This window comes from Acinetobacter baylyi DSM 14961 = CIP 107474 (assembly GCF_000368685.1).
GTDB lineage: Bacteria > Pseudomonadota > Gammaproteobacteria > Pseudomonadales > Moraxellaceae > Acinetobacter > Acinetobacter baylyi.
The window spans coordinates 346,028-431,586 of sequence record NZ_KB849623.1 but is presented as its reverse complement, the minus strand read 5'-3'; the positions used below and the strand labels follow the sequence as shown (position 1 = coordinate 431,586).

General features: G+C 42.4%; 74 protein-coding genes, 7 tRNA genes, 3 rRNA genes and 1 riboswitch (1 of these 85 cut by a window edge). Of the genes, 56 read left to right on the top strand and 28 right to left on the bottom strand.

Features of this window, described 5'->3' with window-relative positions; all coding sequences use genetic code 11:
* The 8 genes from F952_RS01995 to F952_RS01960 form a co-directional block, all read left to right on the top strand.
* A 16S ribosomal RNA gene (locus tag F952_RS01995) occupies positions 1-1,467 on the top strand; the annotation flags it as partial.
* A 60-nt stretch (positions 1,468-1,527) separates the two neighbouring features.
* A tRNA-Ile gene (locus tag F952_RS01990) sits at positions 1,528-1,604 on the top strand.
* A gap of 36 nt (positions 1,605-1,640) precedes the next feature.
* Positions 1,641-1,716 (top strand) — tRNA-Ala (locus tag F952_RS01985).
* 361 nt (positions 1,717-2,077) lie between these two features.
* Positions 2,078-4,967, top strand: a 23S ribosomal RNA gene (locus tag F952_RS01980).
* A 194-nt stretch (positions 4,968-5,161) separates the two neighbouring features.
* Positions 5,162-5,276: ribosomal RNA gene (rrf, locus tag F952_RS01975) — 5S ribosomal RNA — on the top strand.
* 164 nt (positions 5,277-5,440) lie between these two features.
* Entirely contained in the window at positions 5,441-6,085 is a 645-nt protein-coding gene (locus tag F952_RS01970) for an alpha/beta hydrolase family protein (protein WP_004920801.1), read from the top strand.
* 214 nt (positions 6,086-6,299) lie between these two features.
* On the top strand, positions 6,300-8,693 hold the full coding sequence (locus tag F952_RS01965) for a YgiQ family radical SAM protein (RefSeq protein ID WP_004920798.1): 2,394 nt from the start codon (positions 6,300-6,302) through the stop codon (positions 8,691-8,693).
* A 391-nt stretch (positions 8,694-9,084) separates the two neighbouring features.
* A complete protein-coding gene (locus F952_RS01960) occupies positions 9,085-9,603 on the top strand; it encodes a DUF2726 domain-containing protein (protein WP_004920795.1) in 519 nt (172 codons plus the stop codon).
* Here the strand turns inward: F952_RS01960 and F952_RS01955 are convergent, their stop codons facing one another.
* The 6 genes from F952_RS01955 to F952_RS01930 all read right to left on the bottom strand — a co-directional run bounded on the left by F952_RS01955 (position 9,604) and on the right by F952_RS01930 (position 15,548).
* Positions 9,604-9,957 carry a RidA family protein gene (locus tag F952_RS01955; RefSeq protein WP_004920793.1) on the bottom strand — a complete coding sequence of 118 codons (354 nt, stop codon included), beginning with the start codon at positions 9,955-9,957 and terminating at the stop codon, positions 9,604-9,606.
* On the bottom strand, positions 9,958-11,295 hold the full coding sequence (gene shiA / locus F952_RS01950) for a shikimate transporter (RefSeq protein WP_004920792.1): 1,338 nt from the start codon (positions 11,293-11,295) through the stop codon (positions 9,958-9,960). It lies immediately after the preceding gene.
* A gap of 220 nt (positions 11,296-11,515) precedes the next feature.
* Positions 11,516-12,571 (bottom strand): DNA polymerase IV, encoded by a 1,056-nt coding sequence (gene dinB, locus F952_RS01945; protein ID WP_004920790.1) that lies wholly within the window; start codon positions 12,569-12,571, stop codon positions 11,516-11,518.
* Entirely contained in the window at positions 12,568-13,329 is a 762-nt protein-coding gene (locus F952_RS01940; RefSeq protein WP_026056903.1) for a glycoside hydrolase family 25 protein, read from the bottom strand. Before F952_RS01940 ends, dinB begins: the two co-directional genes overlap by 4 nt.
* Before the next feature lie 74 nt (positions 13,330-13,403).
* On the bottom strand, positions 13,404-14,795 hold the full coding sequence (gene mdtD / locus F952_RS01935; protein ID WP_004920786.1) for a multidrug transporter subunit MdtD: 1,392 nt from the start codon (positions 14,793-14,795) through the stop codon (positions 13,404-13,406).
* A 135-nt stretch (positions 14,796-14,930) separates the two neighbouring features.
* Positions 14,931-15,548 carry an LOG family protein gene (locus F952_RS01930; protein ID WP_004920783.1) on the bottom strand — a complete coding sequence of 206 codons (618 nt, stop codon included), beginning with the start codon at positions 15,546-15,548 and terminating at the stop codon, positions 14,931-14,933.
* 329 nt (positions 15,549-15,877) lie between these two features.
* Here F952_RS01930 and F952_RS01925 point away from each other — a divergent pair, with 329 nt between their 5' ends.
* From F952_RS01925 to F952_RS01900, 6 genes are all read left to right on the top strand, one after another.
* The gene (locus F952_RS01925) at positions 15,878-17,473 is read left to right on the top strand and encodes a TerC family protein (protein WP_004920782.1); all 1,596 of its coding nucleotides are present in this window, start codon (positions 15,878-15,880) and stop codon (positions 17,471-17,473) included.
* 61 nt (positions 17,474-17,534) lie between these two features.
* Positions 17,535-18,005 carry a YchJ family protein gene (locus F952_RS01920; protein WP_004920780.1) on the top strand — a complete coding sequence of 157 codons (471 nt, stop codon included), beginning with the start codon at positions 17,535-17,537 and terminating at the stop codon, positions 18,003-18,005.
* 48 nt (positions 18,006-18,053) lie between these two features.
* Positions 18,054-18,698, top strand: coding sequence for a trimeric intracellular cation channel family protein (locus F952_RS01915; protein WP_004920778.1), 645 nt, complete (start codon positions 18,054-18,056; stop codon positions 18,696-18,698).
* A gap of 231 nt (positions 18,699-18,929) precedes the next feature.
* Positions 18,930-20,249: a niacin transporter NiaP gene (niaP, locus tag F952_RS01910; protein WP_004920776.1), complete on the top strand. Its 1,320-nt coding sequence runs from the start codon at positions 18,930-18,932 to the stop codon at positions 20,247-20,249.
* A 157-nt stretch (positions 20,250-20,406) separates the two neighbouring features.
* Positions 20,407-22,623 carry a DNA topoisomerase IV subunit A gene (gene parC, locus F952_RS01905; RefSeq protein WP_004920774.1) on the top strand — a complete coding sequence of 739 codons (2,217 nt, stop codon included), beginning with the start codon at positions 20,407-20,409 and terminating at the stop codon, positions 22,621-22,623.
* Between the two features lie 146 nt (positions 22,624-22,769).
* Complete coding sequence (locus F952_RS01900; RefSeq protein ID WP_004920772.1) at positions 22,770-24,449, top strand: AMP-binding protein; 1,680 nt, start codon at positions 22,770-22,772, stop codon at positions 24,447-24,449.
* 55 nt (positions 24,450-24,504) lie between these two features.
* Here F952_RS01900 and F952_RS01895 read toward each other — a convergent pair whose 3' ends face one another.
* Positions 24,505-24,885: a hypothetical protein gene (locus F952_RS01895; protein WP_004920770.1), complete on the bottom strand. Its 381-nt coding sequence runs from the start codon at positions 24,883-24,885 to the stop codon at positions 24,505-24,507.
* Positions 24,886-24,995: 110 nt separating this feature from the next.
* Here F952_RS01895 and F952_RS01890 point away from each other — a divergent pair, with 110 nt between their 5' ends.
* Together F952_RS01890 and ppa are read left to right on the top strand one after the other, a co-directional pair.
* The gene (locus F952_RS01890; RefSeq protein WP_004920768.1) at positions 24,996-25,394 is read left to right on the top strand and encodes an MAPEG family protein; all 399 of its coding nucleotides are present in this window, start codon (positions 24,996-24,998) and stop codon (positions 25,392-25,394) included.
* Between the two features lie 126 nt (positions 25,395-25,520).
* Positions 25,521-26,048 (top strand): inorganic diphosphatase, encoded by a 528-nt coding sequence (gene ppa / locus F952_RS01885; RefSeq protein WP_004920767.1) that lies wholly within the window; start codon positions 25,521-25,523, stop codon positions 26,046-26,048.
* Between the two features lie 90 nt (positions 26,049-26,138).
* On the opposite strand, the gene F952_RS01880 is transcribed toward ppa, so the two are convergent.
* Positions 26,139-27,440, bottom strand: coding sequence for an OprD family porin (locus F952_RS01880; RefSeq protein WP_004920766.1), 1,302 nt, complete (start codon positions 27,438-27,440; stop codon positions 26,139-26,141).
* Between the two features lie 622 nt (positions 27,441-28,062).
* Here F952_RS01880 and F952_RS01875 point away from each other — a divergent pair.
* Entirely contained in the window at positions 28,063-28,887 is an 825-nt protein-coding gene (locus F952_RS01875) for a TorF family putative porin (protein ID WP_004920764.1), read from the top strand.
* Positions 28,888-28,955: 68 nt separating this feature from the next.
* Here F952_RS01875 and F952_RS01870 read toward each other — a convergent pair whose 3' ends face one another.
* Together F952_RS01870 and F952_RS01865 are read right to left on the bottom strand one after the other, a co-directional pair.
* Entirely contained in the window at positions 28,956-30,443 is a 1,488-nt protein-coding gene (locus tag F952_RS01870) for a YifB family Mg chelatase-like AAA ATPase (protein WP_004920762.1), read from the bottom strand.
* A 69-nt stretch (positions 30,444-30,512) separates the two neighbouring features.
* Positions 30,513-30,740 (bottom strand): accessory factor UbiK family protein, encoded by a 228-nt coding sequence (locus F952_RS01865; RefSeq protein WP_026056902.1) that lies wholly within the window; start codon positions 30,738-30,740, stop codon positions 30,513-30,515.
* Positions 30,741-31,017: 277 nt separating this feature from the next.
* Here F952_RS01865 and glnK point away from each other — a divergent pair, with 277 nt between their 5' ends.
* The 6 genes from glnK to F952_RS01835 all read left to right on the top strand — a co-directional run bounded on the left by glnK (position 31,018) and on the right by F952_RS01835 (position 36,497).
* A complete protein-coding gene (gene glnK, locus F952_RS01860) occupies positions 31,018-31,356 on the top strand; it encodes a P-II family nitrogen regulator (RefSeq protein ID WP_004281042.1) in 339 nt (112 codons plus the stop codon).
* Positions 31,357-31,417: 61 nt separating this feature from the next.
* Complete coding sequence (locus F952_RS01855) at positions 31,418-32,818, top strand: ammonium transporter (protein WP_004920758.1); 1,401 nt, start codon at positions 31,418-31,420, stop codon at positions 32,816-32,818.
* A 122-nt stretch (positions 32,819-32,940) separates the two neighbouring features.
* On the top strand, positions 32,941-33,420 hold the full coding sequence (gene nrdR / locus F952_RS01850; RefSeq protein ID WP_004920757.1) for a transcriptional regulator NrdR: 480 nt from the start codon (positions 32,941-32,943) through the stop codon (positions 33,418-33,420).
* The gene (gene ribD / locus F952_RS01845) at positions 33,413-34,501 is read left to right on the top strand and encodes a bifunctional diaminohydroxyphosphoribosylaminopyrimidine deaminase/5-amino-6-(5-phosphoribosylamino)uracil reductase RibD (RefSeq protein ID WP_011182005.1); all 1,089 of its coding nucleotides are present in this window, start codon (positions 33,413-33,415) and stop codon (positions 34,499-34,501) included. The genes nrdR and ribD overlap by 8 nt, the downstream gene beginning before the upstream one ends.
* On the top strand, positions 34,498-35,793 hold the full coding sequence (locus F952_RS01840; protein WP_004920754.1) for a DNA adenine methylase: 1,296 nt from the start codon (positions 34,498-34,500) through the stop codon (positions 35,791-35,793). Before ribD ends, F952_RS01840 begins: the two co-directional genes overlap by 4 nt.
* Positions 35,794-35,837: 44 nt before the next feature.
* Complete coding sequence (locus tag F952_RS01835; RefSeq protein ID WP_004920751.1) at positions 35,838-36,497, top strand: riboflavin synthase; 660 nt, start codon at positions 35,838-35,840, stop codon at positions 36,495-36,497.
* Between the two features lie 47 nt (positions 36,498-36,544).
* On the opposite strand, the gene F952_RS01830 is transcribed toward F952_RS01835, so the two are convergent.
* From F952_RS01830 to F952_RS01815, 4 genes are all read right to left on the bottom strand, one after another.
* Positions 36,545-36,763 (bottom strand): hypothetical protein, encoded by a 219-nt coding sequence (locus F952_RS01830; protein ID WP_004920749.1) that lies wholly within the window; start codon positions 36,761-36,763, stop codon positions 36,545-36,547.
* A 122-nt stretch (positions 36,764-36,885) separates the two neighbouring features.
* Positions 36,886-37,518 carry a cell division protein BlhA gene (gene blhA / locus F952_RS01825; RefSeq protein WP_004920746.1) on the bottom strand — a complete coding sequence of 211 codons (633 nt, stop codon included), beginning with the start codon at positions 37,516-37,518 and terminating at the stop codon, positions 36,886-36,888.
* 35 nt (positions 37,519-37,553) lie between these two features.
* On the bottom strand, positions 37,554-37,961 hold the full coding sequence (locus tag F952_RS01820) for a DNA polymerase III subunit chi (protein ID WP_004920744.1): 408 nt from the start codon (positions 37,959-37,961) through the stop codon (positions 37,554-37,556).
* Complete coding sequence (locus tag F952_RS01815) at positions 37,954-39,402, bottom strand: leucyl aminopeptidase (RefSeq protein ID WP_004920741.1); 1,449 nt, start codon at positions 39,400-39,402, stop codon at positions 37,954-37,956. Before F952_RS01815 ends, F952_RS01820 begins: the two co-directional genes overlap by 8 nt.
* Positions 39,403-39,556: 154 nt before the next feature.
* Here F952_RS01815 and lptF point away from each other — a divergent pair, with 154 nt between their 5' ends.
* The 4 genes from lptF (at position 39,557) to F952_RS01795 (ending at position 44,588) form a co-directional block, all read left to right on the top strand.
* Positions 39,557-40,657 carry an LPS export ABC transporter permease LptF gene (gene lptF, locus F952_RS01810; protein ID WP_004920738.1) on the top strand — a complete coding sequence of 367 codons (1,101 nt, stop codon included), beginning with the start codon at positions 39,557-39,559 and terminating at the stop codon, positions 40,655-40,657.
* The gene (gene lptG, locus F952_RS01805) at positions 40,657-41,727 is read left to right on the top strand and encodes an LPS export ABC transporter permease LptG (protein ID WP_004920734.1); all 1,071 of its coding nucleotides are present in this window, start codon (positions 40,657-40,659) and stop codon (positions 41,725-41,727) included. The genes lptF and lptG overlap by 1 nt, the downstream gene beginning before the upstream one ends.
* Positions 41,728-41,848: 121 nt before the next feature.
* A complete protein-coding gene (gpmI, locus tag F952_RS01800; RefSeq protein WP_004920731.1) occupies positions 41,849-43,396 on the top strand; it encodes a 2,3-bisphosphoglycerate-independent phosphoglycerate mutase in 1,548 nt (515 codons plus the stop codon).
* 10 nt (positions 43,397-43,406) lie between these two features.
* Positions 43,407-44,588, top strand: a complete 1,182-nt coding sequence (locus F952_RS01795; protein WP_004920728.1) for a S41 family peptidase — start codon at positions 43,407-43,409, stop codon at positions 44,586-44,588.
* Position 44,589: 1 nt separating this feature from the next.
* On the opposite strand, the gene F952_RS01790 is transcribed toward F952_RS01795, so the two are convergent.
* From F952_RS01790 to gacA, 3 genes are read right to left on the bottom strand one after another with little or no spacing between them, the layout of a single operon-like run.
* Entirely contained in the window at positions 44,590-46,005 is a 1,416-nt protein-coding gene (locus F952_RS01790; protein ID WP_004920725.1) for a sigma-54-dependent transcriptional regulator, read from the bottom strand.
* Between the two features lie 17 nt (positions 46,006-46,022).
* On the bottom strand, positions 46,023-47,600 hold the full coding sequence (locus F952_RS01785; RefSeq protein WP_004920722.1) for a sensor histidine kinase: 1,578 nt from the start codon (positions 47,598-47,600) through the stop codon (positions 46,023-46,025).
* A 21-nt stretch (positions 47,601-47,621) separates the two neighbouring features.
* Positions 47,622-48,257 (bottom strand): response regulator transcription factor GacA, encoded by a 636-nt coding sequence (gacA, locus tag F952_RS01780; protein ID WP_004920720.1) that lies wholly within the window; start codon positions 48,255-48,257, stop codon positions 47,622-47,624.
* A 213-nt stretch (positions 48,258-48,470) separates the two neighbouring features.
* On the opposite strand from gacA, the gene pbpG reads away from it, so the two are divergent.
* Positions 48,471-49,529 (top strand): D-alanyl-D-alanine endopeptidase PBP7/8, encoded by a 1,059-nt coding sequence (pbpG, locus tag F952_RS01775; RefSeq protein ID WP_004920717.1) that lies wholly within the window; start codon positions 48,471-48,473, stop codon positions 49,527-49,529.
* 93 nt (positions 49,530-49,622) lie between these two features.
* Here pbpG and thrC read toward each other — a convergent pair whose 3' ends face one another.
* The 4 genes from thrC to xerD all read right to left on the bottom strand — a co-directional run bounded on the left by thrC (position 49,623) and on the right by xerD (position 54,159).
* Entirely contained in the window at positions 49,623-50,762 is a 1,140-nt protein-coding gene (gene thrC / locus F952_RS01770) for a threonine synthase (RefSeq protein ID WP_004920712.1), read from the bottom strand.
* Positions 50,763-50,822: 60 nt separating this feature from the next.
* Positions 50,823-52,124, bottom strand: a complete 1,302-nt coding sequence (locus F952_RS01765) for a homoserine dehydrogenase (protein ID WP_004920709.1) — start codon at positions 52,122-52,124, stop codon at positions 50,823-50,825.
* A 175-nt stretch (positions 52,125-52,299) separates the two neighbouring features.
* Positions 52,300-53,112: a DsbC family protein gene (locus F952_RS01760; RefSeq protein ID WP_004920707.1), complete on the bottom strand. Its 813-nt coding sequence runs from the start codon at positions 53,110-53,112 to the stop codon at positions 52,300-52,302.
* A gap of 129 nt (positions 53,113-53,241) precedes the next feature.
* Entirely contained in the window at positions 53,242-54,159 is a 918-nt protein-coding gene (gene xerD, locus F952_RS01755) for a site-specific tyrosine recombinase XerD (protein WP_004920706.1), read from the bottom strand.
* 152 nt (positions 54,160-54,311) lie between these two features.
* Here xerD and F952_RS01750 point away from each other — a divergent pair, with 152 nt between their 5' ends.
* The 5 genes from F952_RS01750 (at position 54,312) to ftsW (ending at position 59,419) form a co-directional block, all read left to right on the top strand.
* Positions 54,312-54,575 carry a FeoA family protein gene (locus F952_RS01750; RefSeq protein WP_004920704.1) on the top strand — a complete coding sequence of 88 codons (264 nt, stop codon included), beginning with the start codon at positions 54,312-54,314 and terminating at the stop codon, positions 54,573-54,575.
* On the top strand, positions 54,572-56,425 hold the full coding sequence (gene feoB / locus F952_RS01745) for a ferrous iron transporter B (RefSeq protein ID WP_004920702.1): 1,854 nt from the start codon (positions 54,572-54,574) through the stop codon (positions 56,423-56,425). Before F952_RS01750 ends, feoB begins: the two co-directional genes overlap by 4 nt.
* A gap of 16 nt (positions 56,426-56,441) precedes the next feature.
* Positions 56,442-56,693, top strand: a complete 252-nt coding sequence (locus F952_RS01740; RefSeq protein WP_004920700.1) for a DUF6587 family protein — start codon at positions 56,442-56,444, stop codon at positions 56,691-56,693.
* Positions 56,694-56,851: 158 nt separating this feature from the next.
* Positions 56,852-58,198 carry a UDP-N-acetylmuramoyl-L-alanine--D-glutamate ligase gene (gene murD, locus F952_RS16840; protein WP_004920697.1) on the top strand — a complete coding sequence of 449 codons (1,347 nt, stop codon included), beginning with the start codon at positions 56,852-56,854 and terminating at the stop codon, positions 58,196-58,198.
* A gap of 24 nt (positions 58,199-58,222) precedes the next feature.
* On the top strand, positions 58,223-59,419 hold the full coding sequence (gene ftsW, locus F952_RS16835; RefSeq protein WP_004920693.1) for a putative lipid II flippase FtsW: 1,197 nt from the start codon (positions 58,223-58,225) through the stop codon (positions 59,417-59,419).
* Between the two features lie 94 nt (positions 59,420-59,513).
* Here ftsW and gluQRS read toward each other — a convergent pair whose 3' ends face one another.
* From gluQRS to thiC, 5 genes are all read right to left on the bottom strand, one after another.
* Complete coding sequence (gene gluQRS / locus F952_RS01725) at positions 59,514-60,392, bottom strand: tRNA glutamyl-Q(34) synthetase GluQRS (RefSeq protein ID WP_004920691.1); 879 nt, start codon at positions 60,390-60,392, stop codon at positions 59,514-59,516.
* Positions 60,393-60,396: 4 nt separating this feature from the next.
* Complete coding sequence (gene dksA / locus F952_RS01720; protein ID WP_004920689.1) at positions 60,397-60,927, bottom strand: RNA polymerase-binding protein DksA; 531 nt, start codon at positions 60,925-60,927, stop codon at positions 60,397-60,399.
* Between the two features lie 211 nt (positions 60,928-61,138).
* A complete protein-coding gene (gene cpdA / locus F952_RS01715) occupies positions 61,139-61,951 on the bottom strand; it encodes a 3',5'-cyclic-AMP phosphodiesterase (RefSeq protein ID WP_026056900.1) in 813 nt (270 codons plus the stop codon).
* Entirely contained in the window at positions 61,951-62,571 is a 621-nt protein-coding gene (locus F952_RS01710; RefSeq protein ID WP_004920680.1) for an NUDIX domain-containing protein, read from the bottom strand. Before F952_RS01710 ends, cpdA begins: the two co-directional genes overlap by 1 nt.
* Positions 62,572-62,652: 81 nt before the next feature.
* The gene (gene thiC / locus F952_RS01705) at positions 62,653-64,548 is read right to left on the bottom strand and encodes a phosphomethylpyrimidine synthase ThiC (protein WP_004920677.1); all 1,896 of its coding nucleotides are present in this window, start codon (positions 64,546-64,548) and stop codon (positions 62,653-62,655) included.
* A gap of 84 nt (positions 64,549-64,632) precedes the next feature.
* Positions 64,633-64,762, bottom strand: a riboswitch (TPP riboswitch).
* Between the two features lie 138 nt (positions 64,763-64,900).
* Between thiC and abuO the strand changes: the two genes are divergently transcribed.
* Together abuO and phoU are read left to right on the top strand one after the other, a co-directional pair.
* Complete coding sequence (gene abuO, locus F952_RS01700; protein ID WP_004920672.1) at positions 64,901-66,268, top strand: multidrug efflux outer membrane protein AbuO; 1,368 nt, start codon at positions 64,901-64,903, stop codon at positions 66,266-66,268.
* 90 nt (positions 66,269-66,358) lie between these two features.
* Positions 66,359-67,084, top strand: coding sequence for a phosphate signaling complex protein PhoU (gene phoU, locus F952_RS01695; RefSeq protein WP_004920667.1), 726 nt, complete (start codon positions 66,359-66,361; stop codon positions 67,082-67,084).
* Between the two features lie 666 nt (positions 67,085-67,750).
* On the opposite strand, the gene F952_RS01690 is transcribed toward phoU, so the two are convergent.
* Entirely contained in the window at positions 67,751-68,023 is a 273-nt protein-coding gene (locus F952_RS01690; protein WP_004920664.1) for an oxidative damage protection protein, read from the bottom strand.
* Positions 68,024-68,032: 9 nt separating this feature from the next.
* Entirely contained in the window at positions 68,033-69,466 is a 1,434-nt protein-coding gene (gene argH / locus F952_RS01685; RefSeq protein WP_011182010.1) for an argininosuccinate lyase, read from the bottom strand.
* Here argH and F952_RS01680 point away from each other — a divergent pair.
* The 21 genes from F952_RS01680 to secE all read left to right on the top strand — a co-directional run.
* On the top strand, positions 69,457-70,608 hold the full coding sequence (locus tag F952_RS01680; RefSeq protein ID WP_004920658.1) for a sensor histidine kinase: 1,152 nt from the start codon (positions 69,457-69,459) through the stop codon (positions 70,606-70,608). The genes argH and F952_RS01680 overlap by 10 nt on opposite strands.
* 57 nt (positions 70,609-70,665) lie before the next feature.
* On the top strand, positions 70,666-71,406 hold the full coding sequence (locus F952_RS01675) for a LytR/AlgR family response regulator transcription factor (protein ID WP_004920654.1): 741 nt from the start codon (positions 70,666-70,668) through the stop codon (positions 71,404-71,406).
* A gap of 108 nt (positions 71,407-71,514) precedes the next feature.
* Entirely contained in the window at positions 71,515-72,435 is a 921-nt protein-coding gene (gene hemC, locus F952_RS01670; RefSeq protein ID WP_004920652.1) for a hydroxymethylbilane synthase, read from the top strand.
* Between the two features lie 6 nt (positions 72,436-72,441).
* Positions 72,442-73,212, top strand: coding sequence for a uroporphyrinogen-III synthase (locus F952_RS01665; protein ID WP_004920650.1), 771 nt, complete (start codon positions 72,442-72,444; stop codon positions 73,210-73,212).
* Between the two features lie 74 nt (positions 73,213-73,286).
* Complete coding sequence (locus tag F952_RS01660) at positions 73,287-74,051, top strand: hypothetical protein (RefSeq protein WP_227499415.1); 765 nt, start codon at positions 73,287-73,289, stop codon at positions 74,049-74,051.
* A gap of 15 nt (positions 74,052-74,066) precedes the next feature.
* Complete coding sequence (locus F952_RS01655; protein WP_004920644.1) at positions 74,067-75,260, top strand: hypothetical protein; 1,194 nt, start codon at positions 74,067-74,069, stop codon at positions 75,258-75,260.
* 8 nt (positions 75,261-75,268) lie between these two features.
* On the top strand, positions 75,269-75,709 hold the full coding sequence (locus tag F952_RS01650) for an acyl-CoA thioesterase (RefSeq protein ID WP_004920640.1): 441 nt from the start codon (positions 75,269-75,271) through the stop codon (positions 75,707-75,709).
* A 206-nt stretch (positions 75,710-75,915) separates the two neighbouring features.
* Positions 75,916-76,242: an H-NS histone family protein gene (locus F952_RS01645; protein WP_004920639.1), complete on the top strand. Its 327-nt coding sequence runs from the start codon at positions 75,916-75,918 to the stop codon at positions 76,240-76,242.
* 162 nt (positions 76,243-76,404) lie between these two features.
* Positions 76,405-77,148 (top strand): type II secretion system protein N, encoded by a 744-nt coding sequence (gene gspN / locus F952_RS01640; protein WP_004920637.1) that lies wholly within the window; start codon positions 76,405-76,407, stop codon positions 77,146-77,148.
* Positions 77,148-77,993, top strand: coding sequence for a type II secretion system protein N (locus F952_RS01635; protein ID WP_004920634.1), 846 nt, complete (start codon positions 77,148-77,150; stop codon positions 77,991-77,993). Before gspN ends, F952_RS01635 begins: the two co-directional genes overlap by 1 nt.
* Positions 77,994-78,033: 40 nt before the next feature.
* Positions 78,034-80,352 (top strand): type II secretion system secretin GspD, encoded by a 2,319-nt coding sequence (gene gspD / locus F952_RS01630; RefSeq protein ID WP_004920631.1) that lies wholly within the window; start codon positions 78,034-78,036, stop codon positions 80,350-80,352.
* 69 nt (positions 80,353-80,421) lie between these two features.
* Entirely contained in the window at positions 80,422-81,075 is a 654-nt protein-coding gene (locus tag F952_RS01625; RefSeq protein ID WP_004920630.1) for an FHA domain-containing protein, read from the top strand.
* A 72-nt stretch (positions 81,076-81,147) separates the two neighbouring features.
* Positions 81,148-81,813, top strand: coding sequence for a phosphoglycolate phosphatase (locus F952_RS01620; RefSeq protein ID WP_004920627.1), 666 nt, complete (start codon positions 81,148-81,150; stop codon positions 81,811-81,813).
* Between the two features lie 103 nt (positions 81,814-81,916).
* On the top strand, positions 81,917-83,410 hold the full coding sequence (gene trpE, locus F952_RS01615) for an anthranilate synthase component I (RefSeq protein WP_004920622.1): 1,494 nt from the start codon (positions 81,917-81,919) through the stop codon (positions 83,408-83,410).
* Between the two features lie 98 nt (positions 83,411-83,508).
* A tRNA-Thr gene (locus F952_RS01610) sits at positions 83,509-83,584 on the top strand.
* 53 nt (positions 83,585-83,637) lie between these two features.
* Positions 83,638-83,721 (top strand) — tRNA-Tyr (locus tag F952_RS01605).
* 32 nt (positions 83,722-83,753) lie between these two features.
* Positions 83,754-83,829, top strand: a tRNA-Gly gene (locus tag F952_RS01600).
* An 11-nt stretch (positions 83,830-83,840) separates the two neighbouring features.
* Positions 83,841-83,915, top strand: a tRNA-Thr gene (locus F952_RS01595).
* A 144-nt stretch (positions 83,916-84,059) separates the two neighbouring features.
* On the top strand, positions 84,060-85,250 hold the full coding sequence (gene tuf / locus F952_RS01590; protein WP_004920619.1) for an elongation factor Tu: 1,191 nt from the start codon (positions 84,060-84,062) through the stop codon (positions 85,248-85,250).
* 50 nt (positions 85,251-85,300) lie between these two features.
* Positions 85,301-85,376: transfer RNA gene (locus F952_RS01585), tRNA-Trp, on the top strand.
* Between the two features lie 75 nt (positions 85,377-85,451).
* Positions 85,452-85,559, top strand: partial view of a preprotein translocase subunit SecE gene (gene secE / locus F952_RS01580; RefSeq protein ID WP_004920616.1) — the start only. It continues 333 nt past the right edge of the window; only the first 108 of its 441 coding nucleotides appear in the window; it begins with the start codon at positions 85,452-85,454; its stop codon lies beyond the right edge, outside the window.

Below are 85,559 nucleotides of genomic sequence, written 5' to 3'. Positions count from 1 at the left end.
GAAAGTACTTCGGTACTAACCTTAGCGGCGGACGGGTGAGTAATACTTAGGAATCTGCCTATTAGTGGGGGACAACATCTCGAAAGGGATGCTAATACCGCATACGTCCTACGGGAGAAAGCAGGGGATCTTTATGACCTTGCGCTAATAGATGAGCCTAAGTCGGATTAGCTAGTTGGTGGGGTAAAGGCCTACCAAGGCGACGATCTGTAGCGGGTCTGAGAGGATGATCCGCCACACTGGGACTGAGACACGGCCCAGACTCCTACGGGAGGCAGCAGTGGGGAATATTGGACAATGGGGGGAACCCTGATCCAGCCATGCCGCGTGTGTGAAGAAGGCCTTATGGTTGTAAAGCACTTTAAGCGAGGAGGAGGCTTACCTGGTTAATACCCAGGATAAGTGGACGTTACTCGCAGAATAAGCACCGGCTAACTCTGTGCCAGCAGCCGCGGTAATACAGAGGGTGCAAGCGTTAATCGGATTTACTGGGCGTAAAGCGCGCGTAGGCGGCCAATTAAGTCAAATGTGAAATCCCCGAGCTTAACTTGGGAATTGCATTCGATACTGTTTGGCTAGAGTGTGGGAGAGGATGGTAGAATTCCAGGTGTAGCGGTGAAATGCGTAGAGATCTGGAGGAATACCGATGGCGAAGGCAGCCATCTGGCCTAACACTGACGCTGAGGTGCGAAAGCATGGGGAGCAAACAGGATTAGATACCCTGGTAGTCCATGCCGTAAACGATGTCTACTAGCCGTTGGGGCCTTTGAGGCTTTAGTGGCGCAGCTAACGCGATAAGTAGACCGCCTGGGGAGTACGGTCGCAAGACTAAAACTCAAATGAATTGACGGGGGCCCGCACAAGCGGTGGAGCATGTGGTTTAATTCGATGCAACGCGAAGAACCTTACCTGGCCTTGACATAGTAGAAACTTTCCAGAGATGGATTGGTGCCTTCGGGAATCTACATACAGGTGCTGCATGGCTGTCGTCAGCTCGTGTCGTGAGATGTTGGGTTAAGTCCCGCAACGAGCGCAACCCTTTTCCTTACTTGCCAGCATTTCGGATGGGAACTTTAAGGATACTGCCAGTGACAAACTGGAGGAAGGCGGGGACGACGTCAAGTCATCATGGCCCTTACGGCCAGGGCTACACACGTGCTACAATGGTCGGTACAAAGGGTTGCTACCTAGCGATAGGATGCTAATCTCAAAAAGCCGATCGTAGTCCGGATTGGAGTCTGCAACTCGACTCCATGAAGTCGGAATCGCTAGTAATCGCGGATCAGAATGCCGCGGTGAATACGTTCCCGGGCCTTGTACACACCGCCCGTCACACCATGGGAGTTTGTTGCACCAGAAGTAGCTAGCCTAACTGCAAAGAGGGCGGTTACCACGGTGTGGCCGATGACTGGGGTGAAGTCGTAACAAGGTAGCCGTAGGGGAACCTGCGGCTGGATCACCTCCTTAACGAAAGATTGATTGATTGGTAAGAATCCACAACAAGTTGTTCTTCTAAGATGTATCTGAGGGTCTGTAGCTCAGTTGGTTAGAGCACACGCTTGATAAGCGTGGGGTCACAAGTTCAAGTCTTGTCAGACCCACCAAGTCTACGACTGAAAGATACATAAATGATATAAGCTGGGGACTTAGCTTAGTTGGTAGAGCGCCTGCTTTGCACGCAGGAGGTCAGGAGTTCGACTCTCCTAGTCTCCACCACGTACTTTAAAGAGTACGGCTAAGGTGTAGATTATAGAACTTAGTAAAAAGAAGATCATGAGATCTTGTTTTATTAAGTTCTGTGATTTATCACAGTTTAGTGTGATCTGACGAAGACACATTAATTCATTAACAGATTGGAAAATATTGAGTCTGAAATAAATTGTTCACTCAAACACAAACAAAGCAATTTGAATGTGAATGAGAACTAGCAAATTAACTGAATCAAGCGTTTTGGTATATGAATTTAGATTGAAGCTGTACGGTGATTAAGTTCACGAAACAACAAGCTGTGGAGCTAAGGTAACTTAGTTCTGTCTTAACCTGACTTGTAAGGGTTAACGACTGTTTGGGGTTGTATAGTCAAGTAATTAAGTGCATGTGGTGGATGCCTTGGCAGTCAGAGGCGAAGAAAGACGTGATAGCCTGCGAAAAGCTCCGGGGAGGCGGCAAATATCCTTTGATCCGGAGATGTCTGAATGGGGAAACCCACTTATCATAAGATAGGTATTGCATGATGAATACATAGTCATGCAAGGCGAACGAGGGGAAGTGAAACATCTCAGTACCCTTAGGAAAAGAAATCAATTGAGATTCCCTTAGTAGCGGCGAGCGAAAGGGGAACAGCCCATTAAGTTGTGTGTGTTCTAGTGGAACGCTCTGGGAAGTGCGAACGTAGAGGGTGATATTCCCGTACACGAAAGGGCACACACAATGATGACGAGTAGGGCGAGGCACGTGAAACCTTGTCTGAATATGGGGGGACCATCCTCCAAGGCTAAATACTCCTGACTGACCGATAGTGAACCAGTACCGTGAGGGAAAGGCGAAAAGAACCCCTGTGAGGGGAGTGAAATAGATCCTGAAACCGCATGCATACAAGCAGTGGGAGCCGACTTGTTCGGTGACTGCGTACCTTTTGTATAATGGGTCAGCGACTTATATTCAGTAGCAAGGTTAACCGCATAGGGGAGCCGTAGGGAAACCGAGTCTTAATAGGGCGTATAGTTGCTGGGTATAGACCCGAAACCAGGCGATCTATCCATGAGCAGGTTGAAGGTTGGGTAACACTAACTGGAGGACCGAACCCACTGTCGTTGAAAAGCCAGGGGATGACTTGTGGATAGGGGTGAAAGGCTAATCAAGCCTGGTGATAGCTGGTTCTCCCCGAAAGCTATTTAGGTAGCGCCTCGGACGAATACCATAGGGGGTAGAGCACTGTTTCGGCTAGGGGGTCATCCCGACTTACCAAACCGATGCAAACTCCGAATACCTATGAGTACTATCCGGGAGACAGACTGCGGGTGCTAACGTCCGTAGTCAAGAGGAAAACAATCCAGACCGCCAGCTAAGGCCCCAAAATCATAGTTAAGTGGGAAACGATGTGGGAAGGCATAGACAGCTAGGAGGTTGGCTTAGAAGCAGCCACCCTTTAAAGAAAGCGTAATAGCTCACTAGTCGAGTCGGCCTGCGCGGAAGATGTAACGGGGCTAAAACTATGTGCCGAAGCTGCGGATGTAACTTTAAGTTACGTGGTAGGGGAGCGTTCTGTAAGCCGATGAAGGTGGATTGAGAAGTCTGCTGGAGGTATCAGAAGTGCGAATGCTGACGTGAGTAACGACAAAACGGGTGAAAAACCCGTTCGCCGAAAGACCAAGGGTTCCAGTCCAACGTTAATCGGGGCTGGGTGAGTCGACCCCTAAGGCGAGGCCGAAAGGCGTAGTCGATGGGAAATTGGTTAATATTCCAATACTTCTGTGTAATGCGATGAGAGGACGGAGAAGGTTAGGTCAGCCTGGCGTTGGTTGTCCAGGTGGAAGACAGTAGGCATGCATCTTAGGCAAATCCGGGGTGCTCTATGCTGAGAGTCGATAGCAAGCTAGTTTACTAGCGAAGTGGCTGATACCATACTTCCAAGAAAAGTCTCTAAGCTACAGTTACACAGGAATCGTACCCGAAACCGACACAGGTGGTCAGGTCGAGTAGACCAAGGCGCTTGAGAGAACTCTGCTGAAGGAACTAGGCAAAATGGTACCGTAACTTCGGGAGAAGGTACGCTGTTGATGGTGATGGGACTTGCTCCCTGAGCGATTGACAGCCGCAGAAACCAGGCCGCTGCAACTGTTTATTAAAAACATAGCACTCTGCAAACACGAAAGTGGACGTATAGGGTGTGATGCCTGCCCGGTGCTGGAAGGTTAATTGATGGGGTTAGCGTAAGCGAAGCTCTTGATCGAAGCCCCAGTAAACGGCGGCCGTAACTATAACGGTCCTAAGGTAGCGAAATTCCTTGTCGGGTAAGTTCCGACCTGCACGAATGGCATAATGATGGCGGCGCTGTCTCCAGCAGAGGCTCAGTGAAATCGAATTCGCCGTGAAGATGCGGTGTACCCGCGGCTAGACGGAAAGACCCCGTGAACCTTTACTGCAGCTTGACATTGAACTTTGACCTTACTTGTGTAGGATAGGTGGGAGGCTATGAAGATGGGACGCCAGTTCCATTGGAGCCATCCTTGAAATACCACCCTGGTAATGTTGAGGTTCTAACTCTGCCCCGTAATCCGGGGCGAGGACCATGTCTGGTGGGTAGTTTGACTGGGGCGGTCTCCTCCTAAAGAGTAACGGAGGAGTACGAAGGTGCGCTCAGCGTGGTCGGAAATCACGCGTAGAGTATAAAGGCAAAAGCGCGCTTAACTGCGAGACCCACAAGTCGAGCAGGTACGAAAGTAGGTCTTAGTGATCCGGTGGTTCTGTATGGAAGGGCCATCGCTCAACGGATAAAAGGTACTCTGGGGATAACAGGCTGATACCGCCCAAGAGTTCATATCGACGGCGGTGTTTGGCACCTCGATGTCGGCTCATCTCATCCTGGGGCTGAAGCAGGTCCCAAGGGTATGGCTGTTCGCCATTTAAAGAGGTACGCGAGCTGGGTTTAGAACGTCGTGAGACAGTTCGGTCCCTATCTACCGTGGGCGCTGGAAATTTGAGAGGATCTGCTCCTAGTACGAGAGGACCAGAGTGGACGAACCTCTGGTGTACCGGTTGTGACGCCAGTCGCATCGCCGGGTAGCTATGTTCGGAAGGGATAACCGCTGAAAGCATCTAAGCGGGAAGCCTACCTCAAGATAAGATTTCCCTAGGAATTTATTCCTCTAAAGAGCCGTTCAAGACTAGGACGTTGATAGGTTGGATGTGGAAGCATAGTGATATGTGAAGCTGACCAATACTAATTGCTCGTGAGGCTTGACTATACAACACCCAAACAGTTGTTGTATCAAGATAAATTCATACAAATGATCAATTCAAACTTGATTTAGTTAATGAACTAGTTACAATACCGACTCAATAGTCCAATCCGTTAAACTCATTTGGTACAAAGTACGGCACACACTGTGAAATACAATCCACAGTCAAAATAAGACCCGAAAATGTCCATAAACAGTTTGCTGGCGACAATAGCAAGAGTGAACCACCTGATCCCTTCCCGAACTCAGAAGTGAAACCTCTTCGCGCTGATGGTAGTGTGGCGTTAGCCATGTGAGAGTAAGTCATCGCCAGCTTTTAAATACTAAAGCCCCCAGGCCAAACGCCAGGGGGCTTTTTTTATGCAGAAAATAAAAAGATCCAATAATTAAAATATTCTGTCATGATTTTTATCATGGATATGGCATCAATTGCTGATTATCATTTTGCTAGGTTCCAGCTGTCATTTAAGGCATAGTGAATGACCAATAAATATATTAAGTTATGTTTTATTGATCTGGTTGATTTAAAGAAAATGTCTAAACAAAATTTGAAGATCGTTTTGTTTCATGGATTTATGGCACGTGAGCATATGCAACGGCATTGGTTATGCTATTTAAAAAAACTAGGGTATTCAGATATACATTTATATGGACATTTGTCCTCTGCTGAAATGCTCGCAAAGCAAATTCATTCAACTCAAAATTCTGCTCAAAAATTAGTTTTATTCGGATACAGTCAGGGGGGATTTCAAGCAGTTAAAGTTGCTCAAGCATTTGAACAATTACAACTTCCTGTTGATCTTTTAATCACGATTGCTGCGGGAGGAAAAGGTCGTTTATTACCCAAACAATGGCATTATAATCCGCGTCATATTCCACAGAATGTGGTGAAAAGTTTAAATTTCTTTTCATTGAGCGATTCTTTGGGTACTGATCGCTGCTATCGAGATAATTTAATTCAAGCTTCGCATCATGATCAGTGTATTGAAAATATTATTTTTGATCAAAGTGCTCAAGTGGGGCATATTGAATTGAGTCGTTGCTATTCTAAACAGCGTATTCATGGTTTGGTTAAACAGCATCTTATTTCTCGCATTGAATATGAACTCTCTATATTGGAATAGTTCTAGCTAATTTAAGATAGATTAAATGATCTATTTATTGTTATGCATAAATATTTCTGAATTTTAAGTTTAAAAAACAAACAAGTTAATTGTTATTTCATTGTTTTTACACTATTTATAATCCTAAAAAATGAATGAAATTCATGTTAAAATGATCGGCTTTCATCTTTGATGTCAGCCTTCTTTTTATTCAGCAAGCCGAGAATTGCAAGCTATGTCTACTGCCTATACCATGCAGACCGCGCCAAAAGCGCTGTTTGATTACGACAAATATTGGGCGTCGTGTTTTGAACCTGCGCCATTTTTGCCGATGTCACGCGAGGAAATGGATCAGCTAGGCTGGGATGCTTGCGATTTTATTTTAGTGTGTGGGGATGCCTACATTGATCATCCATCTTTTGTTTCAGGCATTATTGGGCGAGTATTAGAAGCACAGGGTTTTCGTGTTGGAATCATTGCACAACCTGACTGGACTAATGTAGAAAGTTTTCGCGTACTGGGTAAACCGACCATTGCATGGGGTGTAACGGCTGGAAACATGGATTCGATGATCAATCGTTATACGGCAGATCGTAAAATTCGCTCAGATGATGCTTATTCTCCGAACAATGAACCAAACAAACGTCCTGATCGGGCTGCAACCGTATATTGTCAGCGTTGCCGTGAGGCATTTCCAGATGTACCTGTTTTATTGGGCGGGATTGAAGGCAGTTTACGTCGTATTGCTCATTATGATTATTGGTCGGATAAGGTTCGTCGCTCAATTTTGATGGATTCTAAAGCCGACTTGCTGATGTATGGGAATGGCGAGCGTGCCATTATCGATGTTATGCATCGTTTGGCTAAAGGTGAAAAAATCCATGAAATCACTGATGTTCGTGGTACAGCTTTTATCATTAATAAACATAATAAAGCATCTAAAGCACAATTTATCGAAATTGCCAGTAATGATGTGGATACTGTGGGTCGGGTTGATCCAATTATCAATCCTTATGTGATGACCGAAGATATTGATGGTTGTGAAGTTGAAAAAGAAAAAGGTAATTCACTGGCGCAATACCAGAATTTCCAAAAAGAGATCGTAAGTAAGCCAGTGGTCCGTGAAGGTGACCAACTGGATAAAGACACCCAGATTATTCAGCTTAAACCTGTCCCATCAAAAGCAATTAAGCACAAGTTACCGCCACGTGAGTTAGCGGTAATCCGTCTACCTTCTTTTGAAGAGGTTGCTGATGACCATGTGCTTTACGCACATGCTAACCGAATCCTGCATTTAGAAACCAATCCAGGTAATGCACGTGCATTGGTACAGCGTCATGGTGAACGTGATGTCTGGATTAATCCGCCACCTATTCCATTGACCACAGAGGAAATGGACTACGTATTTGATTTGCCGTATGCACGCTTACCGCATTCAGCCTATGGCGATGCGCGTTTCCCTGCGTTTGATATGATCAAGTTTTCAGTCAATATCATGCGTGGTTGCTTTGGCGGATGTACCTTCTGCTCGATTACCGAACATGAAGGTCGCATTATTCAGAACCGCTCAGAAGAATCTATTCTGCGTGAAATTGAAAAAATTCGTGATACCGCCCCACAATTTACAGGTATTATTTCTGACTTAGGTGGGCCGACTGCCAATATGTATCGATTGGCATGTAAAGATCCAGAAATTGAAAAGAACTGTCGTAAACCGTCTTGTGTATATCCTGGTGTTTGCCAGAATTTACATACCGATCACACACCACTGGTACAGTTATACCGTAAGGCGCGTGCGATTAAGGGAGTGAAAAAGATCCTGATTGGTTCTGGTCTGCGTTATGATCTGGCTGTGCTGAATCCTGAATATGTAAAGGAACTGGTCCAGCATCATGTGGGGGGATATTTAAAAATTGCCCCAGAGCATACAGAACAAGGCCCGCTTTCAAAAATGATGAAGCCAGGTATTGGTACTTACGATCGTTTCAAGCAAATGTTTGACCGTTTTAGTAAAGAAGCTGGTAAAGAGCAGTATCTGATCCCTTACTTTATTGCAGCACATCCAGGTACCACCGATTATGACATGATGCATCTGGCAATCTGGCTTAAGAAAAATGGTTTCCGTGCCGATCAGGTGCAAACCTTCTATCCATCGCCAATGGCGACAGCAACCACCATGTACTACTCTGCCAAAAACCCATTGGCCAAAGTGGCGCGTTATACCGAAAATGTAGATATCGTAAAAGGTGAAAAACGTCGTCGCTTGCATAAGGCTTTCTTGCGCTATCATGATCCAAACAACTGGCCGCTATTACGTGATGCACTGAAAGAAATGGGACGTGCTGATCTGATTGGTAATTCCAAGAATCATTTGATTCCGACTTATCAACCGAAAGGTAGTGATGGTGAATATAAATCGGCGCGTAAGAAAAATTCAAGTAGTGCAGGGGATTCGGTCAAACGTAATACTCAGTCAAATCAGCAGCCATCTCAACAAGCGAAACGTCCACAAAAAGGTCAAATATTGACTCAGCATACTGGCTTACCACCGCGTGAAAATGGTGAAAACCGTTCTTCCAAAGATCGTCAGCCATCGAAAAATAAATCTCGAAGCAAAGCTCATCGTTAAATGATGATAAAAACGCTCCAGATCTTGGGGCGTTTTTTGTTTTTAATCATTTCGAAAAATTTATATACAAAAAATATCAGTATTATAGAAAGAAGTTCTCATATAAATAATCAGTTTCTCATTATCTGAAAATATTTAAACTTTTAGCGGAAGTAATTCATTTTTATGAATAATCATATAGGTAATAATGACGATAAAAACAAAGATGATGAGGTAAAACACTGAAATGACCAAACGGCGTCATACATTGGTCGCTCTTGCCAAAGTGATGAGAACAATTTAATTTAAAGTAAAGCGAGGGATATTGCTGTTTGATCTTTATAACAATAGATCAAGATATAAATTTGGTTTTTAACCGAGATTATAAAAATACATAAAAGGAATGAAATAAATGTACTGGTTATTAATGATAGGCATATTTGCCTTATTTGTTTTTGCGAGCTTGAAAGGGTTACAGCGTAAACAAAAAAATGATAGCGTACTCAAGCAACGTGCTGTATTTAGTGCACATGAGCAACTGTTTTTTAATCGTTTAAAAGAAGCTTTGCCTGAGCTGAATGTATTGGCACGTGTTTCATTTGATGCGTTGATTACCACAAAACTACCGCGTACCCGTGATAAATATCAAAATATGATGGCAGATTTTGTAATTCTGGATCAGCACTACCATGTACTGGCCATTGTTGATTTTTCTGATCCATTACATACGCGAAGAACGCAACAAGATAAATATAAAGAGCAATTGCTGGAATCTGTCGGCTATCGTATTTTGCATTATACGCATGTACCACATCTCGTGAGTTTGAGAGATGATTTTTATCAGTCAGTATTACCTAAAGAAGTGAATTATCCAATTTTGACAGAACCCAGCGAAAGATTGATCAAGTATAGTGCATTTGCCAAAGGCTAATTAGGGTTTTACAGCCGTGACAGTCATTTCGACTAGTACGTCTGGGCGATACATCTTGGCTTCAACACAGGTACGTGGAAGGGCTTGGATATCTGCACACCATGCATCCCAAATTTCATTCATTGCATCATAATCATGCTCGATATCTTTTAAGAAAATCATGACTGATAAGATATGACTTTTGTCCGTACCTGCATCAGCCAAAAAGCGATCAATGATATCCAGAGTTTGTTGGGTCTGACCTTTGATATCAAGCTGGGTATCGCTTGCGAGCTGTCCCGCAAGATGAACCAAATTGCCTGAAATGGCAATTTCAGAAAAGCGTTTTTCTACATGTATGCGCTGTACGCTCATTTATTTGCCTGTAACATAACCAGAAGAAGGATGTACTGATTGTACTTGGGCTTTCATTCGTGCTGCAACCCACGTGGTGAGTAAACAACCGATGGTTAAATAAATTGCGACATATTGCCAGTGCCCATGACCTAGTGTGATCAGACCTGTTGCAATAAAAGGCGTAAACCCACCGCCTACAATACTGGCCACCTGATAACCTACGCCCGCACCACTATAACGATAAGATGCACCAAAGAGTTCGGTAAAAATAGGCTGATGAACACTGACCACCATATCATGTGACAGATTGGCCAATAAAATAGCAAACAGTACGATCCAGAAGGTAGAGCCACTTTCAAGCGCAAAGAAAAATGGAAATGCACAGATTGCACCAATCAGACCGCCAATCACGCACATGCGTCGGCGTCCAAAACGATCTGAAATATGTGCAAAGAAAGGAATCGTCAAACAGCTAATTGCACCGACCATCAGACCAATGTGTAAAAATAAGCTAGACGACATGCCCAGATTTTTGGTGGAATAATTTAGAGCAAAAGTGGTGACCAGATACATGGTCAGCAGTTCTGCTAGACGCAAAGCGATAATGTAGAAAAAACCTTTTGGATTTTGACGAACAGCTTCAAATAAAGGAATTTTAACAGGTGCGATCTGTTTTTTAATCACTTCTTGTTCAAATTCATGTGACTCATCTTGACCGCCACGAACCCAAAGTGCGAATAGCACCAGAATGATACTGGCAAGAAAAGGGATTCGCCATGCCCAGTCAGCAAAGCCGTCTTGTCCAAAGATATAAATAATCAAGGATACGCTACCAGTCGCCAACATAAGACCGACGCCATAGCCGATCTGTACACCGCTGCTATAAAATGCTTTTCGGTGCGCAGGCGCATTCTCAACTGCCATTAAGGCAGCACCACCCCATTCACCACCGACAGCGAAGCCTTGAATAGCACGCAACAACACCAGTAAGACGGGTGCCCACCAGCCAATTGCTTCAAAGTTGGGTAAAAGACCGATCAATATTGTTGCAGTACCCATCAGGAATACGGTCAGAAATAGCATTTTTTTACGACCTAAACGGTCGCCAAAATGTCCAAAGACCACACCACCGAGCGGGCGGAAGAGGAAGCCTACACCAAACGTTGCAAAGGCGGCCAAAGTTCCCATCGCAGGACTAATGCTTGGAAAAAACTGTTGATTAAAAATCAATGCAGCGACAATGCCGTAAAGGAGAAAATCGTACCAGTCAACAACCGCACCGATAAAACTACTAAAAGCAGCTTTGCGTGCACGTTTTTCATTTGAAGGGACAGAAGATGATAAATTTGAAGCCATTTATAATTGAGAATCCCATGCTTTCAGGTCGGATGCCCTGCAATATTCGGATTTTGTCGTCGCGCCAATTACAGGACATAATGCAATAAGTAAAGGTATCTGATTGCATTTCAGCAGATACATGGGTAAATGCATTTGCGTGGCTAAGATTACTCTAAAATTTATTCAATGTGAAATAGCTTTGATCAAGAATTTAAATTTTTGTGTAAAAAAAATACGACTACCACAAAGTGAGTTGTGATTCACTTGCACTTGGACTTAATTGATAGAGTCCAACGCCAATTAAGCGGTATTGATCATCTAAGGTTAAGGAAATTTCTTGTAATAACAGCGCTAAAACTGATTTAAATTCATCCAGTGATTGCAGGGCACGTTTAAAGCTTTTGCTGTGCTGAAAAACCTGAAAATGTTTATTTTTTAGTTTGATATTTACCCCACGTGCCTGTAAGTTTTTGTTTTGAAGCGATTGCCATACTTTTTCTGCAAGCATCAGCCAGTAGCTTGAACATTCATGAAGATACAGATCCTGATCAAAGGTGGTTTCTTTGGAAATTTGTTGACGGACACGTTCAGCTTGTACTGACCGATGATCGATCCCTTGGGCATATAAATAGAGCTGTTTGCCATATTTACCAAAGTGCTGAATGAGTACCGCTTCTTCGATGTGTTGTAAATCTCCAAGTGTTTCAAGTTTAAGCTGCTGTAGTTTGTCTTGGGTGACGCGTCCTACACCAGGAATTTTTTTTAAGGGTAGATTTTGTATAAACTGCATCACCTGATGCGGTTTAATCACACAAAGGCCGTTGGGTTTATTCCAGTCGGAGGCAATTTTTGCCAAAAATTTATTGGGTGCAACCCCTGCAGATGCAGTAAGACTTGTTTGCTCCCAGATCTGTTGTCGGATCTGAATGGCAACATCGGTTGCGCTGGGTAAATTGTTTAAATTTTCAGTCACATCCAAATACGCTTCATCTAAAGAAAGCGGTTCAATAATATGGGTATGCTGTTGAAAGATTTGGTGAATCTGGTGAGAAACCGCGCGATATTTATCAAAATTAGGTTCAATAATAATGAGATCCGGACACAGCTTTCTGGCTTGTCCCATCGGCATGGCAGAGCGTAACCCATAGACCCGGGCTGGATATGAAGCTGCTGCAATAACGGCACGGGGATGATGTGATGAAATAACAACAGGAAGCGTTTTAAGCTCTGGTCGCTCCCGCAATTCGACAGATGCATAAAAGGCATCCATATCAATGTGAATGATTTTTCTCATTTTACTGTATTTGTGATTTGAGATTTTTGATTTACAAACTGTTGCCAGTGTTGTAATGAACCTGCATAAACATTGAGATCAACAGGCTTTTCAATTCCTTTAATGCTACTCTTACTGGTGTATTGCCAGAACAGCCATTGACGATCATCTTTGAGTTCGGGTTTGCCATCGTAATCCCGAATCCATAAAGGAGCATTCTGAAAGCTTCCCATTAAGACAATATGATAAAAGTTCTTTGAGACATAAAAAATCGGCTGTTTGCCATAATGTGCTTTGAGCAAATCATGCGTTACTTTGATTTGTTCAAGCAGTTGCTCTTTGGTATAGGTATTAATGCAGTTTGCATCGTATTCGAGATCAATGACAGGTGGCAATGCATCAATCTTTTTAGGCACAGTAGCAATAAAGTTTTCTGCCTGAGTTTTGCCATCACGACATAAACGATAAAAATGATATGCCCCGACGTGAAAGTGATACTCGCGTGCCTTTAACCAGTTTTCCTGAAATTTTGGGTCTTGAAAATCGCCCCCTTCTGTCGCTTTGAGATATACAAACTGGAATTTTTGCGGTGAAATTTTAGCCCAGTCGATATTACCCTGATGATGTGAAACATCAAATCCTCGAACTGTATAGTCTTGTGCCGAAGCCATCTGATTATAAAAAAAGCCGACATAAATCAAGATCACCATAACGAGTGAAAACCCGATTCCCAAAAACTTTGGAGAGTAAAGTAATCTAAGTTGATGAGGTAATTTCATTCCGACTTTGTGATGGATAATTTGTCTTATCATAACGTGAAGCAGCGCATCGCACCATGTTCAAAATGCAATGCTCATACAGGGATGTTGCGAGGAATTCTTGAAAAAATTAAAGCTGTGACCACATTAATGCAGCCCATACAAATTAAAGTGGCATGGAACGTGGTTGCCATGTGTTGTGGTCCAAAATAATGACTAAACATATTGACCAGTGTGCCTGCCAGCGCCACCCCAATACTCATCGAGAGCATCATGATCATGGAAAGAAAACTGTTACCACTACTGGCTTGTTGTTGTGACAAATCCTTTAAGGTAAGGGTATTCATGGAAACAAACTGAATCGAATTGAGAGTTCCAAAAATAAAAAAGTGAATCGCGCGTAACCATTCTGGGGTTTCGGCAGTTGTGAGAGAGAAACTGGCAATACAGCAGCCGACCAGTATGGTGTTGGTTAATAATACGTTGCGGTATCCCAGACGCTGAATAATCGGACGCACAATCGGTTTTGAAAATAATGAACCCAAAACCAATGGAATCATCATCAGTCCTGTATAAAACGGTTCAAATCCAAATGCAACCTGAAGCATCAGCGGCAAAATGAATGGGACAGCATTGCCGCCAAAGCGCGCAAAAAAGTTACCCAATACGCCAATTGCATAAATTTTGTTTTTAAATAGCGTGCTGCGAAATAAGGCATTTTCATGCATGTGTGAATGGTAAGCATAAATGATGGTTGCCAAAATACCTGCAATGAGTAGAGAAATACTCACCCATTGTGGGTATTCACGACTAGAGAGTTGTTCGATGCCCAAAGATAGACCAATCATTGCGACCATCAATAGAACAAAACCACTTAAATCGAAGGACTTTACTTCTTTTTGTTTGACATTTGGCATGGCCTTAAAGGTCACCAAAATCCCCAAAAGTCCCATTGGAATATTAATTAAAAATACCCAGTGCCAAGTTGCCACTTCGACCAGCCAACCGCCTAGGGTTGGGCCAATCAGCGGCCCAATGAGGCCAGCCAGACTCATCAGGCTCATCGCAGAAAGAAATTGGGTCCGTGGGATCAGTTTGAGCATCGCCAAACGTCCCACGGGAAGCAATAATGCACCGCCTAGTCCTTGAATCACACGGAAGAAAATCAATTGATTCAGAGATTGCGATAATCCACAACCCAAAGAGGCTAAGGTAAAGATCACAATAGCGGCAAAGTAGGTATTACGCACGCCAAAACGATCGGCCAGCCAGCCACTGAGGGGAATAAAGGCTGCGACAGACAGCACATAAGCGACCACCACGCCGTGCATGTGAAGTGGATCTTCATTAAGATGGCGAGCCATTGCAGGAAGTGCGGTATTGACAATAGTGGTATCCAGTGCCTGCATGAAAAAACCGATCGAAACCAACAAGACCAAAAGTCTGAATTCAGGCTGTAAGCGTTGGTGCGATGGAGTAGCATTCATAGTCAATACATGGTGTGTGTAGAACTTAACTCAAAAACTAACATGAAACGTACTGTAGTAATATCTTTTAAACAGGGGCTGCTTTGTTTTTGTAGCCAGGTTGCCACAAAAAACAAAGCAAGGACGTAAGAGGGGTTAGGCCATAAAGCCACTCGGAACATTGAGATTCTTAATAGCGGTATAGATCTCTTCAAGACTTTGACAAACGATCAGCTTGGCGCGATGTTGGGGTGGCAAGAATCCTTCCTCAACGGCATGGTCAAGCTGAGCAATCAGCGCTTCATAAAATCCATTAACATTATATAAAATCATGGGTTTTTGATGCTGATTTAATTGCCCCCAAGTGGCAATTTCCAAGATTTCCTCAAAGGTGCCCAGGCCACCAGGTAATGCAATAAATGCATTGGCGCGATCTGCCATCATGGCTTTACGTTCATGCATGGTTTGTACGACGTGTAATTCTGTCAGTTTGGAGTGAGCGACTTCATAATCGAGCATGAACTCGGGAATGACACCAACTACTTCACCAGCGTTTTCGAGGACTGTATCTGCCACTTGTCCCATCAGGCCAATACTGGCTCCACCGTAGACGATACCAAAGCCCTGTTCGGCAATACCTTGTGCCAGTTCAATGGCTTTTTCTCGATAAATAGGTTTATTTCCGGCGCGTGATCCACAATATAAGGCAATCAAAGGTTGGGTTGTTTTGTCTTTACTATTCAACTCTAAGGTCATTTTAACTACGCTATTCATCTTTTCGTTTTTACCTTATCACGTTATTCGATTGCCTAATATTAAGCAAGAAATATGACAACTTTATCCTGACCTTGTATAAAGCGTGAAGACTTATATGACGATATAGTTACACAGCAAGGCAAGTGAAATAAAAAGAGTGAATTTCTGATTAATCTTGCCTATACTGAAAACCTGTTTAACAACATTATTATGAACATGGGTAGTGGTTGTCGTCGCTCCGATATTTTCTCTTTTTTTATAGAATATTCTGATCAAAACATCTCAACTTTCAGTTTTGATTTATATCGCCATAAATACAACATGTTGGATTTTGGGGAGAAGCATCAATGATTTTTGAATGGATGTCTGATCCTTCAGCATGGGTAGGTCTTGCTACGCTCGTTGTTTTAGAAATTGTACTGGGTATTGATAACCTGGTCTTTATTGCTATTTTGGCAGAAAAGCTTCCGCCAGAACAACGAAATACCGCACGTATTGTGGGTTTAATTCTGGCCTTGGGAATGCGTCTGATTCTGCTGGCTTCAATTGCATGGGTGGTTACGCTGACCGAGCCACTCTTTCATATTTTTGATCATCCATTTTCAGGGCGTGATCTGATCTTGCTATTTGGTGGTGTATTCCTGCTGTTTAAAGGAACCATGGAACTGCATGAGCGTCTGGAAGGTAAACAGTTTCAAAAAGAAGAAAATCCTGTCCATGCAACCTTCTGGATGGTGATTGTTCAGATCGTGGTGCTTGATGCCGTCTTCTCGCTGGATAGTGTAATTACCGCAGTGGGGATGGTTAAGCATCTTCCTGTTATGATGATCGCAGTAATCATTGCTGTAGGTATCATGCTGTGGGCATCTAAACCATTGATGGATTTTGTCAATAAACATCCAACAGTCGTGATTTTGTGTTTGTCATTCCTGATGATGATTGGTTTCTCTTTGGTGGTGGAAGGCTTTGGTTTTCATATACCAAAAGGGTATTTATACGCAGCAATCGGCTTTGCGGTGTTGATTGAAATGATGAACCAGACCATGCGTCATAATCAGGAAAAATCAGTCACCACCACAGATTTACGTTATCGCACTGCATCTGCGGTGATGAAAATGCTGGGCGGGAAAAACTCAAGTAATGGTTCAGATTCCCAGAAAAATGAGAATGAAAATGTACTGGCGACACAAGCCTTTGCAGATGAGGTTTTTGATGAAGAAAATAGTGTTTATCATAGTGTGATGGTTCAAGGTGTTTTAGGTCTTGCCGAACGCCCAGTTAAATCGGTGATGACACCACGTCCAGAGATTGAGTGGATTGATTTGGATGTTGCACCAGAGTTGCTGAAAGAACGTTTACTTACGATGACACATTCACGTCTTATTGTGGCACGTGGCGAGCTGGACAATATTGAAGGCATTACCCTGACACATAAGGTGCTGAATGAATATATCGAAACAGGTGTACTGAACTTTAGTCATCATTTAAGAGAACCTGTGATTGTGCATGAAAATGCGCAGGTCTTGATGGTGATGGAACAGCTACGCCAAGCACCGTTACAAATGGCGATTGTTCTTAATGAATATGGTTCAATTGAGGGGATTGTGACGCCTATTGATGTGCTTGAAGCCATTGCGGGTGAGTTTCCAGATGAAGATGAACTTGAAGCGGCAGCAGAGAGTCTGGAAGATGGTTCATTAATACTGGAAGGTTCGACCGATATCCGTCATGTTTCCTTGCTTTTGAATCGTGATTTGGTTGATGAGTCAGAGGAATATTCGACCTTGTCAGGTTATATTCTATTTCACTTGGGGCGTTTGCCTGAAAATGGGCAGAAAATGCATGCAGATGGCTATATCTTTGAAGTCGTGACCATGGATGGCCACAAAATTGAAAAAGTCCATATTGTTGCTGATCCCGACGCGGGGAAAGAGAAAGACTAGTTTTTAGAAAGTGAATGAAGAAATAGCCCATTTGGGGCTATTTCTGCTTTAAGAGATGATGATGAATGATTTAACCAACTGTCCTTGTGGTCGCGGTATATATGCGCAATGTTGCAAACCTTTGCATCAGGGCTTAGAACGGGCCAAAGATGCAGAGCAACTGATGCGTTCGCGATACAGTGCCTTTGCATTGCAATACATTGAATATCTGATTGAAACCACAGCCAAGGGGCAGCAAAAGTATCTGGATCAGGATGCGATCAAGGCATGGAGTCAACAAAATCAGTGGTTAAAACTCGAGGTCATCGGGCATTTACCTAAGCTGGACAAGTCCCATGCGCAAGTCGAATTTAAAGCGTATTATCATGATGGCGTACAAGAGCAGATACATCATGAGGTTTCACACTTTGTACTGTTTGAGCACGCTTGGTATTTTCTGGATCCGACACTTGATATGCAAGTCACCATGAAACAGGCATGCATTTGTGGATCTGCTAAAAAATTTAAACAATGTTGTGCACAATTTATCTAACTATCCCTTAGAATAACCGCCATCTTTTAGCCTGATCGGATGTAGGCGATGTTACTCACTATTATTTATATTATCGCAATTACCGCAGAAGCCATGACAGGCGCGCTTTCTGCTGGTCGGCGTAGTATGGATTGGTTTGGAGTAATTCTGATTGCTTGTGTAACTGCTTTAGGTGGCGGTTCTGTCCGTGATGTCCTGCTTGGTCATTATCCTCTGACGTGGGTCAAACACCCTGAGTATCTTGTGCTAACCTGTTGCGCAGCATTATTTACGATTCTGATTGCCAAATGGATGAGGCATTTACGCAATATTTTCTTGATTCTGGATGCACTGGGTCTGATTGGATTCACGATTATTGGCTGTCAAATTGCTTTGCAAATGGGTCATGGTTTTGTGGTGTCTGCTGTTGCTGGTGTTCTAACAGGCGTATCGGGCGGTATTTTACGCGATATTTTGTGTAATGACGTTCCGCTGGTTTTCCGCCGTGAGTTGTATGCCAGTATTTCATTTGTTGCCGTGATCTGTTATTGGCTGTGCCTCAATATTGGTATGTCGTTAGAACTTACAGTAATTTTCACATTAATTTTTGGCTTTGTACTGCGCTTAATTGCCATTTATTTTGGTCTGGAAATGCCAAAATTTATTTATCAGGAAGATGATGCAGATTCAGCCTCATCAACTGATAAGCATTAATTATTTATATATTCAAATAGTTAATTAGATTTAAGCTAAAGATAATCTAGCCATAGTTATCTCAGTGTCTTGAAAAATCTGAATTTTAATCTTTACCTAAATGCATCAGATCAATGCATTATTTGCATATTTTTTGCAGATATGTATACCAAAATATAACAAGAAATGACATGATTCATAGGCAAAACATAAAAAGCCATTTCTTTATTAAATTTATATTGAGTCCGAACTATGGATTTAGTGTCACGTATAGAAAATTTACCGATTGGGAAATTTCATTACACTCTACTTTGGGTCGTAGGGTTGGGATGGATGTTTGACGCGCTAGATACAGGTATTATCGCTTTCATTATGACCACACTGGTAAAAGACTGGGCGCTTACACCTGCTGAAAGTGGCTGGATTGTCAGTATCGGATTTATTGGTATGGCACTGGGTGCTGTGTTTTCTGGCGGACTGGCAGATCGATTTGGCCGTAAAACCGTATTTGCCACAACCTTATTGATTTACAGCCTTGCGACGGCAGCCTGTGCTTTTGCTCCAAACCTGACCTGGCTCCTAGCATTTCGTTTTATTGTGGGTTTAGGGCTGGGTGGGCAATTACCAGTCGCGGTGACACTGGTTAGCGAATATATCCCCGCGCATGTACGTGGCCGCTTTATCGTTTTATTAGAAAGCTTTTGGGGGCTTGGCTGGCTGGTCGCTGCTCTAGTTTCCTATTTTGTGATTCCACATTTTGGTTGGCATATTGCCTTTTTGATTGGCGGTCTGCCTGCAATTTATGTCTATGTAATTATAAAAAAAGTTCCAGAATCAATTCCTTACCTGATCAATCGAGGACGAATTGATGAAGCACATGAATTGGTTCAGCAAATCGAGCGTCACGCAGGTGTTCCAGTCATTGATACCATAGTCGTTAAGCCTGTGGCTCAAAAACAGCAGGTTTCATTTCGGCAGCTCTGGTCTGGACGGTTTGCACGACGCAGTTTAATGCTGTGGCTGGTCTGGTTTGGAATTGTCTTTTCCTATTACGGAATCTTCACTTGGTTGCCAAGTTTGCTGGTCAAGCAAGGTTATAGCGTAGTGCAGTCTTTTGAATATGTCTTGATCATGATTTTAGCTCAGTTACCTGGCTATATTTCTGCTGCCTGGTTAGTTGAGCGTTTAGGGCGTAAAGCCACACTGGCTGGATTTATTGGAGCATGTGCAATATCAGCCTACTTCTTTGGACAGGCAGACACAGTGTTTAACATCATGGTGTGGGGATGCTTATTGTCATTCTTTAATCTTGGAGCATGGGGCGTACTCTACACTTATACGCCTGAACAATATCCAGCCAATATTCGAGCATTCGGCGCAGGCTGGGCTTCTGCCGTTGGTCGAATGGGTGGCATTGCAGCACCTATCGTGGTTACACATATGATGGTGGCCCATGATGGATTTCATCAGGTGTTTATGATGTTTACTTTGGTGTTGCTTGCTGTTGCAGCCGTAATCGTCATATTGGGCGAAGAAACACAAGGCAAGACGCTTGAGTCGATTGGGTTATAAAAAATAAAAATATTGCATACCAGATCAAAACTGGCTAGTTTTACAGCATAAGACATAATTTGACGCAGAGCATATAGACATTCCCTTGTGTCTATATGTCTGGCGACATAGGATAACCAATAAGACAAAACATATTAATTTAGGATGATTCGTTGTTATGACCAGCCTTGCGCATCATGCGACTGAAAACCGTTCCGTTGCCGAATTTACAGAACAAGCGTATCTCAACTATGCCATGTACGTGATTATGGATCGTGCATTGCCTCATATTAGTGATGGTTTAAAGCCTGTACAGCGCCGTATTGTATATGCAATGAGTGAGTTGGGCCTAAAATCAACAGGAAAACCCAAAAAGTCAGCACGTACTGTGGGTGATGTACTGGGTAAATATCATCCTCATGGTGATTCGGCCTGTTATGAAGCCATGGTTTTGATGGCACAGCCATTTAGTTATCGTTATCCTTTGGTGGAAGGGCAAGGAAACTGGGGTTCTCCTGATGATCCTAAATCTTTTGCTGCGATGCGTTATACCGAAGCCAAACTGTCGGCGTATAGCGAACTGTTATTGAGTGAATTGGGGCAGGGAACCGTAGACTGGCAAGATAACTTTGATGGATCGTTAAAAGAACCGATCAATTTACCTGCGCGCGTGCCTAATATTTTATTAAATGGCACTATGGGAATTGCAGTGGGCATGGCCACGGATATTCCACCCCATAATTTACGTGAAGTGGTCAAAGGGACCATTGCCCTGATTCGTAACCCTGAAACCACAGATGAGAAACTGGCAGAATATATTCCAGCACCCGACTTGCCGACCAAGGCAGAGATTATTACCCCAAAGGATGAGTTACTTAAAATTCAGACCACTGGGCGTGGTAGTTATCGTGCTAGGGCGGTTTATCACATTGATAAAAACGAGATCGTCATTACTGAGCTACCGTATCAGGTATCTGGCTCAAAAGTCATTACTCAGATTGCAGATCAGATGCAGGCCAAAAAACTACCGCTGGTCAGTGATGTCCGTGATGAATCAGATCATCGTAATCCAACGCGTTTGGTCATTGTATTACGTTCAAACCGTGTAGATGCTGCGGCTGTGATGAGCCATTTATTTGCAACCACCGATCTTGAAACCAGTTATCGGGTCAATTTGAATATGATTGGTTCAGATGGTCGTCCTCAGGTGAAATCAATTCGCCGAATTTTGCTGGAATGGATTGAAATCCGTAAAACGACTGTGACACGTCGTTTGCAATATCATTTGAATAAAATTGAAAAACGCTTACATATTCTGGCTGGTTTGCTGATTGCGTATTTGGATATTGATACCGTGATCAAGATCATTCGTGAAGAAGATCAGCCCAAACCTGTCCTGATGCAACATTTTAATATTGATGAAATTCAGGCAGAAGCCATTTTGGAACTTAAATTGCGCCATTTGGCAAAATTAGAAGAAATGGAAATTCGCCGTGAACAAGAAGAGCTTGAAGCCAGAGCTGCAGTTATTCGTGAACAATTGGGTAATCCAGAATCGTTAAAAAATCTGATTATCAATGAACTTAAGGAAGATGCTAAAAAATTTGGTGATGATCGACGTTCTCCAATCGTACAGCGTGAAGAAGCCGTACAGATTCGTGAACAGGATTTGCTACCAGCAGAGACGGTGACAGTTGTTCTATCTGAGGCAGGCTGGATTCGTTCTGCCAAAGGTGAAGTCGATGCAGAAAATCTAAATTATCGTGCAGGTGACCAGTACCAAAGTCATGCCATTGGTAAGTCAAATCAGCGTGTTTATGTACTTGATGAAACCGGGCGAAGCTATGCGCTTAGTATTGGCAACCTACCTTCTGCACGTGGACTCGGCGAGCCGTTAAGTTCAAAACTGTCGCCTGCCAATGGTGTCTCCTTTATTCAAGTGTATATCAATGATGAGGAATCTGAACTGATTGCAGTAAGTGATGCAGGTTATGGCTTTAAAACGCAGACCAAGCAACTAGATACCAATGCCAAAGCAGGCAAAGCATTTCTGAGTGTTCCAGAGGGCGCCAAAGCATTGCCATTATTGACGATACGTGATGCGACGCATCTGGCTATGCTTAGTTCGTCTGGTCGTTTACTGATTGTAGATTTGTCAGAATTACCAATATTAAACAAAGGTAAGGGTAATAAGTTGATACAACTTGATGATAAAGATCAAATTTTATCCATGACATTGCTCAGCTTAAATGAAATAATTCAGGTGGTTGCGGGACAGCAACATTTAAAAATAAAAGGTGATGACCTTCAAAAATATATGGGTAAGCGTGCGACAAAAGGGCAACTCTTACCACGAGGTTATCAAAAAGCAAATAGACTGTTGATTCAGAGATAATGCTCGCATCGGTTATCTAAAATACGTTATATATGAAAAGCAATGTAGGAAATAGATGACATGATGGGGCAGCAGAAACCAATAATAGGCTCGATCATTGAATAAATAGTTGATATTTAAAATTACCGATTGGAGATATTTGTATTATGGAAAAAATTTGGTTTGCTGAATACCAGAAAACAGGAATTCCGGAAACAGTAGAATTACCACCAGAGAATACATCGCTCGTTGATATCTTTGAGCGTAATTTTCAAAAATTTGGCTCACGTGATGCATTTATCTTTATGGATAAAGCATTGACCTTTAATGAGCTTGAAGAAGCGAGCCGTAAATTTGCTGCCTATTTACAAAGTCTGAATTTACCGAAAGGTAGCCGCGTTGCAGTCATGATGCCGAATGTATTGCAGTATCCTATTGTGGCATTAGGCGTCTTTAGAGCGGGTTTGGTTCTGGTTAATGTCAACCCATTATATACCGCGCGTGAACTCGAACATCAGTTAAATGATTCTGGTGCAGAAGTGCTGGTGATCATTGAAAACTTTGCGAGTGTTTACCAAACAATTTTGGGTAAAACACCTGTTAAGCATGTGGTGATTGCCTCAGTCGGCGATATGCTCGGGACACTTAAGGGTACACTGGTTAATTTTGTATTACGTAAAGTGCGTAAGCAGATTCCAGCGTGGAATGTGCCAGGTCATGTAAAGTTTAATTCTGCTTTAAATAAGGTAAGTCCATCTCATTACAAGCGACCAAATCTCACTTTAAGTGATACCGCTGTGCTTCAGTATACGGGTGGCACGACAGGCGTATCGAAAGGGGCTGAGCTGACACATCGTAATCTTGTGGCAAATATGCTGCAATGTGATGGAATCTTCCAGAGCAAGTTTGGATCAGGTGACAGTTCTAAAGACGATAAAATGTTCTGTGCCTTACCGCTTTATCATATCTTTGCCTTTATGGTATGTGCCATGTATGGCATGTACAAAGGTCAAGCCAATATTCTGATTCCAAATCCACGTGATTTACCTGCTGTGATTAAGGAATTACGTAAGTATCAACCGACGTTCTTTCCTGCCGTAAATACCTTGTTTAATGCATTGGTTCATAACGAAGAATTTAAGCAACTTGACCATAGCAAATTGAAAATTGCGATGGGCGGTGGTATGGCGGTACTTCCTTCTACCGCAGAAGCATGGAAACGAATTACAGGCGTTACCATTATTGAAGGCTATGGCTTGTCAGAAACCTCACCTGTGGCAACGGTAAATCCCCCTGCGTCGAGTGAATTTAGTGGCACAATTGGTATTCCATTACCATTAACTGATGTCGCGATTCTGGATGATGATGGTCATCCAGTTGCACTCGGAGAACAGGGTGAGATCTCGATTCGTGGGCCTCAAGTCATGAAAGGATACTGGAATCGTCCAGATGAAACGGCGAAGGTTATGACCAGTGATGGTTTCTTCCGTACAGGTGACATTGGCGTGATGAATGATCGCGGCTACGTCAAAATTGTAGATCGTAAAAAAGATATGATTTTGGTGTCGGGCTTCAATGTTTATCCAAGTGAAATTGAAGAAGTGATTGCAAAACATCCGAAAGTACTGGAAGTCGCTGCAATTGGCGTACCTGATGAAAAATCTGGTGAAGTACCCAAACTGTTTATTGTGAAAAAAGATCCATCACTCACAACCGAAGAAGTTTTAAGCTTTGCCAAAGAGAATTTGACAGGTTACAAACGTCCGCGTTATGTCGAGTTTATGGATGAGTTACCAAAATCTAATGTCGGTAAAATCTTGCGTAAAGACCTGCGTAAAACCAATTAATTCATCTATATCAAAAAACGCCTGAAAGTCAGGCGTTTTTTTATATTCTGATTTTTTAATGTGTCATTAACCAGCGATCCATATAAGGCCGTCCAATTCCGACCAATCCTGCAAAAACCAGCATACAGCCGAGTTGCAGACGTAAATATTCAAGCTGGAGCTGCCCATAACTTAAGTAGTTATCCATTAGGCAATAAATACTGATCAATACCAGCCAGATCCAGAGCGACATTCGTTTAATTCCCACCGCCCAGAATGCGATGGTGAGAATAATGAATGTTGCGAGCGTGGATTGCCAATTTAGATTTGCACAGATGGTACTGAGTAAGAAAGCAACAATTGGTAGGACAATTTTGAGAACACGATCCACTTTCAGCTGATTTTGGCGCTGTTTGGCCAAGACCTCAAATATTTCGTCTTGATCTGTAGGACTCATTCGTATTCCTTTTAAGCTTCCGTTATACAAAACACTATATTTAACCGAATTTAGGCGTAAAACACCATGTTATGATAGGCAAATCAAAAAATATGTCTTGAGAAGAGATCATGCAGGGGATAAATGGTATTGTTTACCTAATTTTAGCAGCATGTTTACTGCCATATGCGTTTACCATCATTGCCAAACTTGCAGGTGGTTTTAAACCCAAAGATAATCAGAATCCGCGAGCCTTTCTGGCCAATACTACGGGGCTAGCAGCACGTGCCAATGCAGCACAGCAAAATAGTTTTGAAAGCTTACCTCTATTTATTGCCGCAATACTCATGGCAGAATATATGGTAGTTCAGCAGGTGGTGATTATGACTTTCGGCATCGCCTATCTGATTTTGCGTGTGCTCTATGGTATTTGCTACTTGGCAAACTGGGCGATGCTACGTTCAATCATGTGGCTATTGTCGATGCTGTGTCCGATCTTTCTTCTTATTCTGGTTATTCGTCTAGTCTAAGTTCATAGACTAAAACGGAACAGATATTTTTCCTTAAGCAAAATGTATAATCAGCGCAGTTCGATTGATAAAACCGTTATAATCGACGCGATTTAAATCAGGTTTAACCGTTAAAAGAGTGTTGCTATGAGCTACAACAATATCCCTGCGGGCAAAGATGCACCAAATGATATTTACGTTATCATTGAAATTCCAGCAAATGCTGCGCCAATCAAGTATGAGATTGATAAAGATTCAGATGCATTATTTGTAGACCGTTTCATGGGTACTGCGATGTTTTACCCTGCAAACTATGGCTATGTACCAAATACATTGTCTGAAGATGGTGATCCACTAGATGTATTGGTAGTGACACCTTATCCAGTTGCTGCTGGATCTGTGATTCGTTGTCGCCCAGTGGGTAAACTCAATATGGAAGATGACGGTGGAATTGATGCGAAATTGATCGCTGTTCCACATGAGAAATTGTCTCCACTTTATAAAGATGTGCAAGAATATACAGATCTTCCACAATTACTTATCAGCCAAGTTGAGCATTTCTTTGCTCACTACAAAGATCTAGAGCCTGGTAAGTGGGTGAAGATCAGTGGTTGGGAAGGTGCTGATGTCGCGAAAGCAGAAGTGCTCAAAGCGATTGAAGCTGCAAAAAAATAAGATAAAAAAATCAAATACCAGTTTGCTGATATTTGATTTTTGATATCTAAAAGGCCCTAGCGAGCGAACTGGCTAGGGCTTTTTTATGACTTAAAGGAACTTGATTGGGAAATCAATGAAGATACGCGTTTCGTTGGTATCGCCATAACCATTCGCCCCAATGTCGCTTTCACGCAAAATAGAGTAACGTGCACGGATTTTTAAATCTTTGGCAAAACCGCTTTGAACGGTATAGCTCAATTGGTTAAAGAACTCACGCTCGTTGGCATTATCGATGTTCTTGCTGTCAATATCGATATCCCAGCCGTAAACAAATGCAGTGGTCCACTTCAAGCCCGGTACGTTATACGCGCCCAAATCGAGGTTATATTGCAATTGAACCGATTTTTCGCCTTTGCTGTTAAAGTCTGAAAGGTAAGAGTTTGGTAAATAAATACTTTGACCACCGTCTTGGTTTACACCGTAATCATAGCCGATACCACCGGTATTTTGCTGGTAAGCACCCATCACTGAGTGTGGACCTTGACTATACGTTGTTGAGAAAGCCCAGATATAGTTATTCAGATCTTCTGTACGTGTATTCACTGGCGTATTGTCATATACAGACGCACCTGGTTTAAACTTAGTGCTATAACCGGCCCACTCGTAACTGAGAGAACTGTCATTTGCCAGTGGTTGCTTATAAGCAGCACTCACGTAGTGACGCTCAATTTTATCTTTGATATCAGCGCCGTAATACGATGCATTCAACTGGTCATTAAATTTATATTTGGCACCCCAGACATAAGCACGATCCAAACCATTTTGGTCAGATGCAATATGTTCTGGAAGTTGGTTCTTGGTGAATTTACCAGCCACAAGCTCAAGGTCTTTTATTTCATGGCTGGTAATCAAAGTCCCTTCAAAATATTCTGGCGTGTTACGAGTGGTCATACTGGCCAAAACAGGCAAATCAAGTACCTGAGTACCGTAGGTTAAGGTGGTATTCGACGCACGTGCTTTTACAAAGCCACCACCACGTGTCCATTGATCGTATGGATCAACGCGACCGTTGGCATCTTCACGTCCATCGTTTTTCAGTGCAACCATGCTGTTGCCAGAATGATAATTATCACCCAACTTAAATGAAAAATCGCCGACTACACCAGCAGCAAAACCAATCGGGCCTTGAGTAAAGCCAGACTCAAGATTAAGCATCGCCGATTGAACCCAAGAATTTTTATCTTGCAGTCCTTTCTTTTTATCGCGCTGGATAAAACCATTGCGCAGTAAAATAGAACCCTGAGCACCTTCAACAAATCCTTTTGCATCGCTTTGTTCGCTTGCGTATGCTGAAGAAATAAGTACAGCGTTAATTACAACGGCTAACGTCAGCTTTTGTGCCTTTAGCATTAAATACCTCGAAAATTTTAATCATCATTTTTGTTTCTAAGCAGGCTTAGAAAATGACAAAATTGTATAGATAATCTATAAAAAAGACACATTTTTTATGAACATTTTTTACCATTGTATATAATTTTTTAACATATACCTGTTAGAGCGCTGATGTGATCAGATTGAAGTTCTGATAATTTTAAATTTCATTTTAATCTTCATGTATAAGGTTTTGCCTAATTTTTGTGCGTAATAAAAAGATAGACAGTAAAAAAGAACTTAAATGGTGCAATTTTATATATTTTGTTACATGTATTGTAGTTACATCATTATTGATAGTTTTAGATACTCAAAATAAGAGCAAAGTATATTTAATGCTCTATATTGGATGAGATGAACCATTGGTAACAAATGTTTGCGTAACTCTGTATGATTTTAAAACTGATAAAATCCACTAAAAATAAAAAATACTTTAATTTTTTAAACTCATGTTTTTAATATAAATATTTTTAAAAATTAAAAATAAGATTAAATAAAAATAATTTCTGACCCAATTGGCACAGCATTTGCTAAATCATCACTGATGCAATTTTAAAATCAGAAATCCGTTGGTGAGCACCAACACAGGGGGAGAATTACAATGAAAAAATTTGCATATCAAGCAGCCGTATTAGCAAGCTTAGCCGCGAGCGCCACTGTTGCTATGGCAGAAGATAGTAAATCAAGCATTGCCGGTTTTTCAGTCGCAGGTAGTGTTGCTGCTACTACTGATTATCGCTTTCGTGGTGTATCACAAAGTTCGAACAACCCTGCGATCCAAGGTGGTTTTACCATTAATCATGAGTCTGGTGCATATTTGGCACTATGGGGTTCAAGTGTCGATTTTGGTGTGGCAGGAAACTCAACTGAAACGGATGCATCTTTAGGTTATACCAACAAGATTCACTTTTCTCCTAGCTATAGCGCAACCTATGATGTCGGTATAACTCATTATGGTTATATTGGTTCTGGACATAGTTTTGACCGAAGTGGGATTGGATATGAAGGTAAAAATGGTCTGGACTTTAATGAACTTTATGCAAAATTAATTTTTGCCGATAGCTTATTCACTGGTGATAGCCTAACTTTAGGTGTTAACTATTCAGATGATTACTGGGCACATACTAAAAATTTCTGGTACTTCAATGCAGGTTATAGCGCCCCAATCGCAGACACTGGATTTACTGGTATTGCATCCGTAGGTTATAACAATTTCAAAAATAAAGATGCAATGGCTGTGGTTGCAGGCGGCCCAGCAAAGGATGACAGTTATATCGACTATAAATTTGGTGTGCAATACACAGTATTAGGTGTAACTGCTGAATTAGCTGGGGTGGGTACTGATGTAAGTACTTCAGGTGTGCCAGGAGCATTACAAAAACCATATGAGTTAGGTGCTGTATTTACGTTGTCTAAAACATTCTAATTTTTAACATAAAATTTTGTTATTGATTGATTTGAAAAGACCGTTTTATTAAAACGGTCTTTTTTATTTTAGCTATGTTCACTGCGATAGGATAAGGCTTCATTTAAATGATGACGCTCAATCTCAGGGCTCTGTTCCAGATCGGCAATGGTGCGTGCAACGCGTAAAATCCGATGATAGGAGCGTGCTGACAGATTGAGCTTTTGCTGGGCAAGAGCCATAATTTTCTGAGAAGCAGGACTAAGCTGGGCTATTTCTTCAAGCTGTCGTGGCGTGAGTGCTTGATTTAAACAGTTTTGTCGTTTGATTTGGTACGTATAGGCATTTTCTACACGCACTCTTACACTGGCAGAATTTTCAGTAGGGGCTGTACTTTGTAATTCGTTGGCCTGTAATGGTGGTACATCAATGTGTAAGTCAATTCGATCTAATAATGGACCAGAAATTCGAGCCTGATAACGACGAATGGCTTCTGGAGTACACTGACAACGTTGATCCTGACTAAAGGCATAGCCACACGGACAAGGATTCATGGCAGCAATTAACTGAAAGTTTGCAGGAAAAGAAATCTGACGGGCTGCCCGCGAAATAGTAATTTCCTTCGCTTCTAAGGGTTGACGCAATACTTCAAGAACTTTGCGATCAAATTCTGGAAGTTCGTCCAAAAATAAAACGCCTAAATGCGATAAGGTAATTTCACCTGGTTTTGGATTTGAACCCCCTCCCACTAAAGCAATAGCCGAAGCTGTATGATGGGGTGCCCTAAATGGTCGAAGCCCAAAAGGATGAGAGGTATTGGCGATAGAATAGATACTCGCTACTTCAAGATTCTCTTGAGGGGTAAGCGGTGGCAAAATACTCGGTAAGCGAGAAGCCAGCAATGTTTTTCCTGTTCCAGGTGGCCCACGAAAAAGTAATGAATGCCCACCAGCCGCAGCGATCTCAAGAGCGCGTCTTGGACGAAGCTGACCTTTGACATCAGCCAGATCCAGTGAATAGCGATGTTGCGTATTTAAAACAGCAGTTTTATTTGGAGAGAGCAGTGTGATCTTTAAAAAATGCTCACATACCTGTTTTAAATGGGCAGCAGTATATGAAGAAAAATCAGGAAGCTGGCCAATCTCTTGGCCATTTTCATCAGGTGCAATTAATTGATGTTTGGCTTGTTGACATGCGATGGCAATAGTCAATGCACTGGTGACTGGGCGTAAATGACCGTCTAAAGCCAGTTCACCAATCAGTTCATATTGATCTGTACAACCTTCAGGTAACTGACCTGAAGCAATTAAAATACCCAAGGCAATAGGAAGATCCAGACGTGAACCATCTTTGGGCAGATCGGCTGGTGCTAAATTAATGGTTAGGCGCTTGGTCGGGAATTGAAAACCACTATTGATGATGGCAGAACGAACACGATCTTTACTTTCACGGACCGCGGCTTCGGGTAATCCAACGATAGTCAGTGAAGGAAGTCCTTGACTTAAATGAACTTCAACTTCAATTTGTGGTGCGTGTAAACCCAAAACACCCCGCGTAAAAATTTTTGCAAAGGACATACTATTATTGTTCCATTATGGTGCTTTTTTAGAATAGGTATAAAGTATAAAAATGCGCTAAAAGAGTGCTTATTTTTTATTATGAATCTGTTGTTCAAGTAAAGTCACTTGTTCTTGTAGGCTTTTTAAACGTAGATTCGCTTGATGAAGAGCGTGATGTTGACGTTCGATCTCTTGTTTTGAGACCAAATCTAGCTTTTCAACTGCTTCATTGAGTAAGGCACGCAGGTTTTTTTCCAAATCTTTTTTGGGTTGATCCACTTGTTCTAAAATGGCGTGTAATAAGGTCTCAAGCATAATAAATACTAATAAGTTATAAATTTCTAGTGAGTTTAACACCACTGATCGGATCACTAAAGTCAGGCGTGTGAAAACAATCTGATTTTTATGAAACTACAACATCATAAATATAAGGAAAAATGTTTAATTTTTAAGGCCAAAGCTACATCTCACTGCATAAATAGGTTATAAAGAAAGCTCATGCTCATATTTTTATGGCCCCCAACCTTTGAAATATTGGCATGAAAATTGAACATAAAACCTTACTGGTGAAAGAAGCCGAAGGAAAACAAACATGAAGCTCGTAACTGCAATTGTAAAACCATTCAAACTGGATGATGTGCGTGAAGCCCTTTCAGAGATCGGTGTTCAGGGGATTACTGTCACTGAAGTAAAAGGTTTTGGACGTCAAAAAGGCCATACTGAACTCTACCGTGGTGCTGAATATGTAGTTGATTTTCTACCAAAAGTAAAAATTGAAATTGCAATCAGCGATGAGATGGTCGATGCGGTGATTGAATCTATTACACGTGTTGCAAGCACAGGCAAAATCGGTGATGGAAAAATCTTTGTAACGAACCTTGAACAAGTGATCCGTATTCGTACTGGTGAAACTGGTGCAGATGCTGTTTAAGTGTTGGCATAAAGTTTGCTGAGTACAAATAACTCATAAAAATTGAGGTTGGGGGATACGAATGAAAAAAATGCTTTTAGCGCTAAGTCTATCTGGTGCGCTTTTAGGTGGTTCGGCTGCGTGGGCAGAAAATGCGGCATCAGCACCGGCAACTGAAGAAACAACAACCGTTGTAGCTACAACGACTGAAGCACCTGTAACTGGCTCGGCAGAAGCACCTTCCGCCGCTACTGCTACACCAGCGCCAGCAGCAACACCCAAAATGGATTCGGGTGATACAGCATGGATTCTGATTTCTACTGCTTTAGTTCTTTTAATGACCATTCCTGGTTTAGCACTTTTTTATGGTGGTATGGTACGTAAGAAAAACGTATTAAGCACTATGGCACATAGCTTTGTCGCTGCTGCAATTGTCAGTATTGTTTGGGTGGTGATTGGTTATACCTTGGCATTTAGTACTACAGGCAATGCCTTTGTTGGTGGTCTGGATAAAATCATGCTGTCGGGTATTACCACAGAGGCCTTGAGTGGTACCATTCCTGAGATTCTTTTTGTTATTTTCCAAATGACCTTTGCGATTATTACTGTTGCCATTATTAGTGGCTCGGTTGCTGAACGTATGAAGTTTGGAGCCTTTGTTGCATTTATCACCATTTGGGTCATCGTGGTGTATGCGCCAATTACCCACTGGGTATGGGGTGGTGGCTGGTTGGGTAGCGATGGCGCACTTGACTTTGCTGGTGGTACCGTTGTTCATATCAATTCGGGTGTTGCTGGTCTGGTTGCTGCGTATATGCTCGGTAAGCGTATTGGGCTGGGTAAAGAATCAATGGCACCACACAACCTTGCACTCACAGTGATTGGCGCAAGCTTGCTCTGGGTAGGTTGGTTCGGTTTCAATGGTGGTTCTGCACTTGCTGCAAATGGTGCTGCAGGCTATGCCTTGGTGACGACTCAGGTTGCAGCAGCAGCAGCGGCAATTTCTTGGGGTATTGTTGAGAAAATTGTTCGCGGTAAAACTTCATTGCTTGGTCTTCTTTCAGGTGCAGTTGCAGGTCTGGTTGTGATTACACCGGCTGCAGGCTTTGTTACTGTAAGTGGCGCGTTGATCATGGGATTGATTGGTGGTGTCGTTTGCTTCTGGGGAATTTCTGGCCTAAAACGTATGTTGAAAGCAGACGACTCATTGGATGCATTTGGTCTGCATGCCGTAGGTGGTATGGCAGGTGCAATCTTGACGGCTGTATTTGCAAGTCCATTCATCATGGGTGACAAAGCGCCAGCAAGTGTGACACATCAGCTCTGGATTCAAATAGAAGGTGTATTGGCTACAATTGCATATAGTGCTGTGTTGACCTTTATTATCTTGAAAGTCATTGATGTCGTGATTGGAATTCGTGCTAACTCTGATGATGAGCGTATGGGTCTCGATTTGAGCCAGCATGGCGAACGTGTAGAATAATTATTGAGTTCTTTAAAAAACAGCCGATCAGGCTGTTTTTTTATGGCGTTTTGTGGTCGAGATTCTGTAAGCGTTTAAATTTTGCTACACTAGCTTAAATAAATGAATTCATTTGAGCTGCCATGCATTGTCCTTTTTGCAACGCCGCAGACAGTAAGGTGATTGATTCGCGTCTGGCTGCTGAAGGGTGTCAGATCCGTCGTCGACGCGAATGCATCAGTTGCGGTGAGCGTTTTACCACATTTGAAAGCTATGAAGTTGTGATGCCTAGAGTGATTAAATCAAATGGTAAAAATGAGCCGTTTGATGAAGCCAAGTTGCGTCGCTCGTTGATGCATGCTTTACAAAAACGTCCTGTGACCCAAGAGCAGATTGAAGCAGTCCTGAGTGATATTCAGCTAAAAATCCGTCGACTTGGCGAGCGAGATGTAAAATCACGTATGATTGGCGAGATTGTGATGCAGGCGCTGTTTGCATTGGATCATGTTGCTTATGTTCGCTTTGCCTCTGTTTATCAAGATTTTCAGGATGTCGAAGCATTTCGCCGTCAGATCGAACAAATGCAGCAACGTGAACAGGAATGTGAGAAACATGATGTCTGAACAAGAGCGTGATCATTACTGGATGTCACAGGCACTCGCACTGGCAAAAACTGCACAATTTCGCACACGTCCTAATCCTGCGGTTGGCTGTGTGATTGTAAAAGATCAACATATTGTTGGGCGTGGCTCGACAGCACCAGTGGGTGGCCCGCATGCTGAAGTGTTTGCTTTGCGTGAAGCGGGAGTTCAAGCACAGAATGCAACAGCCTATGTAACGTTAGAGCCCTGCTCACATTATGGACGAACACCACCATGTGCCAATGCCTTAATTGAAGCTGGAGTTTCGCGTGTCGTCATTGCAACGCTTGATCCAAACCCGTTAGTGGCAGGAAAAGGTCAAACCATGCTCAACCAAGCGGGTATTACCACGCAAGTGGGTGTGCTTGAAGAGCAGGCGCAAGAATTAAATCGTGGTTTCTTAAAAGTGATGGCAGGCGGATTGCCTTACGTCCGGTTAAAAGTCGCATCTAGTCTAGATGGTCGAACTGCAATGGCATCTGGAGAATCCAAGTGGATTACTGGTGTAGATGCAAGGCTCGATGTGCAATACTGGCGAGCACGTTCTGGCGCAATCATTACAGGTGTTGATACTGTACTGGCTGATGATTGCCAGTTAAATGTACGGGCTTTGCCAGATGTTGATGATTTGAGTGAGATTGTACAACCGAAGCGAATTATTTTAGATCGACAAGGTCGTTTACCGCTCACAGCAAAGCTGTTACAACATCCTGAAACTGTGGTGGTGATGGGACCATTTCGTCAGGAACTTGCTGATCTAGGTGTGGTACAATTTCCCGTTCTGCCATTGCAACAGCTTTTAGAGCACATTGCCAAAGAGCATCATATATATGATGTCATGATTGAGGCAGGCGCGACTTTATCTACTGCCTTTTTACAAGAAGATTTGGTTGATGAAGTCATTAGTTATGTGGCGCCAACATTATTAGGGTGTTCTGCGCGTGCCATGTTTAATGCTGAGCTAGATAAGATGGCTCAACAATTACGATTTGAACTGATTGACCTGACTCAGCTTGGTCAAGATATCCGTTTAAGGTTAGTTCCGATTCAAGAGACAGTATGAATTCAGAGGCTTCGGTTTATCATAAACGCCGCCATGCGGCACGAACGACAGATGAATATTTGTTTCATCAACTTGTGCCTTATCTGGGCAATAAGCGTCGTTTGCTGCATCTCATTTTAGAAGCACTGGAAATTACTGGAACGCTCAATAGCAAAAAAAAGAATCCGCCAATTTTTGCCGATTTTTTTGCTGGTAGCGGAGTTGTTTCACGCTTAGCTAGACAAAATGGTTATCGGGTCATTGCCAACGACTGGGAACCTTATAGCCATGCATTGAATCATGCGATTTTAGCGTGTGTCGATGATGCGCCAGCGTTTAAAGAACTTGGCGGCTATCAAAAGGCAATTGATTATCTGAATCGTTTGCCTGAAGTTAAGGGCTGGGTGACACATAACTTATGTCCACGCAATGACGATATTTATGATCCGAGTCGAGATCGTTTGTTTTTTAAGCGTCGAAATGGAATGCGTATCGATGCAATCCGTCAGCAAATCGCGACTTGGCAGGCGCAGGGTGCCATTAATGATGTCGAGATGAGCGCATTGCTGGCGCCATTATTATATTCGGCCAGTTTTGTCAGTAATACGAGCGGCGTCTTTAAGAGCTTTCATCAGGGCTGGGGTGGGCGTACCCAAACAGCACTTGAACGAATTGAATCATTGCTGTGGTTAACACCCAGCCGGTTTTGTGACGTGGGCGATTCTAAACGTCCTGCCGCTGAAATGTGGTGTGTAGACGCGCAGCATCTTGCCACTCAGATGAGTAGTTTTGAAGTTGATGTGGCGTATTTGGATCCACCTTATAATCAGCATGCCTACAGTAGTAACTATCATGTATTAAATGCTTTAACCTTGTGGGATCAGGTGGATTTACCCTCACCCGATACCAAAGGCTATAAAAGCGGAATTGACCGTGCTTGGCGTAAAGAACGTCCGAGTCCGTATAATTCGTCTAAGTATGCAAAAGATGCTTATGAGAAGTTACTTGAAACGATTAATGCACGTTATATTTTGACCAGTTATTCGACAGACGGAAATATTGAGCCAAAAGATTTACTCACTGCAAACTTAAAGCGCGGCAAAGTCACGTTATTAACTCAAGATGTGCCACGTTATCGTGTCAGTAAACAGCGTCAGTCAGAACGTGCACGTGTACTGGAATTTATTGTGATTACAGACACCCATGCCAAATCTGGCCCGCCATTACGTCAGTTGCTGGGTCAGCTTTATCATTTTGCTGAACTGGGTGGTGTTGATACTTCTGGGAATAGCACCCAGCTTGCGCTGTGGTAGTTACCGTCTGGTATTGTATTGTGTAGGAATTTGGAGAGATCAACATGTTTACAGGCATTATTGAAAGTTTAGGTCAGGTTGAAAGCCTCCAGAGTGTTGGCGGTGATGTACGTTTGCGTATTCAGACTGATCTGGATATGTCTGATGTACATTTAGGCGATTCAATTGCTACCAATGGTATTTGCCTGACTGTGATTGAATGGGGTAAAAACTGGTATGCAGCAGACGTTTCACGTGAAAGTTTAAATCGAACGACATTGGGTCAATGGAAAGTGGGGCAACCCGTGAATGTTGAAAAAGCCATGTTACCTACGACACGTTTTGGCGGGCATATTGTCAGCGGGCATGTCGATGCTGTCGGTGAGATTACCTTAGTCCGAGAAGATGCGCGTTCAATCTACTATGAAGTCACTGCGCCTGCCGAAATTGCAAAATATCTGGCAGAGAAGGGCTCGGTAACGGTGGATGGCATTAGTCTGACCATTAACCATTTACGCGGCAATATCTTGAGCCTGAATCTGATCCCGCATACTGCTGAACGTACCAACATTTCGACATGGAAAACGGGAAGTAAGGTGAATCTTGAAGTGGATGTATTGGCGCGTTATATCGAACGTTTATTACTCGGTGATAAAGCGGCTGAACAAAACCCAAAATCTGAGATCAGCATGAGCTTTCTAGCAGAAAATGGATTTTTAAAATAATAGTGTAAAAAGCTCATCTAAAAGATGAGCTTTTTTCTATGTATGTTTTAGTCTTTGACCACGGTCAGTGATGTTGTCCCCAGCCAAGGTTTGATGGCTTTTGGCACAATAATTGAAAAGCATCCATTTTGTGATTCACGCGCTAAAAAGACAGATAAAGAACTAAAATCATTACGGCTCATATATAAGTCATGTGCAGATAACGTCCACGACTCGCCTGTGTTTAACTGTGCGATTTTTTTTGAAATATTCGACAAAATGTCCATGATATATTCCTAAGTTTCTGATTTTATGTATATTCAAGAATTTAAATATACAATTGCAGATTGCATGTGACTATCATGTGACAAAAACATGTGAATTTTATGACATAAAATAGCTTTACCGATCAGTTGCTATCACGAGTTAAAGTTGAAAAATGTGAATGTTGCAAAATATAGTCAATTTCGTCTTGCGCAGCTTTGCGTAATTGGGCGCGAAATCCATTCACTGCCTCTTCAATCAAAGTGTCGGCTTCAAGTTCGAGGCGTAAACGTACACTTTCAAGCTCAGACACAATCTGCGAATCTGAAATACGGCTAGAACGTGAATAATCAATGGTGGCCTGTTCTGGATTTCGGCTATAACGTGCAGCAAGCTGTTCGATTTCTTCGTGTAGCTGACTGCGTAAAGCCATTAAGGCATGGGTTTGTTGTTGTTGTTGGTATGCTTCGTCTGCATATAAAGCCGCAATCTGTTGGGCGTGCTGTTCACGTTTTTGTGATAGAGACTGTTCAAGTGCCTTTTGCTTTCGAATACGTGCTTGCTCAATCAGTTCAGCTTTTAGCTTGGCATATGCTTGCTCAATTTTTTCATGTGCATGTTGTTGTTGTTGCTGATCCTGTTCAATCCACAACTGAATTGGAGTTTGTGGCTGTAATAAGTCACAGATTCGAGCAAGATCTTCTTTAAAAGTTTGACGTACAGCTTCAGGCGCATCTAGCCAACGCTTTTTAAAATCATGCCCGACATTTAATGCCACAATATTTCTCCTTACACCACAGCATGGTTTAACACTTATAATTTAAAAGTACGAGGTTCTACACCTAAACGACGATAAAGTTTGAATTTTTCTCGTCCAATCTGCTTTGCGGATTCAGTATTCTCAATAATTTCAATAATGTGACTAAACTCACTCATTTGTTCAAGTGCTTGATTGTTAAAATTAAACACAATCCATTCTTTCGAGGTAGGTAAATGGCTTGAAATACAAACAAAAGCGTGAGGTTGATCAATACCATGAGTGATAAAACTTTCCCGATCAAAGGTCCATAAACGTTCATCAAGCTGCTTTTGTAACTCCAGATCTGGACAAAACCACCATAGCTTTTGTTGTTGTTTCACGAGTTTTCGGCATAAACGGCAAGCACTTTCGACTTGCCGTTCCTGACTGGTTTCAAATAAATAGAAACTGATTTTAGTCATTCGTACCTACACGATTTGCTAAAAACTGAACTAAAAGTGGTACAGGACGACCTGTTGCACCTTTTGCTGTTCCTGAGAGCCAAGCTGTTCCTGCAATATCGAGATGCGCCCAGCGATAGTCGCGTGTAAAACGTTGCAGGAAGCACGCCGCCGTAATTGCACCGCCATAGGGTCCACCAATATTGGCAATGTCTGCAAAAGGAGAATCGAGTAATTCCTGATAGTCATCCATGACAGGTAAGCGCCAAACACGGTCAAAGGATTGTTCGCCTGCCTGCTGTAATTCTTGTGCAAGTGCATCATCTGGAGAGAAAAGACCACTGACCACCTTGCCAAGAGCCACTACACAGGCGCCTGTCAATGTCGCAATATCAATGACCAGACTTGGATTAAAACGTTTGATGTAGGTTAGGGTGTCGCATAAAACCAGACGACCTTCTGCATCGGTATTCAGAATCTCAACGGTTTGGCCACTCATGGTGGTGACAATATCACCTGGGCGAGTCGCTTGCCCTGAAGGCATATTCTCTGCGGCTGCAACGGCTCCCACCACATGAATGGGTAAACGAGCTTCGCATAGGGTACGTATTGTACCAAGAACCGAGGCTGCACCACACATATCGAATTTCATTTCATCCATGCCTTGAGCAGGTTTGATTGAAATACCACCAGTATCAAATGTTACCCCTTTACCTACCAGTACAACAGGCGCCTGTTCAAGCTGTGCATTATATTCAAGTGTGATGATACGGCCTGGACGATCTGAACCCTGACTCACAGCAAGGAAAGCATTCATGCCAAGATCAGCCATTTGCTGCTCATCCAGAATGGTCACTTTGAGCAACTCTGGAAACTCATGAGCCAATGCTTTGGCTTGATCGGCTAAATATTCTGGGAAGCAGATGTTACCAGGACGATTACCCAAGTCACGTGCCAAATCTTGTCCAGATGCAATCGCTTGAATTAAATCAAGCTGTTGCGTCGTGAGTCCAGTTTGAGCTGTAATCAGGTGAATCTGTTCAAGCTGTGCTTCACTTTTTTTAGACTTAAATTCATCAAAAACATAATTGGCTTGTGTAAGATTAAGTGCAAATAAATAATGCAGCTCGATTGGTAATGCGGAGATATCTAGATGAATTTGTTTGAATTTAGTTTGAACCAGTTTGATAATGGTTTGTGCAAGTTTTGCGATTTTGGCAGGTTGTAGGTCTTTTAAATCACCAAGACCAACCAGATTCAGATAAGAACAAGTCTCTGCCTGTCCAATGAGCGTGAGGACTTCGTTAAAACCAGATTTGAACTGACTGGTATGTGTAATGGTATCTAATGTATTGATTTTGTAGGTATCTGCTGTATTTTTCAATTGTTGTTCAGTGACCAATACCAGCAAATATTCATGCTGTGCAGATTGGGGTGCAGTAGATTGTAGAGTAAATTTCATATTGATTTAAACTGCCTGTATGTGTGTTTTCAAATAATGACATTGAAACATTTTCTTTGCGCGAGTTTCAATGTGCAACACATCGATAGGTTTTATATTTTTAGCATTCGGGTAAACTAGCGTGAGTTTCGATTGCCTTTTTGGAAGCACTAATTTGATTATTCGACGTTATCTTGTCAAACAAGTGGTATCGACGTCCTTGGTAGTGATTGCCTTATTGACCTTAATCATGATGGGTGGTCGTTTAATCAAGTATTTTGGCGTGGCTGCTCAGGGTCGTTTGGATGCTGGCGTACTGTTTAGCATCATTGGCTATCGTATGCCTGAATTTTTAACCCTGATCTTACCGTTAGGATTCTTTATTGGTTTGATGCTGGTGTTTGGTCGACTTTACGTTGATCATGAAATGGCTGTACTCAATGGCAGTGGCATCAGTCGAATTCGACTTGGACAGCTATTGATTCCACTGGCTTTGGTCTTCTTGGTGATACAAGGCATTTTGATGCTATGGATGACGCCTTGGGGGCTACGCCAGTTTGATCAACTCTCCAGTAGTCAGGCTGTTCGTACAGGCTTTGATTTAGTCAGACCCAAAGAATTTATATCATCGGGGCCTTATACCATCTATGCAGGGGATTTATCCGAAGACCGTAAAAACCTGAAAGATATTTTCTTCTACCAGCGAGCACAAAAAGAAGGCAAACCCGATGTCATGATTCTGGCCAAAGAAGCCACGCGTGTGGTCATGGAAAATGAAACGGCCAATGTAGTGGACTTGATTCAGGGACGTCGCTACGAAATTTATCCAGGAAAGGCAAAATATTCACAGGCCGAATTCCAGCGCTATCGTTTACGTCTAGAAAATGATAAGTCGGCAACCTTTGAAACTGACAAAGTTGAGGCATTGCCAAGTTCAAAACTCTGGAACAAATGGAACGATCCAGTCATTGCCAGTGAAATGGGCTGGCGTGTATTTGGCCCTTTTACCATTGTCATTGCCTTGATGATGGCTGTTGCACTGTGTGAGGTAAGTCCGCGTCAGGGACGTTATTATCGACTTATTCCTGCGATTTTTATCTTTGCGAGTTTAATTGTATTGTTAATCGCAATTCGTACACGTATTAGTCGTGATGAACTAGGTGTATGGGCTTATCCAGCAGCCTTGGCTGTGTATGGTATTGCTGCGGCGTTATTCTCACGCAAGCAAAAGCTGGCGCCTAAAATTAAGAAACAGATCAAACGAGTGAGAGCATAATGTTAGCACGTCGAATCGTCGCAAAGCATGTGACCAAAACCACGGCGCTAGCAATGCTAGGAACCACGATTGTTTTGGTGATTTTGCAGGTTTTATTTACCTATTTAGGTGAGCTGTCCAATCTTAAAGCAGACTATAGCGCCTGGCAGGCATTTTTATATGTTTTATGGGGAGCACCGCGCTATCTCTATGAAATTCTGCCTATCTCGGCGTTGATTGGTGCAATTTTAGGATTGGGTACACTGGCATCCAACAGTGAATTGATTGTGATGCGCTCGGTGGGAATCAGTTTATGGCGGATTGTCGGTTGGGTCATTCGTTCGGCATTAGTACTGGTTTTACTCTCGTTTGCATTGAGTGAGTGGGTCGTGCCGTATACCAATGAGCGAGCAAATAGCGTGAAGAGCCATCAAAGTGTTGCGGCACTGGGCGAGGTACGAGGTTACTGGTCACGTGAAGGACAGCGCTTTATTTATGTGGATTATGCCAACTCACAAGGTCAGCTTAAACGGATTCAGGTGGTCGATTTTGATGACAACTATCGTTTAAAGTCGGTAACCAATGCCGAGCAAGGACAGTTTGTCAAAGATGGTCAATGGTTGTTAAATCATTCGCAGCAGATGGCGATTCAGGGACAAGGCGATGCTGTATTGGCAAATGCAGCTAAACAGCCATTTTCATTGGCATTGCAGCCTAAGTACGTGCATATGGTGACGATTGATCCAGAAGATTTATCCTTTAGCCAACTGGTCAGTTTTATGAACTATATGCGTGAATACAGCCAAGTGCCGAAAACCTATCAGTTGGCATTCTGGAAGAAAGTGGCTTCACCTTTTGCATTGATTACGTTGGTATTGGTTGCCTGTTCTTTTATTTTTGGGCCACTACGCCAGCAATCGATGGGTTTTCGCTTGGTGATCGCGCTGTTTATTGGACTAGGTTTTTACTATTTACAAGATTTTCTTGGATATGCAAGTTTGGTTTATAACCCATCACCCGCATGGTTTGTACTTGGGCCAATTGTACTCATGTTTGTTGCGGGGAGTTACTTGTTATATCGGGCAAGATAAACCCGAGCTATAGAAAAAACACATGATCAAGATCATGCAAAGTCATCATACAGACGTAGAGTCTTGATGGAAAATTCGGTAAGATAACGCGACGAAATTATAGGCATAACGAGAGTAAATCATGACGGATGCAACTGTTGCAAAAATCCCTCACGTTTTGGTGATCATGGATGGGATCGGACATCGCGAGGCAATCAAAGACAATGCGTTTTTGGCAGCGAAAACTCCTTCTCTTAGCATGATGAAACAAAAGCATCCGCATAGCCTGATTTCTGGCTCTGGTGAAGATGTGGGATTACCAGATGGTCAAATGGGTAACTCTGAAGTTGGCCATATGAATCTGGGTGCTGGTCGTGTGCTGTATCAGGACTTTACCCGCATTACCAAAGATATTCGTGATGGTGTTTTTTTTGAGCATGAGGTTTTAGTCGATGCTGTTGAAAAAGCCAAAGCAGTGCATGGTGCTGTTCATATTATGGGTTTGCTCTCGGAAGGTGGTGTTCATTCACATGAAGATCATATCGTCGCCATGTGTGAATTGGCTTTAAAACGTGGTGCAACCGTTTATTTACACGCTTTCTTGGATGGTCGCGATACACCGCCAAAAAGTGCACAGCCTTCTTTAGAAAAACTGGATGCACTTTTTGCTCAGTATCCAGAGCAAGGACGTATTGTGAGCATGATTGGTCGTTATTTTGCGATGGATCGTGACAATCGTTGGGATCGTGTTGAGCAGGCTTATCGTTTATTGACCGAAAGCGAAGCAGTACGTACCGCACAAAGTGCAGTGCAGGGTCTGGAACTGGCATATGCTGCTGGTGAAAGCGATGAGTTTGTCAAAGCAACACGTATTGGCGATGCCGTAGCCGTACAAGATGGTGACAGTATCGTGTTTATGAACTTCCGTGCCGACCGTGCCCGTGAGTTAACACGTGCATTTGTAGAACACGATTTCTCAGGTTTTACACGCCAACGTATTCCACACCTTTCAAAATTTGTCATGCTGACACGTTATCAAGCTACCATTGATGCGCCAGTCGCTTATATGCCAGAAGCACTACATAATTCGATTGGTGAATATTTATCAAATTTGGGTAAGACACAGCTTCGTATTGCTGAAACTGAAAAATATGCTCATGTAACGTTTTTCTTTAGCGGTGGACGTGAAGACGAATATCCAGGTGAAAAACGTATTCTGATTCCATCACCAAATGTTGCCACCTATGATTTGAAACCAGAAATGAGTGCCTATGAAGTCACAGATCAATTGGTCAATGCCATTGATTCTGGTGAGTTTGATTTACTAGTTGTGAACTATGCCAATGGTGATATGGTCGGTCATACAGGTATTTTCGATGCTGCAGTGAAGGCCGTTGAAGCAGTAGATACATGTCTAGGCCGTGTTTACCAAGCCGTAATGGCAAAACATGGTCACATGATTATTACGGCAGATCATGGTAATGTGGAGCAAATGCAAGATTACCAAAGTGGTCAGGTGCATACACAACATACAACTGAACTGGTGCCATTTATTTATGTTGGCCCAACACAGGCAGTGATTGCAGAAGGTGGTGTCTTGGCTGATGTGGCGCCAACATTACTCAATTTGATGCAACTTCCTGTACCTGCAGAAATGCAGGGACGTAATTTAATTACTCTCTCTTCATAAAGGTGACTGCATGGCTCAACGCTTCAATTATCGCGTTTTTTTAACAAGTGTGTTGATGTGTTTGAGTCCGCTTTCATTTGCTGCCCCTCTGATTCAACCTTCAAGTAATGTTGATGAAGATGGGCATGAGCTACATTCTGCTGAGGTACCAGTCGAATCCATTCAGCAGTTTGTTCAGATTTACAATCTGGTCAAAGACAACTATGTGGAAGCTAAATCGGATGATGCCTTGTTCCAGCAAGCGATCAAAGGTCTGGTCAGCGGTTTAGATCGTTATTCTCGCTATTTGTCTCCAGAAGATTATAAGCAATTGGTACAATATACCGAAGGCGATTTGGCATCTGTCGATTTTGCTTTGGTTTACGATGCACGAATTCATCAGTGGGTGGTCCGTGATCTTAAAGAAGGTGCAGATTCCTACAAGTTAGGTCTTAGAAATGGTCAGAATGTTCTTAAGATTGATGGACAAGATCTCCAAACGCTCAATCATGATCAGGTGCATACCCTGCTTTATGGCTCCATTGGTACGCCCATACAAATTCAGACGGCTGAAATGCCAGTATCTCAAACCCTGATCCGAAATAAAAAAATAGAGGCGGATGTTCAGCCAATTCTTTTGCATAACCAAGTGCTGGTTTTAAAAGTTAAAGTCTTTCAGCAGGATACAGCTAACGAAATTAAGCGTTTGTTAGAAGAATACGGCTCGCCACGTTTGAAGGCTGTCATTATTGATCTGCGTAATAATCCGGGTGGACTTCTTTCTGCCGCAGTTGAATCTGCTGATTTATTCTTGAATCAAGGAATTATTGTTTCAACCAAAAGTCGTTCGGAAGGTAATCAACAATTTCAGGCCTTACCAAGCAGTGAATTTTTGCGTTTGAAGATGGGTATCTTGATTAATCACCGTTCAGCATCTGCTGCCGAGGTATTTACCGCTGCCATGAAAGATCATCAGCGTGCCTGGGTGATTGGCGAAAAAAGTTATGGCAAAGGCGTCGTGCAGAAACTATTTCCATTGCCAGATGGTTCAGCTTTGCAAATGACGGTATCGCATTATTACACACCAGATGGCAGCATGATTGAAGGTAAAGGGATTCAGCCGAACCAGCGTTATCCTTTACCTGCCGACATGAAAGATGAGACTTATTTGGAAAATGTAGCAGATCTATTGCTTAAACAGCCCAAATCCTGATTTAGCCATCATCAGTATCAAGCCCAAATTTTTTCAGACGATAGCGAAGAGAGCGAAAACTCATTCCTAATTTTTTTGCGGCTAAAGTACGATTCCAGTGTGTACTATTTAACGCATTAAGCAGCATATCTTTTTCAACTTTTTCTAAATATTGTTCAAGTCCTTCATGTGGAAATTCTAAATTTTGCTGAGATGTTGGTGCTATTGATACTGTATTCGAAATCGGTGTTAAATCTAATTCTGGGATAGTGGTTTGGCGTAGTAGAGAGCTGTTTAATTGCTGAAGGTCTATTGATGCTCCATCACTTAAGGTAATGGCACGTTCCATCATATTGCGTAATTCCCGAACATTTCCTGGAAAGTCATAATGTAGTAGATAATGTTCAGCCGCAGGGCTCAAATGCTTTAAAGGCAGGTCCCATTCATGACAAACATGCTGAATAAAATGCTTGGCTAACAGTAAAATATCTTGTCCACGCTCACGTAGTGGAGGAAGCTGAATATCCATGACATGAATTCGAAAGAATAAATCCTGACGAAATTTGCCTTGCTGGACTAAAAGTTCCAGATTCTGATGGCTGGCACTGATCACACGAAAATCGACATCAATTTCACGATCTGAACCAATTGGACGGATTTTCTTTTCTTGAACAGCGCGTAGTAATTTAACTTGCATCGTGAGAGGAAGTTCTGCAATTTCATCCAGAAATAGACTTCCTCCATGTGCCGATAAAAGTAATCCCTGTTTATCTTGTGTGGCACCTGTGAAGCTGCCTTTCTTATGGCCAAATAACTCACTCTCCATGAGTTCTGACGGAATTGCACCACAGTTTAGTGCAATAAACGGCCCTTCATTGCGATTGCTTAAGCGATGTACCAGATTGGCAACCACTTCCTTACCTGTTCCAGACTCACCTGTAATAAATACGGGTGCCTGCGAACGTGCAATTTTTCTAAGTGCTATACGTAGTTGTTCAATGGGTGCAGATTGACCAATCAATAAACGATGCTCAAGCGTGTCTTGTTCATTGTCTGGTGCCGTTTGGCTACTATGCAGTGCAGTTTGAATCAGTTGACTAAGATGCTGTTGATTGATGGGTTTGCTCACAAAGTCAAAAGCACCGGCTTTTAACGCTGCAATTGCAATGCCCATATTGCCATACGCCGTAATCACGGCAATGGGTAAGTAAGGAAAGCGTTCTGTAACGTACTGAACAAAATCAAGTCCATGTCCATCGGGTAGGTTGAGATCGGTTAGGCAGGCATCATAATGTTGTTGTTGTAACAATTGTTTGGCACGTTGTAGGTTGTAGGCACAATCTGTCTGGACGCCGAGACGTGAAAGACTGATTTGCATCAATGTACAAAGGTCTTCTTCATCATCAATGAGTAAAACACGTGGTTGTTGTTCGGTCATAACCCCAAAAACCTAAATTATTCGTTTTCCTTTATTGAGCACTGAATTCTAAAACAGGCTCCTTTTTCTTGTTCTACATACGTTAGCTTGGCATGATTGACCTCGCACAGACTATGAGACAAATATAATCCTAAACCAGTTCCTTTGATTTCGGTACTAAAAAAAGGCTTAAATAGTTGAGAAATATTCCTTTTTGTGACGCCGTCGCCATAATCAATAATATCAATCCACAATATATCGCCATTTTCCTTCACTGAAATTTCGACGAAGGGTGCATCAGGTGCATTATGACGTAATGCATTACGGGTCAGATTAATAAGAACTTGACGTAACTGTGATGGATCAAAAATTATTTGTAGATCTTCACGGGAAAAGACCAGACGAATTTGATCTTTGACATCGGTTAGGTCTTCTTCAAGTAAACCATATAAAAATGCTGTCAACTGAATCACAACAGGATAAGTCGCATGATTACGAGCCATACCTAACGTATCTTCAATAATACTGTTAATACGTTTGGTCTGTTTTGCAATCATATATTGCAATTGTTTCTGTTGTGCAGAATCACTATCTGTAAATAACTCATTGGCTTGAGCAATGGCTGCCAGAGGATTACGAATTTCATGCGCAATACTGGCAGAAAGCTGTCCGAGTGCGGCCAGTTTAAGCTGCTGCACATGCTGATTGAGTTTTTGGGTATCTTGTAAGGTCAATAAAATTAATGATTGCTTCGGAATCTGTAAGCGTTGAATGCGGATATGGATTTGGTAAGTAGAAAGCTGTGATTCAAAATTGAATTTTTCACCATCTTGAAGATTTGTAGACTTTAAAATTTCAAACAGATCAGGTTGAACTTTTGCCAAGGTTAACTGCTCATGTGCGAACAGGGGGGGGATACCTAGAAAGTTACAGGCTGCTGGATTGCTGACCACAACATAATAATTTTCATCCAACACCAGATAGCCATCATCGACCTGATCCAGAATATATCGATTGATATTTTGCAGTTGATTTAAGATATCGGACTGATAGTTGGTAATGGTTTCCAGAATCTGAAAACGGCGTACGGCAATCTGCCCGATTCCGTATACCACGAAAAATAGAAAGGCCAGTAGAATGCTATCCCCAATCGCATTGAGGTGATCTGTATTAAATAAAACAATTACAATTTGCTGGTAAACCAGAATAATAACCGCCAGTAGAGTCATCACCAGCGACATTCTGGCATGTAGTAGAATCGCCGCCGAGAAAACAGTCACGACATACAGTAGCCCCAAATGTAAATTGGGACCCCCCACGGCATATGTTAAAAAACTTAAAGCGATAATATCGATAATAAACAGTGAACTGAGTTGCTGCGTTATCCACTTAGGATAAAATCGAAATAGCGCACCTTGTATAAAATTGATAAGTGTGTAGGCAATGAGGGTATAAAAGTAAGTATCAGGTTGAGGATAATCACTTCCAACTCGCCCACCCGTGATATAAAAAATGAGTAATAGGCTAAATGCAATAATAAAGCGATACAGGGTATACCATGTGCCCAAACGATAGATGGTATAAGACAGCATGGTGGATGGTAGCTGAGATTGCATCAATCATCCTTGTAGCGCAGATTAAGGTTTGATTAATCCGTAACGTATTGCTAGATGGGTGAGTTTTACATCGCTATCGATGCTGAGTTTTTCAAAAATTCGATAGCGGTAAGTATTCACTGTTTTAACACTAACAAAGAGTTTATCTGCAATTTCCTGAGCACTAATACAGTTAACGACCATCATGGCGACCTGCATTTCACGTTCTGATAAAGCATCAAATGGAGATTGTTGAGTGTCGGAAAGGTAAGAGCTGGCAAGCTGCTCGGCAATATCAGCACTAAAGTATTTTCCACCTTGCATCACTTTATTAATGGCGCGAACCATTTCAGCAATGGGGGCACCTTTGGTGATATAACCTTTGGCACCTGCTTTCAGTAAGAGCGATGGGTAGGGTTCTTCTGCTAGACCGCTCACCGCAATCACTTTGGTGTCTGGAGCTGTCTGCAATAAGCGACGTGTCGTTTCTACACCACCAATACCAGGCATATTGACATCTAGTAAAACCACTTGAGGATGCTTCTGACGCACAATATTAATGGCTTCTTCTCCAGATTCTGCTTGCCCAATCACATCAACATCGGCTTGATCCTCAAGCATACGGCAAATACCCGTACGTACCAATTCATGGTCATCAACGACTAATACAGTGATCACACAGGCCTCCTGAAATTACAAAGATGGTTTTTTGTTACATAAAGCAAAATTCGCTTGCATTGTAATGACAAAATTAGCAATCCTATTCACATAAGTTGAGAGAATAGTTGTACGCAAAAATGTCTGACATTGCCATCATGCTTTATGCTCAAATGTAAGGCATAATAGTGGTAATAAGCAAATTTGTGTTTACCCTGAGTTGAGTAATTTGCCGTGAAAAATGCCAAAAAATCTCTAAAACATGTATTAAGCATGTCGATTTTATTAGGTTTGAGTTCAACAAGCTTTGCAGAACTCATTGTGAATCCATCTTCAGGGAACGCTGCTGGGTCTGCTTCCTTAACATGGTCATCTGATGATGCAAACCAGTTGTTAAACTCGGATCGTACGATTGATACTGTGCGAAGCCCGCAAGGTTCTACCTCAGTAACCACCACTGTCCGTAATGCAGCGCCACCATCATCTGCTTCATCGTCATCACCTGCCTATGTGATTCGGGATACGACAAACTATGCTGCACAGCCGTCCGTGAATGCCCGTGCTGCACTGGTGATGGATGCCCAGACGGGTGAGGTACTGTACAGTAAAAATACCAATACATCTATGCCCATTGCTTCATTAACCAAATTAATGACAGCGGTAGTCACATCTGATGCACGTCTTGATATGTCAGAAGAAATTACCTTAGAGCAAATTGATTTTGCTGGGGCAGGCGGTAAAAACTCAAGTTCTACATTGCGCGTGGGCGACAAGATGAATCGTGCAGAAGTACTTTTGTTTGCATTGATGAAATCTGAAAATCCTGCTGCTGCTGCGTTGGCACGTACTTATCCTGGCGGTCGTCCTGCATTTGTTGCTGCCATGAATGCGAAAGCGCGTCAGTTGGGTATGACATCTACTCATTATGTAGAGTCATCAGGGCTTGATCCGCACAATGTATCTTCAGCTCGCGATCTTGGTATTTTGGTGAGTGCGGCGTCTCAATATGGTTTGATCCGTCAGTTCTCGACCACACCAAGTTATGATTTCAATTTAGGTTATCGTGTTTTAAAGTCAAACAATACCAATGCATTGGTACGTAATGGCGGTTGGAATATCAATTTATCCAAAACGGGTTATATTAATGAAGCAGGTCGCTGTGTTGTCATGCATACCACTGTAAACTCACGTCCTGCTGTTGTGGTTCTGTTGGGTGCAAGTTCGACACAGGCACGTAATAATGATGCCACTAATCTTTTAAACTGGTTAGCGCAACAACCAAAACGAATTTAAGACGATCTACAATATCAAGTTAGATGTCATAAAAATCTAGATATAAAAAAACCAGTTGCAAGCAACTGGTTTTTTTAATGGGAAAATTAATTCTTACATATTAGAAAGAATCGAATCTTTTACCTGATTCATTGTGGCATCAATGGATAGCATGACTGCATCAGCACATTGTTTGATGGCGGTATCTGGATCTTTTAAGCCATTTCCTGTCACTGTACATACAATCACAGAACCTTCAGCAATTTTGCCCGCTTTAATGTCACGGATTGCACCACCGATAGACGCTGCAGAAGCAGGTTCTACAAATACACCTTCGTACATAGAGAGTAAACGTTGAGCTTCTAGAATCTCGCTATCTTGAAGTTCATCAAACCAGCCTTGAGAGTCACGTACAACGGCTTTAGCGTGGTTCCAGCTTTGTGGATTACCAATACGAATCGCAGTTGCAACAGTTTCTGGTTGCTCCACTGGTGCACCACGTAAGAATGGTGCTGCACCTGCTGCCTGATAACCGACCATCGTTGGTAAGCCTTCAGGTTTAGGACCAGTAAACTGGTCTGTAGCGGCATCATAAATCACTTGCTCAAATTGATCTGCTGGCTGGTTAGCGACTGCTTCGGTATAACCCATCCAGTGTGCCGTGATATTACCTGCATTACCCACGGGTAAGCAGTGATAATCAGGCGCACGACCTAAAGCTTCCACGATTTCGTAAGCAATGGTTTTTTGACCTTGCAAACGATACGGATTAATTGAGTTAACAATGGTGACAGGCGCTTGATCGGCAACTTCTTTTACTAGACGCATACCATCATCGAAGTTACCGCGGATTTGCATAGTGATTGCGCCATACATCATGGCTTGCGCCATTTTACCCATGGCAATTTTACCTTCAGGAATCAAAACAAACGCTTTGATGCCTGCACGTGCTGCATAGGCAGCAGCGGCAGCCGAGGTATTGCCTGTCGATGCACAGATAATCGCTTTTGAACCTTCTTCAACGGCTTTGGTGACTGCCATAGTCATACCACGGTCTTTAAATGAACCTGTTGGGTTCAAACCTTCATACTTGACATAAATTTCGACATCTTTGCCAATGATACGTGGAATATTCTCTAGTTTAATCAGTGGAGTATTTCCTTCACCTAAAGAAATAGCTCGTGTCGTTGCAGAAACTGGCAAGCGGTCACGATAACGATCTACGAGACCGGTATAACGATTGGCATTAGACATGATGATGTATGTTCCAAGAGTAAGGTAGAGCTGGCGAGAGGGAAGACCCTCTCCACCCGATTAACTATCAAGCGATTCTAAACGAATTCGCACAATTTCGCCATGAATTGCAGGTAAAGCCTGAATTTTTGCAAGTGCTTCGTCCATTTTGGATTCCACAACTGGATCAGTCAGAATTACAATAGGGATAAGATCTTTTAAACGTGACTGCTGCATAATTGCATCGATACTAATACCAGCACGGCTTAAGATGGTGGTGATATCTGCCAACACACCTGTCTGATCTTCTGCATCGACACGAAGGTAATAACCTGTTGTCATTTCTTCGCGTTTTAAAATAGGTACATCAGTCAAGGCTTCAAACGCCAGTTGTGGAATGGTCCCCGCACCATCTTCGGTATATGAAATATCACGTACAATATCCACGATATCGGCTACCACAGCAGATGCTGTTGGGCCTGCACCTGCACCTGCACCATAGTACAATGTTGGGCCTACAGCGTGTGCCTGCACCAGTACGGCATTTTTAACGCCGTTGACATTGGCAATTAATTCTTCTTCTGGAATTAGGGTTGGATGTACGCGTAATTCGATACCGTTTTCAACACGACGTGCAATCCCGAGATGTTTGATACGAAAGCCAAGCTCTTCGGCATACTTCACATCTTGCGCTGTAATCTTGCTAATACCTTCGGTATACACCTTGTCAAATTGAAGTGGAATACCAAACGCGCATGATGCCAAGATCGTAAGTTTATGTGCAGCATCAATCCCTTCAACATCAAAAGTAGGATCGGCTTCTGCATACCCTAACTCTTGTGCTTCTTTTAGTACATCTGTAAAGGCACGGCCTTTATCACGCATTTCGGTCAGGATGAAGTTTCCAGTCCCGTTAATAATACCCGCCAACCATTCAATTCTATTTGCTGCCAAGCCTTCACGAATCACTTTAATAATCGGGATTCCGCCAGCCACTGCTGCTTCATATGCAACTTGTACTGCATTATCTTCAGCCGCCTTAAACAGCTCATTACCATGCTCTGCAAGGAGTGCTTTATTTGCAGTAACGACCTGTTTGCCATGCTTGATCGCTTCCATGATGACTTCGTAGGCAGGATGGATACCACCCATAACTTCAACCACAACATCGACATCTGGCTGACGGACGATATGCATCAAGTCATCGCTTTGTTGAATACCTTCCAACTCAAGATCTGGACGAGAACGGCGGGTTCCGACATGGGTAATTTGAATTTCACGACCGGTGCGACGTTTAATTTCAGCAGCGTTTTCTTGTAATAGTTTAAGGGCACCACCACCAACGGTTCCAAGACCGAGTATTGCCAGACGAACTGGTTTCACGTCACACTCCATACATGCATAAAAAATTGAATGAGTTTAGATCATAGCTAAAAAAAACGTCAGACTCTAGGGTTTGTTGGCAATTCCATAAACAATTGCCAACGCATTTAATTTTTAGTCAAGACCTTTTTGGTTTAAACAAGGTTTTTAATTATTGTTTGAATGATAAAACAACTTATTTCAAGCGTTTTACCAGTTCATCAGGTGTCAAATATCCACCTAAGTATTCGCCATTGGTGTTGTAAATTGCAGGTGTACCATTTACACCAATATTTAAACCAAGCTGATATTGTTCACGTACTGGGTTTTTACATTGAGCTGCTTGTACAGGTTGTCCTTGCACGGCCTGCGTAAAGGCAGCTTTACGATCCTGACTACACCAGACCGCTTCCATGGTTGGCATAAATTGCTCACCACGTGGCCAAGCAATATAACGAACTTCAATACCTTTGGCGGTAATTTCATCAAGATGTTCATGCAGTTTATGACAATATGGACAGCTTGCATCTGTAAATACGTAGATGACATGTTTTGCCTTGCCGTCTTTAGCTGGATAAACAATCAAGTCTTCTTTTTTTAAGGCTGCAAAGAGCTTTTTGTTTTCGGTGGCTTGTAATGCATCACCGACACTGACCAATTGTTTGTCGCCCAAACGAATGACATCCCCCTGAATAATATACTTTCCATCACTCGTTGCATAAATAGAGGGCATACCTTCCAAACTCACCCAATATAAATTGGGAACTTCAGTAGCTTGAACATTCACAATCTTGGCATTGATATTTGCTGTTTTAAGATGCTGTTGCAAAGTTGAAATTAAACGTTGTTGCGCATTTCGTTCACTTAAAGTTGAAGCTTCGCCTGTAGCAGGAGTATTGGCTGTAAGCGTATCTTGATTAGCAGATTGATCCTGCTTAGAACATGCAGATAGAGCGAAACTGCCAGCCAAAGCGCAGGCGATAAGAAGATGCGAACGGGTAAACGTCATAAACAACCCTTTTCATTTCATTTGTTATTCAAGCCGATAAGAATATCAAAAAAATACTCAAATGATGTTAATTATTCGATGCCAACTGTAACTAGAAAAATATCGCATGCACATGATTCAAAAGATAGATTAGCCACGAGGATGGTATTTTTCATGTAATTGTTGCATACGAATCTGTGCCACATGGGTATAAATTTGGGTGGTTGAAAGATCGCTATGGCCTAACAATAACTGTACTACGCGTAAGTCTGCGCCATGATTGAGTAAGTGAGTCGCAAAGGCATGGCGCAAGGTATGAGGAGACATTTCTGGTAAAATATTGGCCTGTAAGGCATAGCGTTTAATGGCATACCAGAAATTTTGTCTGCTCATGATACCGCCATGCTGGGTAAGAAACAGATAATCAGTATGGCTTTTATAGAGTTGTGGCCGAGACTCTACCAGATAACGTTCAATCCAGTCTGTTGCCATTTGGCCGAGCGGAACCAGGCGCTCTTTGTTACCTTTGCCTGTGATCCGCAAATAACCCTGTTTTAAATTGATGAGTTCAAGGCGTAAGTTCAATAGCTCTGAAACACGTAAACCACAGGCATACAACACTTCAAGCATGGCCCGATCGCGTAGTCCAAGTGCAGTATTGGTGTCGGGTGCATGAATTAATGCTTCTACATCCTGTTCTGATAAATCTTTTGGCAATGTACGACCAAGCTTTGGACTTTTATGTAAAGCTACTGGGTTATCATCGCGAATTTTCTGTTCACGCAAGAATTTAAAAAACTGTCTAAGCGCTGATAAGCTGCGTGCGATTGAACGAGGGCTTTTACCTGTTTTGGTCAGTTCAATCAGCACATCCGAAATAGTTTCTGAAGACCATTGTGGTAAAGGCACAACCACAAGCTGAGCACATTGGATTAAATCGCTCAGATAGGCGTTACGTGTATGAGGACTTACACTTTGAGCCACCAGATAATCGCGAAAACCTTGTAAAAAACTAAATTGTTCTGGAATGGTAACGGGCGCAGGAATACGAGGTTTTTTACTGACCATTTGGCATCATGTGTCTTGAAATAACAGTACATTAGATCAAAAAAAACGACTTGTCGATGAGATTCCGATGATGCAAATCGTAAAGATTCCTTATTTGTTAATTATTCTCATTTGTATGTATACTATGCAAAAGAGTTTAGGATCATATTGCAGTGCGTTTATCAGAGCTAAGAGTTAAGCAAACTGCCATCATCACAGCGGTGGATCATACCCTTGATGGCAATACGGATCAACGGGATCCAATCGCAAATCGTCTTGAAACTTTAGGATTTGTGCCTGGAGAGAAAGTGCAGATCGTAACAAAGGGTGTGTTTGGTGGTGATCCTATTCTGGTTCAACTGGGCTTTACACGATTTGCTTTGCGTAAAGTAGAAGCTGCGAAAATTCAGATTTGTTCAGAAGGAACTGCAACATGAGTGATGCACTTCGTATTGCCCTTGTTGGAAATCCAAACTGTGGTAAAACCTCTCTTTTCAACCATCTCACGGGAACGCGCCAGAAGGTCGCGAACTACGCAGGTGTTACGGTTGAGCGTAAGGTTGGGCATTTTGAATTACCTTCAAATAAAGCTGTACGTGTACTGGATTTACCAGGAACATACAGCCTGAATGCGACAAGCCCTGATGAAGCCATTACGCGTGATGTCTGTTTAGGCAAGATCGATGGCGAGCGTGAGCAGGACGCATTTCTATGTGTGGTCGATGCCACCAATCTCAAACTACATCTGGGATTGGTGCTTGAAATTCTGGAGCTTGGGCGTCCTGTTTTGATTGTACTCAATATGATGGATGAAGCTCGCCGTCGTGGGATACAAGTCAATACACAACGATTGTCAGAACGTCTTGGTGTGCCGGTCGTAGAAACAGTTGCTGTACGTCATTCAGGTATCGAAAATTTAATGAATGCACTGGATCAGCAAAAGTTTATGGTTCCTCAGACCGAATTAAGCGGTTTAAAGGGTAGCCATCATCAAAAGATTCAAATGATTTTAAATGATGTGGTGCATTCTGTTGATCAGGCCGATCCTCGCTCAGATTTTCTGGATAAAATCTTTTTACACCCTGTACTTGGATTATTGAGTCTTGCCATTTTGATGTTTGTGGTGTTTCAGTCTGTTTTTGCATGGGCGGCACCCTTCATGGAAATGATTGAAAGCTTCTTTGGCTGGTTGGGTGAAACGGTCGGGACGTATATTTCACAGCCTTTACTGCACAGTCTGGTGGTTGATGGAATCATCGCGGGTGCGGGAAGTGTGGTGGTTTTTTTACCTCAGATTCTGATTCTCTTTTTCTTTATTTTGGTACTTGAAGAATCAGGTTATCTACCACGAGCCGCGTTCTTGCTTGATAAACTTATGTTTAAGGCGGGTTTGAGTGGACGAGCCTTTATTCCACTGCTTTCAAGTTTTGCCTGTGCGATCCCAGGTATCATGGCAACCCGTAGTATTACAGATCCACGAGATCGCTTTACGACGATTATGGTCGCGCCATTAATGACCTGTTCAGCGCGTTTACCCGTGTATGCCTTGCTGATAGGTGCATTTATTCCGAGCCAGACGGTCTGGGGAATCTTTAACCTTCAGGGGCTGGTGCTGTTTGCTTTATATATGGCTGGGATTTTAAGCGCGCTTTGTGTTTCATTTGTTATGAAGTTTTTTCAAAAAGACAAATCGCAACATGCATTATTGATGGAACTACCGAGTTATCGCTTTCCAGATGTCAGAAGTGTGGGCATAGGCTTACTTGACCGCGGCAAAATCTTTTTGAAACGGGTTGGTGGGATTATCTTTGCTTTGTCCATTCTGCTGTGGTTTTTGTGTACATTCCCTCAACCCCCAGAAGGCGCAACACTACCTGCAATTGATTATAGTTTTGCAGGGATGCTTGGGCATGTCATTCAGCCGATTTTTGCACCTATCGGATTTAACTGGCAAATCTGTATTGCATTGATTCCTGCTATGGCAGCACGTGAAGTAGTCGTTGCGGCACTTGGAACTGTCTATGCATTATCTGCAACAGGTGACGATGCGGTGGCTCAGGGGTTGTCGCATCTGATTAGTGCTGAGGGTACAGGTTGGTCACTGGCGACAGGATTGGCTTTGTTAGTGTGGTTTGTTTATGCACCACATTGTCTGGCGACTTTGGCAACTGTACGCCGTGAAACAGGTTCATGGAAAACTGTAGCTGTGATGACAGGCTATTTGTTTGGTCTGGCATATTTGATGTCATTTATCACTTATCAATTGGCAGTACGTATTTTGGTTTAATACGTAGGAGGCTAACATGATTGAATATCTAATTATTGCGGTATTGGTCATTTGGAGTGCTTTAGTGGTTTTTAAAAAAGTATTTCCAAAAACAGCGACGCGTACATTTATGGCGCTTTCTGAACGATGTGAGCAGCAGGGTTGGCACGCGCTAGCCAAGTATTTAAAACCTAAAATGGTGGCAGGCTGTGGCGGGGGGTGTGGCTGTTCAACTGAAGATAAACCAGCACCGAAGACGCAAGAGATTAAACCTGTAAAATGGCACTGATCCTATCTGATATAAAATTGCTTAAAAAGCCGTCAAATTGACGGCTTTTTTACGCGCTGACACAAAAAACGTTGAATATAAGTGAAACTGAAAAAGCATTCAAAACCCCAAAGTGCTAACATTTTGCCAATCAATTTCTGTCACAATGCGGGGCATACATGCTAATTCAACGGGGTGGACTTAAAGTCGTTGCGGGTCTTGGAATCTCAGGGGTTTCAGCCGTTAATTTTTTACATGAACAAGGCTACCGCGTTGCTGTCACAGATTCTCGAGAGACTCCACCTGGGCATGATCAGATTCCTCAAGATGTGCAAACCAGTTTTGGTCAGTTAGATACTGAACTACTCCTGCAAGCCGAAGAAATTATTTTAAGCCCAGGACTGGCACCACAATTACCCGAAATCCAGCAAGCGATTGCACAAGGCATTCCAGTCATTGGAGATATTCAAGTCTTACGCCGTGCGACTCAGGTTCCGATTGTTGCGATTACGGGTTCAAATGCCAAAAGTACCGTAACCACTTTGTTTGGTCAGATGGCAAAAGATGCAGGTAAACGCGTGGCAGTAGGAGGTAATTTAGGGCGTCCAGGATTAGATTTGTTAAAAGACGAGCCTGAGTTGCTGGTACTAGAGCTGTCAAGTTTTCAACTGGAAACGACATCGCACCTGAATGCTGAGGTGGCAGTCATATTAAATATGAGTGAGGATCATCTAGATCGTCATGGAGACATGCTGGGCTATCATCAGGCTAAACATCGTATTTTTCAGGGTGTAAAAAAGGTGGTTTACAACCGTGATGACAGTTTGACACGCCCTCTGGTGCCAGATAGTACACCGATGCAAAGTTTTGGACTCAATGCACCCGACATTAAGCAATATGGCGTTTTACGTGAAGATGATGGAACCATGTGGCTGGCACGTGGCCGTACCCGCCTGATTAAGAGTTCTGAGCTGTATATTCAGGGCACACATAATATTGCCAATGCACTGGCTTGTCTGGCATTGGGTGAAGCGATAGGTTTACCTGTCGAATCTATGCTTGAAACCTTGAAGCAGTTTAAAGGGCTTGAGCATCGCTGCGAATATGTAAAAACAGTCAATGATGTACGTTATTATAATGATTCGAAAGGGACCAATGTGGGGGCAACGCTTGCTGCGATTGATGGTCTTGGTGCTGCAATTGAACCCAAACAAGGCAAAGTCATTGTGATTTTGGGCGGCCAGGGTAAAGGCCAGGATTTTAGCTTGCTGCGCCAGTCTGTTGAGAAATATGTGAAGGCTGCGATTCTGATCGGTGAAGATGCTCAGCAGATTGAGCAGGCGTTGACAGAAACAACTCAGTTGGTGCATGCATCCACTTTAAAAGATGCGGTGACACAGGCACAACAGTATGCACAGCCTGAAGACGTCGTGTTATTGTCACCTGCATGTGCAAGTTTTGATATGTTTAAAGGTTATCCAGATCGGGGACATCAATTTGTTGCCTGTGTGGATGCGCTGGTTTAAAACAAAAATGAGAAGGAAAATGTGATGGCTGGCTTTGCTCAGACAACCATAACCAAGATTAATCAGTTTTATGAACGCTGGATGCCACGCCTGCCCGCAGAAATGACAGCCCGAAATGTCTTGGTTTTCTGTGTCGTATGTTTACTCTGTATTGGTTCAGTCATGGTCGCTTCGGCGTCTATGCCGTATGCCGAGTATATGCATGAAAATCCGTTTCATTACGTGGTGCGACATGCAATTTCAATTGCGACCGCGGCAATCGTGGCTTATCTGGTGTATAAGGTTCCGTTGAATGTCTGGTTTAAAAATACATTCTCATTTTGGTTGATCACCATTTTGCTCTTGCTTGCAGTATTGGTCATTGGAACAGAAGTGAACGGTTCACGGCGCTGGATTCGTCTGGCTGGATTTACCTTGCAGCCGACAGAAGTTGCCAAAGTGATGATGGCGATTTTTACTGCCGACTATGTTGTACGGCGTGCCAAAGAAGTACGGACACACTGGAAAGGGCTGGTACGGTTGAGTGGTGTGATGGCGATTACTGTCGGGCTGATCATTGCAGAACCAGATTTAGGTGCTACTGTGGTAATCGTCCTGATGATGGTCGGGATCTTTTTTCTGGCGGGTGCACCACCCACTCAATTTGCGATTATGTTAGGTGCAGTGGTGATGGGAATTGGTTTCCTGATCCTGTTTGAGCCTTATCGTTTGGCACGGGCAATGTCTTTCACCAATCCATGGGCAGATCCGTTAGGCACAGGTTATCAGCTTTCCAATGCCCTGATGGCCTTTGGGCGAGGTGAATGGTTTGGCACAGGTTTAGGTCACAGTGTTCAAAAACTCTCGTATTTACCCGAAGCGCATACCGACTTTATGTTGGCTGTATTGGGTGAGGAGTTTGGCTTCGTCGGTATTTCGATTGTTATCGGTTTATCGTTTATTATGCTGGCTTGTTGTATCAAGATTGGACATCGTGCCTTAAAGCATAATTTCTTGCGTGCAGGTTATCTGGCGTACGGTATTAGTATCATTTTTCTGCTCCAGATTATTGTAAATGCAGGTATGAACATGGGGCTCATGCCAACCAAAGGTTTGACTTTGCCATTCATTAGTTATGGTGGAACATCATTAATGATGTGTGCAGCGATGATTAGTTTGATTTTGCGAATAGATGCCTCGACTCAGGAGATTAATCCTGATCGTGAAGAATCCAACTTCTAAAAAATCAGTATAAAAAAGCCGCCCATTGTGAATTGCATCCTGAAAGTTGGACACTTTTAGTCTAATTTGAAGGGTGCTTTTCTATGGCAAGGTACTAGAGATAAGTCCCTGCTAAGCGTGTTTGGTGTGGAATATGATTGAGTTGCCACTGTGCTACAGCTTGTTTGAGCATTCTGTCTGGCGTGTCCAGATCGACAGCAGGCTGATGTAATGCTGCTAGCGACTGCTGTATATATTGGGATGCTTTGGAGAGATCCAGGGCTGCTGCCATATTTTGCTTAGAGAGTTTCTGTCCTTGTGCATTCATGGCCAGTGGCAAATGCAGATAGTGTAAGCGCGGATAACCAAGAAGGTCGCCTAACCAGATCTGGCGTTGGGTATTATCCAGTAAGTCCGCTCCACGAACCACGTGGGTCATGCCTTGCATATAATCATCCACCACCACAGCGAGCTGATAGTTGATAATGCCATCCCGCCGTTTTAAAACAAAATCCCCTAGATCATGTGCAAGATTACTGCACTGGATACCTTGCAAGCGATCATCAAAACAAATCAGTTGATCTTTGACTTTGACGCGAATAGCTTGATTTTGAAAGGGTAAATTGAGGTTACGACAGGTGCCTGAATAGATGGCATTTGAACCCAGCATTTTACGTGTGCATTGACAGGCATACACCAGATTTTGAGCCTTGAGTTGCTCAAGGACATTTTCATAGAGATCAAGGCGATCTCGTTGAAACAGGATCTCGCCATCAGGTTGAAAGCCGAAAGCATCGATACAAGCAAGAATATGTGCTTCACTGCCAGGATAGATTCGCGGGATGTCGGTATCTTCGATACGAACCAGCCATTTACCTTGATGGACCTTGGCATCGCAATAGCTTGCAATAGCGGTAATCAGTGAACCAAAATGCAAGGGGCCGGTTGGCGATGGCGCAAACCGACCCACATAAGCAGTATGACGATGAGACATCGTATTAACCGTTATTTTGCTTCTCTTTGATTTCTGCGAGCGTCTTACAGTCAATACATTGCGTGGCTGTAGGACGTGCTTCTAAACGACGTAATCCGATTTCGATACCGCATGTTTCGCAATAACCGTAATCGCCTGCCTTAATATCTTCAAGAGACTGTTCAATTTTACGAATCAGTTTGCGTTCACGGTCACGGGTACGTAATTCGATTGCAAATTCTTCTTCTTGGGTTGCACGGTCATTGACGTCTGGCAAAGCTGAAGATTCGTCCTGCATGGTATTAAGGGTACGATCAACTTCAGTCATCAATTCGCTTTTCCACGCCTGTAAAATCTTGCGGAAATGCTCAAGCTGACCTTCAGACATATATTCTTCGTTTTTCTTAGGCTGATAAGGCGCGATACCAAATAAGCTTGCAGTCGTACCTCCTTCAGAGGTCTTTGGCTTGGCTTTGCGTGCAGGTTTAGCAGCCTTGTCTGCGTCTAAAACTTCTGTATTTTCGTCTAAGACGTGGTTTTGGTTGTCATTCGCCATATAGGGCATTCCTCATCATACACGTACTATCTATACGCAAAAAATATGGTGGTATGCAAGTGTTTTTTATCCAATCCCGTTGGCGGATTTTCCCTCGGGGACGTCATCATATAGATTTTTACAACAAGATGATAGTCGTCCAGATGGTGATTTTATGCAAAATGATGCGGGTTAAGGTCTTAAGATAGCGTGAAAGAGCTAAAAAGAGAGGTTAATAGCCTGAAATTTCAGTATTTATGTTTTGTAGCATATTTTCGATACGATGAATATTACTGTCAAATTGACCATCTGAATTGAGTCGTAATATCCGATAACCTGAGGGTAGGGTATCAAATGCAAATTCATCACTACGCGGTTTAAATTGTACCGAGGTCGAAGGTGAAGAAAGAAAGTCGATGTGCTCCCAGCGGTGCAGAGATTCTTGATGGACATGGCCGCATAAGACAGCCCGAATTTGGGGATAATGTTTAAAAGTAGCCAAAAGATCGGGTGTGTTTTTCAGTTTATGCTGATCAATCCATTTGGAATGCATATCAAATGGATGATGATGACAGGCCACAATCGTCGGCGTATCTGGATGAGCCGCTAAATGATCTCTCAGTTGTTGAATCTGTTGGTCATTGATCCAGCCATCAACCTGACCGACCACAGCACTGTTCATTAAGATCACATGCCAGTTGCCCAGAACAACAATACTCAGCTCAGAAGGAGACGCTTGATGAAATGGAAAGAACTCAGGATGATCATGATTTCCAGGAACATGAAAAAAAGGAACCCCAAAGCTTTGCATGAAATCTAAATAGCGTGCATAAGTGGCTGGCGTCGGCGTTTGTGCCAAATCTCCAGTGTGAATGATCGCATCAATTTGAGCATGATGCTGGCGGATATGTTGCATGACACAATGAAAACTCCGCTCTGGATTAATGCCAACAAATTCCTGTTGTGGGTCTTCCAGCAAATGGGTGTCTGTAATTTGGATAATCACATGTTGTTGAGTCGAAAAGGGCGTAATCTTAAACATGATTATGTCGCGTCCTGCTGACGAATCTGCTGAGCAAGCCATTGTAGTGCCATAATCACAGGTGCATTACGCAAACGACCCTGTGACAGCAATGTGGTGAGTTGATCATAGTCAAAAAGATGAAGTTTGATGTTTTCACCTTCTTCTGCAAGTCCAAAAACACCGCCATATTCAGGTAGCGTCGTTTGAGCAGTATAAAGATGGAATAACTCTGAACAGGCACCTGCTGAAGGGTAAAAGCTAAACAGATGTTGAGCTGCCTGAATTTCACAGCCAGATTCTTCTAGGCATTCGCGTCTGATACAGGTTTCTGGCGACTCATCTCCATCGAGTACCCCTGCAATAATTTCAAGTTGCCAAGGTGATGATGTATCTTCAATTGCACCAATCCGAAATTGTTCGATCAATGCAAATTTTCGTTGCGGATGACTATACAGCAACACACCCGCCGCTTGCTTCCTTGTGATCAATTCACGCTGAATCACGGGGGTGTATTCTTGCTGATTAAACAGGCGATGTCGAAAGCTGACTTTTTCAAGTCGAGTGAAGCCTTGATAAAGTGATTCACGTTTTTCAATTTCGACATCGTGATGCGAATAACTCGCCTGTTCTAATATGGTCATAAAATTTAAAAAGGATGAAATACATGTCTGTATTTCATCCTAACTGAGTTCAAATTAAAGACAAACGCTTTTTTTAGCGTTTTAGACTTTTTGATACAGTTTTTGACCGTTGTCGTGATAAGCCTGTTTCATGCTCTTGAGACCTTGTTCAACCTCTTCGGTAGATGGATTGAAATCCTTTGCAGTCTCTTGATTTTGTGCATAGTTTCGCACATTTTGAGTGATTTTCATGGAGCAAAATTTAGGACCGCACATCGAGCAGAAATGCGCAGATTTATGTGCCTCTTTTGGAAGCGTTTCATCGTGCATACTACGGGCAGTATCTGGATCTAGACTCAAATTGAACTGGTCATCCCAACGGAATTCGAAACGGGCTTTAGATAAGGCATTGTCACGTACCTGCGCACCTGGATGCCCTTTAGCAAGATCGGCAGCATGGGCGGCAATCTTGTAAGTGATAATCCCATCTTTGACGTCTTTCTTGTTGGGTAGGCCTAAATGCTCTTTCGGAGTGACATAACACAGCATGGCTGTACCATACCAGCCAATCATGGCTGCACCAATGGCTGAAGTAATATGATCATAACCAGGTGCAATATCGGTAGTGAGTGGCCCTAAAGTATAAAATGGTGCTTCCTTACAGACTTCAAGCTGTAAATCCATATTTTCCTTGATCATATGCATCGGTACGTGTCCTGGCCCTTCAATCATGACCTGTACATCATGTTCCCATGCACGATGTGTCAACTCACCGAGTGTACGGAGTTCGCCAAACTGTGCTTCATCGTTGGCATCTTGAATACAGCCAGGGCGGAGTCCATCACCCAGACTAAATGACACGTCATAGGCCTTCATAATCTCGCAGATTTCATCAAAATGCGTGTAGAGGAAGTTTTCTTCATGATGTGCCAGACACCACTGCGCCATAATTGAACCACCGCGTGACACAATACCGGTCAGGCGATTGGCTGTTAAAGGAACGTAGCGTAATAATACACCCGCATGAATCGTAAAATAATCGACCCCCTGTTCTGCCTGTTCAATTAAGGTGTCTTTAAAAATTTCCCAAGTTAGATCTTCTGCTACACCATCGACTTTTTCGAGTGCCTGATAGATTGGAACGGTTCCAATCGGAACAGGCGAGTTGCGGATAATCCATTCACGGGTTTCGTGAATATTTTTACCTGTGGAAAGATCCATGATGGTATCTGCACCCCAGCGGGTCGCCCAGGTCATTTTTGACACTTCTTCATCAATACTCGAACCCAATGCCGAGTTACCGATATTGGCATTGATCTTCACCAGAAAGTTGCGACCAATAATCATGGGTTCGATTTCAGGATGATTAATATTGGCAGGAATAATGGCACGTCCAGCAGCCACTTCTTGGCGAACAAACTCAGGGGTAATTTCGGTCAGATTCTTTGCTCCGAAGTTTTGTCCTGCATGTTGACGCATGTCTACTTCGTCACGCTGACGCTGGTTTTCACGAATCGCGATATATTCCATTTCAGGGGTGATCATGCCCTTTTTGGCATAGTGCATTTGCGTGACGTTTTGTCCTGTTTTGGCACGACGTGGTTTCTGGATATGTGCAAATCGGATATCTGCAGTACGGATATCTTTCAGGCGTTCTTGTCCAAAGCTGGAGCTCAAAGTGTCGAGTACATCGGTATCTTGTCGCTCTTCAATCCAGGCCTGACGAACATGAGGTAAACCCTTGTTTAAATCAATCGCAACCTCAGGGTCGGTATAGACGCCCGAAGTGTCATAAACCATCACAGGTGGGTTTTTTTCGCCGCCTAGACCGGTTGGTGTGTCTGTCAGTGCGATCTGGCGCATGGGCACCTGAATATCTGGTCGGGAACCTTGAATATAAACTTTAGTGGATGCGGGCAGAATACGGGTGAGATCCTTGGCATCTTGTTCATGTTGAGCTGAGAGGTCAGCAGGGGACAGATTCGTTAATTGGTTCATGGCATGATCCTTATGAAAAACACTAACGAATCAAGCAACCAAAAACGATGGCAAAAGTATCTGATAGGCAGATAGAGGGCATATGTTTTTTGATGACTTGATTCCTACGCAGGTATTAACCTGATCAGGTTCAACGGTACTTGGGATCAAATCAGTTCAAAAAACAGATTTACCCAATCTCAGCGAGTTGTTACTCGCGCTCCGTCAAGCATGCAGTCATAGTAACATGGATTTTGGTTGGATAAAGGTGGGAGAAAAATCTTTTAAATGTAAATCTATAATCATGTGAATTGTAATTTGCATGGTTTTTTCTTAGTCTACATAAGCATTGTTCATCGTTGATCATCAATTCATGACCATCAAAAAAATTATACTTGTGACAGGTTTATGGGGATGCTCTGTTCCTGTTTTTGCACTGGATCTTGTGGGTGTATATCAGCTTGCCAAAAATAATGACCCTGCCTTACAGGCCGATCAATATCAATTTCAGGCCGATCAGCTCAATTTAGGCCTGGCAACAGGGAATTTATTACCCACAGTGACTTTAGCTGGAAATGTTACCCGTGATCGTCAGACGGTTAAAAATGATCAATCTTTTGAATTACCTGCTTTTGGTGATGCATCCAATGCATTGGTGAGTAATACTTCTACCAAAAAACAAGTGTCTTTAACCGCCAGACAGCCTATCTTTCGTATGGATGCATGGCAAGGCTACAAACAGGTTAAAACATCGGTATTGTTAAGTGAAGTCACCTTAAAAATACAAAAACAGCAACATATTCTTGATGTCGCTGAGGCGTATTTTAATGTGCTGCGACAGCAGGCTTTAAGCGCTGCATATCTGCAGGAAGAGCAAGCCTTGTTGCAGCAGCTTGACATGATGAATGCCAAACTCAAACAAGGATTCGTTGCAAAAAGTGATGTGAGTGAGGCCAATGCACAATATCAAAATGCACGTGCCAATCGTATTGCTGGAGAAGTACAAATGATGCTGGCTCAGGAACAATTGAACCAGTATATTGGCGCAAATAGCACACAAAATTTGGCTACACTCAGACCAGATTTTCAATTCCAGTCTCCGTATCCAGCTCAGTTGCAAGATTGGTTAATGTTAGCTCAGACACATAACTTGGCGATTCAGCAAGCTACATTGCAACGACAGTATGCCGAGGATGGACGGCGTGTGGAAAAGGCAGCACTTTATCCACAGCTCAACGCAGTTGCCACTTATGGTTATACCGATCAAAGCCCCGAAACATTGATTTCAACCAATGGTCAGTTTGACCAGATAGGTCTTGAGTTAAGCTGGAATGTCTTTAATGGTGGACAAACCCGAACTTCAATTAAAAAAGCCAGTATTTTAATCGATAAGGCCCAATCACAGCTTGATACGGCCAAACGCAATGCTTCAGTCGACGTTAAAAAAGCATTTTTACAACTGGAAACAGATCAATCCAAGTTGCAGGCTCGAAAAGCGGCTATGAGTTCGGCCGAGTTAGTCTCACAGTCGTCTCGTGCCAGTTACAACGAAGGCCTCAAAACTATGGTGGATGTTCTTTTGGCACAAAGAAATGCTTTTTCTGCAAAGCAGGATTACTTAAATGCGCAATATGATTATCTGGTCAACGTTTTAAAACTAAAAGCCGCGGTAGGGCAGCTTTCAGAGCAAGATCTGGCTGAGCTGAATGCATGGTTGATGCCTGAAAAAATACAGGACTAAATTTTATCGCTGTCATTAAAGTTTCATACAGAATGTGCTTTAATTCACAATTATATATGTTCAGCGCATTAAGCCGGTTCGGAGGCTGTCTTGAGTCCAACTAATCCTGTATTGACCCATCATATTTCCTCACAATTTAATGAGGATCTCCAGTTGGTGAATACTAAATTTATGACCATGGGTGGTCTGGTCGAACAACAGGTTGCAAATGCCATTCATGCCTTGCTGGATACGGATGCTGGAATGGCAGTTGACGTGCAGTTTCAAGATAATGTGGTTAATCAGTACGAGCGTGATATTGATGAAGGCCTGACATTGATTTTGGCACGCCGTCACCCAGCTGCAATTGATTTACGTATGGTCATTGCAATGAGCAAAGCCAATACAGATTTAGAGCGCATTGGTGATGAAGCTGCCAAGATCGCCCGTATTGCACAAAACTTGTGTGAAGAAGGGGGCTCGCCTCGTGGTTATATGGAAACACGTCATATTGGTAATCAGGTTCGTGTCATGATCCATGATGCCCTGGATGCCTTTGCGCGTCTGGATGCAGAGCAGGCTTTACAGGTTTTACTCGCAGATGCTGATATTGACCGTGAATATCAATCGGCGACACGTACTCTCATGACCTATATGATTGAAGATCCAAGACATATTTCCCGGGTCATCAACGTGATGTGGGTTTTGCGTTCACTTGAGCGAATTGGCGATCATGCACGTAATATTGCCGAGCAAGTGATTTATATGGCAAAAGGTCTGGATGTTCGTCACACCAAAATTGAAGAAATTGAAGAAAAAGTTCAACAGCGCAAATAATATTGATTTTAAAACATTGATTAAAAAAAGACCTTGAATTTGCATCAAGGTCTTTTTTATTACACTTTTGAGGGTATCTCCGAACATCCATTTCGGGGTTGCTTCTTCACAGCAAGGCACATTTAAGATTTATTTTGCTTTTGGGAGGCTTCCTGCTTCCTATATGTTCAGATTAATGACTCTAATCAATAAATAAAAGCAGTAAAAGGCGATAAATCATGTAAGAAAAAACGCACAAAAAAATCCCAGATTTTTTGGGGGAAAATCTGGGATGAAAAACAACATCAAATTGTGTTGTTATCCAAGATGTGGGGTAACATCTTGCTATGGATTCATCATAAAAAATCAGTGCGAGGATGTCTTGAGGAGTCTTGTTAGGCTATGTAATGTTATATGTTCATCTGTAATGTTATAAGAATAACGTAGCTACTCTGTCACTAGGTTTGCATATATGGAGTAATAAAGTATTTTTATTTGATATCCATCTATTCTAAATAATCAAAATGAAGCGCAACAGCAAATTCAAATTAACAGATATTGCGTCTTATCTGTATCTATAAATTGATTTAGAAGTCTTGAGGCCATTTGAATAACCTCAAGATAAAATGATTCAATATTTAAATCAAAGCATACTTTTGAGTTTGATCGAGCAATGATCAATACACATCATGCTTCTGGTTTCCAGCCTTCTGCTTTTTCAACACTGGCATCGTTATTGAAAAACTTTTCGCGCTGTTCTTCCAGAAATTTTTTCGCTTCTGGTTCAAACACATTTAGGCGTTTTTCATTAATCAGGGTTGTTTGGTGCTGTAACCATTCTTGCCAGGCTTGTTTTGAAACATTGTCAAAAAACTCCTGACCTTTTGCTCCAGGGAATGGCGCAAAATCCAAGCCTTCCATTTCCTGTTGATATTTTCGACAAAATACAAGACGTGTCATGATGTTTCCTTAAGCATAAAGTTTTTCGAGACGATCATAGGCACGTGCAATCGCGGCTTCTACCTGCTTTGGTGACGTTCCACCAATGTGATCACGTGCATTGACAGAAGCTTCTAAAGTCAGTGCTTTATCAAAGACATCCGCAGTAATGAGATCTGAGAATTGTTGAAGCTGCTCAAGCGAAAGTTCAGAAAGATCTTTTTCTTCCTGCACGCCTAACGCAACGGCTTTCCCCACAATTTCATGTGCATCACGGAAAGCGACGCCTTTTTTAACCAAATAATCTGCAAGGTCGGTTGCAGTTGAGAAACCACGCAATGCAGCTTCGCGCATAATTTCAATATTTGGACCTAATGCTGGGACCATATCTGCAAATGCCATCAGTGAGCCACGAACTGTATCAATAGCATCAAATAAAGGCTCTTTGTCTTCCTGATTGTCTTTGTTGTAAGCCAAAGGCTGACCTTTCATGAGTGTCAATAAGCTGATGAGATCACCAAAAACACGTCCAGATTTACCACGAATTAACTCAGGCACATCTGGGTTTTTCTTCTGAGGCATAATCGATGAGCCTGTGCAGAATCGGTCAGGAATATTTACAAACTTGAACTGTGCTGATGTCCATAGAATAAGTTCTTCAGACATTCTTGATAAATGCATCATGATCAACGATGCAGCTGCATTAAACTCAATGGCAAAATCACGATCAGATACAGCATCTAGCGAGTTTTCTGATACTGCTTCAAAACCGAGTAATTCCGCAGTAAAAGCACGGTCAATCGGGTAAGTGGTTCCAGCAAGTGCTGCCGAACCCAGTGGCATACGATTGACGCGCTTACGGCAGTCTTGTAGACGTTCGGTATCACGCACAAACATTTCAAACCAAGCCATTAGATGATGACCAAACGTGACAGGCTGTGCTGTTTGCAGGTGAGTAAACCCTGGCATGATCGTTTGGGTATTTTGCGCTGCTAATCCAAGCAAACCCTTTTGTAGACGTAATAAAATCGTCAAAATGTCATCGATTTCATCTCTGAGATACAGGCGGATATCGGTCGCAACCTGATCGTTACGGCTACGGCCCGTATGTAATTTTTTACCTGTAATACCAATGCGTTGAGTCAAGCGAGACTCAATATTCATATGAACATCTTCTAAATCAATACGCCATTCAAATTGACCTGCTTCGATTTCTGATTTGATTGCGCTCAGGCCCTGAATGATGTCATCACGCTCTGCTTCGGTGAGTACGCCTACTTTAGCCAACATTGTGGCATGTGCGATTGAACCAGCAATATCTTGTTTATAAAAACGTTGGTCGAATTGCACAGATGCGGTAAATTCAGCAACAAAGGCATCGGTCGCTTCAGTAAAGCGACCGCCCCACATACCAGAGGTCTGGGTTGAGGTTGGCTGTTCAGAGGAATGAGAAGATGTGGTCATGTCGGCTCGGTAAAATAAAAAAGAGTATAACAAATTCTGCTGCACTTGCCGACGCATCGCGTGACAAGAAACTTGGTCGAGGATATATCACTACGACAAAATCTTCCTATTTTTTTACGAAAATTGGTGGTTGGCAATATTTATTAGAACTCATTGTAGCAAGTAATGTACTGGCGCTGGTGTTGTCCTTGGCGGAAGCGGGGTCGTGGCGAGCTTTTGATTTATTTCGATTATTACAATACATCTTATTTATTAACTGGGTTATTTTTGCTTTTTCAGTTTTGATTAATCGGTTGCAGGGCAGGTTAAATCGTCTTTCACAGATCCCAGCATTGATCGTAGGGTTCATTTTATTACAGGGTATTGTGATCGTAACCACATGGTGTGCAAATGCAGCGTTATATTGGGGAGGCCATTTCTCATTTAAAGATATGAACCTTTCAGTATGGTGTTCTGGTTTAACAATGCATCTCAGCTATGGCGTATTGCTGGGCGGTTTTTGTTTACGTTATTTGTATGTCAGAGATCAGTGGGTGAGGCAACAGCATAGCGAATTAGAAGCTCGGATCCAGGCTATGCAAGCCAGAATCCATCCCCATTTTTTATTTAATAGTTTAAATAGTGTTGTCAGCCTGATTAGTATCGATCCAGATAAAGCAGAAACCATGTTAATTAACTTGTCACGTTTATTTCGAGCAAGTTTTCAGGAGCTTAAATTGGTGAGTCTGGCAGAAGAAATCGAGCTTTGTCAGCATTATTTAGCGATTGAGTCGATCCGATTAGGTGAGCGCTTAAATGTTGAATGGAAAATAAATCATTCAGATCAAATGCTTAAGGTTGCAAGAATTCCATTACTTACCTTGCAGCCTTTAATTGAGAACAGTATTTTCCATGGTGTAGAGACCAGCAGTCAGCCCAGTAATATTAGTATACTGGTTGAAATATTGCAGAATCAGGTCAGTATAGTCATTACTAATCCGTACAGTCCAGATAAAATAAAACTGAGAGAAGGGCATGGTATTGCGGTAGAGAATGTGAAAAAGCGCTTAATTGCGTACTATGGAAGTTCAGTGAAGTTTCAAATCTATTGCGCAAGAGAGTTGTATACCATCGTAGTAAATTATCCATACCAAACAAAATAATAAGTCGTACCACCTCAAAAAAACGGAACTTATGGGAGGGCGACAAAGGAGGAAGAAATGAGGATTCTGATTTGTGATGATGAACCTCTTGCAATTGGACGATTATCACGGTTAGTGATTCAATTGGGTCATGACGTAGTTGCGACAGCACAAAATGGTCAGCAGGCACTTGAACTGGTTGATGTTTATCAGCCTGATGTAGTGCTGCTGGATATTCAGATGCCGGATATGAATGGTTTGTTGTGTGCCGAACAGCTCAGCCTGATGGATCCGATGCCAGCCATTATTTTTTGTACGGCTTATGATGATCATGCTCTCGATGCATTTAAGTCTAAGGCGCAGGGATATTTACTCAAACCCATTGCTCAGCCTGAATTACAGCGTGTGCTTGAACAGCTTCCGCGCCTGAATCAGGTACAAATTAATCATATAAAACAAAAAGAAGATATAGACACCTTGAAGACACAACGACATCAGATCACAGCACGTACTTATCGGGGGGTAGAACTCATTCCGGTCGAAAATATTTATTATTTTTTAGCCGATCAGAAATACGTCACAGTGCGTCATAAGAATGGCAGTGTACTTATTGATGAAACCTTAAAAGAGCTTGAACTTGAATTTCAAAATCGGTTTATTCGGATTCATCGTAATGCACTGGTGTCAGTCGATTATCTCGATGGTCTTGAAGTGATTAGCTCTGGTCAGTATCAAGTGCGTTGCCGTGAGGTGAATGAACGTTTGGCGGTAAGTCGACGTCACCTTCCTTATTTGCGAGACCGTATGCAAAAAATGTAAATTAAGTCGCACATTCATCGTACTAAGGGTGTGAAAGAACATATTTTACTTGCATTTTTAAGCAATCGGGTTAAGTTTAGAGTCTGTTTTTTATTGATCTCAATCCTTATGCAAACCTTAAAGATTGCTACACGACAAAGCCCGCTTGCGTTATGGCAGGCAGAACATATTCGTGATCGGTTACAGGCACTTTATCCTGAGCTTAAGGTTGAATTAGTCAAGTTTGTTACACAGGGTGATAAAATACTGGATACACCTTTAGCTAAAATTGGTGGTAAAGGTTTGTTCGTTAAAGAGCTTGAAGCAGCGCTATTGGATGGACGCGCAGATTTGGCAGTACATTCCATGAAAGATGTCCCAATGCATTTGCCAGAGGGTTTAAGCCTTGCGGTCATTTGTGAGCGTGAAGATCCATTGGATGCTTTTGTGTCTAATCATGTGATGAGTTTTGATCAATTGCCTTTGGGGGCGCGTGTGGGGACGTCAAGCTTACGCCGTAAATGTCAAATTCTTAAACAACGTCCAGATCTTGAAATTATAGACTTACGTGGCAATGTGGGGACCCGTTTGGCAAAGCTTGATGATGGACAATATGATGCCATTGTTCTGGCAAGTGCAGGATTAAAGCGTCTAGGACTAATATCACGTATTCGTCATAGCATAAATGCTGAAATTAGTTTACCTGCTGTAGGCCAAGGGGCTTTAGGGCTTGAATGTCGAGCAAATGATAAAAAGATTCTTGATCTAATTGCACCGCTTGCACATCAGCCAACCTCTGCTTGCGTTAGGGCTGAACGTGCGTTTAATGCGTATTTGGAAGGTGGATGTCAGGTTCCGATTGCTGGTTTTGCTACACTGACACAGGAGTGTCTGACTTTGGAAGGCCGTGTAGGAAGTGTAGATGGTAAAACCTTACTTAAGGATCATGTAGAAGGTCATGCAGATCAGGCTGAGGTGCTTGGTGTGCAATTGGCGAAGCAGTTACTTGCACAGGGTGCAGGCGAATTGCTGCGTGATTTATATCAATAAACTACCATGCTGCTGATTAATACACGACCCGCAGATCGTGCAGATGAACTGACACAGGCTGTATCTGCACAGGGTTATCGTGTAGAAAATCTTCCTTTATTGGTGCTTAAAAAGAAACCATTTTCAGCGCACCTGAAACAACTGTATCAGCAGCTTGACCAGAGTCAACTGATCGTGGTGGTTAGTCCGACAGCAGTTGAAATTGGAATGCAATATTTGCAAAAAGCCAATATTTCACTGAGCAGCTTGAGTCATATACGCTGGGTTGCTGTGGGAAAAAGCACGGCCAAAGCGCTGCAATACTACGGCATATCTGCCGAGATTCCACAGGTTGAAACCTCAGAAGGCATGTTGCAGCTTCCAGTATTCCAGATGCTTAAATCGTTTAGGCAAGTGGCGTTCTGGCGTGGAGAGGGAGGGCGTCAATTGATGATGCAGCAGCTCATAGATCAGGGTGTGCACCTACTTAATTTTATTTTATATGATCGGCAGTGTCCCGAGTCTGCAACGCAAAAAATATTGTCGATAGCGCATGATATTGTTCAAGACAAGCAACCTGTCTGGGTCCTGATAACTAGTGAGGCAAGCTGGTTGAACTGGTTAAGTTTAATTCAGCCACATGCTGGATTATTTCAGGATTGTCATTACCTCGTATTGGGTGAGCGCTTAGAACAAATTTTAACGATCTATCAGAACCAGCATCAGCTCAGTTTTAATATGATACGTCTTGAGAATCTGAAAGCCTCAAGCATAGTGCAGCACTTAGACGCATTATAAGGAATCTTATGAGAAAAATTTTATTTGTTAGCTTGTTATTGGTTTTAGGCTGGATCATAAAGCTGAGCTATGACATGTTTCAAATCTCTCAGCAGATTCCACAGTTTCAACAAGATATCTTAAAATTGGAGCAAAACAACGCCAGTCTTAACGATCAGATTGTGGCGCTACAGCGCCAGTTAAGTTCAGGCGAAGCTAAACCTGCTGGCGCAACAAATGTGCAGCAGCCTATGCAGTCTCAACCTAACCCTGTGATACTCATTAAGCAACAACTGCAACTAATTCAATTTGCGTTACAGCAGCAACAATACATATTGGCGATCGATAAGTTAAATAGTTTAGATGCATCTCTTGGACAATATGAATTGGCAGGTACTTTAAAACAAAGTTTACATGAAGCAATGGTTAAAGATCGACAGGCAATTCAGCAATTTGTCCTGATGAAGCAGCAGCAGCAAGAACAATTTAATAATCTGCTTTCGCAAATGGATAAAATTTTACAGCAATCACAGCAAGGCGGCCGTGTTCAACTCAACCGAAAAGACAATACATCGTTCTGGCAAGGCTGGATTCAGTTTGAAAAGGTCAAAAGAGAACCTGCGGCATTATTGGATCGTCAGATTCTGATTAAAGAAGTTCAATTGCGTTTAATTCTGGCAAAACAGGCATTAAACTTGGGGCAGGTTTCTGAGTATCAAAATACCGTGCAAATGGCGATTGAGCAAATATCACAGTTGCCTGATCGCGATAGCCAGCAGCTTAAGCAAAAGCTTGAAAAAATCAAACAAGTTCCAGTTCTTCCTATTCCTAAACTAGCTGCTCTTGGGCTACTCGGATAAGGAGGACGACATATCATGAAAGCTTTAATCTGGACTTATCTGGTTAGCTCACTATTTTTATTGGCCTTACTCAGTGTAATAAGTTATGGATATGGCGCGGGTTATATCTACGTGTACTGGCATGATTGGCAAATACAAACCAATGTTTGGATTGCTGGGTTTGCTGTTATTACATGTGGATTAATACTTCAACTGCTGTGGACGGCTGTAAAACGTTATCGCACCCGTGAACAACGTAAGCTTAAAACGATATTTGATTTTAAAACGTTGCATCCTTATGAACAATTGGGCGTGATTTGGTTATTGGAAGCTGCTCAAGATCAGCAAGAGTTTATCAATCGAATTTTTTCTCAATCTGGATTATTAAAGGGGATTGTAGAAGCCAAATTGTTATTTAAGCAAGGTGAATACCAACTGGCTTTAAATGCATTACATCAGACAGCCCCTATGGCTTTTGAACTTGCCGAATTAGAGCGCATTGAAATTTTTCTGGCATTGGGTGATACCGAAAAAGCCTTAACTCATCTTGAATTTTTACAACAACATCAATTGTCTCCATGGTTACAGGATATTGAACACGCCTATCGGCAGAAAATCACAGAACTTTGGGGGAGTTTGGCTCTACAACAATCTTGGGTATATTTGCGCTCATTAAAATATGGTCATCTTGATGCACAAACACGCGATTTGTGGCTACAACAGTTATTAACTCAGTTTGACCAGGCATCTTATGAAGATTTACAGGCAGTACAACAGCGTTATTTAGTACTTGAGCAAGAAATACAGACAAGGCCGTATACCAGTAAAGTTTTATGGTTAAAACTTTTATCTCGATTGCCAGAAATGAGTATTCAACATGAACGGCTTGCATTACATTTATTAAGAGAACAGTTTGACCGCGATGTATTTTACTTGTGGTTTCAGCAACAATTATTAAAACAAGCACCAGATTATCAGGATATTGAAAATAAAATTGAAGAAATGGAGCAGCAATATTTAAGTCAGCCGATTTTGAGCTTTGCCAAATGGTATGTGTATGAAGCGACAGATCGTCATGAACAAGCTGAAGCATTATTAACACTTTATCCAGACAATGTCTTAATGAGTTATCTTAGAATCAAATCAAAAATTAAAAATAATGAATATCTGGTGCAGCAGTTAAACTTAATTTTTGAAAATGATGCAAATTTTCTGCAATTTAAAATATGAGTAAAAACATGATGGAGTTCTCATTTTATCCTGTGATACATGAGCAAGCTGTGGCTTGGGGAGATATGGACGCTTTTGGTCATGTCAATAATGTCATGTATTACCGTTATATAGAAAGCGCTCGAATTTATTATATGCAGTCCCTCGATATCTTCTCCAAAGATATATATACCGTTGTTGCATCAAATCAGTGCAAATATTTACGGCCAGTATTTTATCCCGATACGCTAAAAATAGCTGTGAGAATAGAAGAACTCAGAAAGAGTGGTTTTCGTATGGTATATCAATTATGGAGCGTGCAACAAAATCAACTTGTTGCCACAGCGGAAGCCATCATTGTGGTAGTAGATAAACATGATTTAAAAAAGACACTTATTCCTGAGTATATAAAAAATAAAATTATAGAGATAGAAAATAATGTTAATCATCCGATTGTCTTTTCTGAGTGATGTTATTTAAGTCAAACTTAAGTTTTGTATAAATAATGAAAGTAATGAATCAAATCGATTTATTTAAATAAATCGATGTTTTAAGATGTTGTGATTACTTGATTATTCAAAGCAATATAAATAGTATTGCTTTGAATTTAATTCAAAGAATTATTTTTTTATTTGTCTGTCGTCTAAAAGTTTTTTTAAATCGGAGTGGGTTCTAAATGAAACCAGATATTAGTGAGCTATCAGTAGAAGAGTTGAAACGTTTGCAAGAAGAAGCAGAAGCTTTAATTGCGACGAAAAAAGATCAGGCAATTGAAGATGCGTATAATCAATTACTTGAAGTTGCAGAAAATGTAGGTTATACCGTTGAACAGCTACTTGAATATGGTGCTCAAAAACGTAAAAAAACAACACGTAAATCTGTTGAGCCACGTTACCGCAATAAACACAATGCTGAAGAAACCTGGACAGGTCGTGGTAAGCAACCACGCTGGTTAGTTGCTGAACTTGAAAAAGGTGCAAAATTAGAAGATTTCCTGATCTAATTTCATCATTTGGTCATGAATGACCAATATGCTTAATAAAACCAAGCTTGAATGCTTGGTTTTTTTATACAAGTGAATTGGCGATGATGGAAAAGTATGCATAATGTCTGATAGGGGAAACTCTGATAACAGGACGGTACAGTGCATAATGGTAATGACTGAATGAAGAAAAAGTCGAAACAATTAAAATGGTGGATATTTGCAGTCGTTGCATTTGTACTATTTGTTTTATTACAAATTCCGGCCAACTGGTTAATTTCAAAGTTTTCAAAAAATAATCAAGTTTTAACCAATGTGAGCGGTAACATTTGGCAAGGACAAGCCGACTGGCGTAAAGATCAATTACATGGCTCGGTTCACTGGACGATTCGTCCTCTAGATATTTTTTTATTAAGACTGGGGGCTCAGGTCGAAATTCATAGCGCCGATACTCAGCTCGACGGTATTATTGGTTATGGCTTTGGGAAAAAACTCATTATACGTCAGCTCAATGGGCAGGTTTCACCGGAAACGCTAAAAAGCTTAGTCAATTGGCAATGGCCAAGTAACAGTATCCAATTGAATAATATTAAATTTAATTATCAAAAAGCAAAAGGCTTTAGTGATGCCGATGGTCAGCTCAACTGGGGCGGTGGTGCATTGGTATATAACTTTGCGCAGCGTCAAGAGCGGATGAATATGCCTTCCCTACAGGGAAAATTACAAAATCAGGATGCGCGTTTAGAGTTTGATATTCGAGATCAGCGTAATCAGAAAATGGTGAACTTACTTTTAGATCCTGATTTGATGCTGGATGTCCGATTAACCCAACGCTTTTTGTTGAATGTTCCTTCTTACGATGGTAAAGCTGGACTCGATACTTATGTCATTAGTAGTAGGCAACCGCTGTTAGGGGGTGCAAACTAATGTTTAAGTCCCTGATGCAGTATGTTCAAGATAAACCATGGCAACATCTAGATCGCTTGGCTTCTGTGACTTTAGCTGTTTTAATCTTGTGGTTATGCTGGAAATTGGCTGCTTTATTTTGGTTGCTTCTTGCTCCGCCACAAGTGATGCAATTTGAGCGTGTTCAATTGGGTTCGCAACAGGCACAAATTCCAAATATTAGTAGCTTTGCTTTATTTAATGAGCCAAACGTGACTAATAATGCCAATGATCAGCAGAATTTTGAACTGCAAGGGGTGATGCTGGCTTATCCAGCGCGTTTTTCATCGGCAGTGATTAAAGGTAAGGAGAATGCAGATCGCTACCGTATTGGTGATGCCGTAGATAACAGTTCGTATCAGTTGGCAGAAGTATATTGGGATCATGTGGTGCTCAGACAGTCAAATGGTGCAACGCGCGAAATTCGTTTTAAGGGAATGGAAAAAGGCCTTTATCAACCCATCGTGCCTCCTGCCTCTGCGACGACTTCAACCACAAATGATGAACATCCATCTTCACCACCTTCGGCAAGTTCTGCAATTGGTCAAGCCATACAGCAAATGCAGCAGAATCGAGATCAATATTTGCAAAATATGGGTGTAAGTAATTCGGGTGAAGGCTATGAGGTCACAGACCGAACACCTTCTGCACTCAAAAATACGTTGGGTTTAAGGGCGGGTGATCGTATATTGTCTGTCAATGGACAACGTGTGGGGCAGGGACAAAATGATGTGCAGCTTTTGGAGCAAGCGCGTCGTGATGGACAAGTGAAAATAGAAATAAAACGTGGTGATCAGGTGATGACCATCCAGCAAAGTTTTAAGTGATACCAGATGATCATCATAATTTCAGGAAATATAACAGGCTATGGCTTTATTTAATCATCGTCCGCTTTGGGCTTTAGTGGCAGCAGCTCCAATGATGGCTGTGATCAGTACAAGTGCTTATGCTCAAACATGGAAAATTAATCTGCGGGATGCAGATTTAACTGCTTTTATCAATGAAGTGGCTGATATTACTGGTAAAAATTTTGCAATAGACCCTCGAGTTCGTGGAAACGTTACAGTGATTTCCAATAAGCCGTTAAATCGGGATGAGGTATATGATCTATTTTTGGGGGTGCTTAATGTCAATGGTGTCGTGGCAATCCCTTCTGGTAATACCATTAAACTTGTACCCGACAGTAATGTAAAAAATGCGGGCGTGCCTTACGATATGCGCAATCGCGCGCGTGGAGATCAAGTGGTTACGCGAGTGATTTGGGTTGAAAATACCAATCCCAATGATTTGATCCCTGCTTTACGCCCACTCATGCCACAATTTGCCAACTTGGCTGCCGTGGCTGGAACCAATGCGCTCATCGTTTCAGATCGTGCTTCCAATATCGCGCAGCTTGAAACTATTATTCGCAATCTGGATGGTACAGGGCAAAATGATGTTGAAGCCATTGCACTGCAAAACAGTCAGGCTGAAGAAATCATTGGTTTACTAGAGTCCATGAGTTCGACAGGCGCATCTAAAGATTTAAATGGATCCCGTGTGCGGATTATCGCAGATACACGAACCAATCGTATTTTGATTAAAGGTGATCCAGGTACACGTAAGCGAATCCGCCATATGATTGAGACGCTAGATGTACCTTCTGCAGACCGTTTGGGTGGTTTGAAGGTTTTTCGTTTGAAGTATGCAAGTGCTAAAAGTCTGGCTGAAATTCTACAAGGCTTGGTGACAGGGCAGTCGAGTTCTTCTTCAAATAATGCATCGGGTAATCAAAATTCTCGAACAGGTTCTAATAATTCAATTAGTAGTCTGATTGGAAATACGGCTAGCAATAATTCGACTACAGGTACAAATAGCGGCTCTGTTGCTGGCTCTTCAATTAATTTAAATAGTACTAATAATAACAATCAAAACTCGATCACCAGTTTTAACAATAATGGAGTGAGCATCATTGCTGATAGTGCTCAAAATGCATTAGTTGTGAAAGCCGATCCGCAATTGATGCGTGAAATTGAGGCCGCGATTCAGCAGCTAGATGTTCGACGCGAACAAGTTCTGATTGAAGCGGCAATCATTGAAGTTTCAGGTGACGACAGTGACCAATTAGGTATTCAATGGGCTTTGGGTGATTTAAACAGCGGTGTGGGTTTGCTGAGTTTTAGCAATGTAGGCGCGAGTCTGGCATCAATTGCGGCGGGTTATGCTTCGACTGGAACAGCAGGCGCTGCTGCTGCGATTGCCAGTGGAACAAATAGTGGGAATGGCGCTACCTTTGCTGTTGGTGACTTTAGTAATTCACGTAAAGCATATGGTGCATTGATTCAGGCATTAAAATCAAATACCAAGTCCAATGTGTTGTCTACGCCATCTATTGTGACCATGGACAATGAAGAAGCGTATATTGTGGTGGGTCAGAACGTTCCTTTTGTCACGGGTTCTGTATCTACAGGATCTACAGGAACGATCAACCCTTACACCACGGTTGAACGTAAGGATGTGGGGGTAACGCTAAAAGTTATTCCACACATTGGGGAAAATGGCACAGTTCGTCTGGAAGTAGAGCAAGAAGTTTCTGATGTTCAAAGCAGTAAAGGTCAGGCCACAGACTTGGTGACCAACAAACGCGCCATTAAAACCGCAGTACTTGCTGAGCATGGACAGACCGTAGTATTGGGGGGGTTAATTTCTGATAATACCAGCCTTACCCGTCAGGGCATACCGGGTTTAAGCAATATTCCTTATTTGGGACGTTTGTTTAGAGCAGATTCTAAGAGTAATGAAAAACGAAATTTGTTGGTTTTCATTCATCCAACCATTATCGGTGATGCTGAAGATGTACGTCGGATTTCACAGCAACGTTATAATCAGCTTTACAGTTTGCAATTGTCGATGGATCGTAATGGAAATTTTGCAAAACTACCTGAAAATGTGGATCAGATTTATCAGCAGGCCTCTGTACCCGCAGTTGTAAAATCCAAACAAAGTAACTATCAGCAAGTTTCAACTACACCTGTAGTCACGGTTCAGACACCCGTTGCATCATCAGCCAGAGAAAATGTGACTCGTAAAGGTGTTTCCTATGCCTTACCTGTACAACCAACGGCAAAGCAACAGTTGCCAACTCAGCCAGATGTTGAACGGACAAAAAATACGGTGACTACGACAACATTGCGCCCAGCATCGTAACAGGATACACAATCAAGCCTAAAAGAAGCGTGCTATGATGTTGATGAATCACAATAAGAGACATAAATGATGACTTGGAAACTACAAGCTGTTACAGGTGAATTTACAGGACAAGAGATCACTGTTGAGCATGATATGCTCGTCGGGCGTCATCAAGATGCTGATTTGTTGCTACAAGCTGCAGAGATTTCTCGTAAACACGCTGCACTTTTGCTGCAAAATGATCAGCTTTGGGTTCAAGACCTTAACTCCTCAAATGGTACGTTCGTAAACGATATTCGTATTGAGCAAGAAGTTCAGTTACATGATGGTGATTTTGTTCAATTTGCAAGTCTTAAATTTTCAGTATTGGCACCAAATCCAGAATTAATCGTTGATTTACCAGAAGTCGAAATAGAACCTGTTAATGCAACAGATCAGCAAACCCTGACAACACCTGCACAAGAGATGGCTGACAAAGGGATGCCGAGCCTCAATGAGCGTGACACAGATGTGACCGTCAATCGTGAAGGTATGCCGCAGAATATTGTGACACCAAAACCTGCACCTATTCCTGAAGGTGTAGACATTAAAGCAGTCCCAGAACCTGAGCCTGTTGCAATCAAACAGCCTCCTTCTTCTGTAGAACAGGAAAAAGAACAGCAAAAGAATGCCTCTGTTGGGCTGTTTACAATTATTACACTCATTATTCTTGCTGTAGTCGCTTGGTTGTTTTTTAAATAATCTTGCCTGAGCTAGACAAACGTCTGTAAAGGCATGCGAAAAGCATGCCTTTACTTTTTTATAAGGTGCAATATGTCTTTAGTACAATTAGAACGTCGTCAACTGGTCTTGTTTGATCTAGATGGAACATTGGTCGATACAGCATCAGATATGTATCGTGCGATGAATCTGACTTTGGATCATCTGGGGTGGTCTCGTGTTACAGAAGCTCAAATTCGCCAATGGGTTGGACAGGGTACTGGCAAGTTATGCGATGCAGTTTTAAAACATTTGTTTGAAGAAGTAGAACCTGCAAAGCATCAAATGCTGTTAACCACTTATCTCGAAATTTATGCACAAGAGTTGTGTGTGACCAGTCGCTTATTTGAAGGTGTGCAAGCATTTCTTGATGAGTGTAAGGCGCGTAAAATCGAGATGGCTTGTGTAACCAACAAGCCTGAGCAATTGGCGAGAAATTTATTGGAAACACTTAAGATTGGCGATTACTTTGACTTGGTCGTGGGTGGGGATACTTTGCCTGTACGAAAACCAGACCCGCTTCCATTGCTACATAGTGTGCAGGTGATGAAGACCACTATTGAGAATACCTTGATGATCGGTGATTCAAAAAATGATGTTGAAGCAGCCAGACGTGCGGGTATCGATTGTATTGTAGTCAGCTATGGCTATAATCATGGAGAAAATATTTATGATAGTCATCCGCAAGAAGTTGTGGATCGTCTGGATCAATTGATTTAATCATTGAGGAGTGGGGAATGTATCACCTTATGGTTTTTCGATGGCGATAATCGCGTCTTAAATCACCTTTATCGTACTTAACTTAAAACCATCGAGAATACTCATGACATCACTAACTCAATTTGAACAACTAAAATCAGCGGGTTATAACCTTATCCCTGTATATCGCCAACGCTTAGCCGATACAGATACGCCATTGTCTGTATTTGCGCGTTTAAAACAACATCAACAAGCTTATCTTTTTGAATCTGTCGAAGGTGGCGAAAACTGGGCAAGATATTCAATTATTGGACTGGGTGAATCAATCGTATTTTCCTGTAATGCAGGACGGCTCACGATCAAATCGGTAGATGGCTCGATAGATACCCAGCCATGTGCAGATCCCTTTCAATATATCCGTGATTTTCAAGCGCAGTTTAAAGTACCCACCCAGCAAGATTTACCCGCACTGCCTAATTTTACTGGCGGCTTGGTGGGTTACTTTGGTTATGACGCAGTACGTTATATTGAGCCAAGGTTAAAGAATGTGCCTGAGGCGGATCCCGTTGGACTGCCAGACTTATGGATGATGTTGTCTAAAACCGTCATTGTATTTGATAACTTAAAAGATACTTTGTTTTTAATCGTACATGCAGATGTTAATGATACAGAGGCTTATGCCAAGGCTCAGCAACAGCTGGATGAGATTGAGGCATTATTGGCTATGCCAATCAGCTTGGTTGCTAAAAAACATACCGCTCCGCATTTTGAGTCACTGACTGGGCATGACAAATTCCTTGAGTCAATTGAGAAAGTTAAAGAATATATCCGTGCTGGTGATGTGATGCAGGTTGTTCCTGGGCATCGTATGGTGTCGGATTTTGATGGTGAGCCTTTACAGGTTTATCGTGCATTACGACATCTCAATCCATCACCATATTTATTTTTGGTGCAAGGGCAGACCCTTTTAGATCAAAAGCCGTTTCATATCGTAGGTTCTTCACCGGAAATTCTTTCTCGACTCGAAAATGGGATCGCGACTGTACGTCCGCTTGCAGGTACACGTCCACGAGGAAAAACCAAAGAAGAAGATTTGGCGCTTGAAAAAGATTTGCTTTCTGATGAAAAAGAGATTGCGGAACATTTAATGCTGATTGATTTAGGCCGTAATGATGTGGGGCGTGTCTCGAAAATCGGTAAAGTGCAAGTGACTGATCAAATGGTGATCGAACGTTATTCACATGTCATGCATATTGTTTCCAATGTACAAGGTGAAGTGTTGGATGATGTCGATGCTTTGGATGTTTTTAAGGCAACTTTTCCAGCAGGCACGCTTTCAGGTGCCCCAAAGATTCGTGCAATGGAAATTATTGACGAAGTTGAGCCGGTAAAACGTGGAATTTTTGGTGGTGCAGTGGGTTATTTGGGCTGGCATGGCGAAATGGACATGTCGATTGCGATCAGAACCTGTGTTATTCGTGAAAATAAGGTCTATGTACAGGCTGGCGCAGGGTTGGTTGTCGACTCAAATCCTGAATCAGAGTGGAATGAAACCCAAATAAAAGCTCGCGCAGTGATCAAAGCGGTTGAATTATCGTCAAACGGATTGATTTTATGAGTTTTTGAGGTTTTTTTTGCAAAAAACACTTGCAAGGATTCTGAGTTTTGCTAAACTGCACACCGTTCCGATACGAAACGTACGAAACACTAAGAAACGCCGGCATAGCTCAGTTGGTAGAGCAACTGACTTGTAATCAGTAGGTCCACAGTTCGAATCCGTGTGCCGGCACCATCTTAAGGTTTTGTGTTATAATGTTGAAGAACGACACTGAAAGTAAGTGTAAAGGTGAGATTCCCGAGCGGTCAAAGGGAGCAGACTGTAACTCTGCCACGAAAGTTTCGAAGGTTCGAATCCTTCTCTCACCACCATTACTTCGATAAGTGGTAATTACCAACATTAAGCGGGAGTAGCTCAGTTGGTAGAGCGGTAGCCTTCCAAGCTACATGTCGCGAGTTCGACCCTCGTCTCCCGCTCCATCGAAGATGATGCTCTTATAGCTCAGTGGTAGAGCACTCCCTTGGTAAGGGAGAGGTCTCGAGTTCAAATCTCGATAAGAGCTCCAGATACAATTTGGTAGATTATTCTACACCAGTTTCTCAAAAGCAGGCTTATTAGTCTGCTTTTCAAGTATTAGGTGTCTAGTTTTTTAGACGATTGTCGATGCTGAGTTGTTTAACTCGTGTTCGACATAAACGAGGAAGAGCAAATGGCTAAGGCTAAGTTTGAACGTAATAAGCCACACGTAAACGTGGGTACAATTGGTCACGTCGACCATGGTAAAACAACTTTAACTGCTGCAATTGCAACAATTTGTGCAAAAACTTACGGCGGTGAAGCTAAAGACTACGCAGCAATCGATTCTGCACCAGAAGAAAAAGCACGTGGTATTACAATTAATACTTCACACGTAGAATACGATTCTCCTATTCGTCACTACGCTCACGTAGACTGCCCAGGCCACGCCGACTACGTTAAAAACATGATTACTGGTGCTGCTCAGATGGACGGCGCGATCCTTGTTTGTGCTGCGACTGACGGTCCTATGCCACAAACTCGTGAGCACATCCTTCTTTCTCGTCAGGTAGGTGTACCTTACATCGTTGTATTCTTGAACAAATGCGACCTTGTAGACGACGAAGAGCTTCTTGAGCTTGTAGAAATGGAAGTTCGTGAACTTCTTTCTACTTATGACTTCCCAGGTGATGACACACCTATCATCCGTGGTTCAGCGCTTGCTGCACTTAATGGTGATGCTGGTCAATATGGCGAATCAGCTGTACTTTCACTTGTTGAAGCACTTGATTCTTATATTCCAGAACCAGAACGTGCTATCGATAAAGCATTCTTGATGCCAATCGAAGATGTATTCTCTATTTCTGGTCGTGGTACAGTGGTAACAGGTCGTGTAGAATCTGGTATCGTTAAAGTCGGCGAAGAAGTTGAAATCGTTGGTATCAAAGATACAGTTAAAACAACTGTAACTGGTGTAGAAATGTTCCGTAAACTTCTTGACGAAGGTCGTGCGGGCGAGAACTGTGGTGTTCTTTTACGTGGTACTAAGCGTGAAGACGTACAACGTGGTCAAGTACTTGCTAAACCAGGTACAATCAAGCCGCACACTAAATTCGATGCAGAAGTATATGTACTTTCTAAAGAAGAAGGTGGTCGTCATACTCCGTTCCTTAACGGTTACCGTCCACAGTTCTACTTCCGTACAACTGACGTAACTGGCGCAATCCAATTACAAGACGGCGTTGAAATGGTTATGCCAGGTGACAACGTTGAAATGTCAGTAGAACTAATTCACCCAATCGCAATGGACCCAGGTCTACGTTTTGCGATCCGTGAAGGTGGTCGTACAGTTGGTGCTGGTGTAGTTGCGAAAGTAACTGCATAACCGCTAATATGTTTGTTCTAACCGAGAGTTTAGGCTCTCGGTTTGTTTATAGGTCAGTAGTTCAATTGGTAGAGCGTCGGTCTCCAAAACCGAATGTTGGGGGTTCGAGTCCCTCCTGGCCTGCCATTTTTTCTAAATAAAAAGCTTGATGCTGGCTTAACTGTCATATAATAAGTCGCGAATTCTACGACGAGTACAAAAATGTCGAATGATAAATCGCGTGACGCATTAAGCGACGCGCCAATTCCTCAACGAAATAACTCTGCCGAAGTAGTCACTTCTGGTTCTCCATTAGACGTGGTGCTATGG

Bases quoted from the DNA above. Each gene is read 5' to 3' on its own strand.
- F952_RS01925 (WP_004920782.1), top strand. From the start codon at position 15,878: ATGATTTTTGAATGGATGTCTGATCCTTCAGCATGGGTAGGTCTTGCT.
- F952_RS01655 (WP_004920644.1), top strand. From the start codon at position 74,067: ATGAAAGCTTTAATCTGGACTTATCTGGTTAGCTCACTATTTTTATTG.
- F952_RS01855 (WP_004920758.1), top strand. From the start codon at position 31,418: ATGAAAAAAATGCTTTTAGCGCTAAGTCTATCTGGTGCGCTTTTAGGT.
- F952_RS01915 (WP_004920778.1), top strand. From the start codon at position 18,054: ATGTTACTCACTATTATTTATATTATCGCAATTACCGCAGAAGCCATG.
- xerD (WP_004920706.1), bottom strand. From the start codon at position 54,159: ATGGTCAGTAAAAAACCTCGTATTCCTGCGCCCGTTACCATTCCAGAA.
- feoB (WP_004920702.1), top strand. From the start codon at position 54,572: ATGAGTGATGCACTTCGTATTGCCCTTGTTGGAAATCCAAACTGTGGT.
- F952_RS01880 (WP_004920766.1), bottom strand. From the start codon at position 27,440: ATGCTAAAGGCACAAAAGCTGACGTTAGCCGTTGTAATTAACGCTGTA.
- murD (WP_004920697.1), top strand. From the start codon at position 56,852: ATGCTAATTCAACGGGGTGGACTTAAAGTCGTTGCGGGTCTTGGAATC.
- gluQRS (WP_004920691.1), bottom strand. From the start codon at position 60,392: ATGTCTCATCGTCATACTGCTTATGTGGGTCGGTTTGCGCCATCGCCA.
- F952_RS01660 (WP_227499415.1), top strand. From the start codon at position 73,287: ATGTTTCAAATCTCTCAGCAGATTCCACAGTTTCAACAAGATATCTTA.
- F952_RS01965 (WP_004920798.1), top strand. From the start codon at position 6,300: ATGTCTACTGCCTATACCATGCAGACCGCGCCAAAAGCGCTGTTTGAT.
- gspD (WP_004920631.1), top strand. From the start codon at position 78,034: ATGGCTTTATTTAATCATCGTCCGCTTTGGGCTTTAGTGGCAGCAGCT.
- F952_RS01680 (WP_004920658.1), top strand. From the start codon at position 69,457: ATGTGGTCATGTCGGCTCGGTAAAATAAAAAAGAGTATAACAAATTCT.
- F952_RS01970 (WP_004920801.1), top strand. From the start codon at position 5,441: ATGACCAATAAATATATTAAGTTATGTTTTATTGATCTGGTTGATTTA.
- F952_RS01920 (WP_004920780.1), top strand. From the start codon at position 17,535: ATGAATGATTTAACCAACTGTCCTTGTGGTCGCGGTATATATGCGCAA.
- niaP (WP_004920776.1), top strand. From the start codon at position 18,930: ATGGATTTAGTGTCACGTATAGAAAATTTACCGATTGGGAAATTTCAT.
- F952_RS01865 (WP_026056902.1), bottom strand. From the start codon at position 30,740: ATGCTTGAGACCTTATTACACGCCATTTTAGAACAAGTGGATCAACCC.
- ftsW (WP_004920693.1), top strand. From the start codon at position 58,223: ATGGCTGGCTTTGCTCAGACAACCATAACCAAGATTAATCAGTTTTAT.
- F952_RS01820 (WP_004920744.1), bottom strand. From the start codon at position 37,961: ATGACTAAAATCAGTTTCTATTTATTTGAAACCAGTCAGGAACGGCAA.
- F952_RS01900 (WP_004920772.1), top strand. From the start codon at position 22,770: ATGGAAAAAATTTGGTTTGCTGAATACCAGAAAACAGGAATTCCGGAA.
- F952_RS01890 (WP_004920768.1), top strand. From the start codon at position 24,996: ATGCAGGGGATAAATGGTATTGTTTACCTAATTTTAGCAGCATGTTTA.
- parC (WP_004920774.1), top strand. From the start codon at position 20,407: ATGACCAGCCTTGCGCATCATGCGACTGAAAACCGTTCCGTTGCCGAA.
- F952_RS01895 (WP_004920770.1), bottom strand. From the start codon at position 24,885: ATGAGTCCTACAGATCAAGACGAAATATTTGAGGTCTTGGCCAAACAG.
- F952_RS01665 (WP_004920650.1), top strand. From the start codon at position 72,442: ATGCTGCTGATTAATACACGACCCGCAGATCGTGCAGATGAACTGACA.
- glnK (WP_004281042.1), top strand. From the start codon at position 31,018: ATGAAGCTCGTAACTGCAATTGTAAAACCATTCAAACTGGATGATGTG.
- F952_RS01960 (WP_004920795.1), top strand. From the start codon at position 9,085: ATGTACTGGTTATTAATGATAGGCATATTTGCCTTATTTGTTTTTGCG.
- gpmI (WP_004920731.1), top strand. From the start codon at position 41,849: ATGACGGATGCAACTGTTGCAAAAATCCCTCACGTTTTGGTGATCATG.
- argH (WP_011182010.1), bottom strand. From the start codon at position 69,466: ATGACCACATCTTCTCATTCCTCTGAACAGCCAACCTCAACCCAGACC.
- trpE (WP_004920622.1), top strand. From the start codon at position 81,917: ATGACATCACTAACTCAATTTGAACAACTAAAATCAGCGGGTTATAAC.
- dksA (WP_004920689.1), bottom strand. From the start codon at position 60,927: ATGGCGAATGACAACCAAAACCACGTCTTAGACGAAAATACAGAAGTT.
- shiA (WP_004920792.1), bottom strand. From the start codon at position 11,295: ATGGCTTCAAATTTATCATCTTCTGTCCCTTCAAATGAAAAACGTGCA.
- F952_RS01650 (WP_004920640.1), top strand. From the start codon at position 75,269: ATGATGGAGTTCTCATTTTATCCTGTGATACATGAGCAAGCTGTGGCT.
- lptG (WP_004920734.1), top strand. From the start codon at position 40,657: ATGTTAGCACGTCGAATCGTCGCAAAGCATGTGACCAAAACCACGGCG.
- F952_RS01840 (WP_004920754.1), top strand. From the start codon at position 34,498: ATGAATTCAGAGGCTTCGGTTTATCATAAACGCCGCCATGCGGCACGA.
- F952_RS01930 (WP_004920783.1), bottom strand. From the start codon at position 15,548: ATGAATAGCGTAGTTAAAATGACCTTAGAGTTGAATAGTAAAGACAAA.
- dinB (WP_004920790.1), bottom strand. From the start codon at position 12,571: ATGAGAAAAATCATTCACATTGATATGGATGCCTTTTATGCATCTGTC.
- ribD (WP_011182005.1), top strand. From the start codon at position 33,413: ATGTCTGAACAAGAGCGTGATCATTACTGGATGTCACAGGCACTCGCA.
- F952_RS01690 (WP_004920664.1), bottom strand. From the start codon at position 68,023: ATGACACGTCTTGTATTTTGTCGAAAATATCAACAGGAAATGGAAGGC.
- F952_RS01625 (WP_004920630.1), top strand. From the start codon at position 80,422: ATGACTTGGAAACTACAAGCTGTTACAGGTGAATTTACAGGACAAGAG.
- F952_RS01830 (WP_004920749.1), bottom strand. From the start codon at position 36,763: ATGGACATTTTGTCGAATATTTCAAAAAAAATCGCACAGTTAAACACA.
- F952_RS01760 (WP_004920707.1), bottom strand. From the start codon at position 53,112: ATGACGTTTACCCGTTCGCATCTTCTTATCGCCTGCGCTTTGGCTGGC.
- thiC (WP_004920677.1), bottom strand. From the start codon at position 64,548: ATGAACCAATTAACGAATCTGTCCCCTGCTGACCTCTCAGCTCAACAT.
- F952_RS01815 (WP_004920741.1), bottom strand. From the start codon at position 39,402: ATGAAATTTACTCTACAATCTACTGCACCCCAATCTGCACAGCATGAA.
- F952_RS01645 (WP_004920639.1), top strand. From the start codon at position 75,916: ATGAAACCAGATATTAGTGAGCTATCAGTAGAAGAGTTGAAACGTTTG.
- F952_RS01620 (WP_004920627.1), top strand. From the start codon at position 81,148: ATGTCTTTAGTACAATTAGAACGTCGTCAACTGGTCTTGTTTGATCTA.
- hemC (WP_004920652.1), top strand. From the start codon at position 71,515: ATGCAAACCTTAAAGATTGCTACACGACAAAGCCCGCTTGCGTTATGG.
- F952_RS01835 (WP_004920751.1), top strand. From the start codon at position 35,838: ATGTTTACAGGCATTATTGAAAGTTTAGGTCAGGTTGAAAGCCTCCAG.
- F952_RS01875 (WP_004920764.1), top strand. From the start codon at position 28,063: ATGAAAAAATTTGCATATCAAGCAGCCGTATTAGCAAGCTTAGCCGCG.
- F952_RS01740 (WP_004920700.1), top strand. From the start codon at position 56,442: ATGATTGAATATCTAATTATTGCGGTATTGGTCATTTGGAGTGCTTTA.
- nrdR (WP_004920757.1), top strand. From the start codon at position 32,941: ATGCATTGTCCTTTTTGCAACGCCGCAGACAGTAAGGTGATTGATTCG.
- thrC (WP_004920712.1), bottom strand. From the start codon at position 50,762: ATGTCTAATGCCAATCGTTATACCGGTCTCGTAGATCGTTATCGTGAC.
- F952_RS01940 (WP_026056903.1), bottom strand. From the start codon at position 13,329: ATGAAATTACCTCATCAACTTAGATTACTTTACTCTCCAAAGTTTTTG.
- F952_RS01675 (WP_004920654.1), top strand. From the start codon at position 70,666: ATGAGGATTCTGATTTGTGATGATGAACCTCTTGCAATTGGACGATTA.
- ppa (WP_004920767.1), top strand. From the start codon at position 25,521: ATGAGCTACAACAATATCCCTGCGGGCAAAGATGCACCAAATGATATT.
- F952_RS01785 (WP_004920722.1), bottom strand. From the start codon at position 47,600: ATGCAATCTCAGCTACCATCCACCATGCTGTCTTATACCATCTATCGT.
- abuO (WP_004920672.1), top strand. From the start codon at position 64,901: ATGACCATCAAAAAAATTATACTTGTGACAGGTTTATGGGGATGCTCT.
- mdtD (WP_004920786.1), bottom strand. From the start codon at position 14,795: ATGAATGCTACTCCATCGCACCAACGCTTACAGCCTGAATTCAGACTT.
- tuf (WP_004920619.1), top strand. From the start codon at position 84,060: ATGGCTAAGGCTAAGTTTGAACGTAATAAGCCACACGTAAACGTGGGT.
- F952_RS01795 (WP_004920728.1), top strand. From the start codon at position 43,407: ATGGCTCAACGCTTCAATTATCGCGTTTTTTTAACAAGTGTGTTGATG.
- F952_RS01790 (WP_004920725.1), bottom strand. From the start codon at position 46,005: ATGACCGAACAACAACCACGTGTTTTACTCATTGATGATGAAGAAGAC.
- F952_RS01635 (WP_004920634.1), top strand. From the start codon at position 77,148: ATGTTTAAGTCCCTGATGCAGTATGTTCAAGATAAACCATGGCAACAT.
- F952_RS01870 (WP_004920762.1), bottom strand. From the start codon at position 30,443: ATGTCCTTTGCAAAAATTTTTACGCGGGGTGTTTTGGGTTTACACGCA.
- F952_RS01710 (WP_004920680.1), bottom strand. From the start codon at position 62,571: ATGACCATATTAGAACAGGCGAGTTATTCGCATCACGATGTCGAAATT.
- gspN (WP_004920637.1), top strand. From the start codon at position 76,405: ATGAAGAAAAAGTCGAAACAATTAAAATGGTGGATATTTGCAGTCGTT.
- F952_RS01955 (WP_004920793.1), bottom strand. From the start codon at position 9,957: ATGAGCGTACAGCGCATACATGTAGAAAAACGCTTTTCTGAAATTGCC.